Origin of the sequence: Vibrio sp. ZF 223, assembly GCF_003050585.1 — a bacterium.
GTDB classification, from domain to species: domain Bacteria; phylum Pseudomonadota; class Gammaproteobacteria; order Enterobacterales; family Vibrionaceae; genus Vibrio; species Vibrio crassostreae.
The window spans coordinates 57,672-173,014 of sequence record NZ_PIGB01000004.1; the positions used below are offsets into that span (position 1 = coordinate 57,672).

Consider the following 115,343-nt stretch of genomic DNA (forward strand, 5'->3'; position numbering starts at 1 on the left):
TATAAATGAAGCCTCTTTCTGCATTTTGATGCTTTACAATACCATGGGCTTTTATGTAATCAGGATCGACTAAGTATTCCAACATCTCATCAACTCCTACTTACTAATTTCATTCATATCTATGAGTTTATTTAACCACCCTTTCATAACTAATGCAGGGGAGTGAGATACGACAATAATCTGAGACTTAGGATGTATAGCCCTTAATGATTCAAGGAGCTTCTCTTGCCAACTCAAGTGCATCGAAATCTCAGGCTCATCAAGAATTATAATTGATGGTTTATCGGTGCTATTTAAGACGCGAAGAAAAATTAACAATAATTGTTTTTCACCTGAAGATAATTCATCACTTTGAATTAAATTATTTTGGTAAAGTATTTGGACTTGGCCATCATCGCTAATAACTACTTGTTTTGACTCTGGGGAGAGTAGTTTATTTATTTCGGTGACGAATTTATTAACATTAGAAAGATTTATATCTCTGATGTTAGTAAGATTACGCTCTTTAGTTAAAGACAAACTGTATTCTCTAGATGATTGGTTAGTAAGTCTAAGGATTAAATTACTTAGCTTACTAATTTCCTTCCTAATCATAATATCTAATTGAGAATATATTTCGCCACCATATTCGTCTTGTTCCTCTTTGGACAACATCAGCATGTCGAAAGTAGATATGAACTCCAAGTTGACGCTTTCAACAAGAATGTTCTTTTGTTTGTCATTCTTCGCATCAAAAACAAGGAAGTCACTTTTCCCAGACATAAATGACTTATTTACTTGAACTGAATTTACGTTAGAAGTCATTGCTTCAAGAGTTGCTTGCAGTTTCTCTAGATCATCAGGTGAAAACTGGCTGTTTTCGTTTTTAAGAGCGTTGTTAATGGCTTGAAGCATCAAGGCCTCATGTTCTTTGCCACTTTCTACTTTACTGGTAGCGCTCATGCCATTATTTAGCGTCACCTTAACTGATTTAAACTTATTGTTAAGAGGCGAGCCTTTCTCTGCATAGTCTGAAGCATTTAATGTTAAATCAATCAAGTTCAATAGTGTCGATTTTCCTGAGCCATTTTTACCTACCAAAACATTGATATCACCTAAGTTCCATTCAATGTCTCGTTTCGATAGCAAACCCTCAACTTCAATTTTATTAATGAAGAATGGAAAACGTTCTACCCAATTTTGATTTTTTTTCATTTTAGTCTCTTATCAAAGCGTACTATTTGCTTTAGTAAATTCAATATATCACTTGTTGTTGTAAAAGATAAGATATTGGTTACTTTCGCTAGTGTGTAAGCCTTTTTTTTGTACTGGTCCTTGAGTTACATTAGATTTCTATAACGATTGCTGAGCAAGACATAGGTTAAACGGATGCTGATAGATAGGTCGAATTTACCCCCGTGATACAACACGGGGGTTGGCTTCCTCCCGCCGCGCTCGTCCTCCTCAGTCTTCGTCGTCCTCACTTGTTGTCCGTCAGCACTGAAAAGAGATCCTTTTCGACACTCAAATGATCTTAAAGAAAGCCAGTGAACACAAAAAAGCCTTACCGATGTGGCAAGGCCTTAAAGAGCGATTCTGGCAGGATGAGGGAGGGTGCTACTAGATTGGCATTGGCAGTTAGAAACACTCGCCAGTTAAGACATACGGACTAATAACCTCTACGGTGTGGCTCGGTGCCTCGTTCGCGCTTCGCACTCTCTTATCCCTGCGGGGCTAGTTAAAACAAACTGACATCAGCTCGACTCACTTCTGGCAAAGTGGCCGCGGCAGCTGCGTAAGGCTTGCATGTTATCAACTTCGACAACTGGCCTCTGTTCAACTTCAACAAGCAATCATCAATCCGGTCAAACGTAATGTCGTAAGCTTTCAAAAAGTGTTCGTTTACCGAGTAGAAACCATCGAGCGCTTCCACCTCGATGCTAACGTGCCGTTCGATGGAGCCGTTTTTAATAGCGAAGTTCACACCCGTTACAAACGCTTTCTTAATTCCCTCAAAAGGAAGCACCTCAGCTATAGGAACATGAGAAAGGCTATCTTTGTCAGAGCCTTTACTGCTATCCCCACTAGAAGATACATCCCCAGAAGCTTCATTATTTTTGCTAGGTAGTGTTTCACTTTGCTTAGGAACGGCAGCTGAAGACGTTGCTTGTCCCGTTTCCTCCACCGTCTCAGTAGTTTCAAAATAACGATTGGATAAGTCATAGATTATGTACCCCAAACAGAAGATGGATAAAAGGAAAACCAAAATAGCTTTAGGGTTACGAAAAAGCGTATTCATGGCTAATTGTTGTTTAGCGCTGCCTGTCCCCGTAGATTTGTAAAGTAGGAAAGAGTCTAGAGGGATTTTTTGGTTGGTTAAGTTAACGTCCTTCTTTTTGGGAATGACCGGTGTTGATACCGATTTGTCATGCTTCAAGATGTAGGGATTTCGTTTCGTCCAGAAAAACTGATCGCGTCCCTTATGAAAGAAGTTTTGGTTTGCACATGCCTTGATTCCTGAATCGATTTGCTTCCAATCAGGTGAAAGTAACTCGATATCCCAATCATACTTTCGATGCCTCATGAATCCTTCATTGAAGCTGTGAGGATAGATAATTCTTCCTTCAGAATCGTACTCAGCAATCCCTCTGTCATCGATTTCAGAATCTTGTAACTCTTCCATATTCGCAGGGGTGTAACGAGAGTTAAAAAAGCGTTCGTAGTCTTTAGGTAATAAGCCGTCACGAGGCGATTGGGTGATGAAGTCAGACAAAGGTTTGTACTTCACTTTGCGTATATCGAAGCCAACGTTTTTAGAGAAGATATCCTGACATTCATCAATAACAATCAGAGCACCAATAGGGCACCAACAGAAAAAATGCGTCCATAGGTGAACGCCAGATTCGTCCCTAGAGCTAATACGAAAGAGTTTAGCGGTACTAGGAAACTGGATATTAAATCGCTCTTCAATGACGTTTAAGGGCTGCATACCCTCCATGTTAGTTACAACCGTTCTACCTGCTTTTAGAGCTTGATAGATAGAGAAGTAAGCCGTGTATGCCGACTTGTAAGAGCCGTTAGCCCCCGTTCTTATGGTAATAGCCATTATCTAGAGAGCCTCATTACTAAAGCGGTAGTGAAGAAGTTAGCCCAGACGGCAAGGCCTTGAGGGACGCCAAACTTAAACGCATAGAATCGCAACTCGTCAGGCAAAGCATTAAAAGCTTTGGACAAAATGTCGTTAAAGCCGATCTCTTTTAAGAGGATTTGAGCCGAGTTATAAGAGAGCTTGATGAACTCTAATTCCGCTTTTAATTTCATCTTAATCATGAAAATCTGAATGTATGAAAAGAGGTCTAGCGTCATTTGGGGGATAGCTTTAAAGAAGTCAGTGATGAATGACATCTGTAAGCTAATCCAATCAATAAAAGAGTAGATGTAATCCATAACTAATCCTTACCTAACATTCTGATTCCAGATAAAACAAACAAGAACATCACAACAGCTGAGATGAGTGTGGCGTTATCGAGTAGGGCAGAGAGCACGCCCGATTTGAAAGAGCGTTCAGCATGGTTAACATTGAGATTTAAGGAGTGCTCTTTGTAAGTCCCGTTGTTGAAAGAGCTGGTATCGATAGAGAATAACGCTTTGAACTTTTCAAATTCATCGGTCATTTCTTGTTTGATTTCTATGACTTCGTTTTGAACTTCAGCAATTTGGTCTGGAGTGACAATAAACCCTTCGCCATTGAAACTAGAGCTAGGCTCAACGAAGTTATTATTGTTAGTGATACCGTTGATTAGTTCGTCGATCTTACCTTCAACCCCAGACATATCACCCGTTTCAAGGCCGTCGATTTTGTCTGATAGATCCGAAATACTGGACTCGACACCAGATAAATCAGGAGAGCCCAAGGAATCTATTTTTGAATTAACATCTTCAAACTCGTAGTAAAGGCCATCAATCATAGCGTTATTACTTGAAACTTTTTCTTTGATATCAGAAGTGTCAGAAGCTAGGGTTTTTAGTAATTTATTATTAGCATTTGCTTTTGCTGCATTTCTTAATTGAGTTTTTTGTTGGTCAGTAAGACCAGAGCCAGAGCCGGAAGATTCGATAGCGTCAATAACTGCGTAATGCATACCAGTCATCATCTTACGCTCACTATCTTGACCTTGCATAAGCTGCTTAACCGTTACTTCATTAAACAAGCTGCTACGGTAAGCCTCAAGAAGCCAGTCATTTTGGTCTTTAGTCAGACCGCCATCACCACCAGAGCCGCCTCCATTAGAGTTGATTAATTCTTCCAAATCATCAAATCGATAAAAAGTTTGCTTGTAACGATCGTCCAAGCGATTTTTAAAATCTTGCCTTGCTGCCCAAACACTGTCTCTAACGGTGTTTTCTAAACCACCTTGAGCGGCCGTTAAAGCGTCTATCTTGTGAGCAAAAGATAAATCATTGGTCTTTTGAGTATTGATTAACTCTGCAACCGCTCGATTAAAATCTTCTTTGGTTAAATTACGTCTACTTAAATCAGAAACTATTCCTATTAATTTAGAGTTATTATCATTCAAATCATCCATCACATAACGGTAATGGAGACAATCTCTATTATCATCGTCAACAAAACAATTATTAATAGTTTGTGCTTCTTCTAGACGTTCATAAAACTCGTCTAAATTATCAGGAACATTGTTACCATCAGAATCCGTAACCTGGCTGTCATTGCTATAAGGGTTAGGGTCTTCACCGTTTTTAATGCCATCTCCATCCCAATCTTCTAAGTCATCTTGAACACCATTTTGGTTAACATCACCTTCAAATGGAAAGAGCTCAGGAACGTCACCTGAATAGCGGTTGATTTGGTCAAAGCTACAAGTAGAGCCCGTATAATAAAACTTGTTAGTCCAACGTCCTGCTTCAACAGAAACAGACACAGAACTAGGAGTCATGTTACAAGCTGCACCAGAGGAACGATCACCAATACAGTAAGATCGAGGATTATCACCCCATACGTAAGAATCCCACGTCAAATTTTTTCCCGTTCCTTCTAGTATCTTACAAGAACTAACGCAAACTCCATCAACCTCAACTTCACCCGCACCACACTGCAAAGCGTTGGAATTGAAAGCCACAAGGACGAGAAGAAGAGAGAGGTATTTTGGATATTGTTTCACTGTAAAACCCCAGATAAGAAAACGCCCCCAAACTAGGAGGCATTGATACCCGTATATACGCCATATACGAATGACATAGCCATAACCACCCCAAACAGGACGGTTACGACTTGAGAGACAATGTCTCCCATTAGTTCCCCATAGAGTTCATGATAGCGCGAAGACCAAAGCCAATCGCAGCAAGACCGATAAGACCAACCACAACCAAACCGTAGTTCGATTGACCAGTCGTTACAGCTTCGTTGATAGCCGTTGTGATTGCAGTATTATCAGCAAATGAAGAAGCAGATACAAATGCAGTAGAACCTAGAACCAATAGACGTTTTTTCATGATATTTCCTTTTTTAAGAGTGTGTTACTAAAAGTTGACCCTTAGCCTTTGCCAAGAGTTTTTAAGATTCGTCCTAGCACATGGCCAGAAACGAAAGATAATAAAATCCAACCTGAAACAGCGGTATAGAGCTCACTGTCGATGCTCAAAGACTGAGACGCAGAGACTAAATTGGTGTATTCAGTGTCGCTAAGCATTACGAGCTGACAATCAAAGTCAGTTGACGTTCTTAAGTAACCTTGTTGAGTGGTCGTAATGCAGTTCATTGTTAAGCCTTACTTGAAGCGCTTTTTTGACGATTGAGAGAACCAATTTCAGATAAAAGAAAGTCTCTTTTAACCTCTAAATCACGGATAGTTCTCGTCAGAAGCAAGCGGTCAATCCAATCAATTACAAACGAGCAAACACGACCAAATAGTGAGAACACGACCATGGTAATAATTAGAGCTTCAATCAGAGCATCCAAATCATCGCCAGTTAATTGATAAATGACCGTTTCCATAATTAAGCCTTGTTAGCTTTCATGAAGTTATCGAAGTGCTTTTTAACTTCTTCATCGACAGGAACAAGCTTGTTCACCAAGATATCTAGAGGATCATTTGGGTTAGCACCAAAGCTCAGTTCGTAGTCACGGTTAGCAACAAAAGCGCGCGATTGGATAAGCTGACGAGCGTAGGCCACATCAATTTTCAACGCTTGTTTGTTGTAAGGGATGTCAGTCGAATAACCGATACCCGTTTGCTGAAACTTCTCGTTATCGACTTCTTCAACGGCACGAAGAACAGACAATTCCGCAAACTCCATGTTGGATTTAGGGAAACGCTTGATAGCAATACCAGTTATTGTAGGCATATTCTTGACTCCAAAATTTCGATTTTCTGTTTAGTGTATTCGTCAGGAATACCCAACGAGGTTTCAAAGTTTGCGCGTCTATGGTGCGTAGGAATGAGCATTCCGAATGCCTCACCCAAGTCACCCTCAGTCATTGCAACAACTTCAGATAGAGCTTTGCCACATTGGCGACGAACCCAAGCAATACGAGCAAAGAACTCAAGACCTGCTTTCTTTTTGTTGAGCTCAAGTTTCATTGGTTCAGCAGGGTCGATACTGGCCGAAAAGTCACACAGACCAGCAAAGGCCGAAGCAGGCGAGGCGAGTAGTGCCAAATCGCACTTCTTCAATTCCACTTCATTGCGGTACCAAATCACTTCAGGGTCAGCGATGTTTTGCTCAAATTTCTTGTTGTACACGCGCCAGTAGATTGCAGAGGTACGAGAGCCAACAAGAACGGCTTCCTCTGATAATTCACCGGATTGTGAAACGCGCTTATGAGGAACCATTGTCGGACCACGACCACGAGAAGCAGTGCGAAATGCTCCCTCATAAAAACATTTCTCAGCATACTTACAGTCAAAGATTCCGGTGTAGTCGTCCACGCAGAGATCTAAACGGGCTAGGCGAGTGATACCCAAAAGTGATAACCACCAGTGCACCTTTTTGTGTGTGGTGAAGTCGAACAACTTAGCGCAACCCGAACCATTAATTTGCACGTAGACCGTATCGTTGTTACCGCCAATACCTACCAAACCGCATTCAACCGTTCCCGTAGAATCGTAAATCACCATTGAATCTTCATAGCCATGTAAGCCACGGCCACGCATAGGTGACAGACGAAAGTTAAAGACTTTGAACATGAACTCATCAAACCTATCGCCTAAAACCTTGCGGCATTTGTTACGGTGTAACTCGATTGATTTCTCTATCGCTTCTGGTGAGTTAAAGCGACCTTTAACGCTTTGCTTTTTAAACTCAGGAAACTGCATGTTGATAAAGTCTTGTTCGTTCGAGTTATCCAAGTGTCTAAGCGAACCGTACGAAAACGAAAAGGCTAGGTGATCCACTTGAACCGGACGAATTTCATCATGGAACTTATGAGGCTTTTTAGATGGCATGGAACACACCCTTAACCAAAAGCTCTTGGTAGTTCTCATCAGTGATTTCAACAATCTGAAATGACACCATTCCATAGTGAGCTTCCATGAACTGGAAGAACTCACGCGGAGACTTAAAGAAATTATGACCCCAAGGAAAATAGGCGTTGATGCCATGATTGGGTTCGTTGTCGAAGTAGATAGAATCCATGATTATTCGCTCACAACATAAGAGACTTGAGCTAAAGGCCAAGAGTCTTTGAGGTGTTCAACAATGCTGTGTGCGTCAGATGCGGAAAGGAACTTACTGTGAAAGTGTTGACCTGTAGTAATCACAAAAGGCTTACCAAAAGATGAAATCCCAAATCCTGCAAAGTAACGAGGAAAACACCCAGAAACTAAAAGAACGTTAAACATAACAACCACCTTGACTGATTATTGAGAATTGGAATGACCATCTAAGCCGAGCTATAAGCGTCAAGGGCAAACAGCCCAAACCTAGACAGCCAAATCAAGTGAGTCCTGATTTGTGTGTACTATAAGACACAGAAATCAGGACTGTAAAGACCGCTTTTTGTGGACTGACGGTATACAATTGAAGGAATTGGAGGGACAACCATGTACCAAAATAAACTGTTAGATGCCTATAAAGAGGCTCAAAACTACGTACAAGATAAGCAGATTGCACACGACTTAGCGTTAAGTCGTCAGAAGATAAGTGCTATTAGAAGCGGAGCTCGCTATCTAACTGAAACAGAAGCACTTTTTATCGCTGAAAGAATTGGTTTGTCAGAAGAAGAAGTCTTAGTGTATTTGGCCGCTGACCGCAGCAAAAATCACAAGGCTCAACAGGCTTGGCAGAACATCGCAAAAAAGTTTAACGGACTTAATATGTCAGGCGTTTCAATGGCTTGTGGTGGATTAGCACTAATGGTTGCTACCCCAAATGAAGCCCTAGCCAACTGCGTATTATGTATATTATGTTAAATTGACTTTGGTGTTTATAAGGCAGGTATCTTTATATGATGCCCTGCCTCTTATCTATCTACCAAATCGGCGTTCTATTTAACAGTAACGCTATTTACCATAAAATACCTAATAAACATATTTCCTAATCTTCGATTAAGAATACGTTTATTAGACTTCAAGCATCAATCGATCAATTGCTTCTGTGATCTCTTTGGTTCTTACTGGCTTGGTCACGAAATCATTCATACCAACATCTAAGCACGAACATTTGTCTTCAACTGATGTGTGTGCTGTTAGCGCGACAATTGGCGTTTTGATGTTCGCGTCTCTCATGTATTTGGTTGTGGTTAATCCATCCATTACCGGCATCGACACATCCATTAAAATAATGTCTATCGAGTCATTGGCTCTTTCCACAAAGCCAATCGCTTCCTCACCATTGCTGGCGATGAAAACTTCGTGGCCTTGTCGCGTTAGGATTAATTTGATCACCATTTGATTGGTTGGGTTGTCTTCGACAACTAACACTGAATAACGGCTTCTTAAATCTCGTGGACAATCATTATCTTCAATGTTGGCCAGATTGTTCGTGACTCTGGTTAGTACTGGCAGTTGTACTTCGAATTTAGAACCTTTTCCTGGTTCACTCTCTACCGATATACGCCCTTGCATCAGCTCAACCAGTCTTTTGGTGATTGCCAAGCCTAAACCTGTGCCGCCAAATCTGCGTGTGATTGTGCTATCAGCTTGCACAAATGGACTGAACAGCGACGAAAGTTGTTGTGAGCTGATACCAATCCCTGTGTCTTCTACTGTTATATAGAATGAACTCTGCTGGTACTTGATAGAAACATGGACACGCCCACGTTCAGTGAACTTAATGGCGTTACCAATTAGATTAAATAGGATTTGTGCCAAACGACTTGGGTCGAGATAATGAAGTTCACCCTCAGGGATATCGCTGGTTACGGTTAGCGACAAACCTTTATCGTCTGCTGTCTTCTTTTGTTCAGACAACACAAAAGTTACAGTGTCGCTTACGTTGCTCCATTGAGGCGCTAACGAGAAGCATCCAGATTCAATCTTAGAAAAATCCAACACATCACTGATAATTGCCAATAGGAGCTCAGATGATGTGCTCATGTTGAGTAGTATAGACTGTTGTTCTTTGTTCAATGATGTGGATTTGAGGGTGTCTATTAAGCCAATAATGGCGTTTAGCGGTGTTCTTAATTCATGACTCATCATTGCGAGGAATTCAGACTTTGCCTTATTAGCTCTTTCGGCGTCTTTTCTTGCTGTGACAAGCTCTGCTGTACGTTCTCGAACGGTTGCCTCAAGCTTTTCTTTATTCTCAATATCGAAAACAGCACGTTCTATCAACGGTCGGAAACGGTTTAATGTGGCCTTGGTTTCAATACTAAAGTGCTTGGTATTAGAGTGGATAAAGATGATGACGGATTGTGTTAGTCCGCTATCTATACCCGTAATCAGAACGGAGTTGATTTGGTCGAGAACAATGGGATGCAGAGAGTTGAATTCCCCAAGAGACTTGGGTTCGAAAAGGATGGCGCATTCACCATTGATGACTCGCGATAGCTTGCCACAATCGCTCCAATTCATTTGTTCGAAGACTTTGTTATTGGTTAGCAGGGTTTTGAAACTGCCTTCGTTCCCTACCCTTGATACCACGATAAAATCATCAAACCTAATGTATTTTTTGAGGACAAACTCAAGGCTAGAGAATATCTCAGATATGTTACTCGCCTTACTGATCGCAGAGATGGTTGATAAGATCACTCTGTTCTCTTCAGCCAGTTTTCGCTCACGGGCTTTTAGTTTTTGCAGTTCAATACGAGCTTCTTGCAGCGCTTCTTGACCTTCAGAACCCATTACTTTTTCAACCTATAAAACGTTGCAGACGATACCATTAAATTCCCGTGTGCGTTTTCGCCACCAGAGAGCCTGCCTTGCTCACCAAACGTGAACGGACATATGTATGGAAGCCCATTAAGTGCTTGATTTATTTGCTCGCAAACCTCTTCCATATCTTGCTTTAGGTTGAGCATTGGGCCCGCGCAAAAGATGTTGATTGCTCCGAGCTTCTCTTCAAGATCCATATCGTTGTAATAAGAAGAATGAATGATATTAGCGGCACGGCTTATTAACTGTTGTTTAGAGCCTTGCATTAGATAGATGGTGTCACCTTCACTAATGTCGGTGAAGAGCTCGATCCCGTTGCACTCTGTTTCTCGGATAGAGTGAGAGAGCTTGAAATACGGATAGTTGTAAGATGAGCCAACTTTCCTTCCCAAAGGATAAACAGACGATTTTTCAAAGATATAGCCATCGTCACTGCCACCTAGGTGAAAATTGGTCCATTCGTTATAAACTGTGGCAGCTGGCCGATGGTCTATCTCCAGCAAAATTCTATTTCGTACTTTAGTCACAATGCCTGAGTAACGTGTAGGCGTATGACCTGCACTGAAAGAGGAATAGATTGACTGAGACGCAAACACCACCGTTAAAGATACGCCATTTATAGATAGCGACTCTTCGGTGAAGATGCTCCAATTTCCAGAAACCTGATTGTCCGCAGCACTACCGCCAATAATAGGCACCTCAGTACCAAACTTTTTATCGATAGCTGCCATCACCTTCTCTTCATTACCAGGAGTGGAATGCAGCAAGATAAGATCGGGGATTTCGCCCTCTCGGTTGGCGTTCTTAAGTGCTTTGTCGATCGCGCTGAAGGTGCTGCGGTCTATGGAGTCGCTAAAGTGCTCGATACCTGTACCGTAGGCGTTGATTCCCGAGTCATAAATGATGAGTACGCCAATTACCGGACCAGAATGAAACCCAGTTTCTGTCATAATGCCGTGACAAGTGGTACAGCCATGTATAGGAGTGTTAGGGAGAGCGTCTACCAAATATCTCTGAACAGCGAGTGTCGAATATTCTTCTGTGCAGTAGCAAATAAGACAAGCAATATCGTCAGCGTTTTCTACCCCGCTGAGCAACTCATCTACTGCGATTTTATCGTCTAGGGAGTAAGAGACTTTTGATAGAAATTTCATAGATTCTGGGAAACTTTATTAATGTTCTCTTTATAACACTTTAATGCATTGTGTTTCACTGATTTGGTACATATTTCTATCAAAAGAACCGAGGCGTCCCCCAGTTTTCTCTCTGTTACTCTTTAGACAGGTTTACAGAAAACGTGCTCACCTGTTGTGGAAATGTAACCGTTATTGAGGAGGTCTTATCATTAGTTTGTAACAGCCAATTTGATGGCCCTTTTTCTTTCAGAATTCCGCTTTCATTATAGCTAATGATAAATTTGCCAGTTTTAGATGTTTCGATCGAATACCCTAGGTTATCGCCCGAAATTAAAACATTATGATTATCAATACCAAATTCACAAGGTTTTGAAACGATACAGTTCACTGTTTCGTTATTATCGTATGTTACTGTTCTCCAAGTAAATGCAGCTATTAAAATAACCAACATGACGATAATTTGAACAAGCCTGCCTTTTGTTAGCTTTTGTGCCGCCATTATAATCTTTACTCCTTGTTACAAAGTTCAAAGTTTTTAAATAAAAATCCAATTCCTGACCAAGCGTAAGGTTACTACTCTGTCATTGATTTGTTAATTCAAGTATAGTGTCGCGTTGAAAATGCCACTTTTTTTTAAAATCAGCAAGTGGAAATAAAGCCCTGAATAGGCTGAATTTCCTTTTCTAATTTGGGTGGCATTACGACGTGAGTCGTGTTGGAAGTAAAGTGTAGTAAATAAGAAATTGGAAGCATGCAAATGAGCCAAGAAAAGCAGCTTGAACAAAACTACAACTATACGGTCGTCCGTCAATTTACCCTAGTTACAATTTTGTGGGGTATTGTCGGTATGGGCGTTGGTGTTTTGATTGCCGCTCAATTAGTTTGGCCACAGCTAAACTTTGATACGCCGTGGTTGACGTACAGTCGTTTACGTCCCCTGCATACTAATGCGGTTATTTTTGCGTTCGGTACAAGTGCGCTGTTTGCAACATCATATTATGTTGTACAACGTACCTGTCAGACGCGTCTCTTTGGTGGCCCTCTCGTAGCCTTTACCTTTTGGGGTTGGCAAGCGATTATCCTGTCCGCTGCAATTACTTTACCGTTAGGTTTAACCTCTGGTAAAGAATACGCAGAACTTGAATGGCCAATCGATATTGCTATTACTCTTGTGTGGGTAGCTTATGCAATCGTGTTCTTCGGAACCATGATTAAGCGTAAGACATCGCACATTTACGTAGCGAACTGGTTCTTCGGAGCCTTCATCATCACGGTTGCCGTGTTGCACATCGTTAACAGCTTGGCTGTTCCTGTATCTGCGTTTAAATCGTACTCGATTTATTCCGGTGCGATCGATGCAATGGTGCAATGGTGGTACGGACACAATGCGGTAGGCTTCCTATTGACAGCTGGTTTCCTAGGTATGATGTACTACTTCGTTCCTAAACAAGCTGGTCGCCCTGTTTACTCTTACCGTTTGTCGATTGTTCACTTCTGGGCTCTCGTGTCTCTGTATATCTGGGCTGGTCCTCACCACCTACACTACACAGCACTTCCTGACTGGACTCAATCTCTAGGTATGGTTATGTCTTTGGTTCTGTTTGCTCCATCTTGGGGTGGCATGATCAACGGTATTATGACTCTATCTGGTGCGTGGCATAAGCTTCGCTACGACCCAATCCTACGTTTCCTAATCGTTTCTCTATCATTCTACGGCATGTCGACATTCGAAGGCCCAATGATGGCAATCAAAACGGTTAACGCACTATCTCACTACACGGACTGGACTATCGGTCACGTTCACTCTGGTGCGTTAGGTTGGGTTGCAATGGTTTCTATCGGTTCGGTTTACCACTTAGTTCCTAAACTATTTGGTCAAGAGCGTATGTACTCTGTATCTCTAATCAATGTTCACTTCTGGTTAGCAACGATTGGTACGGTTTTCTACATTGTTGCAATGTGGATCTCAGGTGTGATGCAAGGTCTGATGTGGCGTGCAGTTAACTCTGACGGTACATTAACTTACAGCTTCGTTGAATCTGTAGAAGCATCTTACCCGTTCTACTTTGTACGTTTCTTAGGTGGTTTCATCTTCCTATCTGGTATGTTCTTAATGGCATACAACACGTACAAAACTGTTTCTGCACCTAAAGATAGCCTTAAAGCTATCCCTCAACCGGCTTAAGGAGATTTAGAATGAGCTCAAATTCAAATAATCGCCATGAGTTGGTAGAGAAGAACGTTGGCCTACTAGCGATTCTTATCGTTATTGCTATCAGTTTTGGTGCTTTAGTAGAAATTACCCCGCTTATTTTCCAAAAGCAGACGACTGAACCTGTAGAAAATCTACGCGTTTACTCTGCTCTGGAAATGGAAGGTCGTGATATCTACATTCGCGAAGGTTGTAACGTATGTCACAGCCAAATGATTCGTCCTTTCCGCTCTGAAACGGAACGTTACGGTCACTACTCTGTAGCTGGCGAAAGCGTTTGGGAACACCCATTCCTATGGGGTTCTAAGCGTACTGGTCCTGATCTAGCGCGTGTTGGTGAACGTTACTCTGATGAGTGGCACCGTGTTCACCTTATCGACCCTCGTGAACTTGTTCCTGAATCAAACATGCCTGGTTTCCCATGGCTTGCTGAGAATGTACTTGATGGCAAATTGACTAAACAGAAGCTTGAAATCTTCCGTAATCAATTTGGTGTTCCTTACACAGACGAACAAATTGCTAACGCTAAACAAGATGTTGAAGGAAAAACAGAGATGGATGCAATCATCGCTTACCTTCAATCGCTTGGCCACGCAATGAAATAAGGAATAATTATGGACATTATTACATTTCAAAGTGTTTGGACTGTTACTGTTTTTGCTTGTTTCATCGGCATCGTTTGGTGGGCTTTCGGTAAAAATCGTAAGTCGCGCTTCGACGAAGATGCAAACCTAGTGTTCGCTGATGAAGCACCTGCGAAAGATAAAAATCAAGGAGTGACGAAGTAATGAGTACATTCTGGAGTATTTGGGTAACAGTAATCACAATCGGTACGTTGATTGGCTGTGCAGCCTTACTTCGTTGGTGTTCCAACGATAAAACAGGTGTAGAAGAAGGTCATGATATGGGCCATGAATACGATGGTATTCGTGAGCTTAATAACCCACTACCTAAATGGTGGACATACCTTTTCGTTAGCACAATTGTGTTTGCAGCTGTTTATCTAGCTCTATACCCAGGCCTTGGTAACTTTAAAGGTCTACTAGGTTGGACGAGTTCAAACCAAACAGTTCGTAGCGTAGAAGAGTCTCGCTCTGCAATCGCTGCTGCGCAAGCAAACAAACAGTTAGATGCATACGCGAAAGAGCTTGATGATGCAGACACCTACTTTGGTGAAGCATTCAGAAAGCTAGCTCACGACGAAAATGGTCTACGTTCTGTCCCTGACATTGCATCAGATGCTGACGCAATCAAAGTGGGCCAACGTTTGTTCCTACAAAACTGTTCTCAGTGTCACGGCTCTGATGCTCGTGGTCAGAAAGGTTTCCCGAACCTAACTGATAACGCATGGCTATATGGTGGTGAACCACAAGCTATCGTTACTACCATCATGCATGGTCGTGTCGGTCAAATGCCAGGTTGGAAAGACGCTCTTGGCGAAGAAGGCGTAAAAGAAGTAGTTAGCTACACGCTTAGCCTTTCTGGTCGTAGCGTAAACGCACGTGAAGCAGAGGCTGGTAAAGCTCGCTTTGTAGTGTGTGCAGCGTGTCACGGTACTGATGGTAAGGGTAACCCTGCTGTTGGCGCACCTGACCTAACTGACCGCGACTGGCTATTCGGTGATTCTCGCGCTGATGTGACGGAAACAGTCATGTACGGACGTTCTGGTGTAATGCCGGCTTGGAAAGACATCCTCGGTGAGGATAAGGTTCAGCTCGTCTCAGCCTATGTCTGGAGCCTCAGCAACTCAGATAAAGAGTAACATAATGATAACAGCCCCTTCTTAAGGGGCTGTCTTTCTTTTACAGTTATAACCTTAAGTGTTTGTAAAAAATAGTTTTATTTCATTGTATATATTGAGAATAATAATATGGAACAACCTTGGTATAAGCAGTTTTGGCCGTGGTTTTTGCTCTTCCTAACCGTTGGCGTTTCTATGCTAACGTTGGTTCGAGTCGCGATACTTACCAACCATTCAGTTCACGTTGTTACTGAAGATTACTATAAAAAAGGTAAAGGTATTAATGTCGACATTTCAAAAGTAAACGTTGCTAAAGAGCTTGGCCTATCAGCTTCAGTTAGCGAGAAAGGTAACTCGGTTATCATTACTCTCGACAAAGGCAAGCTAGACCACTTCCCTGCTATTAGCGCAATGTTCGTGCACCGAACGCTGCCTGACCGTGATTTTACTCAGCTACTGACCGCTGATGCGAGAGGCAACTACACGTTGACTCTGGACCATGAAATGCAAGGTCCATGGTTTATCGAGCTTTCTCCGCATAATTCTGAATGGTTAGTTCAAGGTCGCATGAACTTCCCTATTGATACTCCTACTCAACTAACGAACTAAAGCTTATGTGTGAATCCTGTTATCACTGCGGTGAAGATGTACCAGCGGAAACGGATTTTAAAGTAGAAATCTTAGGATCGGTGCGGCAGATGTGTTGTCCGGGCTGCGAAACCGTAGCCCAGACAATCGTTGATGGCGGCTTGGTCTCTTACTACCAATATCGTACCGCTCCAGCTGAAAAAGCGGATCTCGTGCCAGAGCAACTTCTGGCACTCAGTCATTACGACAACGAAGATGTTCAATTGGAGTTCGTCCGTAACTCTGAAAATACCTCTGAAGTGACATTGTCACTAGAAGGTGTCTCTTGTGCTGCTTGTGCATGGCTTATTGAGAAGCAAGTCTCTTCAAAGTTAGGGGTTGTTAGTATTCGTGTTAATACCACGACTAACCGCGCCCTGCTCAGTTGGGATAACACTCAGGCTAAACTGAGCGAGCTGTTGTCTGCAATCCACACCCTAGGTTATAAAGCCGCACCATTCGAGGCTGATCAACAAGAAGCCGCCTATCATCGTTCGATGAAGAATTATCTCTATCGTCTTGGTATTGCTGGTTTAGCAACCATGCAGGTCATGATGCTGGCTGTGGCGCTTTATCTTGAAGTCTTTGGTAACCTTGAACCTGAATTCAAAAGCTACTTCCGTTGGGTGAGCTTAATCTTCGCAACACCGGTTCTGCTCTACTCTGCATTGCCTTTCTATATCAATGCGTGGCGTAGCCTCAAAGGTCGAACATTGGGTATGGATGTGCCTGTGTCGATTGCTCTGTTGTTTGCCTACGTTGCAAGTTTGGTCGCAACGGTGACAGAGAAAGGTGAAGTATTCTTCGAATCTATCTCGATGTTTACCTTCTTCTTACTGCTTGGTCGTTTCCTTGAAATGCGCGCTCGTCGTAAAGCAGCTGCCGCTAGTGGTAACCTGCTTAAGCTCGTTCCTGCTATGGCAACAACATTAGAAGGCGAACAAGTTCCGGTAAAAACCTTAAAAGTTGGCGACCAAATTCGCGTTCTTCCGGGTGAACACATTCCTGCCGATGGCAAAGTATTGTCTGGTCGAGTTCATATTGATGAATCGATGCTGACTGGTGAATCTATCCACGTAGTAAAAAACGAGGGTGATATTGTCTTCGCTGGTACATTGAATGGTGACGAGTCGTTTGAACTGGAAGTGATGACATCAAAAGCGGATTCGGTGATTTCCAATATCGTTCGCCTGCAAGATGAAGCGCAACTTTCTAAGCCTAGAATTGCTGAAATTGCCGATGTAGTAGCGCGATACTTTGTTGCGGTTATCTTGATCATTTCATTTGGCACTTGGTTCTACTGGCACCAAACACGACCAGAAGATGCTTTCTGGATCATGTTGTCTGTACTCGTTGCGACTTGTCCGTGTGCTCTGTCACTCGCGACACCGACGGCAATTACCTGTTCCACTTCTCGTATGGGTAACTTCGGTATCTTGCTGCGTAAAGGCCATGTATTTGAAACCTTGTGCAAAGTGAATCACTTGATCATTGATAAAACAGGCACATTGACTGAGGGTGATATTCGTATCAGCCAAGTTGAAACCTTCGCTGAGCTTGATAAAGACACCTGTCTCAAAGTCGCGGCGAGCTTGGAGCAACACGCTAACCACCCTATTGCGAAAGCGTTCAAGACTCATATTTCAGATGATATTGAAGTAGAGTCTGTCAATAACGTGATCGGTTCAGGTATTACTGGTGAGTGGAATGGCCTGGAAGTAGCGATCGGCAGTAGTGAGTTCATTTTGGGTGAAGCTCAACCATCGGAAAGTAACGGTATTTACTTGTCGATGGCGGGCCGTCATATCGCAACGTTTACTTATGAAGATCCCATTCGCAAAGAAAGCATCGAGTTTATTAAGCAATTTAAAGAAGCGGGAATCAAAACGACTCTGCTTACTGGCGATTCTTTGATTAACGCGAAGCCTGTTGCTGAAGAGATCGGTATTACAGACATTGTTGCTAACGCGAAGCCTGAAGATAAACTTGCTTACTTGAACTCTCGAGATGCAAGTGACATTACCATGATGGTTGGCGATGGCATTAACGATGCCCCTATTCTTGCGGGTGCTCACCTTTCAGTTGCTATGGGTGGCGGTACGGATGTGGCGAAAGCTTCTGCGGATATGGTGTTGTTGGGTGATAAACTCGATAGATTACTTAAGTCGCGTACTTTGGCGTTAAAAACGCGTAAGATAATCCGTGAAAACCTAGCTTGGTCATTAGGGTATAACTTACTCATTCTTCCATTGGCTGTTGCAGGTTTGGTTGCTCCATACATCGCCGTTGTTGGCATGTCTGCCAGCTCTATTATTGTTGTGTCTAACTCGTTAAGGCTTTTAAAAGAGCAAGGTAAATAATGGAAAGTTTATACATCCTGATCCCCATTGCGATTGTACTAGTGTGCATCGCTGTTGGTATTTTTCTATGGGCGGTGAAGAGCGAACAGTTTGAAGATCTAGAACGTCAAGGTCACAACATTCTGTTTGATGAAGACGAAAAGGCTCACAACCATTCTGATAGCAAACCTGTCAAGAATGAGACAGCTTACAGCGAAAGCCAAACTAACGTAGACAAAAAGAACGATGACGCCTGATTGGATCGGAGCCTTTGTTGTTGGATTGATCGGCGCAGGCCACTGCATGGGAATGTGTGGTGGTATTGCGTCGCTTCTTTCGATTGGCAACAGTAAACCTTCCCCTGTTATTCCCCTGCTTTATAACCTAGGACGCTTGCTAAGTTATGCCGTGATTGGTGGTGTGATTGGCGGTGCAATTTCTTCGATAGGTCAGCTAAGCGATTTTAACGCTCTGCTGGGTTGGCTGCGATTATTTGCTGCTGGCTTTATGATCGTCTTAGGTTTGTATATCGGTAAATGGTGGTTCGGCTTGTTGTTCTTTGAAAAGATCGGACAGAAACTATGGCGCTATATATCTCCTTTAGGTAAATCATTTCTACCATTGAAGCACCCTAGCCACGCTTTGCCGTTTGGCTTTATTTGGGGTTGGCTTCCATGCGGCCTGGTTTACTCTATGCTTACGTGGGCAGCCGTATCAGGAAGTTGGTACAACGGAGCCGGTATCATGCTTGCTTTCGGTTTAGGCACGCTTCCGGCAATGTTAACAGTTGGCATGGGTGCCAATTTCCTCAAAAAACTGCAACAAGCTGACTTATTTCGCCAACTAGGCGCAATTTTAATCCTTATTTACGGCTTCTATACCGGATATATGGCGCTACAGCTCATTATTTATACCGTATAGCCATTCTTTAAATCCGGTTTTTTTACTACCCTTTAGGATTAAGGAATGCTAAAATATTGACGTATATCAAATAGTGAAAGATTGTTATGATTTCTGAAAAGCCTGTGACGAAACGTGTTCAGTCTGGTGGTTGTGCGATCCATTGCCAGGATTGTAGTATTAGCCAGCTCTGTATTCCGTTTACTTTGAATGAATCTGAACTCGATCAACTTGATCAGATCATTGAGAGAAAAAAGCCTATTCAAAAAGGCCAAGAGTTATTTAAAGCCGGTGACGAGCTTAAATCTCTATACGCTATTCGCTCTGGAACGATCAAGAGCTACACGATTACCGAGCAAGGTGATGAGCAGATTACTGCATTCCACCTAGCGGGCGATCTTGTTGGCTTCGATGCGATTACTGGTGACCTACACCCTAGTTTCGCACAAGCGCTAGAAACTTCTATGGTATGTGAAATCCCATATGAGATTCTTGATGACCTATCAGGAAAAATGCCTAAATTGCGTCAGCAAATTATGCGCCTGATGAGTAACGAGATTAAAGGTGACCAAGAAATGATTCTGCTTCTTTCTAAGAAGAACGCGGAAGAGCGTCTTGCTGCATTCCTTTACAACCTTTCTACTCGCTTCTCTCAGCGTGGCTTCAGCCCGCGTGAGTTCCGCCTAACGATGACTCGTGGCGATATTGGTAACTACCTTGGCTTGACTGTTGAAACAATCAGCCGTCTTTTAGGTCGTTTCCAAAAAGCAGACATCTTGAGCGTTAAAGGCAAATATATCACTATCGAAGATCACGATGCGTTGATGGAACTTGCTGGCGTTTCAAAAGAATAGTCTAGATATCAATGATGTAGTTCAATAATGAGCTACATCATGTTTCTCTCTTAAAACCTCTTATATTTCTCTTAATCTCTCCATAACTACGCTACATTATTTATATGTTCGGTCTGAAAAGTAGGCTTAGTTATGAGTATCTATAACAAAATTTTAGTTGTCGCAGACATTAATCACGATGAGCAACCTGCTCTAGTTCGTGCTATCCAACTTGCCAAGAAAAGCACCTCAACAAGCCACATCACTTTCTTTTTGTCGATATACGACTTCTCGTATGAAATGACATCTATGCTCTCTATCGATGAAAGAGACGCAATGCGCAAAGGTGTAATTCACCAACGCGAAATTTGGATGAATAAAGTCGCAGAACCTTACCTAGATGATTCTATTGAATTTAATGTACAAGTGGTTTGGCATAACCGCCCGTATGAAGCGATCATTGCCGAGGTTTACAGTGGCGAGCATGACATCTTAATCAAAGGTACGCGCAAACACGATACCTTGGAATCTGTCATATTCACTCCAACTGATTGGCATCTTTTGAGAAAATGCCCTAGCCCAGTGCTATTGGTTAAAAATGATTTCTGGCCAGATCACGCGAAGATTTTTGCTTCAGTTCATGTTGGTTCGGAAACAGAAGCTCACTTAGAGCTTAACGACACTATGGTCGACAGGTTACTAGAGATCACGGGTCGTTTGGATGCTGAACCGTTCTTGGTGAATGCCTACCCAGTGACACCTGCTAATATCACGATTGAACTGCCAGAGTTTGATCCAACGTCTTATACTGACGCAGTTCGTGGTCACCACTTGACGGCAATGAAAGCGCTTCGCCAAAAGCACGGTATGTGTGAAGAACAAACTGTGGTTGAGCAAGGCTTGCCTGAAGATGTTATTCCTCGTGTGGCTTCTGAAAATAACGCTGCAATGGTTATTCTGGGTACCACGGGTCGTACTGGCTTGTCTGCCGTGTTTATTGGTAATACAGCGGAGCATGTTATCGACAAAATTAACTGTGATGTGTTGGCTCTTAAACCGTCTGGTTACGTGAGCCCATTAGACCCTAACCTTTCGAAAGGTTAAGTCGTTTAAGCACAGAGCTTCACTACAAGTTCAACTCATAAAAAAACGCCTCAAGCATTGCTTGAGGCGTTTTTGTTTATCTAGAGCAACGCCATTCCAAATACAGAATGGCTAAATCATCTTTATCGACTCAAATGGCTAAACGTTCGTTACGTCGATGAACATTGACTCATCAATGTTTGAAGATGAGATTTCAGCTTCTTCGAATTCGTATGCTTTGCGATCTTCACTACGGTCTAGAGGAAGGTTCACGAAATCAAACAGCTCGCGGTCAGCCAGTTGACTTGGGCTTACGTTCTGGATTGACTTGAAGATCTTCTCAACACGACCTGGCGTTTTCTTATCCCAATCAATTAGCATCGCTTTAATGTTCTGACGCTGTAGATTCTCTTGTGAACCACATAGGTTACAAGGAATGATTGGGAACTCTTTGTGCTCAGCGTATTTGATTAGGTCCGTTTCGCGACAGTAAGTCAGTGGACGGATAACAACGTTACGACCATCATCTGAACGAAGCTTTGGTGGCATAGCCTTTAGGCGCGCGCCGTGGAACATGTTTAGGAACATGGTCTCAACGATGTCGTCTAGGTGGTGACCAAGTGCGATCTTAGTTGCGCCGATCTTCTCTGCGAATGAGTACAAAGTACCACGACGAAGACGAGAACATAGGCCACACGTTGTTTTGCCTTCAGGCACTTTCTCTTTAACCACTGAATACGTATCTTTATCTACGATGTAGTAAGGAATGTTCAGCGTTTCAAAGTACTCAGGAAGAATGTGTTCAGGGAACCCAGGTTGTTTTTGATCTAGGTTTACTGCCACAACATCAAACTTGATAGGCGCTGCTTCACGTAAACGTAGCAAAATGTCTAGCATCGCAAATGAATCTTTACCGCCACTAATACATGCCATTACTACGTCATTCTCTTCGATCATGTTGTAGTCGATGATGGCATTTCCAACATTTCTTCTCAGACGTTTCTGAAGTTTGTTGAATTCAAGTGTTTCTTTTCTATTATCGTTTTGGTTCATTGCGACTCTCACACCGTCGTATTACCGACTGTAGATTGCTAGTGGGACTGTTTTAGGGCGTGGATTATACGGATTTTTATTTCATGTTGAAATAGTAACGGCAGGATAAACAAGCTGAGTATTAGAAAGATTCGGCTTTTATTGTTCGATAAGCTCCCTAAGCGGTAGGGAAACGCGGCTTCACAAGCTCTCGGTTGGTATCACAGATAAAGAAAAGCAGCCTGCTCTAATTCGATCAGGCTGCTTTAAGATATGTCATGAAAGTTTGGAGACTGATTCTGCTAACAATAATTCCTTTAAAAATTATTGCGCGGGAATGTACGGCAATACGCGAACTGTTGGTTCTGGTAACGTGATGCTGTCACTTCCATTCAGTTCTTCTAAGGTGAATTTCGCTCGCCCTTCTTTGATTGGTAGTTGCTTGCCGTTTGAAAGCTCTATGTTGCCTTCAAGCTTATTAGCGAATTCCAGCGTTAACCCTTGGATATCAGGCGTGAACCAACCAGAGAACATACCGCTGACATCTTCAAGCATCGCCTGCATCTGTGGTAATAGGTTTTCTAGTTGAGTTACTTCTACTGTGCCAGCTAAAGGCTCTTGCGTCATCACAACCAAAGAATACGCACACTCTTCTTCTTGAGTTTGTACAAAGATAAGAGGATTAGCTGAACGCAGGTTTTGATCTACAGGTAGAAGCAGTTCATTCGCAGGAGAGACTTTTAGCTCTTCGTAGTGCTCTTCTTTTTCCATCCAAGCTTTGCTGATGTGACAGGTTTGCTGAGCTTGTTGATCAACAAAGAAGACCGCAACTTTGACATCATCATGCCCTTCTTTGGTGTTGTTTTTCAGCTGAGTATAAAGCTTAGAATACGTGAACATGTACTCTTGCGCGGAAGCTGGAAGAGAAACCCCAAGGCTTAATGAGGCTAATAAAGCGAGTGCTGTCTTTTTCATTATTATAATCTTGTCGAAGTTGAGCGTTTATAAATAGAAAGAGCAGCGAATGAGCTGCTCTTTATGTGATGTTATTTGTTCAAACTTATCGTATAAACTCAACAAATGACTATCAAATCGAGTTACTTTTTCCAGTATACCTCGTTGTGACGGATCATAGCTTGTAAATCAGTCACATAGTCTGAACCTCGCTCAGAATATTTTAGCAAGCCGTTGGTGAGCTCTGTCGCGGTTTCGGTCGTTAACAGATCGTCGCCTTGTGCCGCTAGTTTTGCGCGAATTGCTCTTAGGTCTGCATAAGCACGGTTTCGGTTTAGGTTCATAAAGTAACGGTGCACAGACTCTTGGCTTGAAGAGAATGTTGCAACTTCATGGGAGCTACCTTCGTTACGTTGTAGCGGCACAAGGCCACAACCTTTGGTGTAACACCAATGTCCGAAATAGTTGTTCGCTTTGGTGGCGAAACGCGACGTTCCCCAAGCTGACTCATTCGCTGCTTGTGTCAGTACGAGCGCTTCTGGCAGTACATTGACGCGATTAAGCATCTCTGTCAGCCATGCCAGATCTAAACCTTCACTAGGCACAGGTAAGCTGTATAACTTCCCTAACCTTTTCGCATAAGACGCGTCTTCAGAATCAATTTTGTTTAAACCAGATTCAGAGAGCTTAGTTAAAAACGCGCGCTCTTTGGTGATACGTTTGTTTTCAATATTGATGCTTGGACGTAGGAACGAAAAAAATGTGTCCTTTTTCTCGTTCACATCTTCGATGGCCGCAAAATTTGGTGTGCTCGAAGAAACCGTCAAGTCACCAAATTGGTCAGTGGAATTGGCGCTCTGCTCTGTCGTACGTCGACGCTCCTCTTCTTGGTAAATATAAGGACCAATTAGTGAAATAGAGCCAACAAGAGCCAGTGCCGTCACTTTAAGCGCAAGTGATTTGCTTGCGCTTGTCTGTGTTTCTTTATGCATCGAACACCTGTGGGTTTTTGTTATTGTCGTCGTTATTGCTGTCGTTGTTATCGTCATCACTCTTTGGACGATCTGAAGCAATCAGTTTCAACTTGATGCCAAACATCTCACGGTAAAGGATACCTTTCACGTGGAAGAAGAATGGAAGAACGAAGATTAAGCCAATGCCGTACATCATCGCAGCCACGATGAACATCAACATAACCATTAGGTAAATAGACGCGACCACGAAGATCTTCTTGTTTACCGCTCTTAATGAAAGCAGAAGCGATTGCATTGGCGGCACTTTCTTATCACAAATCAGCAGAATCGAATGACTGAACGCAAGTGAGAAGTAGATAGATAAGAACGGCAGAATCATACCTGCGATGCCTTGAAGCATTAGGCTAAATAAAGTCACTAGGATAACGGGAACCGTAAACTGCAAACCTTTACCGATGTGGCGTACTTTGGTTTGTAGACCAGCTGCGTGGCTCATGGCCATTAAACAGATACCAGCATAGATAGGTGCACTGATCACTTCATAGCTAAAGTTCGCAATAAAAATCGATTCAACGATTTGTGGTGTAAACGACTCTGGGTCGATAACCGCATCCAATATAACCGCGGGATCACCAAGCTGTAGTTTAAGTGCGATATAAAAGATAGCGAGCTGCACAAACATCAAAGCAATAATCGCAGGGGAAAACGAAAGAAAGTGACTTATCGTATGTTTCCAAGCTTCTTGGAATACAGCCGTTGCTTTGAGCTCATAATCGCCAGAAAGTGCACGGTTGATACTACCGCCCAAATTAAAATCTTTTTCGATGTAGTTGTTCATATTGATACCTAGGTGCGCCGATTAAGCGAAACCACCTAACTTATTGATAAAAAATTACCTTCATTATACTCATATGTCGGATACAAACTAAAATATGATTCTGTAACAAGGCTTGCTTTTGCGTCTTAATGGTTAATAATTAGACACTTGTTGGGGTGTAAACCCAGTAAATAACAGTATGGTAAAGGATGTTTACTTTTACCTGCGAAATTTTTTATCTTCGAAAGGTAAAAAATGCTTTGAATTCACGTTTTTGGTGATTATGATGCGCGCCTTAAAGGTGTATAGCAACAGGTCTCAAATAGAACCAAGGTGGAGAAAAACAGACGTTGAACGCTAAAAAATCAGTAGGAAAGCCAGTAGTACAGCTAACTGGCATCAGTAAAAGTTTCGATGGTAAGGAAGTCATCGGCAATCTGGATTTAAACGTAAATCATGGTGAGTTTCTCACGATTTTAGGCCCATCAGGTTGTGGTAAAACAACCGTACTAAGAATGATTGCGGGTTTTGAAACGGCAGATAGTGGTCAAATATTATTAGCTGAACAAAACGTAACCCAAGTTCCTGCTGAACAAAGGCATGTAAACACTGTATTCCAAAGCTATGCCCTATTCCCACATATGACCGTTTTCGACAATGTGGCATTTGGCTTACGCATGCAGAAAGTTCCAAACAGCGAGATTGAACCTCGTGTAATGGATGCTTTGAAAATGGTGCGCCTAGAACAAATGGCACAACGAAAGCCACACCAGCTATCTGGTGGTCAACAGCAACGTATTGCAATCGCTCGTGCTGTCGTTAATAAGCCTAAAGTTCTTTTGTTGGATGAATCTCTATCTGCTCTGGATTACAAACTGCGTAAACAGATGCAAATCGAGCTGAAACAATTACAACGCCAACTTGGTATCACGTTCATTTTTGTAACGCATGACCAAGAAGAAGCGCTGTCTATGTCTGACCGTATTATTGTTATGCGTGATGGCGTGATTGAACAAGACGGAACACCAAGAGAGATCTACGAAGAGCCTAAGAACCTATTTGTAGCGCGCTTCATTGGTGAAATTAACGTATTCGAAGCGACAGCGAAATCTCGTCTAGATGAAAAACGCATTGTTGCGACAATCGAAGGTGAAGAGTCGGTTATCTATCACGATAAAGACGTCACACCGGGTCAAAAACTGCAAGTATTGCTTCGCCCTGAAGATCTTCGTATCGAAGAAATCAAAGAGTCTGAGCAACGCGGTATTGTTGGCCACATTGTCGAGCGAACCTATAAAGGCATGACATTAGATTCAGTTGTAGAACTTGAATCTGGTATGCGTGTCATGGTTAGCGAATTCTTCAACGAAGATGACCCTGATGTTGATCACTCACTGGGCCAAAAAGTTGCAGTAACTTGGGTTGAGAGCTGGGAAGTGGTATTAGAAGATGAGCAAGAAGTTTAATTTACAAAACGCAATTGTTGCTTTAATCACAGGTTGGTTAGTGCTGTTCGTGATGATTCCAAACATCATGATCATCGGTACTAGCTTCTTAACTCGTGATGAATCGAACTTGATCGAGATGACCTTCACCCTCGATAACTACGTGCGTTTGGCTGACCCGCTGTATTTTAAAGTGTTGATGCACTCTTTCTATATGGCAATTGTCGCAACCCTACTTTGTTTAATTATTGGTTACCCGTTCGCTTACATCGTGGCAAAAATGCCTGCGAAGTGGCGTCCAATCATGTTGTTCCTAGTGATTGTCCCATTTTGGACTAACTCTTTGATTCGTACTTATGGATTGAAGATTGTACTGGGTACGCAAGGTGTCTTGAACAAAAGTTTGTTAGCGCTAGATATCATTGATAAACCGCTACGTATCATGTACTCAGAAACCGCAGTAATGATCGGTTTAGTGTACATCCTACTTCCGTTTATGATTCTGCCGCTGTATTCAGCGATTGAGAAACTGGATGATACGTATTTAGAAGCGGCTAAAGATTTAGGTGCGAACAAACTGCAAACGCTATTGAAAGTTGTACTGCCCCTAACAATGCCGGGCATTATCGGCGGTTGTTTATTAGTACTACTGCCAGCGTTAGGTATGTTCTACATCTCTGACCTATTAGGCGGAGCTAAGAACCTATTGATTGGTAACGTGATTAAGAGCCAAGTGCTCAACGCTCGAGACTGGCCGTTTGGTGCAGCGACGAGTATCGCACTGACCATGGCAATGGCTGTGATGCTGTATGCCTACTACCGAGCAGGTAAGCTATTGAATAAGAAAGTGGAGCTAGACTAATGGGGCGCACAGTTAAGTTCAGCTTTATGGCGCTGGTATACGCCTTTCTATACCTACCTATTATCGTATTGATTGCTAACTCGTTTAATGCCAATAAGTTTGGTATGAAATGGGGTGGCTTCACGACTAAATGGTATGACGCGCTTATTAACAACGACAGCCTAATGCAGGCTGCGTGGCACTCGATCAATGTAGCGGTGTTCTCAGCAACAGCCGCAACGATTGTCGGTAGCCTTACAGCAGTAGCCCTATTCCGTTACCAATTTAAAGGTAAAGGCATCGTAAATGGCATGTTGTTCATCGTAATGATGTCACCAGATATCGTAATGGCAATTTCGTTACTGGCTCTGTTCTTAGTAATGGGTGTACAACTTGGGTTCTTTACCCTACTTGCTGCTCACATTACCTTCTGTCTACCGTTCGTTGTGGTAACGGTTTACAGTCGCTTGAATGGCTTTGATGTGAAGATGTTAGAAGCAGCAAAAGACTTAGGTGCGAGCGAATGGACGATCCTAAAACAGATCATCTTACCACTTGCTAAGCCAGCGGTTGCTGCGGGTTGGTTATTGAGCTTCACTCTGTCTCTGGACGATGTGATCATCAGTTCTTTCGTAACCGGTCCAACGTATGAAATCTTACCACTGAAGATTTACTCAATGGTTAAAGTGGGTATCTCTCCTGAGGTAAACGCCCTAGCAACAGTGATGTTAGTGGTGTCGTTAATACTGGTGATCATTTCTCAGTTATTAGCGAGAGAAAAAATCAAGTAAGTCTCCTACTCTATAAAGAGACAGGCTTGGTAAGAAGTTAAGCTACTTCAAGTTCAAAAAAGTGTTAATCATAAACAGAATGGTAAATTGCCATTCTGTTTTTCTATCTACTGCCTTCGGGCAACGTTTAGTTTGGAGCTAACGTCAATGAAAAAATGGGCTACTCTATTAGCTGGTAGTGCATGTGCGCTTTCAATGTTATCTGCACCATCATTTGCAAAAGATAACAAAGAATTGGTATTCATGAACTGGGGACCTTACATCAACAGTGAGATTCTAGAACAGTTCACTGATGAAACTGGTATCAAGGTTATCTACTCGACTTACGAGTCGAACGAAACCCTGTACGCAAAGCTAAAAACACACAACAAAGGCTACGACCTAGTTGTGCCGTCGACTTACTTCGTATCTAAGATGCGTGACGAAGGTATGCTACAAAAGATCGACAAAACTAAGCTGAACAACTTCAAGAATCTAGATACTAACTACCTAGATAAGCCGTACGACCCAAGTAACGACTACTCTATTCCACACGTAGTTGCGATCACAGGTCTTGCTGTTAACACTGACATGTACGATCCAGAAGATTTCCAAAGCTGGGCTGATCTATGGAAGCCTGAGCTTGAAGGTCAACTAATGATGATGGATGACACTCGTGAAGTGTTCCACATCGCACTACGTAAGTTAGGTTACTCTGGTAACACAACAAACGAGAAAGAGATCGACGAAGCGTACGCTGAGCTACAAAAGCTGATGCCAAACGTTCTAGTATTTAACTCAGATAACCCAGGCGCGCCATATATGTCTGGTGAAGTTGGACTTGGTATGCTGTGGAACGGTTCTGCTGCCGCTGCGCAAAACGAAGGTCTACCAATCAAATTGGTTTTCCCTAAAGAAGGCGGTATCGGTTGGGTTGATAACTTTGCAATCAGTTCTGGTGCGGTAAACGTAGAAGCGGCTCATAAGATGATCGACTTCCTACTTCGCCCTGAAATTGCTGAGCAGATTTCTCGCGATACTGGCTACCTAACGGCAGTTAAAGCGTCTAACGAGAAGTTCAAAGACAGCCCTGCTCTGTTCCCGTCTCAAGAAGATCTTGACCGTGTTGAATGGCAAGCTGCAGTTGGCGACAAGACAGTGAAGTACGAAGATTACTTCATGAAACTTAAAGCAGGTCAGTAACTTAGCTTATTATCTAGTGGCGACTAAGTAATAGGTTTACTTCACAAGCCTAGCTAGATAATCAACAAGTTAAAAATAAGAATATCAATGAATAGGCAGCTTAGGCTGCCTATTTTATTATATCGCTGCTATAATATACCGCGATTTTTAGGAATCCTTTTACTTTGGGCTCACTACCCAACTTCAAATCAAACAAATGAACGGAACAGTAATGAAAAAAACACTGTATACCGGCGCATTGTGTGCTGCTACTTTACTTTCTACACCCTCTTTCGCAGCTGACCAAGAACTGTATTTTTACAACTGGTCTGAATATATCCCAAATGAAGTATTAGAAGACTTCACAAAAGAGACGGGCATTAAGGTTTATTACTCTACTTATGAGTCTAACGAAAGCATGTACGCTAAGTTAAAAACTCAAGGTACGGGTTATGACTTAGTGGTTCCTTCTACTTACTTCGTTTCTAAGATGCGTAAAGAAGGCATGCTTCAAGAGCTTGATAAAACTAAGCTAAGCCACTTTGCTGATTTGGATCCAAATTACTTAGATAAGCCATTTGACCCAAGCAACAACTACTCAATCCCATACATTTGGGGTGCAACGGGCATTGGTATCAACTCAGATATGCTAGACAAGTCTTCAGTGAAAAACTGGGGCGACCTGTGGGATACACAGTGGGAAGGTCAGTTGATGATGATGGATGACTCTCGTGAGGTTTTCCATATCGCTTTATCTAAACTGGGTTACTCTCCAAACACAACCAACCCAGAAGAAATCAAAGAAGCGTACGAAGAACTTCGTAAGCTGATGCCAAACGTATTGGTATTTAACTCAGACTTCCCTGCGAACCCTTACCTAGCGGGTGAAGTGTCACTTGGTATGCTTTGGAATGGCTCTGCTTACATGGCACGCCAAGAAGGCGCAACGATTGACATTATCTGGCCAGAGAAAGGCGCTATCTTCTGGATGGACAGCCTAGCGATTCCATCTGGTGCTAAGAACATCGAAGCCGCTCATAAGATGATCGATTTCCTTCTTCGCCCAGAGAACGCAGCGAAAATTGCTCTAGAGATCGGCTACCCGACTCCAGTAAAAACCGCTTACCCTCTTCTTCCAAAAGAATTTGCTGAAGACAAGAACGTTTTCCCACCACAATCAGTGATGGATAACGGTGTATGGCAAGATGAAGTTGGTGAAGCGAGCGTCATTTATGACGAGTACTTCCAAAAACTTAAAGTGAACAACTAAGTTATTGTTAGTTAATCAGTTAAGTAAATAAAGCGGCGTAAGCCGCTTTATTTTTTTCAGATTCAGAAACTGATGTGCTTTATCAAAGATAAGGCTTAGGCCGTTAAAGAACCTTTCTCTGAACATAACAATTCCCCGACGAGTTTAGGTACCTCGATACTCGCCTTACCGTAACGTTTCTCTTCAAACTCACTTTCAACCGCGCTTGGTTCTAGATTGATCTCTATTGTGTGCGCACCATGCATTTTTGCATCATGAACAAAGCCTGCAGCTGGATAAACAACACCTGAAGTTCCGATAGAGATAAAGAGATCGGCTTCTTCGAGTGCTGAATAGATGTCACCCATTCTTAATGGCATTTCGCCAAACCACACAATATGAGGACGCATTTGCGCTGGAATTTGACAACAGTGACAAAGTTCACCAGTTTCAATGTCACCTTTATATTCGATAACTTGATTCGATTCACTGCAACGTGCTTTTAGAAGTTCACCGTGCATGTGGATAATGTTGTTACTACCGCCTCTCTCGTGCAGGTTGTCGATGTTCTGAGTGATGATTGTTACTTTACCATCAAGTTTGTCTTCAAGCTCACCTAGCGCCTTGTGGGCTGAGTTTGGATGAATGCCCTCACCTTGTAAACCATGGCGACGCTTGTTATAGAATGCTTGAACCAAGTCGGGATCTTTAGCAAACCCTTCTGGAGTGGCGACATCTTCGATTTTATGGTTTTCCCATAGCCCGTCTTGTGCTCGGAATGTTTGTATCCCCGACTCCGCGGAAATGCCAGCGCCAGTAAGAATTACGATATTTCGATATGGGAAATGCATACAACGTCCTTTTCAATATGTCACTTTGTAACAGCTTAGCACTGTTCAAATTCCAACAATAGTTTTAGGGATTAGACCATAGTCTTAGGCAACTGAATTCATTGGCTATTTGTGACATAACTCGCTTGATGGGTGCTGCCGTTGTTACGCAAACTCTCCGTTTTGCTTTTCACTGAAACAAAAAAAGCGACCGAAGCCGCTTAGTTTTGTATAACTGTTATGTACTTGATGAGTTTAAAACTCATCGCAGCAACTAGAGTTAGTCTTCGTTGATAGATGAGATCTTATGGATTGAAAGATCCGCACCGTTGAACTCATCTTCTTCACTTAAACGTAGGCCAGTTAGCTTGCTGAGCACGCCGTAAACAATCAAAGCACCAATCAGAGCAACAGCAATACCCGCCAGTGTACCAACCACTTGAGAAGCAAAGCTCACACCGCCTAAGCCCCAGAATGTTTGCGAACCGAAGATACCCGCTGCAATGCCACCCCAAGCGCCACATACACCATGCAGAGGCCATACACCCAATACATCATCAATCTGTGTTTTGTTTTGCATGTACGTGAACAAGTAAACGAACAACGCGCCTGCCACACCGCCTGTCACCAAAGCGCCTAATGGGTGCATTAAGTCTGAACCTGCACAAATTGCTACTAAGCCAGCCAAAGGACCATTATGGATAAAGCCCGGGTCATTCTTACCAGCAACAAGCGCCGCAAGAATACCGCCAACCATTGCCATCAGTGAGTTCATCGCCACTAGGCCGCTGATGCCGTTGATTGCTTGTGCAGACATCACGTTAAAGCCAAACCAACCCACACATAAGATCCAAGAACCTAGTGCTAAAAATGGAATGTTCGATGGTGCGAAGTTAGTGTGTTTACCCGCGCGGATGCGACCTTTACGCATCCCTAAGAAGTAAACCGCAACCAATGCAATCCAACCGCCGACACCGTGAACCACTACCGAGCCTGCGAAGTCATGGAAACCATAGCCAAACTGGCCTTCTAGCCAATCTTGGAAACCAAAGTTACCGTTCCAAATGATGCCTTCGAAAAATGGGTAGATGAAACCAACGGTAAATAACGTTGCGATCAAAATTGGATAGAAACGTGCACGCTCTGCGATACCACCAGAAACAATCGCAGGAATTGCCGCAGCGAAGGTCATTAGGAAGAAGAACTTAACCAGTTCGTAACCATTACCTTGTGAGAGCGTTTCAGCGTCGGCAAAAAAGTGTGCACCGTAAGCAAGCCAGTAACCGATAAAGAAATAAGCGATGGCGGAGACACCAAAGTCGGAAAGGATTTTAACCAGCGCGTTTACTTGGTTTTTCTTTCGCACGGTACCGACTTCGAGAAAAGCAAAGCCTGCATGCATCAGGAAGACCATGATTGCGCCAAGTAGTAGGAATAAAGTATCTGAACTTTGGGTAAGGGTTTGTACTGCACTATGAACTTGAGTCACCGTTTCACTCATTAAAGCATTCTCCTTCGCTTTATCTGATTTGCACTGATATCGTGCGATTCAATGTTGTAATTAATTAAAGACTCAACAGTAAACGCAAGATGTGTTCCAAGTGTTAAGGGTAATTTTCGTGCAACAGATTTTAACTTTAAGTCGTTGATTATTAAAGTCTAAATATTTACGTGCACTTTTATGGTTATTAAAAATCGAAAAAACAACCACGACAATTGCACCAAATAAGGGAGTTGCACCATATTGAAGCGGTCAATAAGTAGGTTCTGATACAGAGAGCGGCTGACAACAATTTACTGTTCCATAGCCTAAAAACAAAAAGCCCAGTGAATTTGAATCACTGGGCTTTCTTTAGAGATGTCGTTAACGTGTTAGTGTTACAGGTTTGGCCCTGTCGACGGGTTTTGCGGTAGGTTTTGACTTAAACGCTGCATGCCTTGATACATACGGATAAACCAAACCACAATCGCAACACCACCGAACAACATGCCTACATATGGAATGTAGTAAGCGATGTCATCGATAATATGGTTTTGATACCAGTAATCGTTCACACCGATTAACACGCCATTAGAGGTCGCTACCGTTACGATAAGCACCACGAAGAACGTCAGGTTCAAGAAGAACGAGCGAATCAGTCCGTAGTAATGGGTATCCACTACTTCCCCGTCTTCGCCTTTATCTAAACGATAGCCCGCGTAGATGATGGCAACCACACCAGAGAGAAGGCAAGTAAATGGTGTAAAGCAGCTTAGTATGTAAGCGACCCAAATACCTTTATGAGGTTTGTTCATTCTTATTCACCCCTTCCGTTTTCTCTGTTGTTGCGTTAGCGCTTTGCTCAACGCCGTTTTTCTCTTGTTCCATCACTTCTTTGTACCAAAGGTCATGGTGCTCTTTAGCCCAAGTCTCATCAACTTCGCCTGTTACCATACCTTCTAGTGCCCCTTCCATACCGAACAAGCCGATGTAGATGTGGAACACGAAACCACAGATAAGGATCAAAGCAGCTAACATATGGACTAGGTTTGAAAGCTCCATATCTCGACGCGTTTGACCGAAGATTGGGAAGTCTAAAACCAAGCCACTGATCGCAGCCACACTACCCATAACAATCAATAGCCAGAACAGTGCTTTTTCACCCGCGTTCGAGAACTCTGCAGATGGGTGAGAACCTTTATGTTTCCCTACCATGCCACCCAGTTTCATGAACCACTGGATATCGACCATCTTAAAGATAGACTTGCGCCACCACTTGATCAGAACAGCCATCAACAGCACATAGAAAATCGGTCCGATGTAGTTGTGGTATTGCTTAGCCAGTAGAACAATGAAGCCCCATAGATCCGTTGGGATATAAGGTTTCAAGAAGTGTTTACCGTAAACCAACATCAAACCACTGAATGCCAGTGTTAAGAAGGTAAACGCCATGCTCCAGTGCAATGCACGATCAAGTCGAGACCAACGTTTGATCTTACGACCTGTTCTTGGTGCGCTTAGCATTAGCGGTCCAATCACAACGTACATCAAAGTCACGAAAGCAATACTGCCAAAGATAGCGACGGCACCGGCTGGTGACATCCACTTCTCTTTCAATATGTACCACGTCTGACCTGGAGTACTGATTAACACACCGTGTTCAGCCGATTGAGATGTGGTGTAACCTTCTTCACCATTTCTTACTTGTCGCCAAAAATCGGCACCAGCAAGTTGAGTGATTTCTCGTTGAGCAGAGCTCGATTGAGTTTGTGATGAGTTCGTCTCAGATGCATGACTCATAGGAGAAAGCATTGTTAGTGCTGCCAACATCGGCAGCACAACAAGGAAGAGACGCTTAAACATTGTAAGCATATGTCTCTCCTACTTAGCTCTTAGTCGCATCGTAAGAAAGGTCGTTGCCGTCTGTCCAACCTGCACCTTTCGCACCACGTTCAACTACACGCTGACGGAAAACATCAGAAACTTTCTCTGCGTCACCCGCTAGCAGTGCTTTGGTTGAACAAAGCGAAGCACACATTGGCAGTTTGCCTTCTGCAATACGGTTCGCACCGTACTTTTGACGCTCTTCAACAGAACCTGGTTCTGTCTCTGGGCCGCCAGCACAGAAGGTACATTTGTCCATCTTACCGCGCTCACCAAATGCTTCCTGTTTAGGGAATTGAGGTGCGCCAAACGGACAAGCAAACAAGCAGTAACCACAACCGATACAAAGATCTTTATTGTGAAGTACGATGCCGTCTTCTGTATGTTCAAAACAGTCTGCAGGACAAACTGCCATACAAGGCGCATCAGTACAGTGCATACACGCTACTGAGATAGAGTTTTCACCCGGTTCGCCATCGTTCAATGTCACAACGCGACGACGTTGAATACCCCATTCCAGAGCATCATCATTTTCATTCTTACATGCAGTGACACAACCGTTACATTCGATACAACGCTTGGTGTCACAAAGAAATTTCATTCTAGCCATTTTAAGACTCCTTACGCTTTACGAATATTACAAAGGGTTACTTTCGTTTCCTGCATCAACGTGACAGGGTCGTAACCATAAGTGGTTGCTGTGTTAGCAGCTTCACCAATAACGTAAGGCTCAGTGCCTTCTGGGTATTTAGAACGCAAATCTTCGCCTTGGAACTTACCACCGAAGTGGAATGGGATGAATGCCAGACCCGGTTTCACACGACGTGTAACCATCGCTTTCACCTTAATTCGGCCCTTCTCAGCACCCTCAACCCAAACATCATCACCGTCTTTAAAGCCGATGTCGTTCGCGTCTTTCGGGTTCACTTCAACGAACATCTCTTGTTGAAGTTCTGCTAGCCAAGGGTTAGAACGGGTTTCTTCACCACCACCTTCGTACTCAACCAGACGACCAGAAGTCAGGATAATCGGGTATTCACCAGATTTGTCTTGCTCTTGAATCGACTTGTAAAGCGTAGGTACACGGAAGATCGCCTCTTTGTCATCCCATGTTGGGTAGTCAGCAACTAGGTCGCGACGTGGTGTGTAAAGCGGCTCACGGTGCAGTGGCACGCGGTCTGGGAATGTCCAAACAATCGCACGCGCTTTTGCATTACCAAACGGGATACAACCGTGCTTGATAGCCACACGTTGAATACCGCCAGAAACGTCGGTCTTCCAGTTTTTACCTTCAGCAGAGGCTTTCTCTTCTGCTGTTAGGTCATCCCACCAACCCAGTTGTTTCAGTAGTTTGTCACTGAACTCAGGGTAGCCATCTTTGATTTCGCTGCCTTTCGAGTAGCTGTCTTCAGCCAGTAGGTTTTGACCTTCAAACTCAACACCGAAACGAGTGCGGAAGTTACCACCACCTTCAGCGACAGTCTTAGACGTATCGTAAAGGATATGTGTGCCTGGGTGTTTCATTTCTGGCGTACCCCAACATGGCCAAGGAAGACCGTAAGTCTCACCATTTGCAGGCCCGCCCTCTGCTTCCAGAGACGTTTTGTGGAATGTATGCCAGTTCTGTTGGTGCTCTTTCAAACGTTCTGGGCTTTGACCTGTGTAACCGATCGTCCACATACCTTTGTTGAATTCACGAGTAATGTCTTCAATCAATGGTTGGTTGTTCTCAACACGGATGTTTTTGAACAGCTGATCAGAGAAACCCAGCTTCTTAGAAAGAAGGTACATGATTTCGTGGTCAGGCTTAGATTCGAACAGAGGATCTACCACCTTGTCACGCCACTGTAGAGAACGGTTCGATGCCGTTACACTGCCGTAGGTTTCAAACTGAGTCGTCGCTGGTAGCAGGTAAACGCCGTCAGTACGATCATTCATTACCGCTGCAACCGTTGGGTATGGGTCAACAATAACCATCATATCCAGTTTCTGCATCGCTTTCTTCATCTCTGGACCACGAGTCTGAGAGTTCACTGCGTGACCCCAGTAGAACATCGCGCGGATGTTTTCGCGTTGACGAATCTTGTCTTTGTCTTCAAGTACACCATCAACCCAACGAGAGACAGGAATACCTGCACTGTTCATTGGTTTTTGACCGCCGTATGCGTTGTCGTCGAAACGGCCTTTGATCCAATCAAAGTCGATATCCCAAACTTTCGACCAGTGACGCCAAGAGCCTTCAGACAAGCCGTAGTAGCCTGGAAGTGTGTCAGAAAGTACGCCAAGGTCAGTTGCACCCTGTACGTTATCGTGACCACGGAAAATGTTTGCACCGCCGCCTGATTTACCGATGTTCCCTAGCGCAAGCTCAAGTACACAGTAAGCACGTGTGTTGTTGTTACCTGTGGTGTGTTGAGTACCACCCATACACCAAACGATACAACCCGGACGGTTTTCAGAAAGCAGTTTCGCTGTGTGGTAAACGTCTTCTTCGCTTACGCCTGTTACACGTTCAACTTCTGCTGGGCTCCACTTCGCAACTTCTTCACGGATCTCGTCCATGCCGAATACACGTTGGCGGATGAATTCTTGGTCTTCCCATTTGTTAGCAAAGACATGCCATAACACACCCCAGATAAACGCAACGTCTGAACCTGGGCGAAGTGATACATAGTGATCAGATTTCGCAGCAGTGCGCGTACGACGCGGATCCGCAACAACGATCTTACAGTTGTTCTTCTCTTTCGCGATTAGGATGTGTTGCATCGCTACTGGGTGAGCTTCTGCTGGGTTTGAACCAATGAACAGCATCGACTTACAGTTGTGCATATCATTGAACGAGTTGGTCATTGCACCGTAACCCCAAGTGTTTGCAACACCGGCTACTGTGGTTGAGTGACAAATACGCGCTTGGTGGTCAACGTTGTTCGTGCCCCAAAGCGACGCCATCTTACGGAATGCGTAAGCTTGCTCGTTACTGTGTTTCGCACTACCTAGGAAGTAAACCGAATCAGGGCCAGACTCTTTACGAAGTTCTAGCGCTTTGTTACCGATCTCTTCAATCGCTTGTTCCCAAGAAAGCTTCTTCCACTTACCGCCTTCCAATTTCATTGGGTACTTAAGACGACGTTCACCGTGGCCGTGCTCACGTAGAGCTGCACCTTTCGCACAGTGTCCACCAGCGTTGAATGGGTGATCAAATGCAGGCTCTTGACCTGTCCAAACTCCGTTTTGAACTTCAGCGTAGATACCGCAACCCACAGAACAGTGAGAACAGATAGTACGTTTCACTTCTGTTTTCGCTTCTGGATCGACTGATTTAGCCTGTGCTTTCTTCATCATGCCCGGTGCGAATAGACTTGCGCCTACCACTGCGCCACCAGCAGCTAATGAAGTGTTTTTCATGAAGGCACGTCGAGACACGCCTAGCTGATTGGTTTCTTTGCTCACACTATCGGAGCGTTTGACAAGTTTCATCCGTTATCTCCTAAAGCGTGTCGTAGTAATCGCGAATGTGTTGCGTTTCACGATAGCCCGTCTTCTTCATGTCTTCTTTCGGCATTTCAACCGTTTCTGAAGCAGTTGCCACTTTCGTTGTACCAGCGACAACGGCACCAGCTACGGCTGCAGTCGTTAAGCCTTTGAGTAAGTCCCTACGGCTTGTGTTTATTTCTTTATTATCTTTCATCATTGCTTCCTTACCTTACGGTAGATCTTTTTGGAGGCTTTATGCCCCTCTATCGATATAATCGCGTACTGCTCGATTACTCGTAATCAGTGACGTTTTTCACATCAATCTTTAATTTATGCTTACTGCTTTTTGTATTAACGCTAAAACGCACTTGTTCTAACGTTAAGAATGCTTCACACAGCTGAGCGGCCGATTTGTAGAAGTTGGCACTTTCTGCACTTTCAAGCTGACGCGTAAAAGAGTTGAACCAAGGACCAAGGTGCTTATTGAAAACCGCTTGTTGCAGGGCTTCTTCTTCACCGGTTAGCATTGCCATTACTTCACACAATGCCGCAATATGATCTTCTGGCTCTTTTACTTGATCATCACGTTCAATGCCTAAAAGCTCTAAATCATGACGAATCTCTGCTAATGGTTTTTCCATCATGGCGCCAGTGCGATGCCAAGAACCAAATGGAACAATCTCTCCACGGCCAATGCCAATGAACAGGTCTTGATATTCGTCTTCTAACGCTTCGCGATTTGATTCTGTTGCCGCTTGTTGAATAGCAATCCAAGCTTTTTGCATTGCACTTTCAGATGCTTCAATATCTAGCGTTTTTAGAAAGTCGATCACCTCTTCAGAAGGTGCGCTACGAAACAGTGCAGATAGAACCAAATAGATCTCAGTTCTTAGTGTCTGTTCTTGTGCCTGATCCAAATTAGTTTCCAAGGCTAACTCCTAGTATTTCAATTGTTTCAATGGGTCTTGCGCCATTGAATCGAACATATCCACCACACGACAGTCCTCACACATAGCAATACGATTGATCGCTGCTTCATCTGAAAAGTGAGAGTGACCGCGTAACTTGTTCTGTAACATGTCGATCATAGACTGAGGTGCGAATGGTTTATGGCAACGTACACATTCCGCAGCTTTCTCTTCATGAATCACAACCGCTTTCTGACGTTCTTCTTTCACCCAGTTCATACGAGGCGTTAGAGTCAGAACATTTTCAGGACATGCTTTTTCACATAGACCACATTGAATACAGTCTTGTTCTACAAACTTAAGTGATGGAGATGCGCCATCGGTATGAAGCGCTCGTGTCGGACAAACAGCCACACAACTCATACATAACGTACAATCTTTGCTTTCACACGAAACCGTGCCATATGGCGCATTCGATGGAAGCTCAACAATATTTTCAACTGGAATACGAGCTGAAGACATTGCATCAAGTGCTGTGAATAGACGTTGGCGCTTATTACCTTGAAGATCGCCAAGTGCAAGGTCGAACGAATCCACACATAGTGTTGGAGGACCTTCACGTAGAGACTCTAAGTACAAAATATCGATGGTTTCTTTTGGAATACCGATTTGGTCTAGTAACTCTTGAGCGATCCCTACTTCGTTATTCAGAACTCGAATAATGGTTTCTGGCATAAAGCGAGATGCTGCAAACAGAACCTGAGTTGCGCCATTTACTAAAGCTGCAAACCAAGTATCAATACCAATAGATGGCAGTTCTTCTACGACAATTGGAATCACGTTATCTGGTAGCGCTTTAAGAGCCATCACGTTGTAAGTTTCATGACGTGAGCTACAGATAAGCACGATAGGATCAAGACCGCCCGCTTGCTCGTAATTCGCTAGCGTACGTTCAATGAATTTTTGAGTATCGTCAGGATTCGGCAATGCGTAAGAGATTGCTTCTGTCGGACAACTCGTTGCACAAGTACCAACGCCTTGACATAGGTAAGGGTTGATCTCAATCTTATGGCCAGTCTTATCTGAGCCTTCACTTGACAGTGCGCCAGCAGGACAAGCATCAACACAACGCTCACAACCTTTTACGCCACGAGAACTGTGCGCACAAAGGTCAGTGTCTAGACGGAAGAACTTAGGTTTATCGAACGTGCCCATTAGCGTTGGAATCTCTTCCAGTGCTTCAGCCAGTTTTGGATAGCCACGACCTACTGGGTAATAACCTGGTACAGGTACTTCCTCTGTCATGCAGCTATTCAGACATAGGTCTAGAACAACATCGAAACAATCGTGATTAATCGCGACTTTCGCTAGGTTGCTTGATGTGCCTTTACTTTCGATCACAACTTCAAACGTGCCAAGGAAACCGGAGACTTGAACCGAATTCGCGAAATACAGTTCTGGGTTTGTGCCCTTTTCGCCGTCTGTCGACAATAAGGTTAGGCTCGTCAATTGAGGTAATTGCGCCGCAGCACTTTCAATGATCGCAGTTGGACCAATAATTAGCGTATTGCCACCGCTTTCGTAGCTAACAGTAGGTGGAATCAGATTTGTTAACTCAACTGTATTTTCAAATGCATACAGTCTTGCTTTAGCGTTATTTGAAGTTGCTTGTTCTAATAATTGTTTAAGCATTGCTCAGTTCCATCTTTGGACATGGATAATCTGTTCAACTTTCATTGTAGTAAGCGATAGAGAACTTGCTGAGTAATCCGTTAACAACTAACCCTTTAGTCAGTGTGCCGTTCGTCAGACCATGAAATCGTCTATCTACAAAAAAGTTGATAATGAACGTTATTTAGCAAATGCCATGCCAGTTTAATAATCCCTATATATCAGTAGTTTAATGATTTATAGCGTTTATTGTGCGTATAAAAAAACCGCTTGGGACATTTTGTCGCAAGCGGCTCATTGAGTGTTTAGTCAAAATGTACCTATTCTTTGTGTGGTATATTTTGTCCCATCTTTTTCAGGTCAGCTTCGCCTGACATTGTAGCGTCAATATCTGATACTGTATTTTTATACAGTTCATTTTCTTGTTCTGTTATTTCGTCAATTTCTGACGTTTCAAGTTCATTATCAGATACCTCAAGATCGCTTTCAGAATTTCCTAAAACCTCACCTTCATCTTTATTATCAATGGCTTGCTCTTCTTCTGGTGTGGTTTCGTCTTCCGTTTTGTCTTTAACCCAATCACGCAAGGTTTCCGCAACCCCTTCAGAAAGAGACTTCAAATTACTGTAATCGTCGTCGTAATCATCTAAACCATCACGAACGTTGAACTCTTCTGAGAGGAATAATTTACGCAATGCCGCTTTTTTTACGCTCTCTGATGCTTCTGACACCAATAATTGAGCAACAGACAAGTCTTCAGTCGTTTCTGATGCTATCTCCTGAGAGTCAATAGCGTGAGCGTCTTCATAGTGTTCTGGAGACTCATTTTCTAAAGTCTCACGCTCTAAAGACTCCGATGTTTCTGCGTCTATAGATGAAGCAGCAGTGGAAGCTTCAGTGGAAGCTTCAGTGGAAGCTTCAGTGGAAGTAAGCTCAGTTTCCTCAAGCGTTTGTTGCGCTTCTAATGGTTGGTCGGTTGATTCATCAAGCTTTCGTTGAGACCAACGGCTGAAAAAGTTAGTTGCCATTTGATCGACCTGCGCCTTTACGTTTCTTACGTCTTGCTTCTAGTAACTCGCCATGACGGCCGATGAATGCTTCCATCCAAGCTTGTACAGGCAAAGGAATGTCGTATGAAAGGACTTGGTTGTCACCGTCCATGTATTGCCCAGCAACGGTTTGTGATGCCGTAAGTAACTGAATGACTGGCTTAACACCAGAATCGACGTTATCCATCACTAAAAAAAGCTTAGGTTGCTGAGAGCTCAAATTGAAACGATAGTCTGTACGCTCGTCTTTATGTAATTGAAGTAAACAAACGTCTTGGGTATCGTCTTCTGGCGACAGTTCAAACCCCGTCAATTCCCATTGTGTGGTTACCCAGATACCTGTTTTGATCTCTTTCTCTATTCTTTGGACACCGATTGGCCAAGCTGCTTCTGTTTTTTCATATTGTTCTTGGAATTCTTTTATCTCAGACATACTTCACCCAATTGATTTTCTTTGGTCTGAATGCACTTAGGACATTTTGTACTGTGCGCAATCATATACACCCCATAAAGCAATAAACACGCCAATACGGATTACCTACGAGAGCGTATCTATAGCGTTCGTTATCAAGTTGTCATTATAACGTTAGTCGATACTGGTTATTTCAGACAACTCCACCCAGTGAACTCTCATATTTTGCGCTATTTTAATCTAATGCTTCATGTTTCCATCAATCACCGTTATTTTGGAATAAGATTTGCTTTAGCTAATTCGCTAATGTTATTCACAGAGCTATGTATTCTCAGAGCTATGGCGCGCTCGATAACGTTAATCGAAACCTAGGCTATAGCGAACCAACAAACTAGCGTATTGATGAATGAGAGCTTTATTGCTCTTGTTGACTTCTTATCTCATAAAATCGCTATCTCATTAAGTAGGAAATGACTGTGGTAAAACCAAACATAATAAAAACCAGTGAGAACCCACTTCAGACAATCGAAGTTGAAGTGTTTGATGAATATGGCGAAAAGCTAACGAAACAGATCGCGTGTGAGCGCCCTCTTACCGTGATGTTGAACTGGAAAGAGATCGTAACCCTGATGACGCTCGGCTCACGCCCTGAATCTTTAGTCTTGGGTTATTTGAAGAACCAGAGCTTCCTTTCTGACCCTGAAGCGGTTGAATCTATCATCATCGATTGGGAAACCAGTTCTGCAGCGGTTATCACCAAAGAAGACACGAGCCAACTTGAGCAAGCGCTTAAGAAGAAGACAGTAACCTCTGGCTGCGGTCAAGGCACTATGTATGGCAACGTAATGAAGCAGTTGGAAGATTACCAAGTGCCTCAAACTAAGATTAAGCAATCTGAAATCTACACAGCGCTTGAAGCGCTGACTCATTATAACGATACCTACAAGAAAGCAGGCGCGGTACATGGCTGTGCGGTTTGTAAAGACGACAAGGTTCTATCGTTTGTTGAAGATGTTGGCCGACACAATGCCGTTGATACATTGGCTGGTGAGATGTGGCTTAACAAAGAGTCAGGTGAAGACAAGATCTTCTATACCACAGGTCGTTTAACGTCTGAGATGGTAATTAAGGTTGCTCAGATGGGTATCCCTGTTCTGTTATCACGTTCTGGTGTAACACAAATGGGCTTAGACCTTGCTCAGAAGTTCGGCATCACCACTATTGCACGCGCAAAAGGTTTACGCTTCCAAGTGTTCACAGGCGCAGACAAGATCGACTTTGATGTGAAAGGCGAACAATCAGCGTAAGTTCTTTAAAGACAAACTTCTCTAAAGGCAAGTGCTATCTAAAGCCAATTTTCAGATGAACTCATATAAGGTGTAGGCGAAGGCTTGCACCTTTTTCTTTTGTGTCCTCTATTCGATTTAGTCTCCTTATCATTCCCTCTCCTTGCTCCATCATTTTATCCGCATAATTTTTACAGCCAGTTCGCTGTTACCACCCTTTCTGCACGTTATTTCAGCAACAGAACGCGCTCAATATTACTGTTTAGTTTTACTTAACGTTAATTTCAAAATTACTAGATATACCAAACGTTAACAATTCTTTATCTTGTGCTCCGTGAACAGAACGAAGCACGCACTTATTGTGCTGCTTGGCGAAAGTTTCACTTCTTTGAATGCTCACTTCGAAGAAAACACATAAGAAAAAAGAATTGGATAACAATATGAAACAGCCTTTAAAAGCTTTAGCAATTGCTCTTGGATTGACCTTGGGCGCCAACTGTCACGCAATTGAACTTAAGCCGGTCGATACTGACTTTACATTACAAATACTGGGTTCAGGTGGTCCTATCTCGGATGACCTACGTGCATCATCAGGTGAAATCGTATGGTGGAAAGGCAAATCACGAATCATGATTGATGCCGGTGGCGGTGTTTACCTACGTTTCGGTCAGGCGGGTGCAAAACTTGAAGACCTAGATTTTATGGGTATTACTCACTTCCATACCGATCACGTCAATGACATGCCTGCTCTTCTTAAAGGTGGCTACTTTTTTGAACGTGAAAAGGCGTTGGAGATTTCAGGTCCAGCCGCAGGTTCAGCCTTTCCAAGCCTCAACGGTTACTTTGCAGCGAACTTTGACCCAGACCATGGCGCATACGCTTACCTTGCTGGCTTATACGATGGAACCGATGGTCTATTCCCGGTCAATCTTACCGATGTTGACTATCAATCCACAGTGCCAACCGTTGTTTATGAAAAAGATGGTTTGAAGATCACTGCTCTGGGTATTCCTCATGGTGATGTGCCTTGTCTCGCTTACCGAATTGAAAGTGAAGAAGGCGTAATGGTGATTTCAGCTGACCAAAATGGTAGCAACCCTGCCTTCTTAGACTTCGCTCGCGGCGCCGACATCATGATGATGCCAATGGCGATTCATGAACAAGCCGATGGTGTCTCTACATTTATGCACGCTAAGCCTTCCGTGATTGGTGAGATTGCTAAAGAGATTAATCCAAAAATGTTGGTACTTAACCACTGGATGGGTCTAGGCCTTAAGCGTAAATCTGAATCGATCAAAATCGTACGCGAATATTACGACGGACCAATCATGTCCGGTCGTGATTTAGCCAGCTTCCCTATGTCCGCTGTAAAGGAGAAATAACATGAACAACAAAATCGCCCTATCAATCGCGATCACGTCTGTGATTAGTCTTAACTCTGCAATGGCGTTTGCTGATGCACCTGCCGAAGCCCCTGTTGAAGCTAAACAATCTTCAGGACACGGTGGTAAATGTGCCGCAGGTAAATGTGGTACCGAAAAACGTTTCGAAAAAGCGGAACTGACCAGTAACCCACAAGACCGTTTAGTTCGAGCTCGTGACGGGAAATGTGGCTTAACAGCTGAAGGTATCTCGCCAAGTAAAGAACGCATCTTAATGGCGAATAGCAAGGTGACAGGTGGAGTATGTGGCCAGTAGAAACGCATAAAACTAAAGCTATAAAAAATAAGGCTTTAAAAACCAAAGCTTTAGCATCAAATGACCGAGTCCCTAAAAGCAGAGAGTTAAACCATAAAGTGCGAACCATTCAGAATACAGACAAAGGCATTGGGCTACGCGGTGAGCACATTGAACTGCTCGCTCGTTCCCCAAAGCACCCTGATATTGATTTTCTCGAGTTAGCACCAGAGAACTGGATGAGCTTGGGTGGACTTAAGCGTGAGCAATTACAAGATATATCTAAGCTCTACCCCTTGATTGCACACGGTTTAAGTTTGTCTATTGGCGATTGCCAGCCGCTTAACACAAAGTTTGTACGTCAGGTTGGTCAGTTTCTCGATGAATTGAATATCGAAGTCTATAGCGAGCACTTGAGCTTTTCTAGAGACAATCAAGGGTACTTGTATGAACTGTTACCCGTGCCACGCCGCGCAGAAAACATCGACTATTTAGCGGACAGAATCAAGCAAGTCCAAGACATCATTCAACGTCCTTTGGTCATGGAGAACATCTCTTATTACCACAATTACGGAGATGAGATGCCTGAGGGTGAGTTTATCGCTGAAATAGCAAAGCGCAGTGGCTGTGAGTTGTTGGTCGACATCAATAATCTCTACGTGAACAGTCAGAACCAGCACTTTGATGCAGCTCAAATGCTTAAAGCTTTGCCGAGTGATGCTATTCGCTATTACCACATTGCAGGGCATTTAGTTGAAAACGACAGGTCGGTTGAAAGTGATATATCGATAAAAGGTAACAAGTCGCTGATTGATACCCACGGCATGGAAGTACAGCAAGCTGTTATTGACTTGGCACGTTACACCTTCTCTATTCATGGCAGTAAACCGTTATTGCTAGAAAGAGATAACAACGTACCGCCTTTGGTTGTACTGACAGAAGAGTTACGAGGTGTGCATAGTCAGGTTCTAGATGCTGGTGTAAGTCATCGCCCTCTTGAGCAGGAGTTGTTATATGCATAATCCGCCAAACTCAATGGTAAGGCAAACACAAGCTTTGGCTGCATTGATACGTTCGCCACTTGAAGGCAACGCGGTGTGCCGATATAGCGAATTCATTAGAGATAACGTATTTGGTGTATTGAACAAAACATTTCCGCTGTTTTGTAAGCAAGTTGACCAAGACCAACTACTGATATTGGTTGATGAGTTTGTTGTCGTGCATTACGCCTCAGAGCCGGAGTTTCATCATATCGCGACTGAGTTTGTCAGCTTTGTTCAGCGTCGCGCTCAGCCAATGTATATATCTAGTTTGACTGCCACTCATCAACTTACAGACGATCAATTGGCCGTATTGGAGTACGAATGGTGTGCCTTTTGCGTTGAAATTGACGCTTCAAAGCAAGTATTGCCGATGTCATGGACGGGTGACCTTCGTGTTGATGAACAACAGCTTCAATTGGGCTTGTTAGTCAACAGTACGATGAAGCTCGTACAGGTGCCTTTCCTTGTTCATGGTGAGTCACTTACGTTTCTGACACAAAGGCGACACTCAATTTATTACGCGATTTATCGCGACTCATACCAACGCGTCAACACGATAAAACTAAGAGAAATTGATGTTGCGATCATCCAAATAATCCAACAACAACCAAATCGTTCTTTAGCCGATATAAAACAAATAATTGCTCAACAATTGGCGAGATTCGAGTTTATTAATTGGGTTGAACACTTCAGTGAAACAGAACTGATTGGCGTTCACTCTTTAGGAGAAAAATTATGATTAAGTCAGCCCTCAGCTGGTACGACACTATTGTCGAGAAATGCAAACAGTTCGATTATCTAGCTCTGCTTGCCGTACGTCTGTACCTTATTCCGGTGATTTATGTTGGTGCACACTCAAAAGTGCTCGGCTTCGCTGGGACGGTCGCTTGGTTCGGTGCATCAACCGCCGATGGTGGTCTTAACCTTCCCTTCCCAGAGCTACTGGCATTCCTAGCGGCAGCGACCGAAGTATTAGGTTGTATCTGTATCGCGCTAGGCCTGTTTACTCGCTTTATCTCGATTCCAATGATTTTCATGATGAGCGTCGCGAGTGCAATGGTTCACTGGAAACACGGTTGGGATGCGATTGCGACTGGTGGTATGGAAGCAACCGTTCGACTTAACGGCTTCATCGAATGGCTCGCGGTTAACTTCCCAGGTCGTTACAACTACATCACAGAACTTGGCGACCCGGTAATGCTCAACAACGGTATGGAATTCGCAGGCACTTACTTCGTGATGCTGTTAGTACTGCTTGTTTACGGCGGTGGTCGTTACGTGAGTGCAGATTACTGGCTACGTAAACAGTTCTCTAAAAAACAAAACAAAGCACTTCGTTGGTAATCGATTCTTTTCACACAGCTACATGTAAAACCTTTAATTAGTTCTCTCTAATTATCATCTTATTTTCCATTATCTTACCCGTCACACTCGTGGCGGGAAGGAGTTTTTATGCTTACAGATGTCGTTGATCTGTCGCGGTTTCAATTCGCAAGTACCGCTCTTTATCACTTTATATTCGTCCCCCTAACTATAGGTCTCTCCTTCTTACTCGCAGTGATGGAATCGCTGTATGTCATGACCAACAAAACCATCTACAAGGACATGACCAAGTTCTGGGGTAAATTGTTTGGTATTAACTTTGCTGTCGGTGTTGCTACCGGCCTAACCATGGAATTCCAGTTCGGCACCAACTGGGCATATTACTCGCACTATGTGGGCGACATATTTGGTGCCCCACTGGCGATTGAAGCGCTTGTTGCGTTTTTCTTGGAATCAACCTTAGTCGGTATGTTCTTCTTCGGTTGGGACAAGCTCTCTAAGCGTCAGCACTTATCGGTAACTTGGTTGACGGCTTTGGGTTCGAACTTCTCTGGCCTGTGGATTCTGATGGCCAATGGCTGGATGCAAAACCCAGTGGGCGCAGAGTTTAACTTCGAAACCATGCGTATGGAGATGACAGACTTTGTCGAAGTGATCTTCAACCCTGTGACTCAAGTGAAGTTCGTGCATACCGTTGCGGCGGGTTACACAACCGGCGCGCTATTTATTATGGGTATCAGTGCTTACTACATGCTTAAAGGGCGTGATTTACCGTTCGCTCGTCGTTCATTTGCAGTCGCAAGTGCTTTTGGTATGGCTGCGATTGTATCGACAGTAATGCTAGGTGATGAATCGGGTTATGAGTTGGGAGACGTTCAACAGGTGAAGCTAGCGGCTATCGAAGCTGAATGGCACACCGAAGAAGCCCCTGCATCATTTACATTGTTCGGGTTCCCAAACCAAGAAACCATGGAGACGGACTACGCGATTAAGATCCCATACGTGATGGGTATTATCGCAACGCGTTCTTTGGATACGCCAGTCGTCGGGATTCATGATCTATTAGCAAAAAATGAAGAACGTGTGCGCAGCGGTATCTTGGCTTATGGACTATTAGAAAAACTACGCTCTGGTGATAAATCACAACAAAATATCGATGATTTTGAATCGGTTAAACATGACCTAGGTTATGGCTTACTGGTTAAGAAATACAGCGATAACGTGGTGGATGCAACAGAACAACAGATCAAACAAGCAGCCAAAGACACAATCCCAACGGTAGCCCCTCTATTCTGGAGCTTCCGCATCATGGTGGTGTGTGGCGTCTTGATGTTTGCCATCATTGGTCTTTCATTCGTACAAATTTGTCGCCGTAAGATTGGTACCAATCGTTGGTTACTGAAAGCAACAATATGTGCGATCCCACTTCCTTGGATTGCTTGTGAAGCGGGTTGGTTTGTCGCTGAGTATGGTCGTCAGCCTTGGGCAATTGGCGAAATCCTTCCAGTCAATATGGCGGCTTCTAATCTACCCGCTTCAAGTCTGTGGATCTCTATCGGCCTGGTTTACTTGTTCTACACCGCGTTCTTAATTGTAGAAATGTTCCTGATGGTTAAGTTTGCAAAAATGAGCCCGAGCGCACTGAAGACGGGTCGCTATCATCATGAGCAATCAAACCAAGATCTAGCCATTACAGGTGAGCAAAGCGCACCGCGTCAGCTAGATAAATCTATCGATCTTCATTAAGGAATTCAGATGTTTGATTACGAAAATCTTCGCCTGTTTACATGGGCAGTTATTGGCGTGTTGCTGATCGGTTTTATCATTACCGATGGATTCGACATGGGCGTTGCGGCGTTGCTCCCTGTTCTAGGAAAGTCAGAAGTTGATCGACGAATCATGATCAACTCGATCGCCCCTCACTGGGACGGTAACCAAGTATGGTTGGTTACGGCGGGTGGCGCTATCTTCGCGATATGGCCTGCAATCTACGCGGCTGCGTTCTCTGGGTTCTATTTAGCCATGATTTTAGTGTTGGCGACCTTGTGGTTAAGACCACTCGGTATGGATTACCGCGCTAAGATCGACAACCCGAAATGGAAGAAAGCCTGTGATATTGCGCTTATCGTCAGTGGTTTCATTCCTCCGGTTATCTTTGGTGTTGGTTTCGGTAACTTGATGATTGGCGTTCCGTTTGAATTTAACGAATTGCTAATGATGTCATACCAAGGTGGTTTCTGGGATCTACTCACGCCCTTCCCACTACTATGTGGCTTGGTGAGCTTGGCGATGGTTGTCACGCAAGGCGCGGCATTCCTACAGATGAAAACGACGGGTGATTTAAAACAACGTGCCCAGAAAGTGATCGTATGTATGGCGCTTGTGACTGTAGGTCTGTTTATTGTTGGTGGGCTATACGCATATACACTTCCGGGTTACCTGATTACTAGCCCAGTTGTGACCGATGGTGTTTCAAACCCATTGCTAAAACATGTAGTGAAGTTTGATGACTTACTGCTACATAACTACGAAAACTATCCGGTACTTTGGGGAATCCCTGCGCTAGGCATCATCGGAATGCTGAGTTGTGCAGTGATGACTCGACTTAACCGCGCTGGCTTAGCCTTTGCTTCTTCGAGCTTATCAATCGCAAGCATCATAACGACAGCGGGCGTAGCTCTATTCCCAATGATCATGCCATCTAGCTTGATGCCATCGCATAGCTTAACGCTGTGGGACGGAACATCGAGTGAGTTAACACTGAGCATTATCTCGGTTGTGGCAGTTATCGTGGTGCCAATTATTTTGGGTTACACAATTTGGTGTTACTACAAAATGTTCGGTCGATTAGACAGTCAATACATTCATGATAACAGCTCGTCACTGTATTAATTAAAGATGAAATAGGAGGATAACCTATGTGGTATTTATGTTGGGTACTTGGCGTGTTGCTAGCCTGCGCGTTTGGAATCATTAATGCTCTATGGCTGGAGCACACCGATTTTCTCGATGATCAAAACGGATAAAACGGAGCGTAGCAACTGTTAACTAAATAGTAAGCTAACTAATTAAAATAACTGAAAGTCCTTACTTAATGCGATGCCTGTGATCTCAAAGATTGCTGACATGAGTGTTAATGAGGACTTTTTCTTTTCGCATCTAATCTCACGTGCTTACCCCCGTCTTCGCTAGCAAAGTCGGCGTCTCAAATGGCTAAGTTAATAATAGTTAAGTTGGTGCATATCATCGATTAAGTAGCTTTCTCCATCAACGGACCTTGCTTTAACAACCCTATAGGCTATTAGTTACATATTCATCATTTTAATATATCTGTTAATTACAAAATAAATATGAATATCAACGTCACTGGCTTAAAGGGAGTTAACCATGAACAATCCATCGGAACCTCAGCATCGTTTGCTGTCTCTTTCTATTCGCAGTAAGTTTATTTTAATCAACCTCACCCTGTTTATTTCTGTTTTTATCTATGCCATCTACGAGCAGCTCAGCCTAAACAAATTGGAATCACTGGAGCTCGCTGCGACCGAAAACCTTAGAAGCTCAGTCGATTTATTAACGCTTAGGCGACATGAGAAAGACTTCTTGTCTCGACACGATCAAAAATACGCAGAGCGTTTCGATAAAACTGCCGACACATTGAATCAAAGATTGGTGACGTTGAACCAAACTCTAACCTCGCACGAGCTTCACCTTACCGATCAAATGACCAAAATCTCCGATACCCTTCATCAGTACCAGAAACAGTTCCATCAGATCGTCAATCAAGTGAACGACATTGAACGCACAACCCCACCTTTAGGCTTTGTCGCAACCCTCGATGGAAAAAGAACAGCGCTGAAATCAGCAATCGAATCAGAATCAAGTTTGGCACTGGAACTTGCGTTGTTAGAGTTGATCGAAAAAGACTTCCATTACCTCGCACATATTAATAGCCAAACGAATGCAGCGTTAACCAATGCTCTTGTTGAGTTTGAACCCTACTCCCAAACTTCGATTGCGACTGAACAAGCCTATTCCGAATATAAGGCCGCGGTTGAAACTCTATTAGTTGCTAACAGCAATCTAGGTTTGTCTGCAGAGTTGGGGCTTAGAGGCGCCTTACGTAGCAATGTTCATCAAACGGAACAAGCCATTGAAGAAGTGCAGAATGAGATAAGCCAAGCGATTACAGCTGCAGTTAAAAACACACAAAACATGTTACATCTGTTTGGTGCCGCTATCGTCGCTCTGCTTTCTTTATTATTGGGGTTCATCGGTCGCAACATCCTGGGTCGTATCAAAGCGATAAACGTGATGATGGAGTCTATTGCAAATGGAGATGGAGACTTAACTGTCAGAATGAACGCCAAAGGTAACGACGAACTGGCTCAACTTGCTCACTCGTTCGATACCTTCATCAATAAACTGCACGGCAACATCAAAGAGCTATCCGGCGTGATGACGGTGCTGACAGACAGTTCATGCAGTTCTGAAGAAGCGGCAGTTAAAAGTATGAGCAATGCAGAGAAACAAAAGCAGCAATCTGAATCGGTAGCGACGGCAGTCAACGAGTTAGTGATGACGAGTAATGAGGTGACGGCGAATATCGAAAATGCCGCAACCAATGCCGAGAAGATCAAAGAAAATGCCCATCAAGCGCTACAAAAGACACAATCAACCAACGACAGTATTAATGTCTTAGTAGAAAACATTGCAGAGTCTCAGGATCTCATCGTTCAGCTTGAAGAACAGAGCCGTGAAATCAATCAGGTGGTGACGACCATTCAAGGTATTGCTGAGCAAACTAATCTATTGGCACTTAATGCTGCGATTGAAGCGGCGCGTGCTGGCGATCATGGACGAGGTTTCGCTGTGGTAGCATCCGAAGTACGAGAGCTTTCACTAATGACCAACGATTCAACTCATCAAATAGAATCCACGATTCATGGTTTAACCACTGGGATAGACAAGACCGTCGCTAAGATGACGGCAAGCTTAGAACAAACTGAGTTGGTGAAAAACCAAACCAAAGACGTGGTGAATGCGATAGAAGGAATACACTTCCAAGTTGGCGAGATGTTCGACTTAAACAGCCAGATCTCAACAGCGTCTGAAGAGCAATCGATGGTTTCTGTTGAGATTGACCGAAACATTACTGATATCGCTCACCTTGCTAGTGACACCTATACTGTGGTTTCTGGGTCGGTACGTTGCAGTGAACAAGTCTCGAGTGTGAGTGTGAAGCTAGAGAAGATTGTCGCGCAGTTTAAGTACTAGTAATTAGCGATTAACGATTAACGATTAACGCAAGCTAGTTGATTCGTGTGGTATGGAAAAACAAAAGGCCTCTATCTGATTGCTAAGATAGAGGCCTTTCTAATTTTGAATACGTACTAACGTGTTATTACGTATCAGCTCTCACTACACGGTATTAGCCGCGTGCTTTCAAGAACTCAGCGTAAGTGCCGCGGAAATCGTTGATCTTGCCATCTTTGATTTCAAGGATACGAGTTGCAAGCGAGTCTACGAATACACGGTCGTGAGATACGAAGAACAATGTGCCTTTGTAGTTCTCAAGAGCCAGGTTAAGCGCTTCGATAGATTCCATATCCATGTGGTTCGTTGGCTCATCCATTAGAAGGATGTTTGGTTTATGCATCATGATCTTACCAAGAAGCATACGACCTTGCTCACCACCAGAGATAACCTTTACAGATTTCTTAATGTCGTCTTGACCAAATAGCATACGACCTAGGAAGCCACGAACAACTTGCTCGTCTTCGCCTTCTTGGCGCCATTGGCTCATCCAATCAAACAGGTTCATGTCTTGTTCGAAGTCATGTGCGTGATCTTGAGCGTAGTAACCGATGTTTGAGTTTTCAGACCACTTGTACTCACCAGTGCGTGGCTCTAGTGCGCCAGCTAGTGTGTTAAGTAGTGTTGTTTTACCTACACCGTTTTCACCGATGATAGCAACACGCTCACCTACTTCGAAGATACCGTCGAACTTGTTGTATAGGTCTTCTTCAAAACCTTGAGATAGGTTTTCAACCACAAGTGCGTTACGGAATAGCTCTTTAGACTGTTCGAAACGGATGAATGGGTTTTGACGGCTAGACGCTTTAACTTCGTCTAGTTGGATTTTATCGATCTGCTTAGCACGAGACGTTGCTTGCTTCGCTTTCGATGCGTTAGCAGAGAAACGAGATACGAACGTTTGAAGTTCAGCAATTTGTGCTTTCTTCTTAGCGTTGTCAGACAATAGACGCTCACGAGCTTGAGTCGCTGCCGTCATGTACTCATCATAGTTACCTGGGAATAGACGAAGTTCGCCGTAATCAAGGTCAGCCATGTGTGTACAAACAGAGTTTAGGAAGTGACGGTCGTGCGAAATGATGATCATTGTGCAGTTACGTTGGTTTAGCGTATCTTCCAACCACTTGATGGTGTCCATATCCAGGTTGTTCGTTGGTTCGTCAAGAAGCATGATATGCGGGTCTGCAAACAGTACTTGAGACAATAGAACACGAAGCTTCCAACCCGGTGCTACTTCGCTCATCAGACCGAAGTGCATTGATTCTTCAATACCTACAGCAAGAAGAAGCTCACCCGCTTTCGCTTCTGCCATGTAGCCGTCCATTTCAGCGAACTGAACTTCAAGGTCGGCTACTTTCATGCCGTCTTCTTCGCTCATTTCTAGCAAAGAGTAAATGCGGTCACGCTCTTGCTTAATAGCCCAAAGCTCTTTGTGACCCATGATAACCGTGTCGATTACCGTGAATTCTTCGTAAGCAAATTGGTCTTGGTTTAGCTTAGCAACGCGCTCGTTAGGATCGTAGCTTACGTTACCAGCACTTGGCTCAAGTTCACCAGATAGGATCTTCATGAACGTCGATTTACCACAGCCATTCGCGCCGATTAAACCGTAGCGGTTGCCTTCGCCGAACTTAACTGAAATATTTTCGAAAAGTGGCTTAGCGCCGAATTGTTGGGTGATATTTGCTGTGGAGATCAATGCCATTACCTTCTTAATGTGAAAAACGTCGCAACGTTACTTGTTCAGGGCTTTAACTGCAAGTATTGATTGCAATTACTGGCCATTAAGTGAGTGATAACCTAGCCAAATCATAGTTTGAGCTGACTCACATTTTTGATTTTCTATTTATCTCCGAAAAGCCGTCGATTTTCAGGAAAAACAAAATATCGAACAGCGCCCCATAATGGGTGGTATATAACGTCCCAAATCATGCCAACCATTGAATATATCGTATGCTGATTGGTCACAGTCAAAGCCACCCTGATCAAAGCAGCAACAGACATAGCCAAGACTAGCCTAATCCCTGACAATTTCATGACAAAATCGATCGAAACAGGAATAAAGTACTCGCCCCCGATACGGGGTTGGATTTCACAAAGTCAGATTATCTAACTATAGTAATCCTAACCTCATAATTCTAAGAGACTTTTATGCGTTCACTATCGCGCTTCTTAATCCTCACTTTGGCCATTCTCTCTTGGCCTAGTCATGCCAACTTGGAATATGACTTACAATCTCAGCCGCAGGTATCCGATTCTGCTGTTGACCTCGATGATCGAATTGATTCGTTACCCGATCCTCTCTTTATGGAGCCGTCGGACAGACGCCAAGTCAATATTCTGCTTGCCGAAGTTCTGCGAGTTCAAAAGCAGGAAATCAAAACCTTCGAGCAACAGATAAAAGCTTACAGAGATAACAGCGATGCCGATCAATGGTTTGCCGTTCAAACCAGTTACGTCACGCTGAATAGCTTGAACGTAAGTAAACAGCATCTTTTAGAGCAGACCAACTCTGCAAACAAAGAGCGTTTAACCGGTTTTGGTCCCTATGGTGTGACCCAGTTTAAGCAAGAGTGGGAATTGACCAAACTCAATATTGAGTATCTTGTTTATTTCCAAATTCGTAGCTTTAAAGCGCTTGTTAAAGACATCTTTATTTCGCCAGTGCCAGTGATTGGTGCCTCACTAAAAGTGTTATTCATCTACTTCGGTTTAGTGTGGTGGCTTGCCAACAGCACCCGCTTGATTGAACTGTTTCGAATTAACTTTCTTGAAGCGAAAACGAACCCTCCTTTTCTGGTTCGCGTGATTTGGTATATCAGCCGCGCTGATCGTGCGATTGCTTGGCTAATTGCCATCACATTGTCATTGAGAGTGCTTTCTAGTATCCCTAGTCTTCAACATTTGATTTTCCTGGAGATCTTCACTTGGTGGATTCTAGGTGGTTCGATTGCCATCAGCTTTATTTTGGAATTTGCCTACCGTTTAGGTCGTACATCAAATCAAGAAGTGATAGCACTACGCCTATCGACTATTCGTCGTTACGTGTGGAGCTTCATCGTTGCGGGTGTGATTCTCCAGATATCAAGTATTACGCTAGGCAAAGGTACGATTTACAGCTGGATTTACAGCGCTCTGTTTTTTTGGTTTGTGCTGGTCACGATCTCAGTTCTCAGACTATGGAGAGCGAAGGTCTTCGATACGTTGCAACACATCTCTGATCGTCCGGTTTGGGTGAATTGGGCAGTAAACCGCAAGGATACCTTCTTACTTAATATATTGGCGACGGCCATTGGCATCGTGTGGTTGAGTGTTTACAACTTTCAACATCGAATTATGGCCCTGCTATCCAATTACACTTTGTTTAGCCAGGCCTTAGCTTATCTATTTAGAATTGAAGTTGCTAAACAGTCTGACCTTGATAAGAATCAGCAAAACTTGGTTCGAATCAAAGGCGATCAAACCTATGAATACATTCTTCCGGGTAATATCGACAGTACGTTGATAGATTACGCGGGAGATGAAATTAAGCAGTTATCACGCTACTTAATGTCAGACAGCCCGGCTATCTGTATTGTGTCTGGCGAACGTGGTGTCGGCGCGACAACGCTGCTATATACCTTACTGCACAAAGTCTCTAACGCTGAGCCTGTATACGTGAGTTGCCCTTATGCGGGTTACCAAGAGCTTTTAGCGCATTTAGCCGTGAGCATTGGCTTGGACGAAGAAGCGACTGAAATTCAAATATTAGCGCATCTTCGTAAGAGCAATACCACTTACCTTATCGCGATTGATAACGCACAACGACTGGTGCAACCAATGGTCGGTGGCCTGTCTGATTTGATTCGTTTGACCAACCTTCTGCGTCGTTCTAAAAAGAACCACCGTGTCGTGATATCGATCGCCAAATCAAGCTGGCGATTTGTGGATAGAGCGCGTGGCGAACGTTTGCTGTTTGACTTGGTGTGTTTCCTTCCGCGTTGGACAGAGAAACAAGTGGGTGAACTTCTAAATAGCCGTATCAATACGGAGCTTGAGAAGCCGTTGTCTTTTGATGGTTTAGTAGTCCCTAAGCAATGGGACCAAGATGATATGAGTGAAGAAGAACGTGCACGCCAAGGTTTCTATCGAATTTTGTGGCACTATTCTGATGGCAACCCTACCGTTGCGCTGCGTTTCTTCCGACTCTCTTTGAACCGAAATAAAGAGACAGATCAAGCAGTGGTGCGTCTGTTCCATGTTCCTGAAGCCCAGGAGCTGGAAAATATGCCGAAACCTATGCTGGCTGTACTTCGCTCTATCGTTCAACTGGAAATCGCTTCTCCGGAAGTGTTGTCTGAATGTACACAGCTGAGCACGGCAGAGATAACGGGGATTCTGCGTTACTTTGAAAGCCGTGGTTATATTGGTTGGCATGAAGAAAAGGCTCGAATTTCTGAGCACTGGTTCCGCCATATTACGAACGTTCTCGACCGTCAACATCTACTGGTGAAGTAAAATGAAGAAGATATTTATCCTGCTATTTGTTGGCTTGGCAAGTGCTGTCAGTTTCCCGACCTTTGCGACGGAAGAGTTAGCTAACGTAGAAAACATCTCTAAAATAGCGAGCCTTGTGCGATGGAGCGGCGTGTTCTTCTCCATGATCGTTATCGCTGCGATGTGGTTGCTGCTTAAGTTCATCAACTCGTTAGTGACTAGCTTTGGTAGTCAGTTCGTGCAATATCGAATGCTACTACAAAAACTGCAGTCGTTTACTCAATTCTTCATCTATGTGAGCACCGGTCTTATCGTGTTCATGATGAGCTTTAGAATCAACGACCAAATACTGGCCTTGATTGGTGGCACCCTCGCCGTGTCGGTAGGCTTTGCGCTTAAAGACTTGGCTGCTTCATTCATCGCCGGTATCACGGTGATGATTGATAGACCCTTTCAAGTTGGTGACCGCGTCACGTTTGAGGGTAACTATGGCGACATTATCACTATCGGTTTGCGTTCGGTACGAATGAGAACATTGAATGACGACATCATTACCATTCCGAATAACAAGTTCTTAAATGAAGTGACGACCAGTGGTAACTACGGTGCGTTGGACATGCAGGTGGTGATTCCGTTCTACGTCGGCATGAATGAAGACATCACCCTAGCCCGTGACTTAATTCAAGAAGCTGCGTCTTCGAGTCGTTACATCCACTTACCGAAGCCTGTCACGGTTTTGGTGAAACAGACGATTACCGATAACTACCTTGCGATACAGTTGACGTGTAAGGCTTATGTGGTGGACACCGCGTATGAGAAGTTGTTTGAAACCGATATTACCCTGCGTGTGATGAAAGAGTTTAAGAAGCACAACATCAACCCACCGAAGATTTCAGTGGCAGCGCATTAATCGAACTTGGTCTAACGCTAGGAGAGTAAATTAATCTCCTAGTCAGCGACAAACGAAAACACCTCCGAACTTATCTCGAGTACGGAGGTGTTTTTTTATGTGGTGTTATCTGTGTTAACGCTAAGTGCTTTTGAGTTTATACCTTAAAGTACTTCAACTGTTCTGTTAGATGCTCTGTGGTATTGGCCATTTTCTGACTGTCTTCTGCAAGCGATTGTGAGGCCTGCAGTACCTCATTTGCAGCGAGATGAATCCCAGTGACACTTTCACTCATTTCAGTGGCTACCGTGCTTTGCTGCTCTGAGGCTGCGGCGATCTGTGCGACCATGTCGTTGGCGTTATGCAGCTCATTCACAATCACATCGAGTTGCTGGCGAGTTTCGTTAGACGCGACAACGCTGTGATCAACCTTCTCGTTACTGCTTTGCATCGCTTTAAAGGTACGCTCGGCCTGTTGAGTAAGCTTTTCAATGGTTGATTGCACTTCGTTGGTCGAGTTCTGAGTTCTGCTCGCTAGATTACGTACTTCATCTGCCACAACTGCAAATCCTCTGCCTTGCTCTCCCGCTCGAGCTGCTTCTATTGCCGCATTAAGCGCTAACAAGTTCGTTTGTTCTGATACATCACGAATCACACCGACAACTTGGCTTATTTCAGTAACTCCTGATTGCAGATCTCTAACTAAGTTGTTCGCGGTTGAAATGTTATCCGAAACCTGAGAGATGGTTGTCGAGGTTACCTGCATGTTTTGATCGTTCTGGTGTGCATGATCGACCACCCTATTAGTACTAGCGGCCGTGTTCTCTGCATTCACTGCAACATCTGAGATGGTCGCACTCATTTCAGTCATCGCAGTAGACAGTAATTCTAACTGCGCATGTTGAGAATTAACACTGGTTGCGGCCTCTTCACTGGCTTGCGCGATGTGACTTGCCATGTTGCTCGATAAGTCCGCTGACTCATTGGCAGTCCGAAGCGTCGTTTGTAGTTTATCGAGCATGGTATCTATCTGGTGGCTCATATCACCAAGCTCATCTTTACGAGTCATGTTCATGCGCACACGAAGGTCGCCATCGGCAATCTTATGGGTGTTATCGATAAGCTTATTCAGTGGCACAAGGATGTTGTTGGAAATCGCGTAACCCATAGCGAACAGTAAGCCAGATAAAACAACCGCTACCATCCCTTCCTTAATAGCTAAGGCATAGAACGCCTCTTGGATATCCGCGACTAAGATTCCAGAGCCAATCACCCAGTTCCATTCTGGAAACAACTGAACGTATGAGATCTTGTCTTTGAGTTCACCTTGCGGGCTCATCCATTGGTAATCAAGAAAGCCTTTCTCTTCAGGAGTGCGAGAAATGGTGACCATCTCGCGCCAGTGATGCTTACCTGCTCCATCTCTAAGGTTTCCGGCATTAGTGCCATCAAGCTCTGGTTTTAACGGATGACTAATGATGTTGAGCTGCTGGTTTAGAATCCAGAAGTAATTAGTGTTGTCATAACGAAGCGTTTTGATGGCTTGTAGCGCACGATCCTTTGCGACCTCTTCACCCAGCACACTGCGTTGGCTGTAATAGTAGTTTGCCAAACTTACCGCGGTTTCAACTTGAGCGCTGAGTTTATCTTGCCGCTCTTCCATCGAACTAGCGCGCTGCTGCATTAGATTGAAAGTGGACGCCATTACCAATAGAGCAACCGATAAAATGACGATCGAGACGAGTTTTGATTTGATAGATAAGTTACTTAATTTCATAGCTGACTGACTTTATTATTTGTTTTGATTATGGATTTTCGACCAAGTTATCAAAAATTCGTACAGTTCAGATGATATGCATCAAGATCGAAATATATACACCTTGTTACATAACTAAAAAGAGGTATACGTCAAACAGGCGGAGGTTGAGATTTGGCTGGCGATAGATTAGTAGTGCGGAATCTTCGTGCTTGGGCTAAAACGTTCGTGTAATAGCCCAAGCGCGTTAGAAATATTATCGGGTGATAATATCGGTGAATTGGCTGTTAGAGCTTATAGATTTGATACTAGCAATTGAGGCGTGGCTTTTTGTTGAAGGTAGATACTAAATCGACTTCCTTTACCTACTTCGGATTCAACACGTATCTCACCGCCCGTTTGGCTCAAGATACTTTGAGAAACGGATAAGCCTAAGCCTGTACCATCTCGCTTGGTCGTGTAGAAAGGCGAGAAAATGCGTTTCAGCTGCTCTTCCTTGATACCGCAACCTTCATCTTCCACATGAACAATCGCCCCATGAGACACGCCATTCTCTATCCAGTCTTCACTTGAGATCGTCAATGTGCCCTGTCCTTCCATCGCATGAATCGCGTTCATTTGTAGGTTAACCAGAATCTGTAGCAATTGGTTGCGGTTCACTTCGACCGAGGTTTTAGCATTCAATTTTGAGACATACACAATGCCTTTCTTTTTCGCCCCTGTTTTTACGAGCGTAATACTTTCATCGACAATTGGATTGATATGTTGCCACGTAATTTCATCTTGCACGCCGCCGTGACGGCTGTATTGAAGCAGGCTTCGCGTTATGTTTCGAATTCGGTCTATCTGCTCCATGATGGCGTGGACTTCTTCGTCTACACGGCTCACGTCATCGCCTAGTTCAAACTTCATCAATTCTACATTGCCAAGAATCACTGCAGTTGGGTTATTGATCTCATGAGCAATGCCTGCCGTTAATTCACCTAATGCGGCTAATTTCTCATTGACCACCAGCTTATCTCTGGCTTGATTAAGTAGTTTGATGTGCAATTCGAGCTCTTCAGTTTTCTCTTTTAAACTCGCGGTACGAGAGTGAACCTTACATTCAAGTTCAGACGCAGCTTGTTGAATCTCTTGATTACGTTCGTGGAGCAAATCTAGCATCTTGTCGAACTGTTTAGCGAGCAGTGTAAGTTCGTGTTGATCATCCAAACCTAACGTGCCAATGCGCTTGTCTTGCCCCATCTGGACTAGCTTGACGACCTTGTGGATGCGTTCTATTGGATTGAAAAGATCACGCGCACCACGGTGAACGATCAAACCTGATACCAATAACAGCAACACAATGGTAATGCTAATTTCACCAAGGTTGGTCAGGTACGTTTCTATCAGCGGCCAAATCAAATAACCGGTGTAAAGCATACCAATCACGTTATCGAACTGGTCATGGATTGGTTGATAAGCCGTGATGTACCAAGCATCGTAAACATACGCTCGATCTAGCCACTCTTTACCTTCATTTAAAACTTTTGAGTGAACCTCATTAGAAACACGAGTACCAATTGCGCGCCCAGCTTGTTCTTCACTGCTTAAAGGTACATTGGTACTGACGCGAAGGTCATCGAGGAAGACCGTGACCGTGCCTATATGACGATTAAAGCCTTCTCTTTTTGGGTAGATAAGATTACTAATTTGGTCGACTAGTTGAGTACTGTTATTAAGTAAGATCCCGCCATCTAGAAAACCAATCACATGATCACGTTCATCTTTTATGGATACAACGGTTCGGCTTACCAGTCCGCGAGTCTCAACTTCTTGCCCATTGAGCATCGGAACTTCCGCTTTTTTAGCGAGGTCACTATCGAGGTAGTTGAGTTCGTTACGGCTTAACACGCTGAAAAACGAAGACTTGTGAGTCAAATTTAGATATTCGAGTTTCTTAGCCATACTCTCGACACTGCGCCAGCGTAGAAAGTCGAGTTCATAACGAGATTTGTTTTCAGACACCCATCTCGTTAGCTCTTCGTGTGAAAGATCGCTCGCCAGTTTGGTTTGAAAGTTATAAGACTCGGCAAACGCTCGAACGTTGTATGCTTGCTGATTTTGAATTAGGTGGATACTGTTGTCGGCAACATCTAAACGCTCATCGACATCAATCAAAGCGCCCTGCCACGTGTAATGAACAGACCAATACAATGTGATAGCTACAAGTGCACATAAAGTCAGAATGATCGGAGCAGATGTTAGGAACAATAAGCGGTAACGCACCATGGTTTTGAATCGGAACGTCCACTTTGACCACCAATGACGTCTAATCGGCATATTCAGAGCCTTCTGTGTTCCAATCTTTGTATTTACGCTCTAGCGTTTTACGTGCCACGCCAAGATCTCTCGCAGCAGCCGACTTATTACCATCATGGAAACTAACAAGCTGTTCTATATGAGATTTTTCCACTTCTTTGAGTGTCCAAGTGTTTGGGTAACCCTCGGCAACATCTGCATTATTCAAGTTTGGCATTTCTGCTCCATGTGACACCGTCACTGAAATATTAGCCGGTACAGGATCGCCATTAATCTCGCGCCAGTAGTGTGCTGGTGGCTTGTCTAAAAGAATGCATCGTTCGACTAAGTTTTTAAGCTCACGAATATTCCCTGGCCATTCGTATTCGTTCATGGCCAATATATCTTCATGTGCCCAATTTGGAACAGGCATCCCAAGCTCACTTGATAAAAGACGAGTAAAATATGGAACAAGCTCAATTAAATCTGATGGACGCTCTCTCAATGGCACTACATCAATCTTAAGTACATTAAGTCGGTAGAATAGATCGCGACGGAAGTGCCCTTTATCGACCTCTTCCTGAAGGTTTCGGTTGGTCGCCGCTACAACGCGTACATCCACAGAGATCTCTTTCTCACTACCAACAGGACGAATGGTTCTTTGTTCTAACACACGTAGTAGCGCTGCCTGCATTGGCAGCGGCATTTCACCGATTTCATCAAGGAACAAGGTGCCACCACTTGCGACTCGGAAAAGGCCTTCACGGTTTTTCTTCGCACCGGTAAATGCGCCAGAGGTGTGTCCAAACAGTTCACTTTCTAGAAGCTCTGGAGCAATCGCGCCACAGTTAATTGGCACAAATGGTCCAGTACGTTTACTGGCTTCATGTACACCACGCGCAACCAACTCTTTACCTGTACCCGACTCGCCTTCTATCAAAACGGAAGCTCGAGATGGTGCAAATTGACTGATAAGCAGTTTAAGCTGTTTGGTTTTGTCTGAATTGCCGATCAATTCGGTCTTGATATGACGGCTAACATCACGCTTCAACGCGTACTGCATTCTTTGGTCAAGCCGCTTGTCCATACAACGCAGAACGGCTTGTATCATCTGTTCTAGGTTGAAGGGCTTAAGAATAAAATCTGAAGCACCAAGCTTAAGTGCAGATATGGTCATCTCTAGATCGGCATAACCCGTCATGAAAATCACATCGGCGCGTTTGTCGTTGTCGTTAAACGCCTCTTCCCACTCAATACCAGAGCGACCTGGTAAGTTGATATCAAGGACAATCAGATCAAAATGTTCACTCGAACGCAGCGTTTCAGCCTCTTCAACCGACCCTGCACTCGACACCTTGCCAAAGAACTTACCTAGTGCTTTCTTTAAGATAGCCTGCATACCCAACTCATCATCGACGACCAAAACGGAAAACGCCTGATACTGAGTCAATGTGTTCGGGTTGAGATTGGATGCAGATGAACTAGGTAAAGACATAATGATTAGCCGGTGAGGAAAGTTGGGACAGAGTGTACCAATTAACCTTTTGTCCAACAGGGACAATGTGCGACATTTTGTCCTAGCTCATGTTTTGATTCATTTTAACGGGGTAAATGGCGCAGTTTTGTCCGAAATAACAGCAATTTAATGAGATCTGATGCATGATTTATTGGCATTAAGATTGCTTGTAAGGTGTAGATTTCTAATTACAACAATTAGCGTCTTATGCACATGACCTTCTTCGAGCCCTTTAAATCTGAAGGCATGTCATTCATTTATAACAGAATGGACATAATAATAATGAAAGCAATTCCCTTAACTATTGCAGCTCTATCTATCGTCAGTTACACGGCTAGCAGTGCGGAAGACACCACTCATATCAAGTTGGCGACAACCACAAGCACTTATCACTCTGGTTTACTGGACTACCTACTGCCTGAGTTCGAAAAAGATTCTGGCATCAAAGTAGATGTTCTGGCTGCGGGTACAGGTAAATCACTTCGCATGGGTGAAAATGGTGACGTTGATTTGGTGATGACTCATGCACCAAAGGCTGAAGCGAATTTCGTAGAAAAAGGTTACGGCGTTTTACCTCGTAAGCTGATGTATAACGACTTTGTCATCGTTGGCCCACAAAGCGACCCTGCAAAAATTGAATCTCAAAAAGCAGTGGCAGATGTGTTCAAAGCGATCGCGACTAATAACGTGACGTTTGTGTCTCGTGGCGACGACTCTGGTACTCATAAGAAAGAGATGGGTATTTGGGCGCAAACTAAAATCGAACCAAACTTTGGTGGCTACCGCAGTGTTGGTCAAGGTATGGGCCCAACTCTGAACATGGCGTCTGAAATGCAAGGCTACACCATGACAGACCGTGGTACGTGGTTGGCTTACCAAAACAAACTGGATCTTAAAATCCTTTTCCAAGGTGATAAGAACCTCTTCAACCCTTACCAAGTGATTCTCGTTAACCCTGAGCGCTACCCAAGCATTAACTACCAAGCAGCGAAAGTATTCAGTGATTGGTTGGTTAATCCTAAAGGTCAGAAACTGATTAACGACTTTAAACTGCACGGCAAACAACTGTTTGTTGCAAGCGCAGAATAGTATGCTCTAAGTAATAAGTCGTTGGTTGTAATTAAAGCGTAGCGTTGAAGATGTCGTCAAAACCAACAAACACTACACTTAACTAAATTCAGTTAATGAGCACGCTTAAAAACAATAGCTGGCCAATACAGGCTCAAATATATTGTGTCAGCTATGATTAACATCAGTCATTACCGATAAAAACCTATTATCGATTCACACGAGATACTTCATGACCCTATGGCAAACAACGATTGATGCAATGAATCTACTGGTGAGCTTTGACCACGAATTGTGGCAGATCGTCGCGGTATCCTTCAGTGTGTCTTTGTCCGCCATCTCATTAGTGATTGTTCCTGCAATCCTTATGGCTTTCTTATTGGCTTATACCGAGTTCCCCGGAAAGTGGGCTCTGCTTTCGGTGATCAATACCCTGCAAGCGATCCCTACTGTGGTTATTGGTTTGTTGATGTACATGATGCTTTCTCGCTCTGGCCCGCTAGGTGATTGGCAATTGCTGTTTACCCAGAAGGCGATGATTTTAGGTCAGATGCTGATCTGTTTCCCTATCCTAGTCGCGATGATGCACGGTGCTCTGCAGGCCAGTGATCGCCGAGCAGTAGAAACAGCGCGTACGCTTGGTGTATCAACGACACGTGTGGCGTGTACCTTGATTTGGGAAACACGTTTTCCTCTATTGGCCGCAACCATTGCAGCCTTCTCTCGTATCGTTACTGAGGTCGGTTGTTCAATGATGGTCGGTGGCAACATTATGGGGATGACAAGAAACATCCCAACGGCTATCGCTATGGAAAGCCACAAAGGCGCATTCGCTCAAGGTGTTGCCCTCGGTATGGTGTTATTAGCATTGGCATTGGCCCTCAACTTTTTCCTTTCCAGTGTGAGAGGAAAAGGCTATTTAAGAACTTAGGAACGCTGTCATGAGTATAAAAATAACAACGCAGCAAATTTCAATGCGCTACAAAGAGCGTGTTTTGTTCCACATTCCCGAATTGTCGATCGGCCCCAACGATGCCATTTATCTCAAAGGAGACAATGGTGTTGGTAAAACGACCCTACTAAAAATCTTGTCTGGATTAATTCAGCCAAGTTCTGGCCGCATTCAGTCCCCAACACAGAGCTGGCAGCAGAAATTATTTCCACGGCTCAAGTTCAAAGACATCATCTACTTGCATCAAACCCCCTATCTTTTTGATGGCTCGGTGTACCAAAATGTCGCTTATGGCATTCGCTTTAACAAAGAGAGCCAAAAAGATAAGCGAGCTCAAATAATTAATGCATTGAGAATGGTAGGTTTAGAAACCCTGGCAGATGAGCACATCTCAGTGTTGTCTGGGGGGGAGCGTCAACGCGTAGCAATGGCTCGAGCTTGGATTCTTAAGCCTTCAATCTTGCTTATGGATGAACCAAGTGCTTCTTTAGACAAAGAATCTATTGAAAGATTGGTGATTATGGCCGAAGATCTTCTTCAGAGAGGCGCGAGTTTAGTCATCACCAGTCACCAAACTAACGCGTTAACCGATTTATGTAAGAAGCAGTGGTGGATTAAAGACAATACTTTGACCGAATCCCCGCTTCTGCAAGTTATTCAGAAAGATAAAGCACAAGAGAATATTTATGCTGCTTCCAACGCAAACTAGTTGGGTTATTTTGGCTGGCGGACAGGCCAGCCGTATGGGCGGAAAAGATAAAGGACTCGTTGAGCTCAACGGTTCTCCGCTTATTCAATATGTTATAAACAAGCTGTCACAACAAGATGTCAGCATCACTATCAATGCCAATCGTAACTTAGACAGTTACCAAGCATTTGCTCCGGTTGTTTCCGATTTTTTCCCTGACTACCCAGGTCCGCTGGGTGGCATACATGCAGGCCTTAAAAACGCTAGCACCGACTGGGTTGGCTTTGTTCCTTGCGACAGCCCACAAATCAGTGACGACCTTGTTGAGCGCTTTTGTTCTGCGGTTAAAGAAGACAGTGACATTCTTGTCGCTCATGATGGCGAATTTAAGCAACCTGTATTCACCCTATTCCACAAACGTGTTCTGCCAAAGTTAGAAGCGTTTTTAGAACGTGGTGATCGTAAAATCATCTTGCTATACAAAGAGTGTGTTACCGAATACGTTGATTTTAGCGATTCTCCTAACTGCTTTGTCAATCTCAACACGCCAGAAGAACTCACCCAATTCGGAACGCTTCAATAATGAAAGATTCAAAACAACGCCCTAACCTTCCTCTATTGGGCTTTGCTGCTTATAGCGGTACAGGCAAAACGACCGTACTTGAAGCCTTGTTACCTTTGTTAACCGACGCAGGTTTAAAAGTTGGCGTTCTTAAACACGCTCACCACGATTTCGATGTCGATAAGCCGGGTAAAGACAGCTACCGCCTACGCAAAGCAGGCGCGAATCAAATGTTGATTAGCTCTCGTAACCGTCATGTCATGATGACAGAAACGCCAGAAGCCGAAGCGGACTTTGATTACCTGCTTACACGTTTCAATACCAACACGTTGGACTTAATTCTGGTTGAAGGCTGCAAGAACATCGCCTTCCCTAAGATTGAGCTTCACCGCGACGAAGTGGGTAAACCTTGGCTTTATCCAAACGATGACAACATTATTGCTATCGCCGCAGACAGCAAAGTTGAATCTGACCTGCCGCAAATGGCGATCAGCGACTTAGAAGCAATTCGTGATTTCATCATTGAATACGCTCAATCGTTCGACTCTACTTCGAAAAAAGATAAAGTCGCTTCATGTGCATCTTCAAAAGACAACACGCCAGTTGTGTGTTGCGACTCTTTCTCTCCAGCCGGCCTAACGGTTACTCAAGGTCAGCAAAAAATTGTTGATAGCATTGATGCTCTAGATTTGACGGAATCTGTTTCCTTAGAGCAAGGCTATGGCCGTGTTCTGGCTGAAGATGTTATCTCGCCAATCAACGTGCCTCAGAACACTAACTCTGCAATGGACGGCTACGCCATTCGTAGTGAAGATTTAGATCTAGATAGCTACCGCGTTGTTGCTGAAGTCATGGCTGGACATAGCTACGGCAAAATCGTTCAACAAGGTGAAGCCGTTAAGATCATGACAGGTGCGCCAATGCCAGAAGGCGTTGATGTTGTTGTGATGCGTGAGCAAGCTGTTCAGGAAGGTGACAAGGTTAGCTTCCCTGACGCGAAAATCTCGGTTGGACAAAATGTCCGTATGGCGGGTGAAGATCTAGAAATTGGCCAACCTGTCTTTACGCGAGGCACACGAATCGAAGCGCCAGAAATGGGCATGATGGCATCGTTAGGTTTTGGTACCTGCCCTGTTCTGCGTAAAGTGAAAGTGGGCGTGTTCTCTACGGGTGATGAAGTTCAAGCTCCGGGTAGCGAGCAAAAACCAAACTCTATCTACGATTCGAACCGTTTTACTATTATCGGCATGCTTCAAAAGCTTGGCTGTGACATCGTCGATTACGGCATCATTGAAGATGACGAACAAAAGATGATGAATGTGCTGCACTCTGCGTCGCTTGAAACCGATATGGTTCTGACTTCTGGTGGTGTGTCTGTTGGTGATGCGGATTACATCAAGCTTGCGTTAGATAAGCTGGGTGAAATCAACTTTTGGCGTATCAACATGCGCCCAGGTCGCCCATTGGCTTACGGTAAAATCGAAAACAAACCTTTCTTTGGGCTGCCGGGTAACCCAGTTGCAGTAATGGTGTCGTTCATTAACTTTGTTGAGCCAGCGATCCGCAAGCTTCAAGGTCAAACAAATTGGACGCCAGTGAAAGCAAATGCAGTAGCGACTGAAAAACTCCGCTCACGTCAAGGGCGTACTGAATTCAGTCGTGGTGTGTTCTCGATGAATGAATCAGGTGTGCTTGAAGTGAAAACGACAGGTAAGCAAGGTTCAGGTATTCTGCGTTCAATGAGTGAAGCAAACTGTTTAATCGAAATCTCACCAGCGGTTGATACCGTGAAAGTTGGCGAGACAGTGACGATCATTCCTCTACAAGGTCGCGTTTAACTCAAAGCAATTACCTAAATTGACTTAGCTGTTTTTTAGTTGATTTGGAAGATCTTCGCCAAGACATAGACGAAGCCCCTATATTGATTTTTCAATGTTAAGGGGCTTTTTGTTATTTTCGTTTGGTGAAAAACAACTTGTTCGTTTCCTAAAAGACAAATAGCTTAAATTACGCTAAACGTTTAGAACGATAATCTTAAGATTTATTACCATTACCTTGAGCCACGTACGGTTTTTATGTAGAGTGCGCGCAAAGTAATAATTCTATTGGAGAGCACCATGGCTCGTACCATTCTGTACACTTACAAAGACGAAGACAAAGAGTTACTGTTTTCAAAACAAGAACACCGCACGATCCAAGAAGCTGTTGCTGCAGCGGAAGGCATCGACATCTCTGAGTATCTAAAAACTGAGCAACAGCTTGAGTTGATTTCTGATACTAAAGCGGTTCGCAACTACCAAGACAACTACTTCCGCAAGCTTGGCTTTACTAAACTTACGTTGAAGCAAAAAGACAACCTTGGTGTTGGTAAAAAGAAGAAGTAAGCCCTCTGACTCTTTTCTTTATAGGTCGCTTTTCGTTTGTAGTTAGAGCTAAGAGCTAACTAAACGAAAACACCAAACAATAAAAAATGCCGCAACCTCTTTCGAGATTGCGGCATTTTTATTTATGCTTTTTAACTATCTAACCTTAGCTAGCTTAACGTTAATTCGCGATTACTTAATGTTAAGGAATGCAGCACCACGAACGCCGCCTGAATCACCGTGTTTTGCTTTAATGATTTTAGGACACTTCGCTACAGACAGCAGGTACTTAGGCACACGCTTTGGCATCTCTTCGTAGATAAGTTGAAAGTTTGAAAGACCGCCGCCCAGTGCAACAACGTGTGGGTCAAGACCTGTAAACAGGTTCGCGAAACAGATAGCCAATAGCTCCATAAAGCGATCAACGTGCTCTGCAGCTTTTGCTTCACCTTCATTGTATGCTTGGATGATCTCGATGGCTTTCTTCTTCTCACCGAAGTAGTGCTCGTAAATCAATTCAAAGCCACGGCCTGATAGGTAACTGTCTAAACAACCTTTCTTGCCACAACCACAGCCTAATAGCGGTGCATTATCGCCAAGGTGGAACCATGCATCGATAGGAAGGCGCATATGGCCTAGTTCACCTGCAACGTGGTTACGACCAGAGAACACTTTACCTTCGTAAACTAAACCACCACCGAAGCCAGTACCTAGAATTAGGCCAGCAACTGATGGCTCATCTTTAAGCTCATCATCCCACGCTTCTGAAAGCGCAAAACAGTTTGCGTCGTTCTCAATTTTTACACTACGACCAATAAGCGCTTCTAAATCTTTACGTAGTGGCTTACCTGTTGAAGCTGGTACGTTAACAACCAGCATTGTGCCGTCGTCTGCGTTTTCCATGCCAGGAAGGCCAAGGCCAATTTTGCCTTCGCAAGAGAATTCGCTATCGTACTTTTTTACCAAACCAGCAATTGTATCAAGCAGTAACTGATAATCGTCTGTTGGTGTTGGAACACGCTCTGTTGCTACTCGCTCAAGTTTCTCGTTGAATGCACCAAACTCAATTTTTGTGCCGCCAACATCGAAGCCGTAATACATGAAATCTCTCCAATTTTTCCCTAAATTCGGGCAAATAAATTCTTTAAATAAAACAACTGAGGAACATTATCCATAACACTCCCCCTACAAACCGTGATAGATAACAAACTTATCTCGTGTTCGAGTCTGTTTGAACAACAAGTCAGCACAAAGCGGTTAAAGGTTAGAGTGAAGTCTCACTTTTAGTGTGCTCTATGAAAGCGTTCAGGCTTGGTTTGGTCGGATCCGACTTATAACGCGTCTTGCTTAGCATGTAGCTTTCGCGAAATGCTTCAAACCAAAGTTGTAAAGTCTTTGCGCCCTGCTCTTCACCTGCTTGTTTTAATACCAGGCTCGCCACTTCTGCTGTTGAAAGGTGTTGATCGTTATCTGACTTACGCATCATGTATTGAGAAACCGATTCAGGCTCAATCGATAACACAGGTAGATCTTGAAGGTATTCCGAGCGTCTGAAAATACGTCTTGCTTCACGCCAGCTACCGTCGATGAAAATCAACAACAGCTTTTTATTTGGATCACGCATTTGTGGCAGATCTTGAACCACTCGCGATTTGTCATCGGTATAGTCTTCCGGGAACACAATCACAGGCTGGTATTTCTCGTCTTTCAGAACATCCAACATCTCTACATTGGGCTCAGTTCGATGCCAAAGATAAACATGGCTGTCTTTCACTGTGTCCACAATCAAACGGCCGGTGTTACTTGGCTTTAAGATTTCGTTGTCTGACAAGATCAACATGGTCGCGACGTTCGTATCTATGTTGGGTTGGTGCTCACAGATACAGCTGTCTTGTTTGATTTTGCAGTACTCACACCGAACCACTTTACATCCGCGCGCGTTAAACGGTTTGGTGGAAAGAGATAAACGGTGTTGGTATAAACGGTGGAAAGCGTGAATTCTCATGGACAATAACGACAGATAGAACTAGAAAAGTGGCACGATTGTACTTACAGTGGCTTGATAATGATAGAAGGAATTCTTATGCAGGACCCATCGCTACTTCGCCTTGTTTGTTTTATCACTGCTTTCATCTTGTGTGCGCTGTGGGAGTACCGTGCTCCTAGAAAAGCACTGACTCAAAACAAGTGGTTTCGTTGGGGAAATAACTTCTCATTGATGGCGGTTAATAGCATTTTGTTGGCAACATTAATCCCCGTTGCAGCGTTTGAAGCGGCGCTGATTGCTGAACAAAATCAATGGGGTCTGTTTAATAACATCATGCTTCCTTTTGAAGTCACCGTGTTTCTCTGTGTCGTGTTGTTAGACCTTGCCATTTACACGCAACATCTCGTGTTCCACCGTATTCCCCTGCTTTGGAAACTTCATCGTGTTCATCATGCAGACTTGGATATTGATGTAACGACAGGCACACGCTTCCACCCGATTGAAATGATCTTATCGATGCTGATTAAAGTGGCGTTGATTTTTGTACTGGGCGTACCGGCTTTAGCGGTCGTGATCTTCGAAGTGGTGTTGAATGTGAGTGCGATGTTCAACCATAGCAATGGTCGTTTGCCATTATGGTTCGATAAGCAATTACGCAAAGTGATTGTGACACCTGACATGCATCGAGTTCATCACTCTATAATCATCAAAGAAACGCATTCGAATTTTGGTTTCTTTTTATCGGTGTGGGACATTTGGTTCAAAACCTATCGGGCTCAACCTAAGCTTGGTCACGACAAGGTAACCATTGGCGTCCCTGAGATACGCGATGGGAAAGAACAAAGGCTAGATTTGATGCTGCGTCAGCCATTTGCACGATTCCCGACAACGAAAGACTAAGTTCTAATTCAGTTCAGCCTCAAGCTTGTATTGAGGTGAACTTATCTTAATCCGAAAACAAAACGCCCTTAGATTCTTGTGAGAATTTAAGGGCGTTTGTGTATCGATAGGGATATAAGCGCAGCTAGTGCTTCAACTCTTGTGTTGTAAGGCTTAACTCAGCACGCTTGTTTACTTCAACAAGCTCGTTTATTTCATTACGTATTTATGAAGCATAGCTTGTTGGTGCCCTGCTATCTCTCCGACTTGCTCTGAGCTTTCAATCATGGATTCAAGCTGTAATTTAGTATTCTCACCCTGTTCCGAAACCCGAGTGATGGAATGCGTCACATCTACTGTCGCACGTGCTTGTTGCTCTGTCGCCACCATGATTTGTTCAACACGTCCTTTAATCTGGCTTACCGCAACCTCAATCTTTTCAAAAGCTTGCTTCACATCGCCACTGGTTTGCAGTGCATTGATCATTTCACTTCGAGATTCAGTAACAGACGTTCGAGATCGATCAGCCGCAGCCACCAGCTCATTCATCATATTGCGAATGTTGGTGGTTTGTTGAGACGTGCCACTCGCTAATTTGCGTACTTCGTCGGCAACGACAGCAAAGCCTCGTCCTTGCTCTCCTGCTCGCGCTGCTTCAATTGCCGCATTCAGTGCTAACAAGTTGGTGTTTTCTGCAATGCCACTGATCATATCGACCATTTCACGAATCTGTTTTACACGGCCATCAAGGTCGGCCATTGATTCTTCGTTCATGCTTAGTGAATGTTCTAACGCATGCAAACGTTGCTGGTTCAGCCCAACGACTTGGCTGCCATTGACTGACTCATCTTCTGCTATTTGTGCATCATCGTTCGATGCGTTAGAGATACGAGCAATCTCACCAATGGATGCTTCCAGTTCAGTAATCGTGGTGATCATGTTCTGCAGTGATTCATTTTGTTCATTCAAGCTAGAGTTGGTTTGCTCTGCAGCGTCGTGACTTACTTCAGCCGTTTGGTAAAGTGTTTCACAGTTAAGAGTCACCAAGCGAACCGAGTCGGCGGTCGAATCGACAACGGTATTCAGTTTCGAAGCAATCACTTGTAACTCTAATGGCCCTACCAATGCACTGTGCTTAGAGAAATCGTGCTCTGCAAGCAAGCTCAATTGTTGAGTAATGTTTTTCAGTCCTTTGTTTACCCAGCGGCGCAGTACTAACCATGAGATCACAATGATCACAGCGATCACTAGTCCACTAATAAACAACACACGATCAATGTTGGTGATGGTTTGATTTACGACCAGTTCGCTTTCATCAATCAGGTGTGCAGCAGTCGAAGATAATTGATTAAGGGTACTAATTACGGTATTCGCCAAGGTAATCACTTGGGTTAGGTTCTGCTCTTGCTGCTTAACCAGTTCCAATTTAAGCAATATTTGTCTAATCACACCTTCTTCTGTGAAGCCCTCTTTTACCATCTCATAAGGTGCGGTAAGGCTTGCGAACTCCGCGATGTCTGGATGCCAATCAGCAAAGTCGCTATAAGCCAAGTTAAGGCCCGCGATTCGGTTTCTTAATTGGCGATATTCGTCTTGTGCTTTTTCGATGTCAGACTGCATCATTAGCATCAAGAAGGTGTTCGCCATTGCCGACGCGCTCGATGTAAAACGATTTGCGGCATCGCTCGCTTCTGGGTTGTCTTCGACTAAGAATGAGCTGATACGGTTCATTTCTGGTCCGATAGATCCGACGCCATAACGGAACTCGCCCATGTTACTATCGATCAAATTTTGCTTACTTTGAATCTCTATCTGCGCCAGCAGTACCGTGTTGGTCATAGCTTGCAGTTGTGCCATGTCATCGACAAGGTTTTGTTGTTGCTCTAAAGAGATCGCTTCAGGAAAAGACTGGGAGATAAAAAGGAGTTCCTCTAGCGTGGTATTACTCTCTGTGGCAAGTTGGTCAATTGAGCCCCTTGTGGCATTCAGTGTATCTAAGTCGGTTGATTGGGTGCTGTATGTGAGAAGTTTTACTTGTTCTAATACGCTTTGCGTTAATTCGGCATTATGTAGAGCAAGGGGTAATGCTTGTTCCGAGAGTGCGTCAAAGTGTCCCCCGACCCGTTCAACGCCCCGAATGCTAACCATTGATAAAAAACTAACAAGTAAAAGAATGGAAATAAATACAGCAGTGACGGTTTGAATGAGCGAGAATGTATAACATGAGGGTTTTATTGATAAATTTGTGTCGGGCATGTGAAATCCAGTTTGACTACGAAAAGAGATATCCTTAAGTTATTCCGTATACTAGAAGTCCTTGATGACGTTTTTATTTCAGTTTTTTGTCAGAAGAGTTACATATGAAAATCACAAAAATGGCTGTAGTTACAATAACTTTAGCAACATTGGCTGCTTGTAGCTCGTCACCATCGCCTTCTCAGCTTAGTCAAACAGCACAGAATCCTCTCTCAAAATCAGAACAATTGACTACAAACGCTTATATGAGCGTGTATGAACAGTGGAAAGGCGTGCCATACCATTTCGGTGGGACCTCATTTAGAGGTATAGATTGCTCTGCTTTTGTGCAGATAGCCGTCCAAAATGCGACTCAACATGCCCTGCCAAGAACCACAATAGACCAGAGTAAAAAGGGAAAAGAAATAGCGTATGGGCAGGCAACGAGTGGCGACTTGGTGTTTTTTAAGACATCGATGACAGTGCGACACGTTGGAGTTTACTTAGGAAATAATCAATTCCTACATGCTTCTACATCGAAAGGTGTGATTATATCGAGGCTGGACAACCCTTATTGGGCTTCCAAGTTTTGGCACTTTAGGCGTTTATAGCGATTCAAAAGATTCACCGCTGAACGACATAACATGAAACGTTACGGCTTAAACGCCTTTTACTATTTTAGAGTGATACGCGAATAGCTAGTCGTATTTAGCAACAGCAGTATCAAACAGGTTCTTCACCAACGCGATATATTCATCAAGAAATACAATTTGTTCGTTGGTCGCTTTCTTAGCCCAAACACCCGCTAATACTTCACCAAGGTCAGCTACTACGGCATCTGCTTCTTTCAATAGCTGAAAACGAACGCTCGAATGCAACTCTGGGTTTTGCTCGAAAATAGCCATGATGTTCGTTGAAATCATGTCTGTGATGATGTCTTCAACACTCTCGTTACCTGTATCGCCATTACTATTGGTAAAGACGTCCAGATTAAATGATAGGTGCTCGATCAAAGCCAAATAGCCATCGGTTTCTACAACCACAATAATTCTCCGTTTTAAGCTCTAAAGCAGATTAATACGTACTTGCCTAATACTATGTAAATGACGCTATTTGTCATCACTTTATTGCCCAAAACCGCATTAAAATGATCCTAGTTAGTATTTCAGCTTAAATTTAAATCGATATAGCTCTATGCGGTGTACCTGCCCACTTAAACCATAAGTAAATTCACGCCTAACAAAGTGTAAGACAAACTTTGAAGTAAAGTATTGCGCCAGTTAACAATAGCCCTTTCAGCTTCCTCTAAAAGTGCATTTAAATTGGTGGGGAAACAATAACAAGCTCAAACCACTTTTCCAGTTTGTGGTGATTAAAACGGTTTCGATTGTGAGACCACTTCCAAACTGTTTCACCACGTCAGGGGTTCAATTTATGTTTGTATTTCAACGAGCTTGTATCAGCTCGAGTTCACAATTCGGCCAATTGATTCTGCATAAGCTGAAGAAGAGCTAAGAACATTGACGAGTGCGTCTATAAATTGCTCAGATTTATCCTAAACTATTGCTATCAAACAAACAGTATTTCTAACTTCAATCTTTTTAACTTTCAGTCTTTGAGGATTTCCTATGTGGCAGGCCATTTCTCAACAACTTTCAGATACTCTTCTATTTAACTTTCAGATTACTGAGCGTACCAAGGTTTCTGGTGGCGACATTAACGATTGCTATATGATCAGCGATGGTAATGAACGTTACTTTGTGAAAGTGAATCAGCGAGAATTTTTACCTAAGTTTGAAATTGAAGCTGAGAACTTGCGCTTGTTGAGAGAAACCTCCACCGTTTACGTACCTGAATTAGTGCTTATTGGCAAAACCAAGGAGTGCTCGTTCATTATTCTCAATTACTTGCCAACCAAGCCGCTGGAGACGGGCAACAATAGCTTCGATTTCGGCGTACAGCTTGCACAGCTTCATCAATGGGGCGAGCAAAAAGAGTTTGGTTGCGATCAAGATAACTACATCGGCAGTACGCTTCAACCTAACCCTTGGCATAAGAAATGGGGTCGTTTTTTCTCTGAGCAGCGTATTGGTTTCCAGTTACAACTGCTAAAAGAAAAAGGCATCGAATTCGGTGATATTGATGACATCGTTGATGTGGTGAATATGCGTCTTGCTGGCCACAACCCTCGCCCGTCTTTGCTTCATGGTGATCTTTGGAATGGCAACGTTGCAAACTCAGCCTTTGGACCAATCTGTTACGACCCGGCTTGTTATTGGGGCGATCATGAATGTGACTTAGCTTTAACGGAATTGTTTGAAGGGTTTCCAAAAGAGTTTTATGACGGTTACCAGAGCGTAAATCCACTAGACGTTGGCTATACTGATCGCAAAGACATTTATAACTTGTACCATCTTCTCAACCACTGCAATCAATTTGGCGGCGAGTATTTAGCTCAAACTGAGGCATGCATTCAGAAGATACAGGCCGTTTAATACCAATCGCAGCTAGCTAAGTCGTTCTATAAAGCTACTACGAACTATACAAGCTATTGCGATCTATAAAGCTACTAGGATTGGGACGAGTTACAGTGAGGAGAATTTGCTATGCATAAATACACAGAAAAACATGTCTCCTGCCCCCACTGTGGGCATGCAATCAGCATAACGCTAGATGCTTCAAATGGAAGCCAAGATTTTTATGACGATTGCCCAGCGTGTTGCAATGCTATTCATCTCGACATGCAAGTAGACGAAGTAAGAGACAGAATCAACCTCTCGATTGATGCAGACGACGAACAAGTCTTCTAACACACTTACTCTCTTGTCGAGTTAGATCTACTCTCGATTTCTAGGCTAACCTAGAAAAACACAAATACACAAAAATAGAAAAAGAGCACTAAATGTGCTCTTTTTTAATGTCTTCGACTTTTACTTAGTCATCGATTTTTGGGCAAGTGCTATTGATAAACCGCTACTACTATTTTTGGTTTGCTAGTACGCGTTCAACAGTATCAACAATTGCTTGTGTTTGAGGATCAAACTCAATGTTTACTTGGTCGCCTACTTCACGGCCGCCAAACAGAGTACGATTCAGCGTTTCTGGGATTAGATGGACAGAGAAACGGCTCTCTTCTACTTCACCAATGGTCAATGAACAACCATCAACGCCAATGTAACCCTTGCTTAACACATACTTCATTGATTCTTGCGGCAGCTCGAACCAAAGCGTGCGGTTGTTTTCTGTCTTAATCACATCAACGAGATTAGCCATCAGAGTAATGTGGCCAGACATGCTATGCCCGCCAATTTCGTCACCAAACTTTGCTGCACGCTCAACATTCACTTTGTCACCAACATTCAACTGGCCTAAGTTCGTCAATCGCAATGTTGCTTGCATTAAATCAAAGGCAATCTGATTGCCTGAAATTTCCGTTACCGTTAAGCAACAACCGTTATGAGCTACTGAAGCACCAATTGCTAATCCCTCAACCATTTCGTCAGTTAGCTCGATGGTATGAGTTTGAAACAACTCTTTTTTGTTGATAGCAACCAGTGTTGCCATGCCTTGAACGATACCTGTAAACATAAGATTCCTATTTAGCGTTCTAGTAACAGTTTTTCATAGCAGTTATTGTGACATTTCTTTATGATTCGTCCAGTGGAAGCTTAAGATCATTGTCTCTGATTCCTTCAGAATGTCCTTTCCTACACTATTATTCTAATTTTTCCTCTTATTTGGAGTTGTTTGTGCATCGTTACAAAGAAGAATCCTCGAATCTAATCAAACTTGCGACCCCAGTATTAATCGCATCCGTTGCACAAACTGGAATGGGTTTTGTTGATACCGTAATGGCCGGTGGCGTAAGTGCTATAGATATGGCGGCGGTTTCAATTGCAGCAAGTATCTGGCTACCATCAATATTATTTGGTGTTGGTTTATTGATGGCGTTGGTTCCTGTCGTTGCACAACTGAATGGTTCTGGTCGACAAGTAAAAATACCATTTGAGATTCAACAAGGTGCGTTTTTAGCGCTCGTCATCTCCCTTCCTATCATTGGCGTGCTGTTCCAGACGCAATTGATATTGGAGTGGATGGACATTGAACAACTCATGGCAGAAAAGACCATCGGCTATATGAATGCGGTGATGTTTGCTGTCCCTGCATTTTTGTTGTTCCAAACATTGAGAAGCTTTACTGATGGTATGTCTTTAACTAAGCCTGCAATGGTGATTGGTTTTATTGGCTTGCTATTGAACATCCCGCTTAACTGGATGTTCGTATACGGAAAGCTTGGTGCTCCTGCGCTGGGTGGTGTTGGGTGTGGCGTTGCAACGGCTATCGTATATTGGGTGATGTTTGCACTGCTGTTTGCTTACGTTTTAACATCAAAACGTTTAGCGAAAATCAACATCTTCGGTACGTTCCATAAGCCTCAGCTCAAAGCGCAAATTCGCCTGTTTAGACTTGGTTTCCCTGTCGCTGCCGCTATCTTCTTCGAGGTAACCTTGTTCGCAGTGGTTTCTCTGTTGGTTGCTCCGCTCGGCTCATTGATAGTTGCCGCGCACCAAGTCGCGATCAACTTCTCTTCGCTAGTCTTCATGATTCCAATGAGTATCGGTGCGGCTGTGAGTATTCGTGTTGGCCATAAGTTGGGTGAAAACAACACCGAAGGAGCAAAAATCGCGACACACGTAGGTATCATTGTTGGTTTAGTCACAGCCTTAATGACGGCGGCATTAACTGTATTGTTCAGAGAGCAAGTGTCTTTACTCTACACAGAGAACACCGCGGTAATTACCGTTGCAATGCAATTGCTTTTGTTCGCTGCGGTTTATCAGTGCACCGACGCAATCCAAGTTATCGCAGCAGGTGCTCTACGTGGCTACAAAGACATGCGCTCGATCTTCAACATTACCTTCGTGGCTTACTGGTTGCTTGGTCTTCCTATCGGCTACATTTTAGGAATGAAAGATTGGATTGTTGAACCTATGGGTGCACACGGTTTCTGGATTGGTTTCATTGTCGGTCTAACATCGGCCGCGATTATGCTGGGTATGCGCCTACACTGGATGCACAAGCAGGACGACGACGTTCAGTTAGAGTTCAGTTCTCGCTAGATTCGCACTCACTAAATCGGTCTATCTGATTTCGAATACAAAAAAGAGCTCTGATTTTCAGGGCTCTTTTTCGTTTACTGGTCAGGGAGATCCTATGTGTTTTAGTAGTCACTCTTTTCTCGAACAAAGCGCGCAAATTTAGGTTTTCCGTTTTGAGTAAAACCGTTGTAGCGAAAGGTAATACGGCTGCCGATCTCTGGCGGTGCGAGTCTCATTTGGTCACTGAATCCGCTGCCTATATAAAATTCCACCCCCTCTTCTGTGTGGACCAAAATCGAACCCATCATCCCTTTATACTTACCTGTCCCGCCCTTGTAGCCAATAACTGTCGCTTCGGCATCATGATGCCTTTTAAGCTTTAACAGGTCATTACTTCTGCCTGCTTGATAACGACTGGTGATTTTTCTAAGCATCAAACCTTCACCATTACTCTCATCGACATTATCGAGTTGATGGAACAGTGCTTCCTCATTATGAATCGGTACATGTTCGATGTAGCTGACATGAGGTTCACCAATCACGCTTACCCAATGCAAAATGTTGTAATAACGCTTTTGATAATCCCCTGCAGCGCCTGGCATATCAAACAACATAAAATCGATTTGCCGCCATGCCGCATCGCTCGGCGTATGGTCGAGAACGGTAGATTGAACTAGATGGAAATTGCCTCTTCCTGCCCACAACTCCCCTTCGAGATGGACCTTCGGCAATTTTTCAGTAAACCACTTGGGTGAGTAAATACGATTTCCATTGCGAGTATAAAGATATTGGCCATCCCACAAAGCCCGAATCCCATCAAGTTTTTCACTCTTCCAGTATTCAGAAACATCGATGCCTTGCTGGTAAGAGTTGGCAAGTACCAGATGGTCGGGTGGTAAATAGGATGAATGAGATGAAAGTGAACATGCCCATAGAGTGGCTATAGCCAGTTTGGTTAATCTCATCATCTGCTCCGTATTAATAACTGTAGTGGTCAACAAATGCCTTTAATCCTAAGCGCTCTAACACGTAGTTAGACAATCTTTGCTAGAAGATGCGATCAACTCTCCAACCTTATTTAATATTCATTTTCATTCATCATATTAATGACTTGTAGATCTCAAATGTCCCACCGTTTTTAGTTCTCATATTGAGAAACGTCTTTTCTCAATATGAGATGGAAATGACACCTAAACATAAGTTATTGAAAAATATAAATATAAAAGTTGGCACATTCAGTGCAATTGTTCATACATACTTAAAAGGAGATATCGCTATGGAACTACGTAAGATTGATTTGAATACAACGACACTAACGCTTTCTATCTTCGGTGATTTGGATGCAGCAGGCAGTCGTGACGCACAAACAGACATTGATGATGTCATTTCTAATGACGGTCACCCTGAGATAGAAGTTGATTTTAGCCAAGTTGAGTTCTTAGATTCATCAGGTGTTGGTGCGATTGTTTATATGTTCAAACGCCTGACCGAGCGCGAACGCAACATGCGACTTGAAAATGTGACTGGTCAGCCTCTTGAAATTATGAACCTGCTACGAATTGGCCACGCTATCCCAGTAAATTCAAAAAATCCTACAAATTCATGAAGATCCACTAAGCTAGAAGTAACAAAACATAATAATAAAAAGTAAAAACATAGGACGTTGGCATGAAAATACTGAAAAACTACATAGCCCTTTCTCTGTCCGCTCTGGTTCTGGGTGGCTGCACCAGCTACCCAGAGCAAGGCACAGGGGGGTTAGCTGAAAGTTATGATTCCATCAACTATCAAAACTCAGATTTCTCTCCTGTTATGCCCGACGAGCCTCTTGGTCCAGAACATGGATTACGTTTTGATTGGCAGTTAGCTAAATTACATCTCGATGCTTTGATTCAAGAAGGTGCTCGTTGGTGTTTCCCTGCAGCTGTTGTCCAAGCGATTGAAAAACAAAATCGCATTGCACGTGAGCTTCAAGGCGGTCTACTTCTGGATGCAGCCAACGACCTGGTGATCCAAAGAAAACGCTTAAATGAACTTGAAGTCCAACTAGACTATGTAACCTCACAAGCCCACTGTGAGCCACCAAAAAATGAAAACCAATTTAGAATGCAATTGTCTGTTATCGAACAGTTGTATGACCTGCTTAATGTTGATAATCAATTCGCGGAAGATTCGACCGAAGTCAATCCGAAGTACATGGGAAGACTTGCGGAAGCAACCAGCCTACTCAAAGAACACAAATCTCTAGACCTTGTTGTTACAGGCCATGCTGATGCGACAGGTACCGAAGAATATAACGATAAGTTAGCGCTTGGACGAGCGAAACAAGTCGAACGCTACCTGACTATTTTTGGTTTAGGCGCTCAACGAATCAAAGCCGTCTCTGTTGGTGAGACCGTCCCTCTTTTTGAAGGTGAATCCGACGGCACACGTTTAACTAACCGCCGAGTGAGCATCGAAGTCATCTCGCCTAAAAACGCGGAGAAAATGGGAGGTGGACTATGAAATTATTGATCGCTTTTACCGTCTCCCTATTGTTGTGCTTTGCGAATATCGTCAATGCTAGCGACGAGTTTTCAGACGCGGTTCAAGTCGGTGACCTAATCCAAGTTAACGTACCCGGCGAAAGCACCTTAAACATAGGGTTCCAAGTAGACAAACGTGGCCGTATAACCCTTCCTGAAGTTGGTGCGGTGTTTGTCGCAGGTTATGACAGTGAACAGCTCAACAAAGTCGTTCTAGAGTCGCTGGCAACTGCTTATAAAGATCTTTCGAACGCATCGGTGTACGTCAAAGAGCAGCAAATCATCATCTACGTGCAAGGTTATGTAGAACAGCCTGGCGAATACACACTTGCATTGGGTTCTAGTATCCAAATGGCACTTTACGCTGCAGGTGGTCTACGTTCAGGGGCACAACTCGATAAACTTATTCTTAAGCGAGGTGCTGACAAGGTAGAATTCAACTACAAACGTTTCCTAGATTCGGGGGATGAATCAACGCTCCCCGCTTTGCAATCATTGGATTCACTGTTTGTACCTGCTTCCCCATTAGTGGGCAACATTGAGCAAGAGTTTGACGCTGCAAAGCTTGCTAACTCAGGTGACAGTGCTGATTCTCGTAATTCAATCAAAGTGTTTGGTGAAGTTAACGCACCAGGCTCTTTCACTTACAAAGAGAACACTGACCTTGTCGACGTGCTAATGCGCTCAGGCGGTGTAACACGCTATGCCAGTGTCGAGCAAATCCGAGTCATCTCAAATAACACCCCAACGCTATTCAACCTAAAACGTTACTTAGATTCTGGTGACGAAAGTCTGCTTCCAATTTTACGACCTGGCGCGACCATTTTCGTTCCCAAGCAAGAAGAAGAGATCAAATCTGGCGCGAACATGGTTTACGTGATGGGTGAAGTCGCTGCCCCTGGTGCTTTTGAAGGTAAAAGAGGTGCCACCTTTATGGATATCCTAGCTAATGCGGGCGGCCCGACTCGTTTCGCTGAGTCACGACAAATCCGTGTACTAAAAGCCGACGGCAGAGTAGTTAAATTCGATTTAGCGGCATACACAGAAGGTTTACCTAATTCTAACCCTCCTAGCATCAAAGCTGGAGACGCGATTTTCGTTCCAGAGAAAACAGACATGAACGAGAAATCATGGCTAAAGATCTCGCCGGATAGAGCTGTAAATGTAATTGGTGAAGTTGTTCGACCAGGACGTATTGAGTGGTCAGACGAAATGGATTTCATGGGCCTACTTGCTCATGTTGGAGGGCCAACACTGCGCGCCGACACCACAAAAATAGAAGTGGTTACAGGTAGAAAGCTTGTGGTTTTCGACTTAGACGAATTTATTAAATCTGGAGCTCCACGTGACCAACTGCCCTTCATCCGTGCAGGCTCAATTGTGCGCGTACACGACTTACCTCAAGACCCTTCAGACAACAAATCTCAATGGGTACGTCAAAGCTCAGATGCATCAATTTACGTGTTTGGCCAAGTTCGTTCACCAGGCCGTTACCGATTTACAAAAGACATGCACTTTCTAGATATATTGTCAGCGTCAGATGGACCAACGAAAGACGCCGACATTCACAATATTCGCGTAACCCACAGAGATAAGACTTACTCTAAAGTGAGCAAATTGAACTTATCTCTCTATTTCGAAACGGGGGATGAATCCATCCTACCAAACGTAACTGCCGGCGATACTATTTATATCCCAGAAAAAGATAAGAATTGGTTAGACACACCAAAAGAAAAAACGGTTCGCGTGCTTGGCGCAATTAATAACCCGGGTCGTTACGTGTTTAACGACAACATGACCATCTTAGATATCTTGGCAGAAGCTGCAGGCCCTACTGACAATGCTTATGTGGAGAAGATTACTATTGTGAACATGTCTTGTTGCCAAGGCCAAGCACGTACCTTTGACCTTGTTGAGTTCAGCAAAACAGCGAACATCTATAGCCTACCTGTGTTACGTGCAGGTGATACGATTTACATCCCAGACCGTCGTGAAAGCTTTATTGAGAAAGCCCGTGTTGGCTTAGATGACATCCTACGAATTACCACCACCATCGTGTTAATAGGAGCGTTATAATGACTATTTCAGCAACGCATGCCGAAGTTGAACAACTGTACTTAGCTTCTGAACTTAACGGCCAGAAATCAATATGCGTGACCGCTTGTCATTCGGGTGACGGGGTAACGTCTATTGCAACCGCATTAGCCGAGCGCTTTCTTCTTGCTGGCCACTCTACGCTTTATGTCGATCTCAACTTGTTCAACCCTGCTTTCAAAGATTTGAATATGCTAGAAGACAGTCAGCAAGGTCAATTAATAGAACATGTTGAATCTCATCGTACGTTTATCGGCGTCCCTGCTCCACAAGTCGCTTCAACGCAATTGGCTTATAAAGATCCGACAACGCTACAAAAAGTAGTCAACAAATGGTTAGAGAAATACGACAGAGTCATCATTGATACTTCACCGCTTCTCAACATAAACAAAGGTAACATTCCGGCGCAGTCAGTTGCGAGCGCTTGTGACAGCACACTTATGGTTGTCGCATATGGTGAAACATCGAGTCACCACCTAGAACAAGCGAAAAAGCTGCTTGATGCGCAAACTATCAACCTAATGGGTAGTGTGATGAACATGAAACAAAGGCCTAGTTTTGCTCAAGAGCTGGTAAGACAAGTCAATCGAATGAAATTCATCCCTACTAAGCTTCGCGATAGTTTGGCAAACAAACTGTATCAAAATGAATTTTTGAACCTGCCAATGTAACTTTCGCGTTTAACTTTATGGCTGTCATTTACCCCCTGACAGCCACCTATCCTATTAGGCCTCAAGCCAATCCCCTTAAAACCAAATTAGTTATTTTTGGCGAAATTATTGTTAAAAATACGATTTTTAAAACCATTCAACGCATTTCACACACGTCAATCATGGTCTTACCACCTTTAAATCCCTTCAAAAATCAACAGCCCTACACCTAACTTTAGCGGTAATGTGACACAGACAGTTAAAGCGTCATGTAAATCGAATCAAAGATGGAATTCGTACGATTATTCCCTAAGATTATAAATAGAGGTGGTTTTTGACGAATTTGTAATAGTTTGACAAAGTTATCCGATGGCTGTTGAAACACAGTGGATGAATTGGCAAATCACACTTCACTGACTTTGCACGTTTATCTATTCAAACTTCACCCATCCCTCCTTCTGCTCAAATGGTTCAAATACACGGAAAGGATCACCATCGAGCAATTTAGATAATCAATTTACCTTGGTTACCTTAGTTGTATTATTAAAGAGAAAGGAAACTCAATATGAAATACAAGTTAAGCTCCGTATTTTTGTTAGTAGCAGCAGCCAGCGGTAATGCTAACGCTGGAGAATGTGGCAGCGTAACAATCGCAGATATGAACTGGAACTCTGCAACACTGATCGCCAATATCGACCAATTCATCCTAGAACACGGTTATGGGTGCGATGCTGAACTTATCCCTGGCGACACGATGCCAACAGGCACATCTATGATCGAAAAAGGCCAGCCTGATGTTGCCCCTGAACTTTGGAGCAACAGCTTAAAAGACGCATTGGATAAAGGTGTTGAAGAAAAACGCCTTCGCTACGCAGGTAAAGCACTTGTGAACGGCGGCGAAGAAGGCTTTTGGGTTCCAGCTTACCTAGTTAAACAATACCCTGAAATGGCAACCATCGAAGGCGTACGCAAGAACGCTAGCTTATTCAAACACCCTGAAGACCCAGATACATCTGCATTCTACAGCTGCCCTGCAGGCTGGAACTGTCAGATCAGCGCCGGAAATTTGTTTAATGCTCTTGAGCTAGAAAACAGTGGTTTCACGATTGTTGATCCAGGCTCGAGTGCCGGCTTATCTGGCTCTATCGCAAAAGCTTATGAACGTGAAGAAGCATGGTTTGGTTACTACTGGGCACCAACCGCTGTTCTAGGTAAATACGACATGGTTAAAGTCGACTTTGGCAGTGGCGTAAATGAGGAAGAGTTCCTTAACTGTACCACCAAAGAAGATTGTGAATCGCCAAAAGCGACCATGTACCCGCCTTCACCCGTCCACACGATTACCACTGAAAGTTTTGCTTCACGAGCACCTGAAGCGTACGACTACTTTACTAAACGTGGTTTCACCAACGACAAAATGAACTCGCTACTTGCTTGGATGGAAGACAACCAAGCTGATGGTGAAGAAGCGAGTTTGCATTTCTTGAGTGAATTCCCAGAAGTATGGCACCCATGGGTTTCTCAAGAAGTGGCTAAGAAAGTTGAAGCTGAACTGTAAGAGCTTGGATCAACGAGTAATTACGCTTCAACAATAAAACAGAAATAACGTCGCTATACTTGATGTTATTCATGATTCGGAGCCCTTTTCATTGCCGATTTTCCTATCGCATGAACAAGTGGCTCCGAACTATAAGGATATAAAATGGCTGACAGCAATTGGTTATCAAGCTTTCCAGAGATGGAACGCTCTGATTTACGAACCATAAAAAAGACGCTAGATGGCGCATACCGTGAATTTTCCCGTGAATACGGCGAAATGATTGAATCTCTCTTTGACCCTCTTCTTTCATTCCTTGTTTGGTTTGAAAAACTCCTTATCTCAACACCTTGGATTATAGTCCTCGCCGTGTGTACCAGCCTTGTCTACGCAGCAAGCCGTTCTTGGAAACTGGCGTTAGGTTGTGTTGTTTCTCTACTTCTCATTGGTTACTTTGGAATGTGGGAAGACACCATGCGGACGCTCAGTATCATTACTGTGTGTACCTTAGTTTCGATATTCTTAGGCATTCCGATTGGCATTGCGATGGCTCGTTCAAATCGAGCGCAATCTATCGTTACGCCGATGCTCGATATCATGCAAACCATGCCGGCATTCGTTTATTTGATTCCAGTGGTAATGCTACTTGGTATAGGTAAGATTCCAGGGCTAATCGCCGTGGTTATCTATGCGATTCCACCTGTGATTCGTTTAACCAACCTAGGCATACGCCTAGTCGACAAAGAAGTCCTTGAAGCCGCTACCGCTTTTGGTGCGAGCAAAAAGCAGCGCTTGTGGGGTGTTCAACTTCCTCTAGCAATGCCAACGATTATGGCGGGTATCAACCAAACCATCATGATGGCACTGTCTATGGTTGTTATCGCATCCATGATTGGTGTTAAAGGTCTAGGACAGCCGGTTCTTAAGTCGATTACCAACCAGTACTTCACATTAGGCCTGATGAATGGTTTCGCCATCGTTGCCCTCGCAATCCTTTTTGACCGCGCTTCTCAGGCGTACGCAAGAAGAACTAATGCGCATTTAGGAGGATTCAAGCATGACTAAACCATTGATTGAGATTAGTGGCCTATACAAAGTGTTTGGACCAAAACCAATGTCTGTTATGAACCGAGTTCAAAACGGCGAACATAAGGATCAGATTCTCGCGGACACGGGTCATACCGTTGGTTTAAAAGAGATCAACCTTGAGATTAACCGTGGCGAAATCTTCGTTATCATGGGTCTTTCTGGCTCGGGTAAATCGACGCTGATTCGCCACTTCAACCGTTTGATTGACCCGACTCAAGGCAAAATCATGGTTGAAGGCATTGATGTGATGAGCCTCAACACTAAAGAGTTAGAAGAGTTCCGTCGTCATAAAATGTCGATGGTATTCCAACGCTTCGGCTTAATGCCTCATCGCACTGTGGTTGAAAACGTTGCGTATGGGTTGGAAGTACAAGGCATCAAAAAAGAAGACCGTTTAACGAAAGCCAACGAGTGGTTAGAGACTGTAGGTTTGAAAGGCTACGGTAATCAGTACCCTGCCCAACTGTCTGGTGGTCAGCAACAACGTGTTGGCCTTTCTCGCGCTTTGTGTACCAACGCCGAAATCTTGTTAATGGATGAGGCCTTCTCGGCACTCGACCCTTTGATCCGAAGTGAAATGCAAGATCAGCTTATCGAGCTGCAAGAGAAACTTCATAAGACCATTGTTTTCATCACTCACGATTTGGATGAAGCACTCCGTCTCGGCGATCGAATCGCAATTTTGAAAGACGGCGAGTTAGTACAACAAGGCACACCACATGAGATTCTTCTGAACCCTGCCGATGACTACGTAGAAGCTTTTGTTAAAGACGTAAACCGTGCTCGTGCATTGACCGTTGAAACCGTTATGCAGCCCCCTCTCTACCGAATCACATCGGAAACAATAGAAGGTGCTCTCGCGCAAATGAAGATGCTTAAGAACGATTACGCTTATCACGTTACGGATGATGGCTATCAAGGCTTGGTCACTCAAGAGAGCCTACAAGATGCCGTTGAAGATGCGTCGGTGCATGATTTCAGCGAAGAGATATACGAAGAAGTCCCTGCTATCTTGCCTGATGCCGTGATTGAAGAAGTGCTACCAGACACCATGTCTTGTGACTACTCACTTCCGGTTGTTGATGAAGAAGGTAATCTGAAAGGTGAACTGGAGAGAAGCGCTGTTGCCGACATCTTCTCTGAAAGTAGCGAGGAAGAAGTAGAAGTCGACCCAAAGCCAAGGATTGATAAGGCTTCGTAGTTCTACTGTTCGTTATTTAGAGTACGGCTGTTTAAATTAGTCAAAATTGCTTAACACCTCCTAAGACCACTGTTGTTATTTAACTGCGGTGGTCTTTTTTATTTGTATCGACCTCGTTTTCGCCCACACTCTACCCGCACGTTACGTTTTATAGTCACCTAAGTTTATATTTCATAAGAGAAAACAAATTAAATCAGCCCGTTAGGTTTGTCACAAACACGGTAGTAAGGTAAGCGAGATAGCAATTAATTGCTCTATTTGCACGGCAACCAGTTGAAATTATTCTAGAAAATGACTAGAACTTAATAGTACTCATGAATATTAGGCTCAACAAAAGGACTTAGTTTGATCAATTCTACTTTAGCGTCAGACGCACCCGCAGATCTCAACTCACGAGAAGTTAGCGAACTTGTGGATGAAAGCGTTCTAGAGCAAATGATTCGAGATACAAGTGCGGACATTATCCCGATCTTGATCGACCACTATGTCGAAGAAACACAAACACGCTTGGTTACCATTAAAGAGGCTGTCACTCAGAAAGACGCTCAGACACTTGAGTTCGAGGTCCACACTCTCGGCAGCACGGCGCTTTCATTAGGTAATCGCCCCTTGGGTGAGTTAGCTCGCGCTCTAGAAAAGCAATGTTTAAACCAAAATCATGATGCGGCATTTCTACAAGTTGACGAATTACTAGAACTCGCAGAACGCTCAATAAAAGCCTTGCTTGAAAGGAAAGATGCTGGCTTTAGTTAACATTAGATGTTCATATCGGTATCGAATTAAAAACTCAACATAGTCGTTTATCAATATAGTCACCATTAAGATACGTTCAAGCATGACAAACAATTCGGGAAAATATACCGCCCGCTTTTTAAAAGATTGCATGCGGTAGATAACAAATGCACAAGACTCGTATTGATGGCCTCTATCACTATGTTATTGGTTAGTTAGGATAAAGTTTCAAAAGGAATATACAATGCGCCCTAAGGTATTGTTAGTTGAAGACTCCACGTCGCTCGCCGTACTCTACAAGCAGTACGTAAAAGATGAGCCCTACGATATTTTTCACGTCGAAACCGGCGCGGAAGCTAAAACCTTCATTGAAAGACACTCTCCTCAGCTTGTTATTCTCGACCTCAAGCTGCCGGACATGCCGGGGGAGGAAGTTTTAGATTGGATTAGCGCGAACGGAATACCGACCGCAGTTATTATCGCGACAGCACATGGCTCAGTAAACATTGCTGTAGATCTTATCCAGCGAGGTGCGGAAGACTTCTTAGAGAAACCCATTCAAGCAGATCGACTTAAAACTTCAGTTCGTTTACATCTAAAAAGAGCGAAACTCGAAAACCTCGTCGATAACATGCAAAGTAAGTTCGATCGTGATCGGTTTCATAATTTCATCGGCTCTTGCCTACCTATGCAGGCGGTTTATAAAATCATTGATTCTGTAGCGCCAACCACTGCTAGCGTGTTTATTAACGGCGAAAGTGGTACGGGTAAAGAAGTGTGTGCAGAAGCCATTCATCAAGAGAGCCAGCGTAACGGCAAACCCTTCCTTGCCATTAACTGTGGCGCTATCCCTCGAGACCTAATGGAGAGTGAAATCTTTGGTCATGTTAAAGGTGCGTTTACCGGCGCAACAACCGACCGTAAAGGCGCGGCGATGCAAGCGCATGGCGGTACCCTATTTCTCGATGAGCTTTGTGAAATGGAATTGGAGATGCAGAAGAAGCTCCTAAGATTTTTGCAAACTGGTACGTTTACTCCACTCGGCGGCAACCGCGAAATCAAAGTTGATGTCAGAATTATCTGTGCGACCAACCGTGACCCACTGGTTGAGGTAGAAGAAGGACGCTTTAGAGAAGATCTTTATTATCGTGTTCACGTTGTGCCTATCGAAATGCCACCACTTCGCGAACGGGGAAGTGACATTGTCACCCTTTGCAATCACTTCTTGAAGCTATATGCGAAGCAAGACAAGAAGAAGTTCAAATCAATAGACAAAGAAACGCAGAACCTACTTAAACGTTACGTATGGCCTGGTAACGTCCGTCAGTTACAAAACATCATCCGTAACATCGTGGTGTTGAACAATGAAACAAGCGTAACCAAAGACATGTTGCCGTCTCCGATTAATAAAGCAGATGCTGCTCCAACATCGAAATTAGTGACGCCTATTCGAGTAACGGTGCCCCAACCAGCTGTGGTAGAAGCTCCAGACGCTAAGTTGCCACCTATTACTCCAGAGGAATTAGAGCAATCGTCAGTTGTCTCAACTGGCAACGGTTCGATGACGCCCGCATTTACCACAAGCGAAGGAGCTATTCGTCCTATGTGGCAAATAGAACGGGAAGCTATTCAACATGCCATTAATCATTGCGATGGGAATGTGTTAAATGCCGCGGTGTTGTTAGAACTTAGCCCTTCTACTGTTTACCGTAAGAAACAGGCTTGGGAATCGGAAGATGAGTGCAATCAAGCCTAGCCAAGGTGTACTCAACGTAAACCGTCATGAGATTTGGCTGTTGATCGACAGCCAAACTTTTGGAGGTATAGAAACACATGTTTTAGAATTAGCACAAGGCCTGATATCTGAAAGCGTTCAGTATTCAGATGCTGTTCGAATTGTTCTTTTGACGAAGTTTAATCCTGGAGCCATCATCGTTGAAAAGCTGGAAGCGCTGAACATCCCTTTTAGTTACCTCTCCGATTTAGCCTCTTGCTCAGCAGATTCAAGCAGCAATAGCGCGGCACAGCTTAAACGTGCCGTTCAACATTATCAGCCAAGGCTTATCCATGCTCATGGTTACAAAGCCAGTTTGGTCAGCAAGTTAATCAAGCTCCCACCTCGTTTCAACAACACAAAGCAAATCACCACTTATCACGCAGGTGAAACCCCAACAGGCAAGGTGTGGGTTTATGACTGGCTCGACCGTTACAGCAGCTTTCTTTCTGATCAGTCGCTCGTGGTCAGTGAGAAGATTAAAGCGAAAGTGCCCAGTAAGACCTATCAATTGAATAACTTTGTTAAAGTCCCAACCGGGTTAACAAGCTCCCCTTCATCAAGCCAAATCCACGTTGGTTTTGTGGGTCGATTAAGCCATGAAAAAGCACCAGATCGATTTGTGACATTAGCTAAACAGTTTCCCGAGGTTCAGTTTGAGGTTTTTGGTGACGGACCAGAAATGGAGACGCTAGTTAAATCTCAGCCTGAGAATGTTAACTTGTACGGGCATCAGACTAATATGGGTGATGTCTGGAGCCAAATCGATTTGTTGATCATCCCTTCTCGCTTCGAAGGCTTACCGATGGCCGCATTAGAAGCCATGATTCGCGGTATTCCCGTTCTCGCCACCTCAGTTGGCAACTTACCTAAACTCATCGAGCATCAAGTTAACGGCTACCTAGCCCATTCTGAAGCCGAACTAGAACAGTGTTTGTCTTTGTGGATGTCATTGACGAGTGAACAACGCGACTCTCTAAAGAGTAACGCGATAGAAACCGTCAAAAGCCAATACTCGCCACAAGCTGTTATCCCGCAGTTGTTGGAGATCTATCAACTCGACCGCTAAAACGAGTCGTAGTCAGGGTTGATCACTTTGGCTTAACGATTTGGGCACCCTAGTCAGTTTTATAGTGATTCTCAAAATGAAAAACCTCAACTCAAATCTACCACCTCCCTCTGTAATATAACCTTAAATCAGCAGCTTAAACAAAATGCATAACTGGCACTCGCTTTGCAATATTTAACATCAGGCGTCACTACGCCTTAAAAAATTGGTGAGCCAGTTTATTTGCGATATTAGAGGTAACAATGATCAACCCAGAAGCCAATAGATTCCCAGTCATCATTATGATCAGCACCTTATGTGTTGGGCTTGGTGTTGTTTGGTACTTTGTGCCTCATCCCGCTGTTATTGTAGCGCTAGCTCTTCTGCCATTAACCGGATTATTCGTTTTAAACAAGACATTTTGGTTAGTGTTGCTGTTCGTTGTCTTTTCATTTTTCCGAATTCACGAAGCAATACCTCAACTTTATTCACTAAAAATACCGCTGATGCTCTCACTAGGCGCTCTATCAGCCCTACTCTGGCATGCATTAATCAGTAAAGAGCTTAAAATATTTTGGCACCCTTGCTTGAATTGGCTCGCCATATTTTGGGGTTTGGTTTTCATTGGTATTATCTTCGCGACTAACAGACCGATTGCTCTGGCGGAATTCAAAGGTGTTTACTGGAAAATAATGGTGATGACACTCGCCATCGTTTGGTTAGTAAACAGTGCAGAGTATTTGGTCAAGACTTCGACCGCTATTATCTGTGCGGGATCATTAGTTGCTAGCATCGCGATTAATAATTCAATCAACGGGATTGGTTTAGTGGAAGGCAGTCGCGTAACTATAGGTCGTGACTTTGGTTCGATGTTAGGCGACCCGAATGACCTATCCTTAGTTCTTATGTTCCCATTAGCCTTTGCTATCAGTCAAGCGACCACGACGGGGATCCCGGTAACAAGACGTATCATTAGTGTTGGTGCAACGGTTTTATTACTTGCTGCCGTTATTGCCACACAAAGTCGAGGTGGTTTACTTGGCTCACTTGCTGTAGTCGGGATCTTTGCGCTCAAAATCATTCGTTCAAAATCACTGTTGATTACTTTGGGAGCAATTGGAGCGATTGGCCTTTATTTCGCTGCCGGGATTTCAGATCGAGCATCTGGCGGTGCGGCTGAACAAGGTATCGATGAATCAGCTATGGGGCGGATTTATGCTTGGGAAGCTGCCTTTAAGATGGCGCTAGATAACCCTTTAACCGGAGTCGGTTTGGATAACTTCTTTTCCAACTACTTCTTCTACAGTTCCCACTGGGATGGTTTAAACCATGCTGTTCACAGTACTTGGTTTGGCGTACTTGCAGAAACCGGCTTTCTAGGACTCATCATATACGTGATACTGATTACCTCACTGATCAAAACCATACGTTCCACACTGAAGCAGCTTTCAGAAACAACTAACACCATAGATCCAAACCTTAATGCCGCCGCTTACGCTGTATATGCTGGGTTGATCGGCACCATCGTGTCAGGAACTTTTCTAACGCAAGGCTTCAATTGGCCTATTTATATCCTCGCAGCACTGGTTGTCGCTATCGCGAACATATCTCAAACTGCCTGTCAAAATGAGAAAACCTAAAAGCCAATTCTTAACCAATTGAAAATATTGAGTTTATTAAATGGCATAGTATATGAAAGTACTTCTATATAACAAGACAGAGGAGTTTCATTATGACGTCAGTATCTATACATCAATTCAAGCATTGGCTTAAGTTTCATCCTAATTCTCGAATTAGAAATGTATTTTTCATTTTGAAAAATATCAGAAGCGCAGAGCTACCTACCCCTCAAGTACTTAATCGCTGCCTATATCAAGCGCACAAGCTAGTGGTGAATTTGGTTTCTGGCTTTACTCGCTTCTTCTACTGGACACCAGCTTTTAAAGGTCGTGTGGCTCAATGTGGTAAACGCCTGTATTTGTATGGTGGTCTACCTTTCGTGAGCGGTCCGGTACAAATTTCGATTGGCGACAATTGCCGCATCTCTGGGCACACTACGTTCTCTGGTTGTACGCAACCATTGGAAGGCTTAGAACATCCATTGCTTTCGATTGGTAACAATGTCGACATCGGTTGGCAGTCGACTATCGCTGTTGGAGGAAAAGTGGTTATCTCTGACAACGTACGCATTGCTGGCGGTGCTTTCCTATTTGGATACTCTGGACACCCACTTGATGCAAAACGCCGAGCACTAGGTGAAGGCGATGATCCTCAGCAAATCGGCGACATCATACTTGAACCTGATGTGTGGCTAGGCACTAATGTAACGGTTAAAGGTGGCGTAACCATCGGCGAAGGTGCGGTAATAGCCGCAGGTAGCGTAGTAACAAAGAATATCCCTGCCTTTGCAATTGCTGGCGGTAACCCTGCTCGAGTTGTCGGTCAGATTAAATCCGTTGAAGGGACTGAATCCGATGTATTCGATTCGTTAGAGACTCATGGAGGTGACCATGCGTGATTTAATCGTATTTGGTGAAGACTTTGGCGGCCTACCTTCATCGACTCAACATTTAGTTCGTCACCTTGCTAAGCTGCACAAAGTCTTGTGGGTCAACTCTATTGGTCTAAGACAACCGAAGCTGTCCGCTAAAGATGCAACCCGAGCGTTCAACAAATTGTTTGGCAAAACCAAAGCTATGACTCAAAACATGCTCGACTCTGAGGGACACGACAACATTACGATCGTGAACTTGAAGACCATTCCTGCGCCTGCTTCTAAGTTTTCTAGAAAGTTGGCTCAGCAAATGATGTTACACCAAATAAAACCGGTTATTGCTGAACTTAATCTTAATTCGCCTATCCTGTGGACTTCACTTCCGACCGCTGTTGATTTGTGCGGACACTTAGGTGAGTCATCTGTGGTTTATTACTGTGGCGATGATTTCAGCGCTTTGGCAGGTGTTGATCATGACACGGTAGCGCAACACGAATCGGAGTTGATCAACAAAGCGACTCTTATATTCGCGGCCAGCAAAAAGTTGATGGATAAGTTTCCAAAGCATAAAGCACACTTGCTACCACATGGTGTCGACGTAAACCTATTTTCAACACCAGCACCAAGAGCAAAAGATTTACCAAGTAACCACCGCCCTATTGCTGGTTTTTATGGCAGCCTTTCTAAGTGGCTTGATTATGAAATAATTGATCATGTTGCGAATGCAATGCCGGAATGGGATTTTGTTTTTATTGGCCCAAACGAGCTTGATACGCTCATGCTGCCTAAGTTGAGTAACGTACATTACCTAGGCCCACGTCCGCACCATACATTACCGAGCTATTCTCAACACTGGGATGTGAGCTTATTGCCGTTTGTTGATAACGAGCAGATCCGAGCTTGCAGCCCACTTAAACTAATGGAATACCTTGCGGCCGGCACACCAATTATCACAACGCCATTCCCTGCTTTAGTTCCATACCAAGAGCACGTAACGACTGTTGGCAGTGCAAATCAAATGATTTGGGCGCTTAACCATGCGCGCCAACTGAGCAATTCACCTATCTCTGTCGTCGAACAAGAGAGTTGGCAGAACCGTGGTAACTTCGTTCATTGGATGTTGGAGCTATTATGAATAATCTGAAATTGCGGTTATTGGCCATCATCAATGCCATGTGGCGCCAACGCTACGTTATCGTTCTACCAATGCTTATTTTGCCCTTTGTAGGCTTCGGTGTAAGCAAGTTGGCTCCGACCAAATATGACGCGCATACCAGTATGTTGATTCAAGAAACCGCCAAAATGAATCCATTCTTGGAAGACATAGCCGTTTCTACCATGCTCAAAGACCGACTCAATGCATTAAGAACGCTGCTACACAGTCGACATGTTCTTTACTCGGTCGCTGATGAATTGCAGCTAACCACACCAGATATGCCAGATCTAGAAAAAGAAGAAATCATCACCGACTTGTCTCAACGCTTATCAGTTACTCAGCTTGGAAAAGACTTTCTCAAGATCAGTTTAACGTCCAACACTCCAACTGGAATGGAAGCGACGCTGCGATCGGTCAGTGAACATTTCATTGAACAATTGTTAGCGCCGGAACGCTCATCTATTGAAGATTCAAGTGACTTTTTAAAAATTCATATAGACAAGCGTCGTATTGAACTTGAAACAGCAGAAGAAGCATTGGCCTTGTACATGAACGAAAACGTGCAATCGACGCCAGAAGTACAAAGCCAAAGCTTAAACCGCTTAGCATCGCTGAAACAGAACCTTGCTGAAAAAGAGGCAGAGTTATCGGGCGTTGAAAAAAGTCTTGGCTCAATTGACCAACAACTTTCAAGAACCAACCCTGTGATAGGTAAATTAGAAGACCAAATCATCGATATTCGAAGCGACCTTGCCCTGTTACAAGCTAAATACACAGACAAACACAGTGCTGTGCAAGCTAAAGTCCGTGAATTAGACAGACTTGAAAATGAGAGAAAAAGTTTACTCGAAGTAACCCAACCAACGATGAACAGCGACCAACTTTGGGACATTGCAAGTAGCACGACACTGAACAAACTTTCTGATACCCAACCTCTTTTGGTCACTCAACTACATAGCCTACAACTGGTTCGTGCTCGCTTTGAGTCTTTAACAGAAGAGACCAAAAGCCTTCGTACTATGATTTTCGAACTAGAACACAAGGCCAATAACTTCGGTGAAAATGCAAAAGAGATGTACCGTCTTAAGCGACAAGTTGAGATTAAGCGCCAACTTTATGATGAACTGACAGAACGTTATGAAATGGCTCAGCTAACGGGTTCGCTTGGGGTATTCGAGCAAAACAAACGTGTGAAAATTATCGACTTGCCTTTCACACCTAGCATGAAATCTAACATGCCGACTTTTATCTTTGTTCTGGCTGGATTTGTTGCAGGCATCGGATTGGGCATTGGTCTTGCGGTATTGTTTGAGTTATTCGATTCTACAATCAAACGTAAAGCCGAAATCGAAGATATCTTGGGTGTTCCAGTAATAACGGTAATTCCTAAAATGAGCTAGTCAGCTTTAAAATCAGACCTTACCTGAGGTTTACTCCCTTACAATAAATGCCAACACTCGATTGGCGTTTTGCTTGTCTAACACCCCAAGTTCTTAAACCCACTTCCTAATTTCCCTAAGCCCTATGATCCAAACAGCCATTCAATCGCATTTTGTTTTGATTCCCATTTTGAGAAATGAAAACCGCCTCAGACGAACCGTGTTTAAGTAATTGAAAATTAGAGATTATTTAGTTGGCACAACTCCTGCTATCTCCTTGTGTAGTTAAACGTTTTAAAGAAGTTACTTCACGAGAAACGGCAGAAAGGCGAAACAAGAATTATAAAGGCAGGGTTCAAATTATGAATACGCATTTAACGAAGCATGGCAAAAAGATCATACACGTTGTTCAGCACCTTGCTCCGGGTGGCTTAGAAACCCTAACTCTTGATTTGCTGCGCCTTGCTAAACCAACAGACCAAGTGTTGATTGTCAGTCTAGAAGGAACAAAACAAGACTCGATCAACAACTGGCCTAAATTAAAGCAGTACCAAAATCAGATCGTCTTTTTGGATAAGCAACCAGGTGTGCAATTCAATATCATCATCAAATTGATTAAAGCATTTAATGGTATTCAACCTGATGTGGTTCATACCCATCACATCGGCCCCCTACTTTATGCTGGATATGCCGCCCGCGTAACGGGTGTTCCAACTCGAATTCATACTGAACATGATGCTTGGCACCTAAACAATAGTAAACGTCGCCGTTTACAAGCGCTTGCTTTAAAAGCTGCTCAGCCAACGTTGGTTGCCGACGCGACACGTGTTTACAACCAGCTCCGCACCGCTTTTTCTTACGAGAACATCATTACCATCAAAAATGGTGTGGATTGTGAGAAATTTAAGCCAATGTCGAAAGAGCATGCAAGAGCAAACCTAAACCTACCAACAGACAAACACATCATCGGCTGTGCAGGTCGTCTAGAACATGTCAAAGGCCAAGACCAACTCATCAAAGCGTTGACTCTTCTACCTGAAAACATGGTTGTTGCATTTGCTGGCGGCGGTACGAAACGCAATCAACTAGAGCAACTCACTAGCCGATTGAATCTCAGTGACCGAGTCATCTTCCTCGGCCTAGTCGACGACATGACCACGTTTTACGGAGCGTTGGATACTTTCTGCCTTCCTTCTCGCCACGAGGGGTTGCCTCTTTCAACACTCGAAGCTCAAGCGTGCAATATTCCAACCGTCGCAATGGACGTTGGCGCTGTCGATGAAACCTTATGCCCAATCAGTAGCACCCTTGTTAAAAAGGGCAGCATTATAGAGTTAGCCAATGCGTTACTAGAAACTCAAAATGAGCGCTTTTTGTCACCCCGCCACTATGTACTAGACAACTTCGACATAGTGAATATGGTTGCCTCTTACAACAGCATCTCAGAAGGAGCTTACGCATGATCGATTGGTTACTTGCCGGACTTTGTTTATTTTCAGGTGCGTTGATTGTCTATCATCACGCAGCCTACCCTTTATTGCTGCGCTGGTACGCGAAAAACCACCCTGCACGTCAAGTTGAAGAGAGTCATCGTTGTTACAAAGAGGAACAACAAGATTGCACGTTACCGACCATCACCGTTCTTGTTCCTGCATTTAACGAAGAACAGTGGATTGCAGACAAGATTCGTAACCTTGCTTCTCTCGATTACCCAAAAAAGAAACTGAAAGTCATTATCGCTTGCGATGGTTGTACCGATAACACGGTCGCAATTGCTCAGATGACCATCCAAGAAGCGATGTGTAGTGATATTCATTTTGAGATACATGACCACCAATTGAACCGAGGTAAAGTAGCGGTTATTAATGAGGAAGTGACACATATCACCAGTGACCTTACAGCATTGAGTGACGTTTCCGCCCTTATTTCATTGGATGCATTACTTATTGCTGCCGCTCATTTTGAAAGTGACAAGGTTGGCGTGGTAAACGCAACGTATCAGCTTTGCCCAACAGGCAACGAAGGCGAAAACACTTACTGGCAGTACCAAACCGCCGTTAAAGAGTCTGAGGCTTCATTAGGTTCGAGCTTAGGTTCTCATGGCGCCTTCTACTTATTCAGAACACACCTCTTTGAACTACTTCCTTTAAATACCATCAATGATGATTTCATCTTACCGATGCAAATCGTAAAACAAGGTTACATTGCTGAGTATGAAACCCAAATGGTGGCACTAGAGCTAGAAGAATCGAACCTAGAAACAGACTTCAAAAGAAGACTTCGTATTTCAGCGGGCAACATGCAACAAGCGATTCGATTGTTCGGCTTGTTCAGCCCGAAGTTCAAAGGCATCGCGTTTGCGTTCTTCTCAGGAAAAGGACTTCGCCTCCTAACACCATATTTAATGATTGTGTGCTTAGTGTGCTCCATCTTGCTTAGCAACTACTTGGTGTTCGAAGCACTGTTATGGGCTCAAGTTACCGTTTATACCATTGGCGTAATTGGCTGTATCTTGCCAAAGCGTTTAGTAAACAAACCTATTTCATTAATCTCTTATTTGATAGTTGGACACTACGCCAACTTCATTGGTGGCATACGTTACCTAATCGGACTAGAAAACTCACCTTGGACACGAGCGAATCATTAAGGACTTATTATGATGAACATTGAACAGCTATCTACTCAAAACCTATACCAAGACAAAATTTCACGAGCTAAACGTAGATTTGATTTGGTAAGCTCATTGATTGCTTTGATTCTGCTAGCACCGGTATTTCCACTGATTGCAATGGCGATTGCACTCACTTCTCGTGGTCCTATTTTTTACCGCCAACTTCGCGTTGGTAAATCAACACCACAGAAAATGGAACTATTTGAAATCATGAAGTTCCGTAGCATGTACGAAGATGCAGAAACTCGCTCTGGTGCAGTTTGGGCAACCGCGAATGACCCACGAATCACACCGGTTGGTCGATTCTTGAGAAAGACTCGTCTCGATGAACTGCCACAACTGTTTAATGTATTAAAAGGTGAAATGTCTCTTATTGGTCCACGCCCTGAGCGCCCTACTTTTTACACTAAACTAGAGAACGAAATCCCTTACTTTGCTGACCGCACTTATGGCGTAATGCCGGGTATTACAGGGCTTGCACAAGTGAACCAAGGTTATGACACCTGCATCGATGATGTACGTCGTAAAGTAGGTTTTGATCACAGCTACGCACTGAGTCTATGTTCTATGAAATCTTGGATTGCCACTGACCTGAGCATCATAACAAAAACGATCGTCGTTATGGTTAATGGTCGCGGTCGCTAAACCAGTATGGTCTAAAGTGAGAGAACCAGCTGCTTAGTCCAAGGTGAAAAATAGAGCAGTCTTGTCCAATGTGAACACAAAGCCAGCTTTGATAGTGATTTATCGGCTGGCTTTTTACTGCCTCAAAACAAGCCAAACGATGAAGCTACCCTTGCCGTCGATAACGCGGTGAACAAAGCAAAGTCGCTATACAAAGCAGGCCTAGTCGATTACTTATCGGTGCTAGACGCACAAAGACAACAAAAAGCGATGCAAGATCGCCAAGTAGCCGCCAAGCTTCAAACCGCCAACACCACGATTGCCGTGTATAAAGCGTTAGGTGGAGATTGGAAAGTCGCTAGAGAAACACAAAGTGTCGAGTTAGCTTCTGTGAACTAACAAAGCTACACGCTGTTCACCTAAACAATAAGCTGTAATCGTTCAGATAAGCTTAATAAGAAAATACCGCCGAAATCATCGGCGGTATTTTTGTTACTGAAAGTCGCTGTGGCAATTGTGCACCCATGTTTAACGGATATGTACCTTTCCAATTGGGTTTAAACGACTAAATCGGTATTTAGGGTAATAGATCCAAAACAGTTCTTCGTTCTTAGAGTCTTGAGCTATCAATAACTCAACCTCGCCAGAGTTAATAGCAATACGTACTTTACTTTTTGATAAAGGCTTCGTTCTATTTATCGTTACGTAGTTACTACTTCTCAAAGAGTCTAACAATTTAGATTCCTCAAACTCCTCATGAGCCTCCACAACGAAACTCGACACGCTCAGCTCTTCAGCGAGGAGCTTTCGGATTTGATACTTCTGAGAGAGAAACAGAACGATACTGATTGCTGCGACTCCACTTAATAGAATCAACGCTTTTATATTTTTACGCCAGACCCCAACAAAAAGAGCTGAAAGTAAGCTTACAATAAAAACTAAGGAGGTAACCGTAAACCAAATATCTAAATAGTCGCCCATAATTAACCTATTCACCTCAACCTAGTTTAAGTACCCCTGATCATGTCTTCCATGACGAAAGTGAACTATTTACGCGACAACCAGTGACGAGGAATTAGACGCATCGTTGCTGTCTGTATCTACGGTTTTGATCAGAGGACCAGCACACTCGACAAAACCACCGATATCGAAAGTATCTGGCGCATCGGCTCCGCCCGTCACACCAAAACTGCCTTTCACCACTGGATCCTTCTCAGTCTTATCTACGTCTAAAATGATCTCTACTTTATACGTGTGACCATCTGGAAGGAGTTTCGCACACTCTTCCAGTGTTGAAGCGGTAGCACTCATGCTGAAACCAAATAAACACACCGCAAGTACACTACTTTTCATTTTCAACATCATTAAACCTCTCGAAGACTATAGAAACATCATACCAACAATCGACTCATTTTCACGGGGATTGCTATAAAACGTCTAAAAAACATAACCTTGGTTATCTATGAACGCTACTTTGGCGCTTCTGACTCTGAAAAATTGGTTTTAAAAGTGAAGGCATACGGCGTATCACCGATTTCTCTGAGGTGTTCAAGTCGCTCTATCGCTTCTTCGAGTGTGGGAATACGGTCTTCTTCGATCCACCAAAGAACATAAGTATCTTCAGGTAAACGATAAAACCAATCCCCCTTTCGGCGCATGAAATCACGGTGATGTGTACGGAACATGAAGTTCTTTAACGAATCCACAGAGTCCCACACCGACATATTCACAATCATATTCGGATCATCAAAAGCTTGGATATTGGTCGCATCACCAGATTCATCTTTCAGACGCCAAACGAACCCTTCACTGCTTTCTGCGATTCCATTAACCAACTCTAAGTTATCGACAAACTCTTTGATTTCTGGCGCATCTAACGGGTATTTCGCCAAAGCGATATTTAACTGAGCCAATTTCATAACGTTTCTTCCTTGATAAATTATGAGTAAATTTTTCTAGCACGCCGACTGATTCTTACAAAACTAAAGAACAGCTACGCCTTCAACTTCAATCACTGAGTTAACATTAGCGCGTTCGATTATCTTGAGTAACGTCGTTTGGATTAGTTCATTATCTCGAATTTCGGTTTCACAAGAAAAACGCTCTTCTTGAACACCATCGCCCTCGCCCAACATGAATTGAACCGCTACTTCCGTTGCGAGATCTTTGGTCGTTCCGTAGTACGCTAACGTGATTTTAGGGTATCCGTGGTCGCCTTTTTTAACCTGCTTTGCGATACGTTTCTTGGCTTTATCTAAATTCATACAACTTCCTTTTAAGTCTGAAATACAAGGTGACTAGAACAACTTTTTAAACGGTAAGCAATACAATCAGCGTTGGTTATAGAGCTTCCCTAGCCTCTTGATACTAATCAAGATGGTACAGTCTTAACGCTTTAAAGAGTGATAGCTAGAACACAGATAACCAGTTTAAGAAATATAATGACAGCGCGTAAGAATTACGCGCCAAGAAGCGGTAGATGTTTTCGTTGTTGATAAGTTAAGGCTAACTCTAAGCACTGCTTGATTGGTGCTTTGGGAAGTGGTTCAGTTAGGTTCAAGATGATTGCCCGATTACCTTGAAATGCCAATGTGCCATCGTGCAATTCTCTGAATGTGTCGATTAGCTTCGTTTGACAGTTAAAGAACAAGTAATAGTTATTTGGCGATTTTAATTTCCAATCGATTCGAATTGGACTGCCCGTCTTAACGCTGTAACTCGGCTCGCCCCATTTCAGAGACTCTTCGACGTCACCTAAATCCAAATCAGAACAAAGTTCAAAAATTAATGCACGCAACTCTTCAAGCCGAGCTCGAACATCATCGGGATACTCATCGAAATATGTTTTGATTGCTTTGTCCATTCAATCTCCGATTCACTTGTTGAGATATTAAAGTGCTGCTCACTTAAAGCATAGAGCCTTAAAAATTAGTCCAACTTGATATGAAAAGTGCCAAGTGTAGTAAATCATTTTTCAGTTATCTGTTCGTTAGCGGTTTTCAAGGCCAGCTTTAAACCGTCCGTATCCTTACAACCAATGTAAACATGCTTTCGATTGCTTAAGCTTAACTTCAGCGCTGAACCTATCGATGCATTATACAACCAGCCATCATTCAGCATTCGGATACCAATACCTTGATACCACTTGCTTTGATAGAACGATGTCTCTGTAATGTCTGATACTTCGACATTCTTACGCCAAAAACCAAAGCCGAAATACCAGCTTAGTACATTGTCTTTGACCTCAATTGTCATGGAGAAAAAGAGCAAAGCAATTAGACCATTGATGGCGTGAGCGATTAATGTCCCAGGGTTATTATCCGAGGTAACGACAATGAAAGCACTTAACGCAACAAGGATGAGCAGCAATCCCTTGTTGAATTCCTTACTATAAAACACAGCGACAACTCCTATAGACAACGAACAACCCACTAACTAGCCAACCGCTATCTTACTGCGGCCTTTCTAAATAATCGTAGCAAGTAATGCAGGCATACTCCCACAACCAAACCAAGTAGCATCGCCTTGATACTACCCACCCAAAGTATCAAACCAGAATAACCTTGTCCCGGACCTAAGCCTTGTTTATTAATCACATCGACAAACATAAAACCGTTCCACAGCACATGCAGTGAGGCTGTAAATCCATGCACACAAATTACAACGGTTCCAAGTAACTTGTGCCTGTTAATGACAGGTGCGCCACAAAAGATGACAACAAGCGCAAAGGTCAAAATCAGAGGGCCCGACAGTACTAAAGTGAGTGTGATTACTTCAACGTGGCTCTCTGTGCCATAACTGTATGTACAAAATACCATTGTCATTGAAAACAAAAGCGAAATGAGTGCGAACCATAGCGTTCTATTCATTGGGGTTCCCTGCCTTAATAGTGGGTTTAGGACAAATTCGATAATCGACAGGAAGAACTAATTACCAAAAATACGGCATGAGAAATGCCCTTGTTGCACTACTATTCGATGGACGACTCAGACTTTCATAAACCCAATGTAACGTGAGACTTAGAACACAAGCTAGATAACAAAAACGCCACTCACGTTCGCGCCTGACTACATACCTTATCAAGCTTCCTGTTGAACCCAAACAACATTTTCATTTGAAGTTGGAACCTCAAACCAAGACCAAAACAGATCTAACATTTCTGGTGTCATTTCATAAGACTTACCATTGAGTTTCGAGTTACGACTAAATGCCCTCTTCTTACAAGTCTCAAACGGAACATCAAGGTAGTGAACTTCGCTGTCCACACCTAGGTTTGATGCCCAGCTTGTAAAAGAGTCTCGGTCAGATTTACGCCAAAAACCAAAGTCGAAAATCACAGGAATACCCAAAGAAAAGAGTTGCATTGCAGAGTCCTTGAATAAGCCTTGAAGCGTAGCCAGTCGGCTATCAAAAACCTCACGCTCCATATGCTCGCCATACAAAGGAATCATCCACTCGTCGATCGAAAAACGAAAAGCGCCATGCTTTTCTGCAAGCGATTTAGAGTAAGTCGTTTTACCCGAACCGATAAAGCCACATACGAAATAGATTTTACTCATGATCCCTCTATTATTTGTCAGCACATCACCGCCTAATCTAAACCCTGGCACCTAAATCAACACAGTTGAATCAAACCAATTAGTGTGAATCTGCTTTAGTCTCTTGTTAGTTGTATTACAAGCTACTCACTTGGGCTATTTTTAGAGCTAGCAACGTCATGCTGACTCATAACAGTTATACCGTTTTGGCGAAGTAATGCAGTAGTGGCGCCCACGCCAACAACTTTTGTTCCTTCAAATTTTCCATTGTAAATCTGAGAGCTGCCACAAGAAGGGCTCCCATCCGTTAAAATCGCACTTGAGATATTTTCCTGCTGACAAATTTTCAAAGCTAACCTAGCTCCCTTGAGGAACTCCTTTGTTACGTCAGAGCCATCTTTTCCCATGATCTTCGAAGAGCCTTCGATGACGTTAGTGCCATCGCCTCCACAGATTTCAGCCGGAACTCTAGGTGTTGGCAAACCTCCAGCAACTTCAGGGCAGAAAGAGACAATTTCATTTGCTTCGACAAACTTCTGAAACTCAGGAGATTCAGGTTTTAAATCATTGCCGTCATAACGAACTTTGCACCCAAGTAAACATGAACTAACCAATACTTTACTCACAATAGACACCTTTAACCTATAAGAGAAAACTAAGGCAATTTAAACATTTAAGCCGTAGGTACGAAAGACTACAGCATATTGAAGCTGTAAAGTTTCTGCAAAAATTAAAACCCAGCTAACGAATGACATGGATTCCCCCTACCGAGGATCTGCCACACTTATGTGGTACTTAAATGCATCGGAGGCACCATGTCTGATTATTCTTATTTCTGCGGTATCGACCTAGCTAAAAACTACTTTAGTCTTCATGCCGTAGACCAAAATGGTAAGGTCATACTTCATAAGTCGGTAACTCGCTCTAAACTACTAACTACTAACTACTAACTACAATAGCAAATATGCCGCTCATTGGTGTCGCTCCAATAACACGCGAAAGTGCACGCTACAAAGGTAAGCGCGAGCTCCAAGGCGGTCGAACGCAAGTACGCACAGTGTTATATATGGCAATGATGTCAGCCATGCAATGTAACCTCGTATTCAAAGCGACTTATGCTCGACTTTTAGCTGCCGGGATGCCTAAGAAAGTCGTAATAATCGCGTGTGTACGCAAGATCGCTGTGACCCTTAATTCTATGCTGAGAGGTGGCGCCATGTGGGATGAAAATACAGCCAAAAATTAATCACTGACGCCATAGTCGTTTGTTAGCCCACTGTTGAATTAGACCAACAGTTCTAAAACGAGCCCAAAAGACCTTGAATCAACTTCCTGCCAGGTTCACTAAACAACCAAACAAAACAGCCGATGTTTATCATTATCGTAACCCAAAGAATAAATTTAAAGGGCTGCTTTCTCGATTTATGCCGTAGCTGGAACTGAGCCAATAATGCTCCTGGCCAACCACCTAGTAATGAAAGCAAATGAAGGGTATTTTCCGATGTTCGCCAAGCTCCACCTTGTGCAGCTTGTTTGTCCCAAGCGAACATCAAATATGTGAAAATGCTCATTAAAAGATATAACGGGATCAGGAGTAGCTCACCTTTAAACAGAACTACCGATGTGATTGCGGCAACCAAAAAGCTAAAACCAAATAAAACTGTGAAAGGAAAACCATTAACCCCTTGGACTACAACATTTTTAGCATTAAGACGCCCCTTGTTATCTTCAGTCACGTCATAGCTTACACTATCTGTTAGTTTAGGACGGTAGCCTCGATTTTTGACCGATGAAATATGGAAAAATACTCTCAACTCGCCACCCGCTGAAGAAATAAAGCCATAGCCCTTATTGTCATTCCATTCGACTATTTGACCTTTCATCATGTTCCTCCGTCATTGTGAAGCCTGTGGGCTAACGCCAAGCTAAGCTGTGAGTGAACGTGTGCCAAAATGAAGCGAAGCGGAATCGGCACGCGTTCACGAATCAGACTTAAGCGCCTTGTCAGTTGTAATTCTTCACCTCGTGCGTAAGGCTAAAGCCCGCTTCACTTACTACTTTTGATGCCAATAAAATGAATTTCTCAGCTTCATTGTTAGGTTGGTATTTTGAAACTACCTGGATTTCAAATAGCTTGTTCTTTGCTAACGGGTATTGCTCAAACACTTCACCAGACTCAATAAACGACAAGTAGAGGTTCAGCTTTTCTTGGAGCAACAAGAGCTTTTCATTTTCATCGTCCCACTCTAAATGATCGGATATCACTAAAGTTACTTTTTCTTCGTCGTGCCCAATAATGTCTACTTTATCTAGTTGCTCAATTGTCATTTTTGCTCGATTACAACTAACGAATGATATGGACTCCCTCTACCTGACACTCTGCGTGCCATACTTACTTAGTACACGCTGAAGAATTGGAGGTTACTATGTCCACCATTAAAACTATTGGCGTTGACCTCGCCAAGAATGTGTTCAGTATTCACGGCGTTGATGCATATGGCAAGTGCGTCCTACGCAAAACTGTCAAAAGAAACAAACTCTTAGACACATTCGCTAAGTTATCGCCCTGCCTCATCGGTATGGAGGCGTGCTCTGGTGCACACCACTGGGCAAGAGAACTGCTGAAACTCGGTCATAACCCGAAAATTATGGCGTCCAAATTCGTTATCCCATATCGACAAAATGAGAAGAACGATGCCAATGACGCGGAGGCCATCTGCGAAGCAGTATCTAGACCCAAAACACGATTTGTCACTATCAAAAGTGAAGAGCAACAAGCTGTGCTTTGCCTGCATCGTATTCGACAGGGGCTAATTAAAACAAGAACGGCGACTATTAACCAACTCAGAGGTTTGCTCTCTGAATTTGGCATTGTGATGCCGCAGGGTCGCTACTCGGCTCAAAACACCATTGGTAGTGTCCTTGAAGATGCAGAAAATGGGCTGCCTATACTCGCTCGAGAGCTACTTCAATATTTATCGAGCAAGATTCAAAACCTTAACCTAGAAGTACTGCACTATGATCGTAGAGTCTCTGCTTTAGTTCGTGAGATGGCTTCAGCCAAAGCCCTCATGGATATTCCAGGTGTCGGTGAACACAGTGCAAGTGCCATTGTCGCGACGGTCAATGACGCCAAACAATTTGGCTCCAGCCGCCAATTCGCTGCTTGGATAGGGTTAGTTCCAAGACAACACTCAACAGGTGGTCATGTTCATCTTGGTCGCATCAGCAAAAGAGGCGAAAAACACATTCGCACTCTACTTATTCATGGCGCAAGAGCCGTTATTGCACGATGTAAAGAGAAAACCGATCGCAACAGTATTTGGTTAAATCAACTCGTTGAACGACGAGGTTATAAACGAGCAGCTGTCGCCCTAGCAGCAAAGAACGCTCGTATAATATGGGCATTATTAACAACGGGAAAAGAGTACAAGATTAACTATGTAAACGGTTAACACTCACCGAGTCAAAGCAATAGCAAATGATGACAATACGACCAGACCGAGATGTCTAAACCTGTTTAATTGGGAAGTAATAAATACTGTTTAACGAATGAGGCAGGCATCAAGCGAATATCATCAAGGTGACGGAACGAATCCGATTAAACACCGAATGTAGAGCTGCTGTCCGATCCACTGTTGTCAGCGGGAGCTATTGTTGACAAAAGAGGGAGTCCATGTAGCCCAATTAAGTAGCTGACAACGCTACTAATACACTCAAATCTACCACCTAAATCACTGAAGCTAAGCCGAGTTGAAAATGCCAAGCGTTGACAGTCTGCTTAAATTGCTTGTTATACAAAGCCTAGCAACACCCGCAGAACTTAGTGCCTTGCCTTTGATCACTACCTTACTTTAGTTTCTGGCGACTCGACCATTCTTTGCAGGCATCAATCATTGTGAGACCAGTAGCTCCTTGCATCCATTGCATAAAACCTCGGTCGAATTTGAAATCATCGCCAAATTTGGATTTGAAATATCTACGAACATTTTGAGTCGTTTTATAAGTGTCTGTAATGACAGTTGTATCGAGTATCTCAATCTTGTGCCAATCAACCTTTTCCATGGTTTAGATTACTCCCTAACGCTTAAGTATTTATCCGTTGTCGTAGCACAATGGATAAATACCTGTTGGACTTGGCTGCTTCTATCTATGGAATTTGCTTTTTAGGACTGACTTGCGTTCCACTCTTATCATTAAGACCGGTACCCCGTCAGCCGTCCATTTTCCACTTCTAGCCGCCAATTTATCTACAGCGACTATACCCGTTGCATAATCTTTTTAAAAGCGAACAATGCCCCTCTCTCGCCATAACACAACGATAATTTTATTCATTATAATCAGACAACTAGGTCAGTTGGTACTCTGAAACGACTATCCTAGGTCTAATATTGATGCACACGAGTACCATGCTGTTGCTATGGCAGTTCGGACAACACGGTTTCTCTTTCAGCACTTCCGATTTCTCTGCGGGTCGCTCTCGTAAGCTATGCCTAATTTCCGCTATCGCTTTTACCCGTACAGCATTAGCTAAAAAGCCATAGTAGCGTATTCGCATTAGCCCTTTAGGCAACACATGTAAAAGTAAGCGTCGAAGCAACTCGCCCGCATTACAACACATTCTTTGAGTCCCGTTGGTTCGATAATCTTTGTAACTCATCGTGATACGGCCATCCACGTTATAACTTAATTGGTTTGGATTTAACCCAATACGATTGCAATACCGAGATAGATAACCCACTACCGCTGTGGGCTCGTGGAGTACAGGTTTACTGTACACAACCCATCTCTTACTAGCGGCTTCCTCTAATAAATTACTGTGCGTCGCTATCAACTCGCTTACTCGACATAACATCTCTTTCTTAAAACGAACGGATAAGGCTTTAACCGGAAGCAGGTAACTCTCTTTTCTTGTCGGTTGCCATTGCCGATCTTTTGTAAGCACCCCACTCGGTAGTAGGCAATGAATATGAGTATGTTGACTCAGATTTCTTCCCCAAGTGTGAAGAACCATTAATGCTCCAAGTTGACCGACAAGGTGATGCCGCTCATTAGCAAACGCGCATAATGTTGCCCACACTGAATGAAACAAGCATTGATAAACCACCTTAGGATGCGCTTTAACCAGAGCATTGAACTCGTGAGGTAAGGTAAAAACCATATGATGGTAGGCCACAGGTAAAATATCTTGGCTTCGCTTTGTTAGCCATTGCTGTCTCATCTGCTCTTGGCAATTGGGGCAATGACGATCTCGACAAGAGCAGTTCCAACGAGTTTCATGACCACATTGCTGACAACGCCAGTCGTAACTACCCATACGCTCCGTTCGGCAGTCTCTTAAATGGTTAAGCACTTGCCACTGCCTCGGTGTGACTTTGCTTTTATCAAGCTCTTCTAAACCTTGTGTTAATACGGCTTGGTAAGGAGATAATGCGTTCATTCGCTCTCCTCCCATAGTTGAGCAACTAAGTCGAACTTACTTCCGTCCGAGCTTTCGTTGTGATGACCTATCCAATGGGTGTACCTCAATGTCGTTTTGATATTCGAATGTCCGAGGTAACGCTGCAGAACATTCAAAGGCATGCCCGATTCGAGCTGATGAGTCGCATAAGCGTGCCTCAAGGCGTGTATTCCTCCTAATTTTCTGACGTTTGCCTCAACTTTTGCTGCTTTGAAGCACTTCTGCAAAGAGCTAATACCCAATGGCTTTTCGGGCTCTAGGCTGGGAAACAGCACTACGGTTGGGTGATAATGACGCCAGTAATTTCGAAGATGATTCAGTTGGCTATCACCCAGTGGAACAAAGCGATCTTTTTTACCTTTACCACAATGAATGTGCAGTCGTTTCGCCGTACCATCGATGTCTTTCACGTACAAGCCGACGACCTCACTGACACGTAGGCCACACCCGTAACACATTTCAAGTGCGGTCTGATATTTAAGACTTCGACAATGACTAATGATACTTCTTACTTCCTCGCGATTAAGCAGCTCCGGTATTTTACTGGCACGTTTAATCGGGGGAACCAGTCGCTCTTCAAATTCTCTATTCAAAACGGCACGATAAAAGAACAAGATAGCATTCAAAGCTTGAGCACAAGTACTACTACTTAAGCTCCGCTCTGTGGTGAGCGTACGTAAATAAGCACTAATCTGTTGATCGGTGAGTAAATCAGGGGACAGATCGTAAGTAGTAGATAGATCTTTAACCCAACGTAAATAGCTTGCATGAGTTTTCGGAGAAAAACGGCGAACCGCCATTTCATCGATAAGTTGTTGTCTTAATGGGCTCATGATGTATTCCTTAATCTATGGATACATCATAAGTTTCGTCTATCGGATAGGTGAGAGGAAAGTCCTCCGCGAAGCGGCTTAGTTCAACAGCTATTAGACCGAAAAATTCTGCATTTAAATATAGAATCTTTCTATCTAGTTTCATATGCACGGCAATGTACCACGATTAATCACAGCATTTCAGTGACTTAAAACATAGATAAACCCATTGAATGACAAAATGCAGAATATTCCCATATAGTATGAATTTCGTAAAAACCCCGAATGGCTGGATATAAAAACAGTACTCGTGTACGTACCCCAAAAACAAAAAAGCCTGCCATTTATGAGAACATAAATGGCAGGCTTTATACGTTAGTTAAGCTTGTGAGTAGCTAGCTTACGCGGCTTCGAATGCGAGGGCTTTTTTCTCTACCTGACGGAAGATCAGCGTTAGTATGCCGTTCACTGCTAAGTAAAATGCGCCAGCAATGCCGAACACGGTGAGCGTGTCGTAGGTTTGGCCGTTGATACGCTGAGCGTAGCCCATCAAATCCATGATGGTGATGGTGCTTGCCAGTGACGTACCTTTGAAGACTAGAATCACTTCGTTCGAATAAGCTGGAACAGCACGGCGCAAAGCGTATGGCAGTAACACTTTAAGCGTTGCGATTTTGTCCATGCCTAGCGCGCGACATGCTTCCCACTGCCCTGCTGGAATCGCGTTGAACGCACCTCTGAACAGTAGCGTGCTGTATGCGGCGGTGTTCAAAGCTAATGCTAGCATCGCACAGAACCAAGGCTGGCTTAACCAAGCCCACATGAAGCTTTCACGAATCCAATCGAACTGACCCGGGCCGTAATACACCAAGAAGATCTGCACCAATAATGGTGTGCCAGTGAACAGCGTGATGATGCCGCGAGTGAACCAGTGAATGGCTGGTATTCTTAGGATTAGCGTAACCGTCATCAGCAATGACAAGATACAACCAACAAGCAGTGAAGCGCCTGTGAGTTGAATACTGGTCGCTAAGCCTTCAAGCATTTGAGAGAGGTATTGTTGATTCATGCCATTGCCCCTTTGTTACCCAAACCTTGAATAGAGAACTTACCATCAATCACTTTTACTAGTCTTTGTGTGATTAAAGTGATGACCAAGTAGATTGCTGCTGCTGTCGCGTACCAAGTAAATGCTTCGTGCGTTGCCGCTGATGTTAGTTGTGCTTGTTTCAGCAAATCTGTTACACCAATCAGCGAAACTAACGCTGTGTCTTTCAATAACACTAACCATTGGTTGGTTAATCCTGGCAGTGCGTGTCTTACCGCTTGAGGTAACACAATACGAAAGAATGCACGAGACTGAGAAATACCAAGCGCGCTTGCTGCTTCTCTCTGCCCTTTGCTTACTGCTTTCAAAGCACCACGCAAGGTTTGCGAAGCGTAAGAAGCAAAAATAAGTGACAGTGCAACAACACCAGATAAGAACGGGCTCACTTCTATGAAATCGCCAGTGATCATGAACAGAACTTGTGTCGAACCAAAGTAGATAAACAGTACGACCAGAATTTCTGGTAAACCACGAACAATCGTCACAAATGCAGTCGTTGGCCATTTGATTGCGATACGACGAGACATCTCACCACTTGCAAACAAAACTGCTAGAACCAATCCAACCAATAGGCTTACGAACGCAAGCTGAACAGTCATCCAGCTTGCTTCGACGAGCCCTAAAGAGTAACCCGTTAATTCCATAAATTACTTACCGAAGTACTTGTTGAAGATCTTGTCGTATTCGCCGTTCGCTTTCACTGCTGCCAGTGCAACGTTAAGCTGGTCTACAAGCTCTTGGTTGCTCTTGTTTACTGCGATACCAAAGCCGTTACCGAAGTACTCTTGGTTTGTTACTTGGCCGCCAACGTACGTTAGGTTGTCTTCTTTCTTGAACCATTCAGCTACAACAGCTGTGTCACCGAATACAGAATCGATACGACCGTTCTTCATGTCGATGAATGCATCTTGGTAGCTTGAGTAAGGTACTGCTGTTACGCCAGTCATTTGCTCAAGTAGGTAGCTCTGGTGAGTCGAACCATTTTGAACACCAACACGCTTGCCTTCTAGAGCGGCTTGGTCTGCTACTTTGCCTTCGAAAGAGATGAATGCTGCAGAGTTATCGTAGTAAGCGTTAGAGAAGTTTACTTGTTGAAGACGCGCTTCAGTGATGTCCATTGCTGAGATAGCGGCATCGTAACGTTTGAATTTAAGTGCAGGGATCAAGCTATCGAACGCTTGGTTGTGGAAAGTACATGTCGCTTTCATCTCTTCACAAAGTGCGTTTGCTAGATCTACATCAAAACCTTGGATTTGGTTGTTCTCATCCATGTATTCGAATGGTGCGTAAGTTGCTTCCATTGCGAATTTGATTTCTTCTTGAGCTGCTGCGTTGAAAGAAGCAAGGCCGATAAGTGAAGCTAGTAGAATCTTTTTCATTTTGTTACTCCGAATACTGTGTAATAGCGGCCTGTGGCCATTCTTATAATTTGATTGTTTTAATTGATGTTGTGTTTAGCTAAATCTAGTGAGTCAACTTTCTTTTAATAACTGACTTACTTAATGAGTAAGATACTCAGCAAACTCTGGAGTCTGCGGGTTAATAAATGCGTCGTTGGTACCGTGTTCCACGATGTAACCCTTCTCAAGGTAAAGAACATGGCTTGCAATCTTCTTGGCGAAATCAACTTCGTGAGTCACAACAACCTGAGTGATCCCAGTGCCGCTTAGCTCTTTGATGATGCTAACAACTTGGTTGGTGATCTCTGGGTCGAGTGCTGCCGTTGGTTCGTCGAACAGCAATACATCTGGCTTCATCATAAGAGCACGAGCAATCGCAACACGTTGTTGCTGACCACCAGACAGTTGAAGTGGCCAAGCGTCTGCTTTGTCAGCAAGTTGAAGTGTCTTTAGTACTTCTTGAGCTTGCTTAATCGCTTCTTGCTTATCCAAACCCGCCACTTTGGTTGGTGCTTCAATCAAGTTCTCCATCACCGTCATGTGTGGCCATAAGTTGTATTGCTGGAACACCATGCCGACTTTACGACGAAGTTTAAGCCCTTGCTTCTCTTGGATTTGGCTTGAAAAGTCGAATTGCTCGTTCGCAATGTCTAACTCGCCGTTGTCCGCGATTTCTAGCAGGTTCAATACACGCAGTAATGAACTCTTGCCCGCGCCGCTTGGGCCAAGCAATACCAAGGTTTCGCCACTCTCACAGTCGAAACTGATGTCGTGAAGAACTTGGGTATCACCGTATGATTTGTTGATGCTCTTTACTTGAATACTCATGCCACAATACTGCATTAATTGTCATTTGTTGGTTATTCTATTCAATCCGAGGTTTTATGCAAGAAAAATGTATAAAAAACTACTTTGTTGAATTTTTGTAACAAACATTGCACAAAAAACAGTCGCTATAACTGGTCTTACAACCAAAAGTTGCAAGTCATTGATAAAGTTAATATCGAGACAAAAAGCAATCGTTTCGCTATCAATTTATAAATCATCGTTCGATTGGTAACTTATGAGTGCACTCTCCTATAAACGCCAATTTACTTGCATAAAAATTAGGGGTAAATCCCCTGCTTTGGTATCGAGCTGACTGAATCAGAATGCTTAGTTTTCCTTTCAGGTCGTTTCGAATTATTCATTTAGAGGTGAGGAAATATTGGAAATTGAGTTTCCTAGGGAGCGTCACAGCGCAATAAATGCTTTAATGGGTTCTATTCTCAATAGCAATTACTTCCCAGCGAACAACGCGCAGTACAGGCAATAAGTCATAAACCATAAGCAATAAGTAATAAGCCATCTATTTTTAAAGCGACAACACATTAAGGCAGTCATATGCAAAACGATGTCTCTTCTACGCTCGACTCAAACCAGCGACAGACTCAAAAGAATCCCGATGCCAAACCTGAGAAAAAAAGCCTCAGTATTTTGTTTGAGCTCAGTAAATTCAT

116 protein-coding genes and 3 pseudogenes (2 of these 119 cut by a window edge) are annotated in these 115,343 nt (G+C 43.6%); 61 read left to right on the top strand and 58 right to left on the bottom strand.

What is annotated here, in order from left to right:
• The 12 genes from CWO13_RS09980 to CWO13_RS10035 form a co-directional block, all read right to left on the bottom strand.
• Window positions 1-85: the beginning of a DUF4435 domain-containing protein gene (locus tag CWO13_RS09980; RefSeq protein ID WP_108082870.1), read on the bottom strand. Its footprint begins 899 nt before the window's first position; the window shows 85 of its 984 coding nt (coding positions 1-85); the start codon lies at window positions 83-85; its stop codon lies off the left edge, out of view.
• A gap of 11 nt (window positions 86-96) precedes the next feature.
• A complete protein-coding gene (locus CWO13_RS09985) occupies window positions 97-1,194 on the bottom strand; it encodes an AAA family ATPase (RefSeq protein WP_108082871.1) in 1,098 nt (365 codons plus the stop codon).
• Between the two features lie 523 nt (window positions 1,195-1,717).
• On the bottom strand, window positions 1,718-3,085 hold the full coding sequence (locus tag CWO13_RS09990; protein WP_108082872.1) for a zonular occludens toxin domain-containing protein: 1,368 nt from the start codon (window positions 3,083-3,085) through the stop codon (window positions 1,718-1,720).
• Window positions 3,085-3,426 carry a hypothetical protein gene (locus CWO13_RS09995; protein ID WP_055319869.1) on the bottom strand — a complete coding sequence of 114 codons (342 nt, stop codon included), beginning with the start codon at window positions 3,424-3,426 and terminating at the stop codon, window positions 3,085-3,087. The genes CWO13_RS09990 and CWO13_RS09995 overlap by 1 nt, the downstream gene beginning before the upstream one ends.
• Window positions 3,427-3,428: 2 nt before the next feature.
• On the bottom strand, window positions 3,429-5,159 hold the full coding sequence (locus tag CWO13_RS23450) for a hypothetical protein (RefSeq protein WP_181359916.1): 1,731 nt from the start codon (window positions 5,157-5,159) through the stop codon (window positions 3,429-3,431).
• Between the two features lie 130 nt (window positions 5,160-5,289).
• Entirely contained in the window at window positions 5,290-5,490 is a 201-nt protein-coding gene (locus CWO13_RS10005) for a hypothetical protein (RefSeq protein ID WP_055319872.1), read from the bottom strand.
• A 41-nt stretch (window positions 5,491-5,531) separates the two neighbouring features.
• Window positions 5,532-5,756 carry a hypothetical protein gene (locus tag CWO13_RS10010; RefSeq protein ID WP_108082873.1) on the bottom strand — a complete coding sequence of 75 codons (225 nt, stop codon included), beginning with the start codon at window positions 5,754-5,756 and terminating at the stop codon, window positions 5,532-5,534.
• A gap of 2 nt (window positions 5,757-5,758) precedes the next feature.
• Complete coding sequence (locus CWO13_RS10015) at window positions 5,759-5,992, bottom strand: hypothetical protein (RefSeq protein ID WP_108082874.1); 234 nt, start codon at window positions 5,990-5,992, stop codon at window positions 5,759-5,761.
• 2 nt (window positions 5,993-5,994) lie between these two features.
• Window positions 5,995-6,342, bottom strand: a complete 348-nt coding sequence (locus CWO13_RS10020) for a DUF1293 family protein (RefSeq protein ID WP_108082875.1) — start codon at window positions 6,340-6,342, stop codon at window positions 5,995-5,997.
• Window positions 6,330-7,442, bottom strand: coding sequence for a replication initiation factor domain-containing protein (locus tag CWO13_RS10025; RefSeq protein WP_108082876.1), 1,113 nt, complete (start codon window positions 7,440-7,442; stop codon window positions 6,330-6,332). The genes CWO13_RS10020 and CWO13_RS10025 overlap by 13 nt, the downstream gene beginning before the upstream one ends.
• On the bottom strand, window positions 7,432-7,632 hold the full coding sequence (locus tag CWO13_RS10030) for a hypothetical protein (RefSeq protein ID WP_017067258.1): 201 nt from the start codon (window positions 7,630-7,632) through the stop codon (window positions 7,432-7,434). Before CWO13_RS10030 ends, CWO13_RS10025 begins: the two co-directional genes overlap by 11 nt.
• Window positions 7,633-7,634: 2 nt before the next feature.
• The gene (locus CWO13_RS10035; protein ID WP_108082877.1) at window positions 7,635-7,838 is read right to left on the bottom strand and encodes a hypothetical protein; all 204 of its coding nucleotides are present in this window, start codon (window positions 7,836-7,838) and stop codon (window positions 7,635-7,637) included.
• A gap of 201 nt (window positions 7,839-8,039) precedes the next feature.
• Here CWO13_RS10035 and CWO13_RS10040 point away from each other — a divergent pair, with 201 nt between their 5' ends.
• Window positions 8,040-8,408, top strand: coding sequence for a DUF3693 domain-containing protein (locus tag CWO13_RS10040; RefSeq protein ID WP_108082878.1), 369 nt, complete (start codon window positions 8,040-8,042; stop codon window positions 8,406-8,408).
• Window positions 8,409-8,558: 150 nt separating this feature from the next.
• Here CWO13_RS10040 and CWO13_RS10045 read toward each other — a convergent pair whose 3' ends face one another.
• From CWO13_RS10045 to CWO13_RS10055, 3 genes are all read right to left on the bottom strand, one after another.
• Window positions 8,559-10,283: an ATP-binding protein gene (locus tag CWO13_RS10045; protein ID WP_102431921.1), complete on the bottom strand. Its 1,725-nt coding sequence runs from the start codon at window positions 10,281-10,283 to the stop codon at window positions 8,559-8,561.
• Window positions 10,283-11,467, bottom strand: coding sequence for an FIST signal transduction protein (locus tag CWO13_RS10050; RefSeq protein ID WP_108082879.1), 1,185 nt, complete (start codon window positions 11,465-11,467; stop codon window positions 10,283-10,285). The genes CWO13_RS10045 and CWO13_RS10050 overlap by 1 nt, the downstream gene beginning before the upstream one ends.
• 115 nt (window positions 11,468-11,582) lie before the next feature.
• Complete coding sequence (locus CWO13_RS10055; RefSeq protein ID WP_108020682.1) at window positions 11,583-11,948, bottom strand: hypothetical protein; 366 nt, start codon at window positions 11,946-11,948, stop codon at window positions 11,583-11,585.
• 252 nt (window positions 11,949-12,200) lie between these two features.
• On the opposite strand from CWO13_RS10055, the gene ccoN reads away from it, so the two are divergent.
• From ccoN to uspE, 10 genes are all read left to right on the top strand, one after another.
• Window positions 12,201-13,634, top strand: coding sequence for a cytochrome-c oxidase, cbb3-type subunit I (ccoN, locus tag CWO13_RS10060; protein ID WP_102424429.1), 1,434 nt, complete (start codon window positions 12,201-12,203; stop codon window positions 13,632-13,634).
• A gap of 11 nt (window positions 13,635-13,645) precedes the next feature.
• Window positions 13,646-14,266: a cytochrome-c oxidase, cbb3-type subunit II gene (gene ccoO / locus CWO13_RS10065; RefSeq protein ID WP_102431923.1), complete on the top strand. Its 621-nt coding sequence runs from the start codon at window positions 13,646-13,648 to the stop codon at window positions 14,264-14,266.
• Between the two features lie 9 nt (window positions 14,267-14,275).
• Window positions 14,276-14,449 carry a CcoQ/FixQ family Cbb3-type cytochrome c oxidase assembly chaperone gene (locus CWO13_RS10070; protein WP_004733679.1) on the top strand — a complete coding sequence of 58 codons (174 nt, stop codon included), beginning with the start codon at window positions 14,276-14,278 and terminating at the stop codon, window positions 14,447-14,449.
• Window positions 14,449-15,423 carry a cytochrome-c oxidase, cbb3-type subunit III gene (ccoP, locus tag CWO13_RS10075; protein WP_048658749.1) on the top strand — a complete coding sequence of 325 codons (975 nt, stop codon included), beginning with the start codon at window positions 14,449-14,451 and terminating at the stop codon, window positions 15,421-15,423. Before CWO13_RS10070 ends, ccoP begins: the two co-directional genes overlap by 1 nt.
• Window positions 15,424-15,531: 108 nt before the next feature.
• Window positions 15,532-16,011, top strand: a complete 480-nt coding sequence (locus CWO13_RS10080; protein ID WP_048658748.1) for a FixH family protein — start codon at window positions 15,532-15,534, stop codon at window positions 16,009-16,011.
• A gap of 5 nt (window positions 16,012-16,016) precedes the next feature.
• Window positions 16,017-18,389 (top strand): heavy metal translocating P-type ATPase, encoded by a 2,373-nt coding sequence (locus tag CWO13_RS10085; protein WP_102431924.1) that lies wholly within the window; start codon window positions 16,017-16,019, stop codon window positions 18,387-18,389.
• Entirely contained in the window at window positions 18,389-18,625 is a 237-nt protein-coding gene (gene ccoS, locus CWO13_RS10090; protein ID WP_048658746.1) for a cbb3-type cytochrome oxidase assembly protein CcoS, read from the top strand. Before CWO13_RS10085 ends, ccoS begins: the two co-directional genes overlap by 1 nt.
• A complete protein-coding gene (locus CWO13_RS10095; protein WP_048658745.1) occupies window positions 18,615-19,289 on the top strand; it encodes a sulfite exporter TauE/SafE family protein in 675 nt (224 codons plus the stop codon). The genes ccoS and CWO13_RS10095 overlap by 11 nt, the downstream gene beginning before the upstream one ends.
• 86 nt (window positions 19,290-19,375) lie before the next feature.
• A complete protein-coding gene (locus CWO13_RS10100) occupies window positions 19,376-20,122 on the top strand; it encodes an FNR family transcription factor (protein ID WP_017632474.1) in 747 nt (248 codons plus the stop codon).
• Between the two features lie 132 nt (window positions 20,123-20,254).
• Window positions 20,255-21,205: a universal stress protein UspE gene (gene uspE / locus CWO13_RS10105; protein ID WP_017070547.1), complete on the top strand. Its 951-nt coding sequence runs from the start codon at window positions 20,255-20,257 to the stop codon at window positions 21,203-21,205.
• Between the two features lie 138 nt (window positions 21,206-21,343).
• Here the strand turns inward: uspE and ttcA are convergent, their stop codons facing one another.
• The 4 genes from ttcA to CWO13_RS10125 form a co-directional block, all read right to left on the bottom strand.
• Window positions 21,344-22,237, bottom strand: a complete 894-nt coding sequence (gene ttcA, locus CWO13_RS10110) for a tRNA 2-thiocytidine(32) synthetase TtcA (protein ID WP_017059635.1) — start codon at window positions 22,235-22,237, stop codon at window positions 21,344-21,346.
• 303 nt (window positions 22,238-22,540) lie between these two features.
• The gene (locus CWO13_RS10115) at window positions 22,541-23,191 is read right to left on the bottom strand and encodes a DUF2987 domain-containing protein (protein WP_108082880.1); all 651 of its coding nucleotides are present in this window, start codon (window positions 23,189-23,191) and stop codon (window positions 22,541-22,543) included.
• Between the two features lie 122 nt (window positions 23,192-23,313).
• Complete coding sequence (locus tag CWO13_RS10120) at window positions 23,314-24,162, bottom strand: glucosaminidase domain-containing protein (protein ID WP_108082881.1); 849 nt, start codon at window positions 24,160-24,162, stop codon at window positions 23,314-23,316.
• Window positions 24,155-24,982, bottom strand: a complete 828-nt coding sequence (locus CWO13_RS10125; RefSeq protein WP_108082882.1) for a hypothetical protein — start codon at window positions 24,980-24,982, stop codon at window positions 24,155-24,157. The genes CWO13_RS10120 and CWO13_RS10125 overlap by 8 nt, the downstream gene beginning before the upstream one ends.
• A gap of 329 nt (window positions 24,983-25,311) precedes the next feature.
• On the opposite strand from CWO13_RS10125, the gene potA reads away from it, so the two are divergent.
• The 5 genes from potA (at window position 25,312) to CWO13_RS10150 (ending at window position 30,469) form a co-directional block, all read left to right on the top strand.
• A complete protein-coding gene (gene potA / locus CWO13_RS10130) occupies window positions 25,312-26,427 on the top strand; it encodes a spermidine/putrescine ABC transporter ATP-binding protein PotA (RefSeq protein WP_048658741.1) in 1,116 nt (371 codons plus the stop codon).
• Window positions 26,411-27,268, top strand: a complete 858-nt coding sequence (potB, locus tag CWO13_RS10135; RefSeq protein ID WP_102530283.1) for a spermidine/putrescine ABC transporter permease PotB — start codon at window positions 26,411-26,413, stop codon at window positions 27,266-27,268. The genes potA and potB overlap by 17 nt, the downstream gene beginning before the upstream one ends.
• Window positions 27,268-28,038 carry a spermidine/putrescine ABC transporter permease PotC gene (gene potC / locus CWO13_RS10140; RefSeq protein ID WP_004733706.1) on the top strand — a complete coding sequence of 257 codons (771 nt, stop codon included), beginning with the start codon at window positions 27,268-27,270 and terminating at the stop codon, window positions 28,036-28,038. Before potB ends, potC begins: the two co-directional genes overlap by 1 nt.
• A 147-nt stretch (window positions 28,039-28,185) precedes the next feature.
• Window positions 28,186-29,220: an extracellular solute-binding protein gene (locus CWO13_RS10145; protein ID WP_017059628.1), complete on the top strand. Its 1,035-nt coding sequence runs from the start codon at window positions 28,186-28,188 to the stop codon at window positions 29,218-29,220.
• A gap of 211 nt (window positions 29,221-29,431) precedes the next feature.
• Window positions 29,432-30,469 (top strand): extracellular solute-binding protein, encoded by a 1,038-nt coding sequence (locus tag CWO13_RS10150; RefSeq protein ID WP_008217941.1) that lies wholly within the window; start codon window positions 29,432-29,434, stop codon window positions 30,467-30,469.
• Between the two features lie 95 nt (window positions 30,470-30,564).
• On the opposite strand, the gene cobB is transcribed toward CWO13_RS10150, so the two are convergent.
• From cobB to CWO13_RS10205, 11 genes are all read right to left on the bottom strand, one after another.
• The gene (cobB, locus tag CWO13_RS10155; protein ID WP_102431930.1) at window positions 30,565-31,299 is read right to left on the bottom strand and encodes a Sir2 family NAD+-dependent deacetylase; all 735 of its coding nucleotides are present in this window, start codon (window positions 31,297-31,299) and stop codon (window positions 30,565-30,567) included.
• 259 nt (window positions 31,300-31,558) lie between these two features.
• The gene (locus tag CWO13_RS10160) at window positions 31,559-32,779 is read right to left on the bottom strand and encodes an ammonium transporter (RefSeq protein WP_108082883.1); all 1,221 of its coding nucleotides are present in this window, start codon (window positions 32,777-32,779) and stop codon (window positions 31,559-31,561) included.
• A gap of 377 nt (window positions 32,780-33,156) precedes the next feature.
• Entirely contained in the window at window positions 33,157-33,573 is a 417-nt protein-coding gene (locus CWO13_RS10165; protein WP_048658737.1) for a hypothetical protein, read from the bottom strand.
• On the bottom strand, window positions 33,557-34,630 hold the full coding sequence (locus CWO13_RS10170) for a formate dehydrogenase subunit gamma (protein WP_102478359.1): 1,074 nt from the start codon (window positions 34,628-34,630) through the stop codon (window positions 33,557-33,559). The genes CWO13_RS10165 and CWO13_RS10170 overlap by 17 nt, the downstream gene beginning before the upstream one ends.
• A 13-nt stretch (window positions 34,631-34,643) precedes the next feature.
• Window positions 34,644-35,252, bottom strand: coding sequence for a formate dehydrogenase FDH3 subunit beta (gene fdh3B, locus CWO13_RS10175; RefSeq protein ID WP_004742271.1), 609 nt, complete (start codon window positions 35,250-35,252; stop codon window positions 34,644-34,646).
• Between the two features lie 11 nt (window positions 35,253-35,263).
• Complete coding sequence (locus CWO13_RS10180; protein WP_108082884.1) at window positions 35,264-38,119, bottom strand: formate dehydrogenase subunit alpha; 2,856 nt, start codon at window positions 38,117-38,119, stop codon at window positions 35,264-35,266.
• A gap of 10 nt (window positions 38,120-38,129) precedes the next feature.
• Window positions 38,130-38,330: a twin-arginine translocation signal domain-containing protein gene (locus CWO13_RS10185; protein WP_004733728.1), complete on the bottom strand. Its 201-nt coding sequence runs from the start codon at window positions 38,328-38,330 to the stop codon at window positions 38,130-38,132.
• 76 nt (window positions 38,331-38,406) lie between these two features.
• Window positions 38,407-39,045, bottom strand: a complete 639-nt coding sequence (locus CWO13_RS10190) for a TorD/DmsD family molecular chaperone (RefSeq protein WP_055318797.1) — start codon at window positions 39,043-39,045, stop codon at window positions 38,407-38,409.
• Between the two features lie 9 nt (window positions 39,046-39,054).
• A complete protein-coding gene (locus tag CWO13_RS10195; RefSeq protein WP_108082885.1) occupies window positions 39,055-40,716 on the bottom strand; it encodes a 4Fe-4S dicluster domain-containing protein in 1,662 nt (553 codons plus the stop codon).
• A 299-nt stretch (window positions 40,717-41,015) separates the two neighbouring features.
• Window positions 41,016-41,723: a DUF3306 domain-containing protein gene (locus CWO13_RS10200; protein WP_108082886.1), complete on the bottom strand. Its 708-nt coding sequence runs from the start codon at window positions 41,721-41,723 to the stop codon at window positions 41,016-41,018.
• Entirely contained in the window at window positions 41,713-42,177 is a 465-nt protein-coding gene (locus CWO13_RS10205; protein ID WP_057622395.1) for a DUF3305 domain-containing protein, read from the bottom strand. The genes CWO13_RS10200 and CWO13_RS10205 overlap by 11 nt, the downstream gene beginning before the upstream one ends.
• Window positions 42,178-42,632: 455 nt before the next feature.
• Here CWO13_RS10205 and fdhD point away from each other — a divergent pair, with 455 nt between their 5' ends.
• The 10 genes from fdhD (at window position 42,633) to CWO13_RS10255 (ending at window position 52,762) form a co-directional block, all read left to right on the top strand.
• Window positions 42,633-43,463 carry a formate dehydrogenase accessory sulfurtransferase FdhD gene (gene fdhD, locus CWO13_RS10210; RefSeq protein ID WP_108082887.1) on the top strand — a complete coding sequence of 277 codons (831 nt, stop codon included), beginning with the start codon at window positions 42,633-42,635 and terminating at the stop codon, window positions 43,461-43,463.
• 419 nt (window positions 43,464-43,882) lie between these two features.
• Window positions 43,883-44,824 carry an MBL fold metallo-hydrolase gene (locus tag CWO13_RS10215; protein WP_046225231.1) on the top strand — a complete coding sequence of 314 codons (942 nt, stop codon included), beginning with the start codon at window positions 43,883-43,885 and terminating at the stop codon, window positions 44,822-44,824.
• A gap of 1 nt (window position 44,825) precedes the next feature.
• Window positions 44,826-45,140: a hypothetical protein gene (locus CWO13_RS10220; protein WP_017112074.1), complete on the top strand. Its 315-nt coding sequence runs from the start codon at window positions 44,826-44,828 to the stop codon at window positions 45,138-45,140.
• A gap of 98 nt (window positions 45,141-45,238) precedes the next feature.
• A complete protein-coding gene (locus tag CWO13_RS10225) occupies window positions 45,239-46,141 on the top strand; it encodes a DUF692 domain-containing protein (RefSeq protein WP_108083004.1) in 903 nt (300 codons plus the stop codon).
• Window positions 46,134-46,901, top strand: a complete 768-nt coding sequence (locus CWO13_RS10230) for an HvfC/BufC family peptide modification chaperone (protein ID WP_108082888.1) — start codon at window positions 46,134-46,136, stop codon at window positions 46,899-46,901. The genes CWO13_RS10225 and CWO13_RS10230 overlap by 8 nt, the downstream gene beginning before the upstream one ends.
• Window positions 46,898-47,506, top strand: a complete 609-nt coding sequence (locus CWO13_RS10235; protein WP_107899225.1) for an HvfX family Cu-binding RiPP maturation protein — start codon at window positions 46,898-46,900, stop codon at window positions 47,504-47,506. Before CWO13_RS10230 ends, CWO13_RS10235 begins: the two co-directional genes overlap by 4 nt.
• A 108-nt stretch (window positions 47,507-47,614) precedes the next feature.
• Complete coding sequence (locus tag CWO13_RS10240) at window positions 47,615-49,231, top strand: cytochrome ubiquinol oxidase subunit I (protein WP_108082889.1); 1,617 nt, start codon at window positions 47,615-47,617, stop codon at window positions 49,229-49,231.
• Window positions 49,232-49,240: 9 nt separating this feature from the next.
• Entirely contained in the window at window positions 49,241-50,377 is a 1,137-nt protein-coding gene (cydB, locus tag CWO13_RS10245) for a cytochrome d ubiquinol oxidase subunit II (protein ID WP_108082890.1), read from the top strand.
• 26 nt (window positions 50,378-50,403) lie between these two features.
• On the top strand, window positions 50,404-50,511 hold the full coding sequence (gene cydX, locus CWO13_RS10250; protein ID WP_102431939.1) for a cytochrome bd-I oxidase subunit CydX: 108 nt from the start codon (window positions 50,404-50,406) through the stop codon (window positions 50,509-50,511).
• 361 nt (window positions 50,512-50,872) lie between these two features.
• Window positions 50,873-52,762, top strand: coding sequence for a methyl-accepting chemotaxis protein (locus CWO13_RS10255; protein WP_057622397.1), 1,890 nt, complete (start codon window positions 50,873-50,875; stop codon window positions 52,760-52,762).
• Between the two features lie 154 nt (window positions 52,763-52,916).
• Here the strand turns inward: CWO13_RS10255 and CWO13_RS10260 are convergent, their stop codons facing one another.
• Window positions 52,917-54,500, bottom strand: a complete 1,584-nt coding sequence (locus CWO13_RS10260; protein ID WP_108083005.1) for an ABC-F family ATPase — start codon at window positions 54,498-54,500, stop codon at window positions 52,917-52,919.
• A 452-nt stretch (window positions 54,501-54,952) separates the two neighbouring features.
• Here CWO13_RS10260 and CWO13_RS10270 point away from each other — a divergent pair, with 452 nt between their 5' ends.
• Entirely contained in the window at window positions 54,953-57,298 is a 2,346-nt protein-coding gene (locus tag CWO13_RS10270; protein ID WP_048658729.1) for an ATP-binding protein, read from the top strand.
• A gap of 1 nt (window position 57,299) precedes the next feature.
• On the top strand, window positions 57,300-58,187 hold the full coding sequence (locus CWO13_RS10275) for a mechanosensitive ion channel family protein (RefSeq protein WP_108082891.1): 888 nt from the start codon (window positions 57,300-57,302) through the stop codon (window positions 58,185-58,187).
• A 136-nt stretch (window positions 58,188-58,323) separates the two neighbouring features.
• Here the strand turns inward: CWO13_RS10275 and CWO13_RS10280 are convergent, their stop codons facing one another.
• From CWO13_RS10280 to CWO13_RS10290, 3 genes are all read right to left on the bottom strand, one after another.
• Window positions 58,324-59,943, bottom strand: coding sequence for a methyl-accepting chemotaxis protein (locus tag CWO13_RS10280; protein WP_108082892.1), 1,620 nt, complete (start codon window positions 59,941-59,943; stop codon window positions 58,324-58,326).
• A gap of 273 nt (window positions 59,944-60,216) precedes the next feature.
• Window positions 60,217-62,244 carry a sensor histidine kinase gene (locus CWO13_RS10285; RefSeq protein WP_057622404.1) on the bottom strand — a complete coding sequence of 676 codons (2,028 nt, stop codon included), beginning with the start codon at window positions 62,242-62,244 and terminating at the stop codon, window positions 60,217-60,219.
• Entirely contained in the window at window positions 62,234-63,697 is a 1,464-nt protein-coding gene (locus CWO13_RS10290) for a sigma-54-dependent transcriptional regulator (RefSeq protein ID WP_048665023.1), read from the bottom strand. Before CWO13_RS10290 ends, CWO13_RS10285 begins: the two co-directional genes overlap by 11 nt.
• 303 nt (window positions 63,698-64,000) lie before the next feature.
• On the opposite strand from CWO13_RS10290, the gene CWO13_RS10295 reads away from it, so the two are divergent.
• The 6 genes from CWO13_RS10295 to CWO13_RS10320 all read left to right on the top strand — a co-directional run bounded on the left by CWO13_RS10295 (window position 64,001) and on the right by CWO13_RS10320 (window position 69,372).
• Complete coding sequence (locus tag CWO13_RS10295; RefSeq protein WP_017059611.1) at window positions 64,001-64,807, top strand: substrate-binding domain-containing protein; 807 nt, start codon at window positions 64,001-64,003, stop codon at window positions 64,805-64,807.
• Between the two features lie 211 nt (window positions 64,808-65,018).
• The gene (locus CWO13_RS10300) at window positions 65,019-65,717 is read left to right on the top strand and encodes an ABC transporter permease (protein WP_009846742.1); all 699 of its coding nucleotides are present in this window, start codon (window positions 65,019-65,021) and stop codon (window positions 65,715-65,717) included.
• Window positions 65,718-65,727: 10 nt separating this feature from the next.
• Complete coding sequence (locus CWO13_RS10305; RefSeq protein WP_048611022.1) at window positions 65,728-66,447, top strand: energy-coupling factor ABC transporter ATP-binding protein; 720 nt, start codon at window positions 65,728-65,730, stop codon at window positions 66,445-66,447.
• The gene (mobA, locus tag CWO13_RS10310) at window positions 66,425-67,009 is read left to right on the top strand and encodes a molybdenum cofactor guanylyltransferase MobA (protein ID WP_108082893.1); all 585 of its coding nucleotides are present in this window, start codon (window positions 66,425-66,427) and stop codon (window positions 67,007-67,009) included. Before CWO13_RS10305 ends, mobA begins: the two co-directional genes overlap by 23 nt.
• Window positions 67,009-68,826 carry a bifunctional molybdopterin-guanine dinucleotide biosynthesis adaptor protein MobB/molybdopterin molybdotransferase MoeA gene (locus CWO13_RS10315; protein ID WP_108082894.1) on the top strand — a complete coding sequence of 606 codons (1,818 nt, stop codon included), beginning with the start codon at window positions 67,009-67,011 and terminating at the stop codon, window positions 68,824-68,826. Before mobA ends, CWO13_RS10315 begins: the two co-directional genes overlap by 1 nt.
• A 279-nt stretch (window positions 68,827-69,105) precedes the next feature.
• On the top strand, window positions 69,106-69,372 hold the full coding sequence (locus tag CWO13_RS10320) for a DUF2960 family protein (protein ID WP_017063882.1): 267 nt from the start codon (window positions 69,106-69,108) through the stop codon (window positions 69,370-69,372).
• Between the two features lie 171 nt (window positions 69,373-69,543).
• Here CWO13_RS10320 and nagK read toward each other — a convergent pair whose 3' ends face one another.
• A complete protein-coding gene (gene nagK / locus CWO13_RS10325; RefSeq protein ID WP_108082895.1) occupies window positions 69,544-70,452 on the bottom strand; it encodes an N-acetylglucosamine kinase in 909 nt (302 codons plus the stop codon).
• A 163-nt stretch (window positions 70,453-70,615) separates the two neighbouring features.
• Window positions 70,616-71,362 carry a tRNA-uridine aminocarboxypropyltransferase gene (locus CWO13_RS10330; protein ID WP_080967361.1) on the bottom strand — a complete coding sequence of 249 codons (747 nt, stop codon included), beginning with the start codon at window positions 71,360-71,362 and terminating at the stop codon, window positions 70,616-70,618.
• A 72-nt stretch (window positions 71,363-71,434) separates the two neighbouring features.
• On the opposite strand from CWO13_RS10330, the gene CWO13_RS10335 reads away from it, so the two are divergent.
• Window positions 71,435-72,238, top strand: a complete 804-nt coding sequence (locus CWO13_RS10335; protein WP_048665019.1) for a sterol desaturase family protein — start codon at window positions 71,435-71,437, stop codon at window positions 72,236-72,238.
• Window positions 72,239-72,427: 189 nt separating this feature from the next.
• Here CWO13_RS10335 and CWO13_RS10340 read toward each other — a convergent pair whose 3' ends face one another.
• On the bottom strand, window positions 72,428-74,473 hold the full coding sequence (locus CWO13_RS10340; RefSeq protein WP_108082896.1) for a methyl-accepting chemotaxis protein: 2,046 nt from the start codon (window positions 74,471-74,473) through the stop codon (window positions 72,428-72,430).
• A gap of 104 nt (window positions 74,474-74,577) precedes the next feature.
• Between CWO13_RS10340 and CWO13_RS10345 the strand changes: the two genes are divergently transcribed.
• Window positions 74,578-75,063, top strand: a complete 486-nt coding sequence (locus CWO13_RS10345) for an NlpC/P60 family protein (RefSeq protein ID WP_108082897.1) — start codon at window positions 74,578-74,580, stop codon at window positions 75,061-75,063.
• Between the two features lie 87 nt (window positions 75,064-75,150).
• On the opposite strand, the gene CWO13_RS10350 is transcribed toward CWO13_RS10345, so the two are convergent.
• A complete protein-coding gene (locus tag CWO13_RS10350) occupies window positions 75,151-75,495 on the bottom strand; it encodes a DUF3802 family protein (RefSeq protein ID WP_048665016.1) in 345 nt (114 codons plus the stop codon).
• Between the two features lie 585 nt (window positions 75,496-76,080).
• Between CWO13_RS10350 and CWO13_RS10355 the strand changes: the two genes are divergently transcribed.
• Together CWO13_RS10355 and CWO13_RS10360 are read left to right on the top strand one after the other, a co-directional pair.
• Window positions 76,081-76,947, top strand: a complete 867-nt coding sequence (locus tag CWO13_RS10355; RefSeq protein ID WP_048611040.1) for a fructosamine kinase family protein — start codon at window positions 76,081-76,083, stop codon at window positions 76,945-76,947.
• Between the two features lie 111 nt (window positions 76,948-77,058).
• Entirely contained in the window at window positions 77,059-77,262 is a 204-nt protein-coding gene (locus CWO13_RS10360; RefSeq protein ID WP_004733789.1) for a CPXCG motif-containing cysteine-rich protein, read from the top strand.
• Between the two features lie 169 nt (window positions 77,263-77,431).
• Here CWO13_RS10360 and CWO13_RS10365 read toward each other — a convergent pair whose 3' ends face one another.
• Entirely contained in the window at window positions 77,432-78,040 is a 609-nt protein-coding gene (locus CWO13_RS10365; RefSeq protein ID WP_102431951.1) for a riboflavin synthase subunit alpha, read from the bottom strand.
• A 161-nt stretch (window positions 78,041-78,201) separates the two neighbouring features.
• On the opposite strand from CWO13_RS10365, the gene CWO13_RS10370 reads away from it, so the two are divergent.
• Complete coding sequence (locus CWO13_RS10370; protein ID WP_061017956.1) at window positions 78,202-79,572, top strand: MATE family efflux transporter; 1,371 nt, start codon at window positions 78,202-78,204, stop codon at window positions 79,570-79,572.
• A 101-nt stretch (window positions 79,573-79,673) separates the two neighbouring features.
• On the opposite strand, the gene CWO13_RS10375 is transcribed toward CWO13_RS10370, so the two are convergent.
• On the bottom strand, window positions 79,674-80,516 hold the full coding sequence (locus CWO13_RS10375; RefSeq protein WP_048658712.1) for a DNA ligase: 843 nt from the start codon (window positions 80,514-80,516) through the stop codon (window positions 79,674-79,676).
• Window positions 80,517-80,827: 311 nt separating this feature from the next.
• Here CWO13_RS10375 and CWO13_RS10380 point away from each other — a divergent pair, with 311 nt between their 5' ends.
• The 18 genes and pseudogenes from CWO13_RS10380 to CWO13_RS10465 all read left to right on the top strand — a co-directional run.
• The gene (locus CWO13_RS10380; RefSeq protein ID WP_004733793.1) at window positions 80,828-81,157 is read left to right on the top strand and encodes an STAS domain-containing protein; all 330 of its coding nucleotides are present in this window, start codon (window positions 80,828-80,830) and stop codon (window positions 81,155-81,157) included.
• A 62-nt stretch (window positions 81,158-81,219) separates the two neighbouring features.
• Window positions 81,220-82,056, top strand: a complete 837-nt coding sequence (locus CWO13_RS10385) for an OmpA family protein (protein WP_107899215.1) — start codon at window positions 81,220-81,222, stop codon at window positions 82,054-82,056.
• Window positions 82,053-84,152: an SLBB domain-containing protein gene (locus tag CWO13_RS10390; RefSeq protein ID WP_102431953.1), complete on the top strand. Its 2,100-nt coding sequence runs from the start codon at window positions 82,053-82,055 to the stop codon at window positions 84,150-84,152. The genes CWO13_RS10385 and CWO13_RS10390 overlap by 4 nt, the downstream gene beginning before the upstream one ends.
• Complete coding sequence (locus tag CWO13_RS10395) at window positions 84,152-84,841, top strand: tyrosine-protein kinase family protein (protein ID WP_102480084.1); 690 nt, start codon at window positions 84,152-84,154, stop codon at window positions 84,839-84,841. Before CWO13_RS10390 ends, CWO13_RS10395 begins: the two co-directional genes overlap by 1 nt.
• 544 nt (window positions 84,842-85,385) lie before the next feature.
• A complete protein-coding gene (locus CWO13_RS10400; protein ID WP_019823101.1) occupies window positions 85,386-86,378 on the top strand; it encodes an ABC transporter substrate-binding protein in 993 nt (330 codons plus the stop codon).
• A 144-nt stretch (window positions 86,379-86,522) separates the two neighbouring features.
• Window positions 86,523-87,422, top strand: a complete 900-nt coding sequence (locus tag CWO13_RS10405; protein ID WP_102431955.1) for an ABC transporter permease — start codon at window positions 86,523-86,525, stop codon at window positions 87,420-87,422.
• Window positions 87,415-88,647 (top strand): quaternary amine ABC transporter ATP-binding protein, encoded by a 1,233-nt coding sequence (locus CWO13_RS10410; protein ID WP_102431956.1) that lies wholly within the window; start codon window positions 87,415-87,417, stop codon window positions 88,645-88,647. Before CWO13_RS10405 ends, CWO13_RS10410 begins: the two co-directional genes overlap by 8 nt.
• A 348-nt stretch (window positions 88,648-88,995) precedes the next feature.
• A complete protein-coding gene (locus CWO13_RS10415; RefSeq protein WP_102431977.1) occupies window positions 88,996-89,400 on the top strand; it encodes an Hpt domain-containing protein in 405 nt (134 codons plus the stop codon).
• Between the two features lie 223 nt (window positions 89,401-89,623).
• Window positions 89,624-91,135, top strand: coding sequence for a sigma-54-dependent transcriptional regulator (locus CWO13_RS10420; protein ID WP_102431957.1), 1,512 nt, complete (start codon window positions 89,624-89,626; stop codon window positions 91,133-91,135).
• Window positions 91,116-92,222: a glycosyltransferase family 4 protein gene (locus CWO13_RS10425; protein ID WP_102431958.1), complete on the top strand. Its 1,107-nt coding sequence runs from the start codon at window positions 91,116-91,118 to the stop codon at window positions 92,220-92,222. The genes CWO13_RS10420 and CWO13_RS10425 overlap by 20 nt, the downstream gene beginning before the upstream one ends.
• 242 nt (window positions 92,223-92,464) lie before the next feature.
• A complete protein-coding gene (locus tag CWO13_RS10430; RefSeq protein ID WP_107899547.1) occupies window positions 92,465-93,841 on the top strand; it encodes an O-antigen ligase family protein in 1,377 nt (458 codons plus the stop codon).
• 92 nt (window positions 93,842-93,933) lie between these two features.
• The gene (locus CWO13_RS10435; RefSeq protein WP_102431960.1) at window positions 93,934-94,719 is read left to right on the top strand and encodes an acyltransferase; all 786 of its coding nucleotides are present in this window, start codon (window positions 93,934-93,936) and stop codon (window positions 94,717-94,719) included.
• Window positions 94,712-95,830 (top strand): glycosyltransferase, encoded by a 1,119-nt coding sequence (locus tag CWO13_RS10440; RefSeq protein WP_108082898.1) that lies wholly within the window; start codon window positions 94,712-94,714, stop codon window positions 95,828-95,830. Before CWO13_RS10435 ends, CWO13_RS10440 begins: the two co-directional genes overlap by 8 nt.
• Window positions 95,827-97,251 (top strand): GumC family protein, encoded by a 1,425-nt coding sequence (locus CWO13_RS10445; RefSeq protein WP_102431962.1) that lies wholly within the window; start codon window positions 95,827-95,829, stop codon window positions 97,249-97,251. Before CWO13_RS10440 ends, CWO13_RS10445 begins: the two co-directional genes overlap by 4 nt.
• Before the next feature lie 341 nt (window positions 97,252-97,592).
• Complete coding sequence (locus CWO13_RS10450; RefSeq protein WP_108082899.1) at window positions 97,593-98,693, top strand: glycosyltransferase; 1,101 nt, start codon at window positions 97,593-97,595, stop codon at window positions 98,691-98,693.
• Window positions 98,690-99,877 carry a glycosyltransferase family 2 protein gene (locus tag CWO13_RS10455; RefSeq protein ID WP_102431964.1) on the top strand — a complete coding sequence of 396 codons (1,188 nt, stop codon included), beginning with the start codon at window positions 98,690-98,692 and terminating at the stop codon, window positions 99,875-99,877. Before CWO13_RS10450 ends, CWO13_RS10455 begins: the two co-directional genes overlap by 4 nt.
• 9 nt (window positions 99,878-99,886) lie before the next feature.
• Complete coding sequence (locus CWO13_RS10460) at window positions 99,887-100,546, top strand: sugar transferase (protein WP_107899548.1); 660 nt, start codon at window positions 99,887-99,889, stop codon at window positions 100,544-100,546.
• Window positions 100,547-100,627: 81 nt separating this feature from the next.
• Window positions 100,628-100,924 (top strand): annotated as a pseudogene (locus tag CWO13_RS10465) (efflux transporter outer membrane subunit); the annotation flags it as partial.
• 129 nt (window positions 100,925-101,053) lie between these two features.
• Here the strand turns inward: CWO13_RS10465 and CWO13_RS10470 are convergent.
• From CWO13_RS10470 to CWO13_RS10510, 9 genes are all read right to left on the bottom strand, one after another.
• On the bottom strand, window positions 101,054-101,506 hold the full coding sequence (locus CWO13_RS10470; protein ID WP_102431966.1) for a hypothetical protein: 453 nt from the start codon (window positions 101,504-101,506) through the stop codon (window positions 101,054-101,056).
• Between the two features lie 69 nt (window positions 101,507-101,575).
• Window positions 101,576-101,890: a hypothetical protein gene (locus CWO13_RS10475; protein WP_107899549.1), complete on the bottom strand. Its 315-nt coding sequence runs from the start codon at window positions 101,888-101,890 to the stop codon at window positions 101,576-101,578.
• 104 nt (window positions 101,891-101,994) lie between these two features.
• A complete protein-coding gene (locus tag CWO13_RS10480; RefSeq protein WP_107899550.1) occupies window positions 101,995-102,444 on the bottom strand; it encodes a DUF3291 domain-containing protein in 450 nt (149 codons plus the stop codon).
• A 63-nt stretch (window positions 102,445-102,507) separates the two neighbouring features.
• Window positions 102,508-102,789 (bottom strand): hypothetical protein, encoded by a 282-nt coding sequence (locus CWO13_RS10485; protein WP_061017995.1) that lies wholly within the window; start codon window positions 102,787-102,789, stop codon window positions 102,508-102,510.
• A gap of 194 nt (window positions 102,790-102,983) precedes the next feature.
• Window positions 102,984-103,388, bottom strand: a complete 405-nt coding sequence (locus tag CWO13_RS10490) for a DUF1801 domain-containing protein (protein ID WP_107899551.1) — start codon at window positions 103,386-103,388, stop codon at window positions 102,984-102,986.
• A gap of 104 nt (window positions 103,389-103,492) precedes the next feature.
• Window positions 103,493-103,945 (bottom strand): hypothetical protein, encoded by a 453-nt coding sequence (locus CWO13_RS10495; RefSeq protein ID WP_107899552.1) that lies wholly within the window; start codon window positions 103,943-103,945, stop codon window positions 103,493-103,495.
• Window positions 103,946-103,971: 26 nt separating this feature from the next.
• Window positions 103,972-104,394: a hypothetical protein gene (locus tag CWO13_RS10500; protein ID WP_102431971.1), complete on the bottom strand. Its 423-nt coding sequence runs from the start codon at window positions 104,392-104,394 to the stop codon at window positions 103,972-103,974.
• Between the two features lie 210 nt (window positions 104,395-104,604).
• Window positions 104,605-105,084: an AAA family ATPase gene (locus CWO13_RS10505; protein WP_108020709.1), complete on the bottom strand. Its 480-nt coding sequence runs from the start codon at window positions 105,082-105,084 to the stop codon at window positions 104,605-104,607.
• 122 nt (window positions 105,085-105,206) lie between these two features.
• Complete coding sequence (locus tag CWO13_RS10510; RefSeq protein WP_108082900.1) at window positions 105,207-105,689, bottom strand: DUF523 domain-containing protein; 483 nt, start codon at window positions 105,687-105,689, stop codon at window positions 105,207-105,209.
• 189 nt (window positions 105,690-105,878) lie between these two features.
• Here CWO13_RS10510 and CWO13_RS23455 point away from each other — a divergent pair.
• Window positions 105,879-106,004 (top strand): annotated as a pseudogene (locus CWO13_RS23455) (IS110 family transposase); the annotation flags it as partial.
• A 29-nt stretch (window positions 106,005-106,033) separates the two neighbouring features.
• Window positions 106,034-106,309: pseudogene (locus CWO13_RS23460) on the top strand (transposase); the annotation flags it as partial.
• Between the two features lie 52 nt (window positions 106,310-106,361).
• Here CWO13_RS23460 and CWO13_RS10520 read toward each other — a convergent pair.
• On the bottom strand, window positions 106,362-106,946 hold the full coding sequence (locus tag CWO13_RS10520; RefSeq protein ID WP_102431974.1) for a DUF1294 domain-containing protein: 585 nt from the start codon (window positions 106,944-106,946) through the stop codon (window positions 106,362-106,364).
• A 121-nt stretch (window positions 106,947-107,067) separates the two neighbouring features.
• Window positions 107,068-107,391, bottom strand: a complete 324-nt coding sequence (locus tag CWO13_RS10525) for a DUF6572 domain-containing protein (RefSeq protein ID WP_108082901.1) — start codon at window positions 107,389-107,391, stop codon at window positions 107,068-107,070.
• A 98-nt stretch (window positions 107,392-107,489) separates the two neighbouring features.
• On the opposite strand from CWO13_RS10525, the gene CWO13_RS10530 reads away from it, so the two are divergent.
• The gene (locus CWO13_RS10530) at window positions 107,490-108,518 is read left to right on the top strand and encodes an IS110 family transposase (protein WP_108082902.1); all 1,029 of its coding nucleotides are present in this window, start codon (window positions 107,490-107,492) and stop codon (window positions 108,516-108,518) included.
• A 394-nt stretch (window positions 108,519-108,912) separates the two neighbouring features.
• Here CWO13_RS10530 and CWO13_RS10535 read toward each other — a convergent pair whose 3' ends face one another.
• The 7 genes from CWO13_RS10535 to artP form a co-directional block, all read right to left on the bottom strand.
• Window positions 108,913-109,128, bottom strand: coding sequence for a DUF6434 domain-containing protein (locus CWO13_RS10535; RefSeq protein ID WP_061026088.1), 216 nt, complete (start codon window positions 109,126-109,128; stop codon window positions 108,913-108,915).
• 283 nt (window positions 109,129-109,411) lie between these two features.
• On the bottom strand, window positions 109,412-110,503 hold the full coding sequence (locus tag CWO13_RS10540; RefSeq protein WP_108082903.1) for an IS91 family transposase: 1,092 nt from the start codon (window positions 110,501-110,503) through the stop codon (window positions 109,412-109,414).
• Window positions 110,500-111,357 (bottom strand): tyrosine-type recombinase/integrase, encoded by an 858-nt coding sequence (locus CWO13_RS10545; protein ID WP_099166413.1) that lies wholly within the window; start codon window positions 111,355-111,357, stop codon window positions 110,500-110,502. Before CWO13_RS10545 ends, CWO13_RS10540 begins: the two co-directional genes overlap by 4 nt.
• A 379-nt stretch (window positions 111,358-111,736) precedes the next feature.
• Window positions 111,737-112,405: an arginine ABC transporter permease ArtM gene (gene artM / locus CWO13_RS10550; RefSeq protein ID WP_102431859.1), complete on the bottom strand. Its 669-nt coding sequence runs from the start codon at window positions 112,403-112,405 to the stop codon at window positions 111,737-111,739.
• Complete coding sequence (gene artQ, locus CWO13_RS10555; protein ID WP_017061822.1) at window positions 112,402-113,088, bottom strand: arginine ABC transporter permease ArtQ; 687 nt, start codon at window positions 113,086-113,088, stop codon at window positions 112,402-112,404. The genes artM and artQ overlap by 4 nt, the downstream gene beginning before the upstream one ends.
• Window positions 113,089-113,091: 3 nt before the next feature.
• Window positions 113,092-113,823 (bottom strand): lysine/arginine/ornithine ABC transporter substrate-binding protein, encoded by a 732-nt coding sequence (locus CWO13_RS10560; protein ID WP_102431858.1) that lies wholly within the window; start codon window positions 113,821-113,823, stop codon window positions 113,092-113,094.
• A 120-nt stretch (window positions 113,824-113,943) separates the two neighbouring features.
• The gene (gene artP / locus CWO13_RS10565) at window positions 113,944-114,672 is read right to left on the bottom strand and encodes an arginine ABC transporter ATP-binding protein ArtP (protein WP_048658777.1); all 729 of its coding nucleotides are present in this window, start codon (window positions 114,670-114,672) and stop codon (window positions 113,944-113,946) included.
• 555 nt (window positions 114,673-115,227) lie between these two features.
• Here artP and CWO13_RS10570 point away from each other — a divergent pair.
• Window positions 115,228-115,343, top strand: the start of a protein-coding gene (locus tag CWO13_RS10570) for an ABC transporter ATP-binding protein/permease (protein ID WP_102431857.1). Its footprint extends 1,708 nt past the window's final position; 116 of the gene's 1,824 nt are visible here — the first part of the coding sequence; it begins with the start codon at window positions 115,228-115,230; the stop codon falls past the right edge of the window.

Excerpts from the sequence above, each read along its gene's own strand:
- CWO13_RS09985 (WP_108082871.1), bottom strand. The coding sequence starts at position 1,194 with ATGAAAAAAAATCAAAATTGGGTAGAACGTTTTCCATTCTTCATTAAT.
- CWO13_RS09990 (WP_108082872.1), bottom strand. The coding sequence starts at position 3,085 with ATGGCTATTACCATAAGAACGGGGGCTAACGGCTCTTACAAGTCGGCA.
- CWO13_RS09995 (WP_055319869.1), bottom strand. The coding sequence starts at position 3,426 with ATGGATTACATCTACTCTTTTATTGATTGGATTAGCTTACAGATGTCA.
- CWO13_RS10005 (WP_055319872.1), bottom strand. The coding sequence starts at position 5,490 with ATGAAAAAACGTCTATTGGTTCTAGGTTCTACTGCATTTGTATCTGCT.
- CWO13_RS10010 (WP_108082873.1), bottom strand. The coding sequence starts at position 5,756 with ATGAACTGCATTACGACCACTCAACAAGGTTACTTAAGAACGTCAACT.
- CWO13_RS10015 (WP_108082874.1), bottom strand. The coding sequence starts at position 5,992 with ATGGAAACGGTCATTTATCAATTAACTGGCGATGATTTGGATGCTCTG.
- CWO13_RS10020 (WP_108082875.1), bottom strand. The coding sequence starts at position 6,342 with ATGCCTACAATAACTGGTATTGCTATCAAGCGTTTCCCTAAATCCAAC.
- CWO13_RS10025 (WP_108082876.1), bottom strand. The coding sequence starts at position 7,442 with ATGCCATCTAAAAAGCCTCATAAGTTCCATGATGAAATTCGTCCGGTT.
- CWO13_RS10030 (WP_017067258.1), bottom strand. The coding sequence starts at position 7,632 with ATGGATTCTATCTACTTCGACAACGAACCCAATCATGGCATCAACGCC.
- CWO13_RS10035 (WP_108082877.1), bottom strand. The coding sequence starts at position 7,838 with ATGTTTAACGTTCTTTTAGTTTCTGGGTGTTTTCCTCGTTACTTTGCA.
- CWO13_RS10040 (WP_108082878.1), top strand. The coding sequence starts at position 8,040 with ATGTACCAAAATAAACTGTTAGATGCCTATAAAGAGGCTCAAAACTAC.
- CWO13_RS10045 (WP_102431921.1), bottom strand. The coding sequence starts at position 10,283 with ATGGGTTCTGAAGGTCAAGAAGCGCTGCAAGAAGCTCGTATTGAACTG.
- CWO13_RS10050 (WP_108082879.1), bottom strand. The coding sequence starts at position 11,467 with ATGAAATTTCTATCAAAAGTCTCTTACTCCCTAGACGATAAAATCGCA.
- CWO13_RS10055 (WP_108020682.1), bottom strand. The coding sequence starts at position 11,948 with ATGGCGGCACAAAAGCTAACAAAAGGCAGGCTTGTTCAAATTATCGTC.
- ccoN (WP_102424429.1), top strand. The coding sequence starts at position 12,201 with ATGCAAATGAGCCAAGAAAAGCAGCTTGAACAAAACTACAACTATACG.
- ccoO (WP_102431923.1), top strand. The coding sequence starts at position 13,646 with ATGAGCTCAAATTCAAATAATCGCCATGAGTTGGTAGAGAAGAACGTT.
- CWO13_RS10070 (WP_004733679.1), top strand. The coding sequence starts at position 14,276 with ATGGACATTATTACATTTCAAAGTGTTTGGACTGTTACTGTTTTTGCT.
- ccoP (WP_048658749.1), top strand. The coding sequence starts at position 14,449 with ATGAGTACATTCTGGAGTATTTGGGTAACAGTAATCACAATCGGTACG.
- CWO13_RS10080 (WP_048658748.1), top strand. The coding sequence starts at position 15,532 with ATGGAACAACCTTGGTATAAGCAGTTTTGGCCGTGGTTTTTGCTCTTC.
- CWO13_RS10085 (WP_102431924.1), top strand. The coding sequence starts at position 16,017 with ATGTGTGAATCCTGTTATCACTGCGGTGAAGATGTACCAGCGGAAACG.
- ccoS (WP_048658746.1), top strand. The coding sequence starts at position 18,389 with ATGGAAAGTTTATACATCCTGATCCCCATTGCGATTGTACTAGTGTGC.
- CWO13_RS10095 (WP_048658745.1), top strand. The coding sequence starts at position 18,615 with ATGACGCCTGATTGGATCGGAGCCTTTGTTGTTGGATTGATCGGCGCA.
- CWO13_RS10100 (WP_017632474.1), top strand. The coding sequence starts at position 19,376 with ATGATTTCTGAAAAGCCTGTGACGAAACGTGTTCAGTCTGGTGGTTGT.
- uspE (WP_017070547.1), top strand. The coding sequence starts at position 20,255 with ATGAGTATCTATAACAAAATTTTAGTTGTCGCAGACATTAATCACGAT.
- ttcA (WP_017059635.1), bottom strand. The coding sequence starts at position 22,237 with ATGAACCAAAACGATAATAGAAAAGAAACACTTGAATTCAACAAACTT.
- CWO13_RS10115 (WP_108082880.1), bottom strand. The coding sequence starts at position 23,191 with ATGAAAAAGACAGCACTCGCTTTATTAGCCTCATTAAGCCTTGGGGTT.
- CWO13_RS10120 (WP_108082881.1), bottom strand. The coding sequence starts at position 24,162 with ATGCATAAAGAAACACAGACAAGCGCAAGCAAATCACTTGCGCTTAAA.
- CWO13_RS10125 (WP_108082882.1), bottom strand. The coding sequence starts at position 24,982 with ATGAACAACTACATCGAAAAAGATTTTAATTTGGGCGGTAGTATCAAC.
- potB (WP_102530283.1), top strand. The coding sequence starts at position 26,411 with ATGAGCAAGAAGTTTAATTTACAAAACGCAATTGTTGCTTTAATCACA.
- potC (WP_004733706.1), top strand. The coding sequence starts at position 27,268 with ATGGGGCGCACAGTTAAGTTCAGCTTTATGGCGCTGGTATACGCCTTT.
- CWO13_RS10145 (WP_017059628.1), top strand. The coding sequence starts at position 28,186 with ATGAAAAAATGGGCTACTCTATTAGCTGGTAGTGCATGTGCGCTTTCA.
- CWO13_RS10150 (WP_008217941.1), top strand. The coding sequence starts at position 29,432 with ATGAAAAAAACACTGTATACCGGCGCATTGTGTGCTGCTACTTTACTT.
- cobB (WP_102431930.1), bottom strand. The coding sequence starts at position 31,299 with ATGCATTTCCCATATCGAAATATCGTAATTCTTACTGGCGCTGGCATT.
- CWO13_RS10160 (WP_108082883.1), bottom strand. The coding sequence starts at position 32,779 with ATGAGTGAAACGGTGACTCAAGTTCATAGTGCAGTACAAACCCTTACC.
- CWO13_RS10165 (WP_048658737.1), bottom strand. The coding sequence starts at position 33,573 with ATGAACAAACCTCATAAAGGTATTTGGGTCGCTTACATACTAAGCTGC.
- CWO13_RS10170 (WP_102478359.1), bottom strand. The coding sequence starts at position 34,630 with ATGCTTACAATGTTTAAGCGTCTCTTCCTTGTTGTGCTGCCGATGTTG.
- fdh3B (WP_004742271.1), bottom strand. The coding sequence starts at position 35,252 with ATGGCTAGAATGAAATTTCTTTGTGACACCAAGCGTTGTATCGAATGT.
- CWO13_RS10180 (WP_108082884.1), bottom strand. The coding sequence starts at position 38,119 with ATGAAACTTGTCAAACGCTCCGATAGTGTGAGCAAAGAAACCAATCAG.
- CWO13_RS10185 (WP_004733728.1), bottom strand. The coding sequence starts at position 38,330 with ATGAAAGATAATAAAGAAATAAACACAAGCCGTAGGGACTTACTCAAA.
- CWO13_RS10195 (WP_108082885.1), bottom strand. The coding sequence starts at position 40,716 with ATGCTTAAACAATTATTAGAACAAGCAACTTCAAATAACGCTAAAGCA.
- CWO13_RS10200 (WP_108082886.1), bottom strand. The coding sequence starts at position 41,723 with ATGGCAACTAACTTTTTCAGCCGTTGGTCTCAACGAAAGCTTGATGAA.
- CWO13_RS10205 (WP_057622395.1), bottom strand. The coding sequence starts at position 42,177 with ATGTCTGAGATAAAAGAATTCCAAGAACAATATGAAAAAACAGAAGCA.
- CWO13_RS10215 (WP_046225231.1), top strand. The coding sequence starts at position 43,883 with ATGAAACAGCCTTTAAAAGCTTTAGCAATTGCTCTTGGATTGACCTTG.
- CWO13_RS10220 (WP_017112074.1), top strand. The coding sequence starts at position 44,826 with ATGAACAACAAAATCGCCCTATCAATCGCGATCACGTCTGTGATTAGT.
- CWO13_RS10230 (WP_108082888.1), top strand. The coding sequence starts at position 46,134 with ATGCATAATCCGCCAAACTCAATGGTAAGGCAAACACAAGCTTTGGCT.
- CWO13_RS10235 (WP_107899225.1), top strand. The coding sequence starts at position 46,898 with ATGATTAAGTCAGCCCTCAGCTGGTACGACACTATTGTCGAGAAATGC.
- CWO13_RS10240 (WP_108082889.1), top strand. The coding sequence starts at position 47,615 with ATGCTTACAGATGTCGTTGATCTGTCGCGGTTTCAATTCGCAAGTACC.
- cydB (WP_108082890.1), top strand. The coding sequence starts at position 49,241 with ATGTTTGATTACGAAAATCTTCGCCTGTTTACATGGGCAGTTATTGGC.
- cydX (WP_102431939.1), top strand. The coding sequence starts at position 50,404 with ATGTGGTATTTATGTTGGGTACTTGGCGTGTTGCTAGCCTGCGCGTTT.
- CWO13_RS10255 (WP_057622397.1), top strand. The coding sequence starts at position 50,873 with ATGAACAATCCATCGGAACCTCAGCATCGTTTGCTGTCTCTTTCTATT.
- CWO13_RS10270 (WP_048658729.1), top strand. The coding sequence starts at position 54,953 with ATGCGTTCACTATCGCGCTTCTTAATCCTCACTTTGGCCATTCTCTCT.
- CWO13_RS10275 (WP_108082891.1), top strand. The coding sequence starts at position 57,300 with ATGAAGAAGATATTTATCCTGCTATTTGTTGGCTTGGCAAGTGCTGTC.
- CWO13_RS10280 (WP_108082892.1), bottom strand. The coding sequence starts at position 59,943 with ATGAAATTAAGTAACTTATCTATCAAATCAAAACTCGTCTCGATCGTC.
- CWO13_RS10285 (WP_057622404.1), bottom strand. The coding sequence starts at position 62,244 with ATGCCGATTAGACGTCATTGGTGGTCAAAGTGGACGTTCCGATTCAAA.
- CWO13_RS10290 (WP_048665023.1), bottom strand. The coding sequence starts at position 63,697 with ATGTCTTTACCTAGTTCATCTGCATCCAATCTCAACCCGAACACATTG.
- CWO13_RS10295 (WP_017059611.1), top strand. The coding sequence starts at position 64,001 with ATGAAAGCAATTCCCTTAACTATTGCAGCTCTATCTATCGTCAGTTAC.
- CWO13_RS10300 (WP_009846742.1), top strand. The coding sequence starts at position 65,019 with ATGACCCTATGGCAAACAACGATTGATGCAATGAATCTACTGGTGAGC.
- CWO13_RS10305 (WP_048611022.1), top strand. The coding sequence starts at position 65,728 with ATGAGTATAAAAATAACAACGCAGCAAATTTCAATGCGCTACAAAGAG.
- mobA (WP_108082893.1), top strand. The coding sequence starts at position 66,425 with ATGCTGCTTCCAACGCAAACTAGTTGGGTTATTTTGGCTGGCGGACAG.
- CWO13_RS10315 (WP_108082894.1), top strand. The coding sequence starts at position 67,009 with ATGAAAGATTCAAAACAACGCCCTAACCTTCCTCTATTGGGCTTTGCT.
- CWO13_RS10320 (WP_017063882.1), top strand. The coding sequence starts at position 69,106 with ATGGCTCGTACCATTCTGTACACTTACAAAGACGAAGACAAAGAGTTA.
- nagK (WP_108082895.1), bottom strand. The coding sequence starts at position 70,452 with ATGTATTACGGCTTCGATGTTGGCGGCACAAAAATTGAGTTTGGTGCA.
- CWO13_RS10335 (WP_048665019.1), top strand. The coding sequence starts at position 71,435 with ATGCAGGACCCATCGCTACTTCGCCTTGTTTGTTTTATCACTGCTTTC.
- CWO13_RS10340 (WP_108082896.1), bottom strand. The coding sequence starts at position 74,473 with ATGCCCGACACAAATTTATCAATAAAACCCTCATGTTATACATTCTCG.
- CWO13_RS10345 (WP_108082897.1), top strand. The coding sequence starts at position 74,578 with ATGAAAATCACAAAAATGGCTGTAGTTACAATAACTTTAGCAACATTG.
- CWO13_RS10355 (WP_048611040.1), top strand. The coding sequence starts at position 76,081 with ATGTGGCAGGCCATTTCTCAACAACTTTCAGATACTCTTCTATTTAAC.
- CWO13_RS10360 (WP_004733789.1), top strand. The coding sequence starts at position 77,059 with ATGCATAAATACACAGAAAAACATGTCTCCTGCCCCCACTGTGGGCAT.
- CWO13_RS10365 (WP_102431951.1), bottom strand. The coding sequence starts at position 78,040 with ATGTTTACAGGTATCGTTCAAGGCATGGCAACACTGGTTGCTATCAAC.
- CWO13_RS10375 (WP_048658712.1), bottom strand. The coding sequence starts at position 80,516 with ATGAGATTAACCAAACTGGCTATAGCCACTCTATGGGCATGTTCACTT.
- CWO13_RS10380 (WP_004733793.1), top strand. The coding sequence starts at position 80,828 with ATGGAACTACGTAAGATTGATTTGAATACAACGACACTAACGCTTTCT.
- CWO13_RS10385 (WP_107899215.1), top strand. The coding sequence starts at position 81,220 with ATGAAAATACTGAAAAACTACATAGCCCTTTCTCTGTCCGCTCTGGTT.
- CWO13_RS10390 (WP_102431953.1), top strand. The coding sequence starts at position 82,053 with ATGAAATTATTGATCGCTTTTACCGTCTCCCTATTGTTGTGCTTTGCG.
- CWO13_RS10395 (WP_102480084.1), top strand. The coding sequence starts at position 84,152 with ATGACTATTTCAGCAACGCATGCCGAAGTTGAACAACTGTACTTAGCT.
- CWO13_RS10400 (WP_019823101.1), top strand. The coding sequence starts at position 85,386 with ATGAAATACAAGTTAAGCTCCGTATTTTTGTTAGTAGCAGCAGCCAGC.
- CWO13_RS10405 (WP_102431955.1), top strand. The coding sequence starts at position 86,523 with ATGGCTGACAGCAATTGGTTATCAAGCTTTCCAGAGATGGAACGCTCT.
- CWO13_RS10410 (WP_102431956.1), top strand. The coding sequence starts at position 87,415 with ATGACTAAACCATTGATTGAGATTAGTGGCCTATACAAAGTGTTTGGA.
- CWO13_RS10420 (WP_102431957.1), top strand. The coding sequence starts at position 89,624 with ATGCGCCCTAAGGTATTGTTAGTTGAAGACTCCACGTCGCTCGCCGTA.
- CWO13_RS10425 (WP_102431958.1), top strand. The coding sequence starts at position 91,116 with ATGAGTGCAATCAAGCCTAGCCAAGGTGTACTCAACGTAAACCGTCAT.
- CWO13_RS10430 (WP_107899547.1), top strand. The coding sequence starts at position 92,465 with ATGATCAACCCAGAAGCCAATAGATTCCCAGTCATCATTATGATCAGC.
- CWO13_RS10435 (WP_102431960.1), top strand. The coding sequence starts at position 93,934 with ATGACGTCAGTATCTATACATCAATTCAAGCATTGGCTTAAGTTTCAT.
- CWO13_RS10440 (WP_108082898.1), top strand. The coding sequence starts at position 94,712 with ATGCGTGATTTAATCGTATTTGGTGAAGACTTTGGCGGCCTACCTTCA.
- CWO13_RS10445 (WP_102431962.1), top strand. The coding sequence starts at position 95,827 with ATGAATAATCTGAAATTGCGGTTATTGGCCATCATCAATGCCATGTGG.
- CWO13_RS10450 (WP_108082899.1), top strand. The coding sequence starts at position 97,593 with ATGAATACGCATTTAACGAAGCATGGCAAAAAGATCATACACGTTGTT.
- CWO13_RS10455 (WP_102431964.1), top strand. The coding sequence starts at position 98,690 with ATGATCGATTGGTTACTTGCCGGACTTTGTTTATTTTCAGGTGCGTTG.
- CWO13_RS10460 (WP_107899548.1), top strand. The coding sequence starts at position 99,887 with ATGATGAACATTGAACAGCTATCTACTCAAAACCTATACCAAGACAAA.
- CWO13_RS10470 (WP_102431966.1), bottom strand. The coding sequence starts at position 101,506 with ATGGGCGACTATTTAGATATTTGGTTTACGGTTACCTCCTTAGTTTTT.
- CWO13_RS10475 (WP_107899549.1), bottom strand. The coding sequence starts at position 101,890 with ATGATGTTGAAAATGAAAAGTAGTGTACTTGCGGTGTGTTTATTTGGT.
- CWO13_RS10480 (WP_107899550.1), bottom strand. The coding sequence starts at position 102,444 with ATGAAATTGGCTCAGTTAAATATCGCTTTGGCGAAATACCCGTTAGAT.
- CWO13_RS10485 (WP_061017995.1), bottom strand. The coding sequence starts at position 102,789 with ATGAATTTAGATAAAGCCAAGAAACGTATCGCAAAGCAGGTTAAAAAA.
- CWO13_RS10490 (WP_107899551.1), bottom strand. The coding sequence starts at position 103,388 with ATGGACAAAGCAATCAAAACATATTTCGATGAGTATCCCGATGATGTT.
- CWO13_RS10500 (WP_102431971.1), bottom strand. The coding sequence starts at position 104,394 with ATGAATAGAACGCTATGGTTCGCACTCATTTCGCTTTTGTTTTCAATG.
- CWO13_RS10505 (WP_108020709.1), bottom strand. The coding sequence starts at position 105,084 with ATGAGTAAAATCTATTTCGTATGTGGCTTTATCGGTTCGGGTAAAACG.
- CWO13_RS10520 (WP_102431974.1), bottom strand. The coding sequence starts at position 106,946 with ATGAAAGGTCAAATAGTCGAATGGAATGACAATAAGGGCTATGGCTTT.
- CWO13_RS10525 (WP_108082901.1), bottom strand. The coding sequence starts at position 107,391 with ATGACAATTGAGCAACTAGATAAAGTAGACATTATTGGGCACGACGAA.
- CWO13_RS10530 (WP_108082902.1), top strand. The coding sequence starts at position 107,490 with ATGTCCACCATTAAAACTATTGGCGTTGACCTCGCCAAGAATGTGTTC.
- CWO13_RS10535 (WP_061026088.1), bottom strand. The coding sequence starts at position 109,128 with ATGGAAAAGGTTGATTGGCACAAGATTGAGATACTCGATACAACTGTC.
- CWO13_RS10540 (WP_108082903.1), bottom strand. The coding sequence starts at position 110,503 with ATGAACGCATTATCTCCTTACCAAGCCGTATTAACACAAGGTTTAGAA.
- CWO13_RS10545 (WP_099166413.1), bottom strand. The coding sequence starts at position 111,357 with ATGAGCCCATTAAGACAACAACTTATCGATGAAATGGCGGTTCGCCGT.
- artM (WP_102431859.1), bottom strand. The coding sequence starts at position 112,405 with ATGAATCAACAATACCTCTCTCAAATGCTTGAAGGCTTAGCGACCAGT.
- artQ (WP_017061822.1), bottom strand. The coding sequence starts at position 113,088 with ATGGAATTAACGGGTTACTCTTTAGGGCTCGTCGAAGCAAGCTGGATG.
- CWO13_RS10560 (WP_102431858.1), bottom strand. The coding sequence starts at position 113,823 with ATGAAAAAGATTCTACTAGCTTCACTTATCGGCCTTGCTTCTTTCAAC.
- artP (WP_048658777.1), bottom strand. The coding sequence starts at position 114,672 with ATGAGTATTCAAGTAAAGAGCATCAACAAATCATACGGTGATACCCAA.